This is a genomic window from Streptomyces chattanoogensis, assembly GCF_001294335.1.
Taxonomy (GTDB): Bacteria; Actinomycetota; Actinomycetes; order Streptomycetales; family Streptomycetaceae; genus Streptomyces; species Streptomyces chattanoogensis.
Genome location: NZ_LGKG01000001.1, coordinates 394864 through 510206, shown reverse-complemented (window position 1 = coordinate 510206; position 115343 = coordinate 394864). Strand labels below are relative to the sequence as shown.

Sequence of the window (115343 nt, the reverse complement as noted above, 5' to 3'; positions counted from 1 at the left end):
GAGGGTGTGGTCCTCCAGTTCGGGGCGCTGCTCGCCCGGCCCGAGACCAAGACGGCGCTGATGGCCGTGGTCGCCGAGTCCACCACCGACAACGCGCTGCGCGAACGGATCCGCTCGGCGATCGTCGACCGCCAGAAGCGACTGGTCGTACTCGGCCGGGAACGCGCCCAGCAGCGCGGCGAACTGCCGCCCGACAGCCCCGGCGCCGAGGGTGCGCTGGCCGCCACGCAGGCCGTCGGCCTGATCTTCGACGTCATCGCCGGCGCGATCGTCCACCGCACCCTCGTCAGCTCCGAGCCGGTGGACCCGGCCTGGGCGCACTCCTTCTCGACGCTGCTGCTGACCGGACTGGTCGGGCTGGGCTGACGGGGCCCCAGGCCCCGGCCCGGTCGTGATCCCCGGCTCAGACCTGATAGCGGTCGGCCGAAAACAGCCGCAGATTCTCGGCCACCCACGCCGACGTCCGCTTCAGCCCCTCCTCCAGCGACACCTGCGGCTCCCACGAGGCCCACTCCCGCGCCCGGGAGTTGTCCGACAGCAGCCGCTCGACCTCGCTGCCCGAGGGCCGCAGCCGCGCCGGGTCCACCACGACCTCCGCGTCCCGTCCCGAGGCGGCTATCAGTGCCTCGGCCAGCGCGCCGATGGCGATCTCCCGGCCGGTGCCGAGATTGACCACCTGGCCCAGCGCCCGGTCGCAGTCCGCCATCGCCAGGAACCCGGCCGCGGTGTCGGTCACATAGGTGAAGTCCCGGGTGGGGGTGAGCGAGCCCAGTTTGATCTGACGGGCGCCGGAGTGCAGTTGGGCCAGGATCGTCGGGATCACGGCGCGCGCGGACTGCCGGGGACCGTAGGTGTTGAAGGGCCGTACCACCGTCACGGGCAGCTCGAAGGCGTGCCAGTGGGACAGCGCCATCATGTCGGCACCGATCTTCGAGGCGGAGTACGGCGACTGGGGCTGGAGCGGGTGATCCTCGCTGATCGGGGCGGTCAGCGCGGTCCCGTAGACCTCACTGGTCGAGGTGTGCACGAGCCGGCGGACAGCGTGCCGGCGGCAGGCCTCCGCGATGTTCTCGGTACCGACGACATTCGTCTGGACGTAGGCGCCGGGCGAGTCGTAGCTGTACGGAATGCCGATCAGGGCGGCGAGGTGGAAGACGGTGTCGCAGCCGGCGACCGCGTCGCTGACCCGCCCGGCATCCCGGACATCGCCCGCGATCATCTCGACGTCGCCCATCCGGTGGGCGAGGTGGCCCTTCTCCGCGTACGGCTTGTAGTGGACCAGGGCGCGCACCCGCGCTCCGCGCTCGACGAGGAGGTCGACGAGCGTGGAGCCGATGAAGCCTTCGGCCCCGGTGACGAGGACGGTGCGGTTCTGCCAGTTCATGCTGCGTACTCCTTGGTGTACGGGGTGTGGGACGAGGTGGGGTGCGAGGCGAGCCGGAGCGCCCGTTCGGCGAGCAGGTCGGCGGCGTGGGCGTGCGGCCCGGGATCGGCGGCGCCGCTCATGGCCGCCAGGCGGGCCGGGTCGGCGAGCAGCGGCTCCACGAGCGCGGCGAGCCGGTCGGCGGTGGTCTCGCCGTCGGGCAGGAGGAGGCCCGCGCCCGCGTCCGTGAGGACCCGGGCGTTGTGGGTCTGGTGGTCGCCGGGGGCGTGCGGGTACGGGACGAGGACGGCGGGCACGCCGACGCTGGCCAGCTCCGCGACGGTCGCCGAACCGGCCCGGCAGACGACCAGGTCGGCGGCGGCGTACGCCAGGTCCATCCGGTCGAGATAGCGGACGGCGCGGGCGTTCGGCGCGAGCCGGCGCTCGGTGTCCGCCAGCGCGGCCGGGCCCGTCTTGACCAGCAGATGGACGTCGTCGCGGCCGGCCCAGCGGTGCGAGAGCCCGATCGCGGCCTCGGTGAGCCGGGCCGCGCCCAGGCTGCCGCCGTTGAACAGGACGAGCCGGGCGCCGTCGGGGACGCGCAGGGCACGGCGGGCCTCGGCGCGCAGCGACGGGCGGTCGAGCCCGGCGAGGGCCGCGGCGATCGGCATCCCGGTGGTGACGGCGCCGGGCAGATGGCCGGTGTCGAAGGCGACCGCGATGTTCGGGGTGAGCCGGGCCGCGAACCGATTGGCCCGGCCGGGCACCGCGTTGGACTCGTGGATCAGGCTCGGCAGCCCGGCCATCCGCGCCCCGACGATCACCGGCGCGCTCGGATAGCCGCCCATGCCGACAGCTACCTGGGCGCGCTGCTTCTTGAGCAGGGCCCGGCACTGGGCGCCCGAGCGCAGCAGTGCGGCGGGCAGCAGATAGCGTCGGGCACCGAGCGACGGGTCGAAGGGGATCATGTCGACGGTGTGCAGCCGGTAGCCCGCGGCCGGTATCAGCTCGGTCTCCAGGCCCCTGGTCGTACCGACGAAGGAGATGACCGCATCGGGCACCGCCCGGCGGAGCGCGTCGGCAAGGGCGAGGCCCGGATAGATATGGCCGCCGGTGCCGCCCGCACCGATCACGACGGAGAGTGGTGTGCGCATGGCCGCCACGCTCCCGAAGCGCCCTAAGAGGCTTCTAAGAGAGGCGTTTGGCAGCCTATGTACATGCCGCCCCAGTCCATGCCGCCCGAGTCCGCACCGTCAGCGCCCGGAAAGGGCCCGGCCCCCAGGATCCTCGTCGTCGACGACGAACCGGAGGTACGCGCCGCCGTCGAGGACGGGCTCACCGTCGAGGGCTATACGGTGCGCGGCGCCGCCGACGGTCTGGCGGCGCTCTCCGAGGTCGCCGCCTGGCAGCCGGACGCCCTCGTGCTGGATGTGATGATGCCGGTCCTGGACGGGCTGGCGGTCTGCCGCCGCCTGCGCGCCCTGGACGACCGGACCCCCATCCTCGTCCTGACCGCGCTGGACTCGGTCAGCGAACGGGTCGACGGCCTGGACGCCGGGGCCGACGACTACCTGGTCAAGCCCTTCGCGCTGGACGAACTCCTGGCCCGGCTGCGGGCCCTGCTCCGCCGGGCCGCCGCCCCCGCCGCCGACGACGGCACCCTGGCCTTCGGCGACCTGGTGGTCGACCCGCGCACCCGCAGCGGCCACCGGGGCGGCCGCCCGCTCGAATTCAGCCGTACGGAGTGGGCGCTGCTGGAACTGCTCCTGCTGCACCCGGGACAGGTCATGCCGCGCGAGGTGATCCTGGAGCGGGTCTGGGGCCGCGACTTCGGGCCGGACTCCAACTCCCTCGCCGTATACGTCGGTTACCTCCGCCGCAAGCTGGAGGCGGGCGGCGAGCCCCGTATCGTCCAGACCGTGCACGGGGTCGGCTACCGGCTCGGCCGCCCGGAGGAGGCATGACCGGCCGGCGCGGGCTCGGCGGGCACTGGGTGCGCCACCGCCCGCTGCGCACCCGGCTGGCGCTGGCCGCCTCCGCGGCGGTGGCGCTGGTGGCGCTCGGTGTCTGCGCGGCGGCCTTCGTCATCACCCGCGACCAGATGTCCCGCCAGCTGAACCTGAATCTGGCCCAGTCGGCGACCCAGTTCTCCCAGCAGACCCGTGGCTGGGGGCCGACGGCGGGCGAAACGACCTGCCGCTACCCGGCCTCGCCGTGCATCCAGATCGTCCCCGCCAGCCCGGCTGAGGATCCGCGCCGCCCCTACGCCCTCCCCGTCACCGACGCCACCCGCGCGGTCGCGTCCGGCCGCCATGCGGCGTACTACAGCACCTTCACGGTCGCCGGCCACCCGGTCCGCGTCTACACCACCCATCACCCCGGCAAGGGCCTGGCGCTCCAGGTCGCGCTGCGCTCCGACACCGTGGACCGCGGCGTACAGCAGGCCGCCGGGGCACTGCTGACGGTCGGCGCCGGCGGTGTCCTGCTGGCCGCCGCGCTCGGCTACTGGGTCTCGCGCACCGGCCTGGCGCCGGTCGCCCGGCTCACCGCCACCGCCGAACGCATCGCCGCCACCCGCGACGCCCGGCACCGCATCGAGCTGCCCGCCGGACCGCCGGCCCGCGAGGACGAGGTCACCCGCCTCGCCGCCAGCTTCAACATCATGCTCGGCGAACTGGAGCAGTCCGTCACCGCCCAGCGCCGCCTCGTCGCCGACGCCTCCCACGAACTGCGCACACCGCTCACCGCACTCCGCACCAACGCCGAACTCCTCGCCCGCGCCGACCGCCTGACCGACGCCCAGCGCGACCGCGCCACCGCCGCCCTCGGCCGCCAGCTGCGCGAGGTCACCACCCTCGTCAACGACCTGATCGAGCTGGCCCGCGACGAGGAACCGCAGCCCCTGGTGGAACAGGTCCGTCCGGCCGCCCTCCTGGACCACGCGGTCGGCGCGGCCCGCGAGCACTGGCCGGAGATCACCTTCACCCTCGGCATCGACCCGGCCGCGACCGACGTCACCCTGCCCGGCGTACCGGCCCGACTGGCCCGGCTGCTGTCCAACCTCCTCGACAACGCCGCCAAGTTCTCACCGCCGGGCGGCCCGGTGGACGCCGAACTCACCGTCAAATCAGGGGAGTTGCACCTCACCGTGCGCGACCACGGCCCCGGCATCGCCCCCGCCGACCTGCCCCATGTCTTCGACCGCTTCTACCGCGCCGAAGCAGCCCGCGCGCTGCCCGGCTCCGGCCTCGGCCTGGCCATGGCCCGCCAGATCGCCCGCGCCCACGGAGCCGAACTCACCGCGGAACGGGCGGCGGGGGGCGGCGCCCTCTTCCGGCTGCGGATGCCGGCCGGGGCGCCGTAACGCTCAGAAACCGGCCGGCTCGGTGTACACACCCCACTCGTCGCGCAGCACCCCGCAGATCTCGCCGAGCGTCGCCTCCGCGCGGACCGCGTCCAGCATCGGCCCGATCATGTTGCCGCCGTTGCGGGCGGCGGCCAGCATGCCGTCCAGTGCCACCCGCACCCGCGCGTCGTCCCGCGCCGCCTTGCGGTCCGCCAGGACCCGCACCTGCTCGCGCTCGACCTCATGGCTGACCCGCAGGATCTCCAGGTCCCCGGTGACCGAGCCCTCGTGGCAGTTGACGCCGACGACCCGCTTGTCGCCCTTCTCCAGGGACTGCTGGTACCGGAAGGCGGATTCGGCGATCTCGCCGGTGAACCAGCCGTCCTCGATGCCCCGCAGAATGCCGGAGGTGAGGGGGCCGATGGAGTGCTGACCGTTCGGCACCGCGCGCGCCCCGCGCTCCCTGATCTGGTCGAAGATCTTCTCCGCGTCCGCCTCGATCCGGTCCGTCAGCTGCTCGACGTACCACGAACCGCCCAGCGGATCCGCGACATTGCCGACCCCGGTCTCCTCCATCAGCACCTGCTGGGTGCGCAGCGCGATCTCCGCGGCCTGCTCGCTGGGCAGCGCCAGGGTCTCGTCCAGGGCATTGGTGTGCAGCGAGTTCGTCCCGCCCAGCACCGCCGCCAGCGCCTCCACCGCCGTCCGCACCACGTTGTTGTACGGCTGCTGAGCGGTCAGCGAGACGCCGGCGGTCTGTGTGTGGAACCGCAGCCACTGGGCCTTCTCGCTGGTCGCGCCGTAGACATCGCGCATCCAGCGGGCCCAGATGCGGCGTGCCGCCCGGAACTTGGCGATCTCCTCGAAGAAGTCGACATGGGCGTCGAAGAAGAAGGAGAGACCGGGGGCGAAGGTGTTGACGTCCAGCCCACGGCTCAGGCCCAGTTCCACGTAGCCGAAGCCGTCGGCGAGGGTGTACGCCAGCTCCTGCGCGGCCGTCGCGCCCGCCTCACGGATGTGGTAGCCGGAGACCGAGAGCGGTTTGTACGCCGGGATGCCGTGGGCGCAGTGCTCCATCAGGTCGCCGATGAGGCGCAGATGCGGCTCGGGCTGGAAGAGCCACTCCTTCTGCGCGATGTACTCCTTGAAGATGTCCGTCTGGAGCGTGCCGTTGAGGACCGACGGGTCCACGCCCTGCCGCTCCGCCGCCACCAGATACATGCAGAAGACGGGGACGGCCGGTCCGGAGATCGTCATGGACGTCGTGACCTCGCCCAGCGGGATGTCCTTGAACAGGACCTCCATGTCGGCGGCGGAGTCGATGGCGACGCCGCAGTGGCCGACCTCACCCAGCGAGCGCGGGTCGTCGGAGTCCCGCCCCATCAGCGTCGGCATGTCGAAGGCGACGGACAGGCCGCCCCCGCCCGCCTTGAGGATCATCTTGTAGCGCTCGTTGGTCTGCTCGGCGTTGCCGAAGCCGGCGAACTGGCGGATGGTCCACGTACGCCCTCGGTAACCGGTCGGATACAGACCGCGGGTGAAGGGGTACTCCCCCGGCCAGCCGATCCGCTCGAATCCCTCGACGCTGTCACCGGGCCGGGGGCCGTACACCGGCTCGACCGGATCACCGGAGAGCGTGCTGAAGTCCGCATCCCGCTTCCGGGCGGAGTCGTACCGGGCCTGCCAGCGGCGGCGGCCCTCTTCGATCGCGTCAGCGTCCATACCTTCGAATTTACTAGGACGTCCTAGTAATTGTCGATGGGAGACGGCGGACGATCCCCCGAAGGGCCGGTGACATCCACGCGCTGTACACGAAAGCGCCCGTCCGTAAGGGGGACGGGCGCGTGGCGGAGGGAGGCGGCTCAGACCTTGACCGGCTGCGGCGCACCCTCGGCGAGCAGCGGCTGGATCTCGCGGACGACCTTGCGCTCGACGAAGAACGCGGCCGTCGGGATCGTCCCGGCGACCAGCACCCACAGCAGCTTCTCGAACTTCCACTTGGCCTTGGAGCCCAGGTCGAAGGCGAAGACCAGGTAGATGATGTAGAGCACGCCGTGGACCTGGGAAACGACGAGGGTGAGGTCCTTGCCCACCCCGAAGCCGTACTTGGCCACCATGCACGCGCACAGGACGAGGAGCATGACGGCCGTGACATAGGCCATCACCCGGTAGCGGGTCAGCACGCTGGATTTCATGGATACGAGCGTAAGCGCCCGTTCCGGGGCGATCTTCGCCGCCCCCCGGCTCCGGGCGGGGCGGTCACTCCTCCTTGAAGTCCCCCGCCGCCACCCGCAGCGGCCGCAGCATCGCGAAGATCTCGCCGCATTCCTCGGCGTCGTACGCACCGAGCCCGAAGTCCATCGCCATCAGGTCATGGGTGGCGGCATCGCACACCTTGCGGCCCTTGTCGGTGATGGAGGCGAGGGTGCCACGGCCGTCGTTCGGGTTGGGGCGCTTGGCGACCAGACCCGACTTCACCAGCCGGTCGACGGTGTTCGTCACCGAGGTCGGGTGCACCATCAGCCGCTCGCCGATCTTGGACATCGGCAGCTCACCGGCCTTGGAGAAGGTCAGCAGCACCAGCGCCTCGTAGCGCGCGAAGGTCAGCCCGTACGGCTTGACCACGGCGTCCACCTCGGCCAGCAGGATCTGGTGGGCCCGCATGATCGAGGTGATCGCGGCCATCGGGGGCACGGCGCCCCATCTCTGCCGCCACAACTCGTCGGCACGCGCGATGGGGTCAAAAGCAAGGCTGAGCGGCTTCGACACGTCTTTGACCCTACCCGCCGGTCATATCCTGGGCGGCCTTGTCTCAGGTTTCGGTCCCCCGGGGCCGGTCGGGGTTTCTCCCCACGTTGTCGTCTGCGGCGCCGTTTCGCCTCCGGCGGGGGGTGGGGGTTGGCCGTTGCGGTCGGGCTTTGCGTAGCGGTGGGTGCGGGGGCTCCCCTCCGGTACTCCGTCCCTGCGGAGCGCCCCCTCCCGTCCGTGGTCGACCTCCGCCCGGTGAAACAACGGAACCATCTACGGCGCCGCACCCGACGACGTACGACGAACCTCCCAGACGGCGACGAGGACGCACACCGACCCCACCACCCCCGCCGCCGGCATCACGACCTCCAGCGGGGCGTACGAGGCGGCCACCCCGCCCAGACCCATCGCCAGGCCCATGACCGTCATGCGGCCTGCCTGCATCAGGGTCATCGCCTGCCCCAGCAGGCGGTCCGGCACGGCGGCCACGAACCAGCGGTCGACGCCGAAGTTGTACGAGATCCCGGTGCCGGTGAGGACGAGCAGAAGGACGGCCCAGCCGAAGGAGGGGCGGGCCGCGAAGCCGAGGGAGGGGAGGACGGCGAAGAGGCCCATGGGGAAGGTGAGGCGGGTGCGGACGTGCGGGGGGAGAAACGCGCCGACCAGGGCTTCGGCGGTGATCGCGCCGATGGGCATGGCGCACAGGAGGAGGCCGAGGCCGGCCGGGCCGGTGCCCAGGAGGTTGCCGTAGGGGACCAGCAGGGCCTCGGGGATGACCACGAAGGCGGGCGGCAGCCAGGAGAGCAGGAGGAGGGCGCGGATCCGGCGGTCGGCCAGGAGGCGGCGGGCGCCGCCCAGGGAGGCGCCCAGGAGCGCGCCGCGGGCGGTGTCGCGCGCGGGGCGGGCACGGGTGCCCAGCCGCAGCAGGAGCGCCGAGCCGGCGAAGGTGCAGGCGGTGACGGCGAGCACCGCCCGGGGGGACGCGACGGCGAGCAGCAGGCCCCCCGCGGCGAAGCCGGCCAGCTGGGCGCCCTGGTTGACGAGGCGGATGACGGACCGGCCCAGGGCGAACAGCTCGCCGTCGCCGAGGATCTCGCCGAGGGTGCCGGCCCGGGTCCCGGCGAAGACGGGGGCGATGGCGGCGGTCACACAGCGGAGGAAGAGGAGGAGGGCGACGGGGGCGCCGGGAGCGACCATGCCCGCCGCGGCGAGGGCGCACAGGACATCGCAGACGACCAGGACGGTGCGCGCCGGACAGCGGTCGGCAACGGCCGACAGGAGGGTGCCGCCCAGGGCGTACGGGAGCAGGCCGAGGGCGAAGGTCAGGGCGCTGAGCAGGGGCGATGCGGTGCGGTCGAAGACCAGGAGGGAGAGTGCGATCTCGCAGACGACCACGCCGAGGGAGGAGAGCAGATGGGCGGCGAAGACGAAGCGGAATTCGGGGACGGCGAAGACGGCGCGGTACCCGGCCGCGGCGGCTCGCCCGTCCGCGTCGGGGCGTGCGGGGGCGCGGCCCGGCTGTGCGGGCCCGGTGACGGAGGGCATGGCGGCAGCGTGCCGGGGGCGGCCGCCGGACCGTAGTGTTTCGGCTGCAGCCGAATCCCGGCACCGGGGTCCTGGGGAGGGAGGCGCGGCCATGCCGCTGGACCTGCATTTCGGGGCGGATGACTTCCTGCGCGTCCGGTTCGCCATTTCGCCGCTGTGCGAGACGCACGAGGCGGTACGGACCCTGCGCCGCGCGGACCGGCACGGCTATCACCGGCCGTGGCTGCGACGGCTGCGCGAGACGGTGGCGGGGCTGGATCTGTCGCCGCTGTGGCTGTTCATGCCGTCGCCCGGCTACACACCGGATTTCCTGGGCCGGCCGCCGGACGTACCGCTGGCCGGGTTCGGCGAGGAGCTGGTGCTGTTACGGGCCACCGATCCGGCGGTGGCGCGGGCCGAGATGGCCAAGTCGCTGGCGTGTGTGCCGGGGGCGGCCGAGTCGGCGCGCGGGCGGGCGGCGCTGGCGGACCCGGCGCGGGCGGTCCAGGAGCTGGCGGATGTCACCGAACGGGCCTGGCATGCGCTGCTGGCCCCGGACTGGCCGCGGCTGCGCACCCTGCTGGAGGCGGAAATCGCCTACCGGTCACGGCAGTTGGCCGACGGCGGGCTCAAGCTGCTGTTCGGGGATCTGCATCCGCGGCTGACCTGGTCCGGGGGCACGCTCACGGTCCGGACCCGCACCGACTTCGTCCAGATGCAGGATCTGGACGGGCGCGGGGTGCTGCTGCTGCCGAGCGTGTTCGTCTGGCCGGATGTGGTGAGCGGGTTCGATCCGCCGTGGCAGCCCACGGTGATCTATCCGGCGCGCGGCATCGGCGGGCTGTGGAGCGAGCCGGAGGCGGGCCCGGCGCTCGTACGGCTGCTGGGCGCGAACCGGGCGGCCGTCCTGGCCGCCCTGGACACCCCGACGACCACCACGGCCCTGGCCCACCGCCTGGGGCTGGCGCCCTCGTCCGTATCGGCGCATCTGTCCGTGCTGCGCGACGCCGGGCTGCTGGCCTCGCGCCGGCACGGACATCAGGTGCGGTACGAGCGGACTCCGCTGGGCATCGCCCTGGCGGCGGGCGGCCGGAGCAGCGGGTGACGCTGCTGCGGCCGGCGCTCAGTCCTGGGCGAGATGGCGCTCGACCGTCTCGACCTTCGAGGTCAGACCGTCCGTGACGCCCGGCCGGATATCCGCCTTCAGCACCAGCGAGACCCGCCCGGCGCGCGCCTCGACGGCGGCGACGGCGCGCTTGACGACGTCCATGACCTCGTCCCACTCGCCCTCGATGGAGGTGAACATCGCGTCCGTACGGTTGGGCAGCCCCGACTCGCGGACCACCCGGACCGCATCGGCGACGTATTCACCGACGTCCTCGCCGACGCCCAGCGGGCTGACGGAAAAGGCGACGATCATGCGTTGATGACCCCTTCCTTGCGCGCACGGGCGGCGATCACACCGGCCTCTTCCTCGCGCCGCAGGACCCGGTCCCCGTAGAGCCCGCCGAAGGGCACGATCGCCAGGAGGAAGAAGTAAGCGGCGCGCTTGAAGGGCCACTTGGTGCGGTTCCAGACATCGAGCAGCAGCACGACGTACGCGATGAACAGGATGCCGTGGATCAGGCCGAGCGGCATGACCAGGGCGTCGTAGTCGAAGGCCAGCCGGAAACCGGTGCCGAAGATCAGCAGCGCCGGGAAGGAGATCGCCTCGGGGATGGAGGCCAGGCGCAGTCGGTGCAGGGCGGCGGCGGTCTTGATGTCCACGGGAACCTCGTCAGTACGGCGGAGGGAGGCGGTGATGGCCTGCAAGGGCTCGGTATGGCTTGTGCAAGAGTTCACAAGCGTTGGTCCATTGTGACAGCCGCCCGGACGATCACCGCGGGCGGGGCCACCAAGGGCCGCTCCGGGGCAGACCGTGACCAATTGGGGTCCCGTCCGGTACGCGCGCCCGGCCCGCCGACTACCGTCTGGTCCGTGGCTCAGTTTCGGCTCCAGGGGAGCAAGGTGCTCGCCGTCGATATGACGGGCGATGCCGTCAAGGCGAAAAACGGTGCGATGGTCGCGTACGACGGCCAGATGTCGTTCAAGAAGATGACCGGGGGCGGCGAGGGTCTGCGCGGCATGGTGACCCGTCGGCTGACCGGCGAGCAGATGGCCGTGATGGAGGTGAAGGGCCACGGCACCTGCTACTTCGCGGACCGGGCGAGCGAGATCAACCTGGTGCGGCTGCAGGGCGAGAAGCTCTACGTCGAGGCCAGCAATCTGCTGTGCACGGACGCAGCGCTGCGCACCGGGACGACGTTCACCGGGATGCGGGGCGCCTCGCAGGGCAACGGCCTGTTCACCACCACCGTCGAGGGCACCGGCCAGGCCGCGATCACTTCCGACGGGCCGGCGGTGGTGCTGCGGGTCACCAAGCAGTACCCGCTCCAGGTGGACCCGGGGGCGTATATCGCGCACACCGGGGGCCTCAAGCAGCACTTCCAGTCGGGGGTGAACTTCCGGACCCTCATAGGGGAGGGCTCCGGCGAGGCGTTCCAGATCCGGTTCGAGGGCGAGGGCCTGGTGTACGTACAGCCCAGCGAGCGCAACACCGTGGGCGGTGAGGTCTGATGCCGTTCACGGCACTCAACTCCCGCATGGTGGAGGCCCGGATCGCGCCGGGGCAGCGGATGTTCAGCCAGCGCGGGGCGATGCTGGCCTATCGCGGCGAGGTGTCCTTCACCCCGAACATCCAGGGCGGGCAGGGCGGAATCGGCTCGATGATCGGGCGGCGGATCGCGGGCGAGGCGACCCCGTTGATGACGGTGGAGGGCAGCGGGACGGTGATGTTCGGCCACGGCGGCCATCACGTCCATGTCGTCGACCTGACGGGCGAGACGCTGTACGTCGAGGCCGACCGGCTGCTGGCCTTCGACGGTTCGCTGGACCAGGGCACGATGTTCATGGGCTCGCAGGGCGGGGTGATGGGCATGGTGCGCGGCCAGGTCACCGGGCAGGGCCTGTTCACGACGACCCTCAAGGGACATGGCTCGGCCGCGGTGATGGCGCACGGCGGCGTCATCGAGCTGCCGATCACGCCCCAGCGCCCGGTCCATGTCGACCCGCAGGCCTATGTCGCGCACCGCGGCGAGGTCCGCAACAAACTGTCCGCCGCACTCGGCTGGCGCGACATGGTCGGCCGCGGCTCGGGGGAGGCCTTCCAGCTGGAGCTGTCGGGCCAGGGCACCGTCTACGTCCAGGCGTCGGAGGAGAAGCTTTGACCGGTCCCGTCATCCACGACGTCGCCACGCTGCCGGCCGACGACAACGTCAATCCGTACGCCTTCAGCGTGGACCTCAACGGCCAGTGGTTTCTGCAGAAGGGGAAGATGATCGCCTATTACGGGTCGATCGACTTCCACGGCATCGGGCACGGCCGTCTCGACCGGCTGATCGCGGGCAGTTTCCACTCCCCGCTGCACGCCGCCGACTGGGTCGTCGCCGAGGGCCAGGGCAAGATGCTGCTCGCCGACCGCGCCTTCGACGTCAATTCCTATGACCTCGAGGACGGCAACCTCACCATCCGTTCCGGCAACCTGCTCGCCTTTCAGCCATCTCTGGCGCTGAAGCAGTCGATCATCCCGGGCTTTCTCACCCTGATCGGCACGGGCAAGTTCGTGGCGGCCTCCAACGGACCGGTGGTCTTTGTCGAGCCACCGATCCGGGTGGACCCGCAGGCGCTCGTCGGCTGGGCGGACTGCCCCTCCCCGTGCCACCACTACGACCACCAGTACCTGCGGGGATTCCTCGGCGGGCTGCGGGCGCACACCGGGATCGGCGGGGCCTCCGGCGAGGAGCACCAGTTCGAGTTCGTGGGCGCGGGGACGGTGCTGCTCCAGTCCACGGAGGTGCTGATGCCGGAGCTGGCGACGGGTGCGGTACCGGACGAGGCGGGCGTTCCGGGCGGGGGCGGGCACCCGGCGCAAAGTGGCTCACAACTGCCCCAGCTGCCCGGTGGCCTGGGGGACCTCCAGCGCCGCTTCGGGCTGTGAGCGGTAGTCTGCGGACGGTGACCTCGAACGTCTGACCAATCGCGCGGGGTCATCGTGACGTCCTGCCCGCCGGCACGGGGGCCGGCGGATGTCCGCCGCGGCACGGGTGCGCAGCCCGGCCACCGCAGGGCCTCACCCAGCCAATTTAATTAACTATTCAACTTTTACGGATAGAATTCCTCCATGACGCCCGAGACGACCGAGCCGAACGACAGCGACACCGCCTGGCTGACCGACCAGGAACAGCGTGCCTGGCGTACCCACCTGGACGTCAGCCGGCTGCTGATGCACCAGCTGGAGCGCGATCTGCAGCCGTTCGGCCTGACGAACAACGACTACGAGATCCTGGTCAACCTCTCCGAGGCCGAGGACCACCGGCTGCGGATGAGCGACCTGGCGGCCGGCACCCTGCAGTCCAAGAGCCGGCTGTCGCACCAGATCACCCGCATGGAGAACGCCGGCCTGGTGCGCCGCGAGAGCTGCGAGTCCGACCGCCGCGGCCTCTACGCGGTGCTCACCGACGAGGGCTGGGAGACCATGCGCCGGGTCGCCCCGCACCATGTCGCCTCGGTGCGCAGGCACTTCATCGACCTGTTCGCCGCCGAGGACCTCGAGGCGCTGCGCGTCTCGCTGGCCCCGGTGGCCGAGCACCTGCGCACCCAGCGCGGGGGCCTCTGATCCCTCGCCGCGGCCCGATGGCCGGGCCGCGGCGACGGGTCAGCTCTTCAACGGCAGCCGCAGCTCGAACACCGAGCCGTCGCGTACGGCCAGCGAGCCGCCGTGCCGCACCGCGACATCGCGCGCGATGGCCAGCCCCAGCCCGGCCCCGCCGTCGTCCCGGGCCCGCGCGTCGTCGAGCCGTACGAACCGCTCGAAGATCCGCTCCCGCTCCCCCTCCGGCACGCCGGGCCCGTCGTCGTCGACCCGGAGCACCGCCCACTCCCCCGCGCGCGCCACGGCCACCCGCACGGCGGAGACCGCATGCCGCTGCGCGTTGTCCAGCAGATTCCCCAGCACCCGCCCCAACTGCCCACGGGAACCGGCCACTTCGACGCCCGCCAGGTCCCCCACCCGTACCGGGATCCGGTCCCCGACCCGCTGCGAGCTCTCCTCCCGCACCAGCGCGGCCAGATCGACACGAGCCTCCCCGGGCCGCTCCCCCGCGTCCAGCCGGGCCAGCAGCAGCAGATCCGCGGCCAGCCGCTGCAGCCGTTCGGTGTCCGCCACCGCGCCCGGCACGTCCAGCAGCTCCGGGTGCGCCACCCCCACTTCCAGCTGCGTCCGCAGGCTCGCGATCGGGCTGCGCAGCTCGTGCGAGGCGTCCGCGACGAACCGCCGCTGGCGTTCGACGCTGGTCTCCAGGGCGGCGAGCGTCTCATTGGTCGTCCGGGCCAGCCGCCCGATCTCGTCCCGCGCCGCGGGCACCGGCACCCGGCGGCTCAGATCCGTACTCGCCGTGATCGCCGCCATCTCCGCCCGGATCCCCTCCACCGGCCGCAGCGCCCGCCGGGTCACCAGCCAGGTCACCCCGGCCACGACCAGGAGCAGCAGCGGCAGCCCGATCAGCATCGCGGTGCGCACCGTGCCGACAGCGTTCCGCTCGGGCGCCAGCGGCGAACCCGCCCGCACCGTGGCCTTGGCGCCGCCGGTGTCCTTGGCCTCGACCGACGCGAAACGGTAGTCGGCCACCGTGCCGTCGACGTCCGCGGTGCCGTCCCGGTAGTGCACGTCGTCGTCGACCTCGCCGGGCCGGGGCCCGCCGTCCTCGTCGTCGCCGTCGTCGTCGCCCTGTGGCGGGGTGCTCCCCCGCTGCACCGGTCCGACCGCCTTGCCGTCCACGGCCCGCACCTCGTCACCGGCCGCCAGCACCCGCCCGTCGTCGTCCAGCACCACCACCGGATGATCTTCACCGTCCGGCAGGTCCAGCTTTCCGTACGCCGTCCCCGTCGCGATCTGCGCGGCGACCTCCCGCGCCGCGACCTCGGCCTGCAGCCCCGCCTGGTCCCGCAGGGTGCCCTGCAGCACCAGCAGCACCGCCGTACCGGCCGCGAGCAGCGCCACCGCCACCACGGCGGTCGCACCGGCCGCCGCCCTGGCCCGGACCGGGCCCAGCGCCCTACGCACCGGGCACCAGCCGGTATCCCGCGCCCCGCACCGTCACGATGTACCCGGCGCCGAGCTTGCGGCGCAGCGCGCTCACATACACCTCGATGATGTTGACGTCGCCCTCGTACGCGAAGTCCCAGACATGCTCGAGGATCTCCGCCTTGGACACCACGTCGCCCGCCCGCAGCGCCAGTTGCTCCAGTACGGCGAATTCCTTGGCGGTCAGCGCGACCTCCGCCCCGTCGAGCGCCACCTTGCGCGCGCCCTGGCCGACGGCGAGCGCGCCCACCCGCAGCACCGGCTGCGCAGTCCGCCCGCGGCGCCGCAGCAGCGCCTTGATCCGCGCCACCAGGACCACGTACGAGAACGGCTTGGTCAGATAGTCGTCGGCGCCGGTGTCCAGCCCCTCGGCCTCGTCGTACTCACCGTCCTTGGCCGTCAGCATCAGGATCGGTACGTCATGGCCCGCGGCCCGCAGCGCTGAGCACACGCGGTAGCCGTTCATGCCGGGCAGCATGATGTCCAGCACGAGCAGGTCGTACGCGCCCTCACTCGCCTGGTGCAGCCCCTCGAGACCGTCGTGCACCACATCGACCGCGTACCCCTCGGCCCGCAGGCCCTTGGCCAGCGACAGGGCCAGCCGCTTTTCGTCCTCCACGATCAACAGGCGCATGCGGACACTGTGGCACCCCGTACCTGAAGACTCCTTCAGGTGGCTTCAGCTTCCCTTCAGGTGCGTTCGGCGACGGTGCTGTCACAGCCGATCAGCGGTCCGGTCATCCGCCGGACACCGGCCGAGCACAGGGGAGAACTCATGAAGCGTCATCTCGTCATCGCCACCGCCGCCGCGGCCGTCCTCATCGCGGGCGGCACCGCCACCGCGGTCGCCGTCAACAGCGGCGACCGGCCGGGCAGCAGCGGCTCCGGGTCCGGCGCCCGCACCACTGCCCAGCTCGCGGCGCACGACGGCCGCGGCCAGGAGGACGACCGCCAGGAGGACCTCCGCGAGGCGAACGCGGCCAGGGTGGACGCGCCGGCCGCCGCCGCGGCCGCACTGAAGGCCGTACCGGGCACCGTGGCCGGCCTCGACCTGGACCGGGACCGGCCCGGCCTGGTCTGGGACGCGGACGTGCTCGGCAAGGACGGCAAGTGGCACGAGATCACCCTGGACGCCAGGGACGGCCGCGTGCTGAACCAGCACATCGACCACGAGGACGACGCCGCCGACCCCAGGGGCGCGCGGACCGACGCCGCCGCGGCCGCGCGGACCGCCGCCGCGCACGGCACGGTGACCTCCGTGGACCTGGACGGCGACCACCGGGCCAAGCCCGTCTGGGAGGTCGAGACCGTCACCCGGGACGGCAAGGAGCACAAGGTGCTGGTCGACCCGCAGTCGGGGACGGCGAAGGCCGCCGCGGCGCGGGACGCGGATGACGACGACAACGACGGTGCGGACGACTGAGCCGCGGCAGGTACGGCCGCCCTCCCCCGGGGCGGCCGGCTCCGGTCCCCGGCGCCCTCAGCCCCCGTTCGTCAGCCCGTCCACCAGCTCATCGGCCGCCCGGTACGGGTCGGTCTCGCCGCCGACGATCCGCTCGGCCAGCGCATCCAGCCGGCGGTCCCCCCGCAGGTCGCCGATCCGCTCGCGCAGCGCCGTCACCGCGATCGTCTCGACCTCCCGCGCCGCCCGCGCCCGGCGCCGTTGCGCGAGCACCCCGTGCTCCTCCATCCAGGCCCGGTGCTTCTCCAGGGCCTCGACGACCTCGTCCACGCCCTCGCTGCGCGCGGCGACCGTCTTGACGATCGGCGGCCGCCAGTCGCCCGGCGCCCGCGCCTCGCCCAGCCCCAGCATGTGGTTGAGCTCGCGGGCGGTGGCATCGGCGCCGTCCCGGTCGGCCTTGTTGACGACGTAGACATCGCCGATCTCCAGGATTCCGGCCTTCGCCGCCTGGATGCCGTCGCCCATCCCGGGGGCCAGCAGCACCACGCTCGTATCGGCCTGGGAGGCGATCTCCACCTCGGACTGGCCGACGCCGACCGTCTCCACCAGGACGACGTCGCAGCCCGCCGCGTCCAGGACCCGGATCGCCTGGGGCGCGGCCCAGGCCAGGCCGCCCAGATGGCCGCGGGTGGCCATCGAGCGGATGTAGACGCCGGGGTCGGAGGCGTGCTCCGACATCCGGACGCGGTCGCCGAGCAGCGCCCCGCCGGAGAACGGCGAGGACGGGTCGACGGCGAGCACGCCGACCCGTTTGCCCGTCTTGCGGTATGCCGTCACCAGGGCGGAGGTGGTGGTGGACTTTCCGACGCCCGGTGAGCCGGTCAGCCCGACCACGTAGGCGTTGCCGGTGAGCGGCGCAAGTGTCGCCATCACCTCGCGCAGCTCCGGGGCCGCTCCCTCCACAAGGGAGATCAGCCGGGCCACCGCCCTCGGCCGGCCCTGCCGGGCCTGCTCCACCAGCTGCGGGACGTCCACCATCGCTGCCCGTCTCCTTCGGCTCGCTCGCGTACGCGTTTCGCGGTTACTTGCCCGAGTTGTTTCCCGGTACGCGGATGATCAGCGCATCGCCCTGCCCGCCGCCGCCGCACAGCGCGGCGGCACCCACGCCGCCGCCCCGGCGACGCAGCTCCAGCGCCAGGTGGAGCACGATGCGGGCGCCCGACATGCCGATCGGGTGCCCCAGGGCGATCGCACCGCCGTTGACATTCACCTTTTCCGGGGACACCCCGAGATCCTTCATTGACTGCACGGCGACCGCGGCGAAGGCCTCGTTGATCTCGATCAGGTCAAGATCCTCGACGGACAGGCCGTCCTTCTTCAGGGCGTGGCCGATGGCATTGGACGGCTGCGACTGGAGGGAGTTGTCCGGGCCGGCCACGTTGCCGTGCGCGCCGATCTCGGCGATCCACTCCAGGCCCAGCTCCTGGGCCTTGGCCTTGCTCATGACGACCACCGCGGCCGCACCGTCGGAGATCTGCGAGGAGGTGCCGGCGGTGATCGTGCCGTCCTTGGCGAAGGCCGGGCGCAGCTTGCCGAGTGACTCGGCGGTGGTGTCGCCGCGGATGCCCTCGTCCTGGCTGAAGAGGACCGGGTCACCCTTGCGCTGCGGGATCTCGACGGGGGTGATCTCGGCCGCGAACAGGCCGTTCTTCTGCGCGGCGGCGGCCCGCTGGTGGGAGCGGGCGGCGACCTCGTCCTGCTCGGGACGGGCGATGCCCAGGCGGGTGTTGTGCTTCTCGGTCGACTCGCCCATGGCGATGCCCTCGAAGGAGTCCGTGAGGCCGTCGTGGGCCATCGCGTCGAGCATCTCGACGGCGCCGTACTTGTAGCCCTCACGGGACTTCGGCAGCAGATGCGGCGCGTTGGTCATCGACTCCTGGCCGCCCGCGACGATGACGTCGAACTCGCCGGCGCGGATCAGCTGGTCGGCCAGGGCGATCGCATCGAGGCCGGAGAGGCAGACCTTGTTGACGGTGAGCGCGGGGACGTTCATCGGGATGCCGGCCTTGACGGCGGCCTGGCGGGCGGGGATCTGCCCGGCACCGGCCTGCAGCACCTGGCCCATGATCACGTACTGCACCTGGTCGCCGCCGATGCCGGCCCGGTCCAGGGCCGCCTTGATGGCGAAACCGCCCAGGTCGGCGCCGGAGAAGGTCCGGAGGGAGCCCAGGAGGCGGCCCATGGGGGTGCGCGCTCCCGCCACGATGACGGAGGTGGTGCCGTTGGTTGCAGACATGGGATCCGGCCTTCCTTTGCAGGGAAGTTAACGAGGGTTCCCGTCAATGTACTGAGCGGTACGCCCGGGGTCACCGGGAAGCAGGTGTGATCGCGCGCACGTTGCGTAACCAGCCGTGCGAGGGGTGCACTGGAGCCATGCTGACGCGAATCGACCACATCGGGATCGCCTGTTTCGACCTCGACAAGACTGTCGAGTTCTACCGTGCCACGTACGGCTTCGAGGTGTTCCACTCCGAGGTCAACGAGGAACAGGGTGTCCGGGAGGCGATGCTGAAAATCAACGAGACCTCCGACGGCGGCGCCTCGTATCTGCAGCTGCTGGAGCCGACCCGCGAGGACTCCGCGGTGGGCAAGTGGCTGAAGAAGAACGGTGAGGGGGTGCACCACATCGCCTTCGGCACGGCGGATGTCGACGGGGCCGCCGACGACATCCGGGACAAGGGCGTGCGGGTGCTCTACGAGGAGCCCAGGACCGGGTCGATGGGCTCCCGGATCACCTTCCTGCACCCCAAGGACTGCCACGGAGTGCTCACCGAACTCGTCACCGCGGCGCCCTCCTCTCCCACGGAGCACTGACCTTCCCCTTCCCCGGCCGGTAGAGTGCACCTTCGGCCGGGGTACGGGAGTGGGGCCCGGCCCGTACTCTGCCGATGATCTGACACCATTTCTTCGGAAGGGTCAGCTCCGATGGGCGCGAGTCCGGTACGACGTGACGTGTACGGGACGAGCATCCGCAGGACGGAGCCGGCCGCCACCATGACCAGGGGACGGATGGGACCGCGCAGTGCGGGGCAACGACCGCTACGAGGCTGACGACCACCTCTCGCAGTTCGAGGCCGAGATGGAGCGGCTGAAGACCGAGCGGGACAAGGCCGTCCAGCACGCCGACGACCTCGGCTACCAGGTCGAGGTGTTGCGCGCCAAGCTGCATGAGGCGCGCCGCAACCTCGCGGCCCGCCCTGCCTACGACAACGTCAGCCATCAGGCCGAGCAGCTGCTGCGCAATGCGCAGATCCAGGCGGACCAGCTGCGGTCGGACGCGGAGCGGGAGCTGCGCGAGGCGCGGGCGCAGACCCAGCGGCTGCTCCAGGAGCAGGCCGAGCGGCAGTCCCGGCTCGAGGCCGAGCTGCACGCCGAGGCGGTCACCCGCAGGCAGCGGCTCGACGAGGAGCTCAACGAGCGCCGCCAGACCGTCGAGTCGCATGTCAACGAGAACGTCGCCTGGGCCGAACAGCTGCGGGCCCGCACCGAGTCGCAGGCCCGCCGCCTCATGGAGGAGTCCCGGGCGGAGGCCGAGCAGGCGCTGGCCGCCGCACGGGCCGAGGCGCACCGGCTGGCCGAGCAGGCCCGCGAGCGGCTCGGCTCGGCGGCCGAAGAGGCCCGCACCGAAGCCGAATCCATCCTGCGCCGGGCGCGCACCGACGCCGAGCGGCTCCTGACCGCCGCCTCCAACCAGGCCCAGGAGGCCACCGATCAGGCCGAGCAGCTGCGGACCTCGGCCGGCACGGAGTCGGAGGAGGCGCGCCGTCAGGCGGCCGAGCTGACACGCGCCGCCGAGGCGCGGGTCCAGGAAGCGGATACGGCGCTGCGCGAGGCGCGCGCCGAGGCCGAGAAGCTGGTCGAGGAGGCCCAGCAGACCGCGGGCAAGCGGCTGTCGGCCGCCGAGTCGGAGAACGAGCAGCGCACCCGTACGGCGAAGGCGGAGATCGCGCGGCTGGTCGGCGAGGCCACCAAGGAGGCCGAGGCGCTCAAGGCCGAGGCCGAGCAACTGCGCGCGGACGCCCGCACGGAGGCCGAGCGGCTGGTCGCCGAGGCACAGGAGAGCGCGCGGGCCAAGGTCGCGGAGGACTCCGCGGCGCAGCTGGCCAAGGCGGCGCGTACGGCCGAAGAGGTGCTGAACAAGGCGTCGGAGGACGCCAAGGCCACCACCAAGGCCGCCGCCGAGGAGGCCGAACGGCTGCGCAAGGACGCCGAGTCCGAGGCGGACCGGCTGCGTGAAGAGGCGCATGACACCGCGGCGCAGCTCAAGGGCGCGGCGAAGGACGACACCAAGGAGTACCGCGCCAAGACCGTCGAACTCCAGGAGGAGGCACGGCGGCTGCGCGGGGAGGCGGAGCAGCTGCGGGCGGACGCGGTCGCCGAGGGCGAGCGGATCCGCAGCGAGGCGCGCCGGGAGGCCGTACAGCAGATCGAGGAGGCGGCCGGGTCCGCCGAGGATCTGCTGGGCAAGGCCAAGGCCGATGCGGAGGAGACCCGTTCGGGTGCCGTCGCGGAGAGCGAGCGGGTACGGACCGAGGCCATCGAGCGGGCCTCGGCGCTGCGCCGACAGGCCGAGGAGGCACTGGAGCGCGCCCGTGCGGAGGCCGAGCAGCTGCTGCTGGAGGGCACCCAGGCCGCCGAGACGCTGACGACGACGGCCGAGGAGAGCGCCCAGGAGCTGCGCGCGGAGACCGAGCGGGCCGTCGAGGAGAAGCGGGCCGAGGCGCAGGCCGAGCTGGACCGGCTGCGCAGCGAGGCCGAGAGCAGGGTCACCGCCGCCGAGGAGGAGCTGCGCGAGGCGCGCGCGGAGGCCGAGCGGCTGCGCCGGGAGACCCAGGAGGAGGCGGCCCGGCTCAAGGCGGAGGCCGCCGAGCGCCGGCGGACGCTGCAGCAGGAGGCCGAGGAGGAGGCCGAGCGGCTGCGCACCGAGGCCGCCACGGACGCGTCGTCGGCGCGCGCCGAGAGCGAGACGGTGGCCGCACGGCTGCGCAGCGAGGCGGCGGCCGAGGCGGAGCGGCTGCGGGCCGAGGCGCAGGAGACCGCGGACCGCGTACGTGCGGAGGCGGCGGCCGCCGCGGAGCGCACGGGTACGGAGGCGGCGCAGGCGCTGGCCGAGGCCCAGGAGGAGGCCGCGCGGCGGCGCCGGGAGGCCGAGCAGCTGCTGGGCGAGGCCCGCGAGGAGGCCCACCAGGAGCGCACCGCGGCGCGGGAACAGTCCGAGGAGCTGCTGGCGTCGGCCCGTACGCGGGTGAGCGAGGCGCAGGAGGAGGCCGAGCGGCTGGTCGAGGAGGCCGACCGGCGCGCGGGCGAGCTGGTCGCGGCGGCCGAGCAGACCGCACAGCAGGTACGGGACTCGGTCGCGGATCTGCACGAGCAGGCCGAGCAGGAGATCGCCGGGCTGCGGTCGGCCGCCGAGCATGCCGCGGAGCGCACCAAGAGCGAGGCGCAGGAGGAGGCGGACCGGGTCCGCACGGACGCCTACGACGAGCGCGAGCGTGCCTCGGAGGACGCGACGCGGTTGCGGCGGGACGCGCAAGAGGCGTCGGAGGCCGCGAAGTCGCTGGCCGAGCGGACGGTGGCGGAGGCCTTCGAGGAGGCCGAGCGGCTGCGTGCGGAAGCGGCCGGCGTCGTGGACGAGGCGCGGCGGGACGCCAATGCGGCGCGGTCGGAGGCCGCGGAGCAGGCGGACCGGCTGCTGTCGGAGGCGACCGCACAGGCCGAGAAGCTGGTCGGGGACGCCACGGCGAAGGCGCAGCAGCTGCGTACCGAGGCGTCCGACGCGCTGGCGTCGGGCGAGCAGGACGCGGCGCGGGCCCGCGCGGAGGCCCGGGACGACGCGAACCGTATGCGGTCGGACGCCGCCGGGCAGGCCGATGCGCTGATCACGGAGGCCCGTACCGAGGCCGAACGGATCGTCACCGAGGCCACCGAGCTCACCTCTTCGGCGCAGGACGACGCGAACCGCATGGTCCAGGAGGCCCGGCAGGCCGCCGACCGGCTGCGCTCGGAGGGCGAGCAGCAGGCTCAGGCCCTGGTCGCCGAGGCGTCCCGGACCGCGGAGCGGCTGCGGGCCGAGGCGGCCGAGGCGCTCGAGACGGCGCGGGCGGACGCCGAGAAGACCGGCGACGAGGCGCGCAAGGCGGCCAACAAGACGCGGTCGGACGCCGCGCAGCAGGCCGACGAGCTGATCGCGGAGGCCGGTACGGAGGCCGAGCGGCTGCGCACGGAGGCGGCGAAGACCACCGCCACCGCCGAGCAGGACGCGGACCGTACCCGGGCCGAGGCCCGCCGGCAGGCGGACGAGATGCTGGCCGCGGCCACCGCGGAGGCGGACCGGATGCGGACGGACGCGGCCGAAACGGTCACCGCCGCGCAGGAGCACGCCAATCGCACCCGTAACGAGTCCGCGAAGGTCAAGGAGGACGCCGAGGCCGAGGCGGAGCGGCTGCGCACGGAGGCCCAGCAGGAGTCGGACCGGCTGCTGGACGAGGCCCGCAAGGACGCCGCCAAGCGCCGCGGGGACGCCGCCGAGCAGGCCGACCAGCTCATCGCCAAGGCCCAGGAGGAGGCGCTCAAGACGGCCACGGCCGCCGAGGAGCAGGCCGACACGATGGTCGGGGCGGCCCGCAAGGAGGCCGACCGGATCGTCACCGAGGCGACGGCGGAGGGCAACGCGCGGGTGGAGAAGGCCCGCACGGACGCCAACACCCTGCTGGAGGAGGCCCGCGGGGACTCCACCGCCATCCGGGACCGTGCCGAGGAGCTGCGGGTCCGGGTCGAGGGCGAGGTCGAGGAGCTGCACGACCGGGCCCGCCGGGAGTCGGCGGAGGCGATGAAGAACGCCGGCGAGCGGGTCGACAAGCTCATCGCGCAGGCCACCGCGCAGCAGGTGGAGGCCAAGGAGAAGGCCGACCGGCTGCTGTCGGAGGCGAACAGCGAGGCGAGCAAGGTCCGGATCTCGGCGGTCAAGAAGGCCGAGGGTCTGATCAAGGAAGCTCAGAACAAGCGGGCCGAGGCGGAGCGCAACGCGGAGCGGTTGCGTGCCGAGGCGGAGGCCGAGGCCGCCCGGATCGTGGAGGAGGGGAAGCGCGAGCTGGAGGTCCTGGTGCGCCGGCGGGAGGACATCAACGCCGAAATCTCCCGCGTTCAGGACGTATTGGTGGCATTGGAGTCCTTCGAGGCGCCCGCGGGCGGCGCGGAGGGCAAGGGGGGCGTCAAGGCGTCCGCGGGAGCGGGCGCAACTCGTTCGAGTGGCAAGCCGCCTGAAGGGTAGCCACTCGAATGAGGGGTCATTCTCCATTCCAAACGTGCAACGACTCGATGACACGCCGTTAAGACCCCTAGGATTCCCCTTATCACCTCACCGGTCTCTTTCGACAGGAACCCCATGAGCGACACTTCCTCCCCCTTCGGCTTCGAGCTCGTGCGGCGTGGTTACGACCGCGGTCAGGTGGACGACCGCATTACCAAGCTCGTCGCTGACCGCGACAGTGCGCTGGCCCGCATCACGTCGCTGGAAAAGCGGATCGAGGAGCTGCACCTCGAGACGCAGAACGCCCAGGCTCAGGTCAACGACGCCGAACCGTCCTACGCAGGCCTCGGTGCGCGCGTCGAGAAGATCCTCCGTCTCGCTGAGGAGGAGGCCAAGGACCTGCGCGAGGAGGCCCGCCGGGCCGCCGAGCAGCACCGCGAGCTGGCCGAGTCGGCTGCCCAGCAGGTCCGTAACGACGCCGAGTCGTTCGCCGCCGAGCGCAAGGCGAAGGCGGAGGACGAGGGCGCCCGGATCGTCGACAAGGCCAAGGGCGAGGCTGCCTCGCTGCGGGCCGAGGCGCAGAAGGACGCGCAGTCCAAGCGCGAGGAGGCGGACTCCCTCTTCGAGGAGACCCGGGCCAAGGCCGCGCAGGCGGCGGCGGACTTCGAGACCAACCTCGCCAAGCGCCGCGAGCAGTCCGAGCGCGACCTGGCCTCGCGTCAGGCCAAGGCGGAGAAGCGTCTGGCCGAGATCGAGCACCGCGCCGAGCAGCTGCGCCTGGAGGCCGAGAAGCTGCGGACGGACGCCGAGCGCCGGGCCCGCCAGACGGTGGAGACCGCCCAGCGCCAGGCCGAGGACATCGTCGCCGACGCCAACGCGAAGGCCGACCGTATCCGCAGCGAATCCGAGCGCGAGCTCGCGGCCCTCACCAACCGCCGCGACTCCATCAACGCGCAGCTGACCAACGTCCGCGAGATGCTGGCGACGCTGACCGGTGCGGCGGTGGCCGCGGCCGGCGCCCCCGGCGAGGAGGAGCCCATCTCCCGCGGCGTCCCCGCCCAGCAGAGCCGCTGACCGGCCCCGCTGCCGGCTTTCCGCGCCCCCGTTCCGCCACTGGCGGCGGAACGGGGGCGCGGTCGTGTGACGGGGGCGCGTGCCCCGGTGGCGGGGGTCCTGGGGCGCCCTTAGCGTGCTGTACATGATCGAGCTCCAGGGTCTGACCAAGCACTACGGCGACAAGGTGGCGGTGGACCACCTCACCTGCACGGTGCGGCCCGGCATCGTCACCGGCTTCCTCGGCCCCAACGGCGCGGGCAAGTCGACGACCATGCGGATGATGCTCGATCTGGACAACCCGACCGAGGGCACGGTCCGTATCGACGGCCGGCACTACCGCCGCCTGCGGAATCCGCTGACGTCCATCGGCGCGCTGCTGGACGCGAAGGCGATACACGGCGGCCGGAGCGCCTACCACCATCTCCTGTGCCTGGCACAGAGCAACGGCATCCCGCGCGCCCGGGTCGACGAGGTGCTGGACACCGTGGGCCTGACCTCGGTCGCCAAGAAGCGCACCAAGGGCTTCTCGCTCGGCATGGGCCAGCGGCTGGGCATCGCCGCGGCGCTCCTCGGCGACCCGCAGGTGCTGCTCTTCGACGAGCCGGTCAACGGCCTCGACCCCGAGGGCATCCACTGGATCCGCCATCTGATGAAGGACCTCGCGGCGCAGGGCCGCACCGTTTTCGTCTCCTCGCACCTTATGAGCGAAATGGCGCTCACGGCCGACCATTTGATCGTGATCGGCCAGGGCCGTCTGATGGCGGACACCTCGATGGCCGCGTTCATCCGGGAGAACTCCCGCTCGTACGTCCGGATGCGCTCCCCGGAGCAGGAGCAGCTGCGGGACCTGCTGCATGCCGAGGGCATCACTGCGGTGGCCGTCGGCGACGGCTCGCTGGAGGTCGACGGCGTACCGGCCGCCCGGCTGGGCGAGATGGCCGCCCGCGGCCGGGTCGTCCTGCATGAGCTGAGCCCCCGGCAGGCCTCACTGGAAGAGGCGTTCATGCAGCTCACCGCCGCGTCCGTGGAGTACCACGCACACGAGGACCGGCGGGTGGCGGTGCGGCCCCCGGGGCCGCCGCCGGCCGGCCCGCCGGTGCAGCCCGAAGGCTGGGGCGCCGACTGGGACGCGCACCGGCGGCAGAGGAAAGGAAGCTGACCCGATGGCGGTGGTCCCGCAGGTCCTGCGCTCGGAATGGACCAAGATCAGATCGGTACGGTCGACGGTGTGGACCCTGGGCACGGCCGTGGTGGTCACCATCGCCCTGGGCGTCCTGATCTGCACCCTGGCCAGAACCGACTTCGCCTCGATGTCGGCCCACGCCCGGTTCGCCTTCGACCCCACCAACATCAGCTTCGCCGGAATGGGGCTGGGCCAGCTCGCCATGATCGTCTTCGGTGTCCTGGTGGTCTCCAACGAGTACAGCACCGGCATGATCCGGGCCTCGCTCGCCGCCGTACCGCAGCGCGCCACCTTCCTGTTCTGCAAGCTGCTGGTGGCCACCGCACTGGTCCTCGTCGTGGGCCTGGCGACGAGTTTCGCGACGTTCTTCGCGGGCCAGGCGGCCCTGGGCGACCACCGCGCGGACATCGGGGATCCCGGAGTCCTGCGCGCCGTGATCGGCGGCGGCCTCTATATGACCCTGATCGCGCTGTTCTCCATGGGCGTCGCCGCGATGCTGCGCAGCCCCATGCTCTCGCTGGGCATCCTCATGCCCTTCTTCTTCCTCATCTCCAACATCCTCGGCAATGTCTCGGCCACCCGGAAAATCGGCCGCTACCTTCCCGACCAGGCCGGCCAGAAGATCATGCAGGTGGTGCCGAGAGCCGTCGACGATGTGCCGTACGGCCCCTGGGGCGGCCTGGGCATCATGATCGCCTGGACGCTGGCGGCACTGGCGGGCGGGTTCGTGGTGCTCGAGAAACGCGATGCGTGATGCGTGGCGCTGCGCTGGGCTTTGGCCGTACGTTTTCGGCTTTGCCGCCGTGAGGGTTGCTCCGGGTTCGCCTGCGGCCGGTCCGCTGCGCTTTGCCTGGGCCGTACGTTGTCGACTCTCCCGCCGCGGAGCCCTCTCGGCGCTGCGCCCCTCCGCTGCGCTTGACCGCGCCCCACGTTTCCGGCTTTCCCGCCGTGGTGTCTTCTCGACGTTGCGCCTGCGGCGGGCGGTGCCGCTGCGCGGGGCTGTTCGGCAGCGGCGCCGGGCCTCCACGGCTCCGCCACTACAGCCCGTCGCCTCCCCGTCGGGGGGTGGGGAAGAACTGTGGGGGCCCGCGTCTCTCTCCGCTCTCCCGATTAACGGGAACCGTCAACGCACCGATAGCCTCATAACTCTCACGGGGGTACGAGGGCGCCTCTGCCCCGACCACCACGCGAGGGGCGGAGAATGATCGAGGCAGTCGGCCTGACGAAGCGCTACGGCGCCAAGACGGCCGTACACAACCTGTCGTTCCAGGTCAGGCCGGGCACCGTTACCGGCTTCCTGGGACCCAACGGCTCCGGCAAATCGACCACGATGCGGATGATCCTGGGGCTGGACACACCCACCTCAGGACACGCCACCATCGCCGGCCGTCCCTTCCGCAGGCTGTCCAACGCGCCCCGCCAGGTGGGCGCCCTGATCGACGCCAAGGCCGTGCACGGCGGCCGCAGCGCGCGCAACCACCTGCTGAGCCTCGCCCAGCTCTCCGGCATCCCGGCCGGCCGGGTCGACGAGGTGCTCGGCGTGGTGGGCCTCCAGGGCGTCGCCAACCGGCGTTCCAAGGGCTTCTCGCTCGGTATGGGCCAGCGGCTGGGCATCGCCGCGGCGCTCCTCGGCGATCCGCAGGTGCTGCTCTTCGACGAGCCGGTCAACGGCCTCGACCCCGAGGGCATCCTCTGGGTCCGCAATCTGATGAAGCAGCTGGCGGCCGAGGGCCGTACGGTCTTCGTCTCCTCGCACCTGATGAGCGAAATGGCGCTCACCGCCGAGCACTTGATCGTGATCGGCCGCGGGCAGCTGCTGTCGGACATGCCGGTCAAGGATTTCATCTCGGCCAACTCCGCCGACTTCGCCCGGGTCCGTACCCCCGACACCGAGCCCGAGCAGCGCGAGAAGCTGACCGCGGCGATCGGCGAGGCGGGCGGACAGGTCACGCCGGAGGCGGACGGCGCGCTGAAGGTGACCGGGCTGCCGCTCCCCCGGATCAGCGATCTCGCGCATGACGCCGACGTCCGGCTGTGGGAGCTGTCGCCGCACCAGGCATCCCTGGAAGAGGCGTACATGCGGCTCACCCAGGGCGCCGTGGACTACCGCTCGACGGCCGACCAGCGGGCGGGCCTCCAGCAGCAGATGCCGGCCGGATATGCGCCCGGCCAGGGCCAGCCGCACCAGCCGTACGCGTACGCCCCGCAGGCGCCCGCCGCTCCGGGACCCGGTTACCCGCCGCCGGCCCAGGCGCCGGGTCACCCGTACGGGGCACCCGAGCATTACGGCGCACCCCACCCGTACGGGCAGCCGCCGCAGCCCGCCGCGCCCATGCCGCCGGGTGCCCAGCCCGCCGCCCCCGCCGCCATGCCCATGCCGCAGAACGAGGAAGCCCGATGACCAGCCCTCAGCAGCCGCAGCCTGAGCGCGGACCGCACGAGACCGGCGCGCAGCAGCCGATGCCGGCCGCACCGCCGATGCCGCCTACCGCGCCCCAGCCGGAGCAGCCCGCCGCCGCGCCCGCCCAGGAAGCCGGCACGATGATGCTCCAGGCGCAGCAGCCCCCGGCACCGGCCGCCCCCGGCCCCACGCTCGCCAAAGAGGCGGGCACGATGATGCTTCAGGCCCAGCCGCTCCCCCAGCAGCAGCCGCAGCAGCCCCAGCCGCAGCCGCTGGCCGCGCACGGCCCCGGCGGGGACGCGGGCACGATGATGCTCCAGGCCCAGGCCGCCCCGGCCCAGGCCCCCCAGCCGCAGCAGCAGCCGCAGGGCCGGCCCCCGGTCCCCCCGCAGGCCCAGCCGCAGCAGCAGCCCCACCAGCCGGCCGCCAACTGGCAAGGCGGACAACCCGGTTATGTCTCCCCGATCCCGGTGAACAACACCCACTTCGGCCACGCCCTGGCCTCCGAGTGGACGAAGATCCGCTCGGTGCGCTCGACGATCTGGACGCTGGGCGTGATGGTCCTGCTGATCGTGGGCGTCGGCCTGCTCACCGCCACCGCCATGTCGGGCCACGCGGTCAACCCGAAGCCCGCCTTCGGGTACTTCAGCGTCATGCTGGGCACCCTGTGCATCATCCCGCTCGGCGTCCTGGTGATCTCCTCCGAGTACGGAACGGGCATGATCCGTACGACCATGACCGCCTGCCCCAGCCGGGCCCGGGTGCTCGGCGCCAAGGTGATCGTGTTCTTCCTGCTCGCCTTTGTGATCACGACCCTGGCCACGACACTCGTCACGCTCGCCATGTCGGGCATGGTGGACGGCCGGGAGCCGACGACCGACGAATTCCTCCGGGCGACGGTGGGCGCCGGTCTCTACGTGTCGACGCTCGGCCTCCTGGCCCTGGCGGTCGGCTCGCTGCTGCGGCACTCCGCCGGCGCCATCAGCGCGTTGTTCGGTGTGGTCCTGCTGCCGATGCTGCTCGCGGTCTTCATGCTCGGCTCGGAGAGCCTCAGGTCGCTCTCCCAGGCGCTGATCAACTACTCCGTCCCCAACTCCCTGGCGACGCTGTACGGCATTCCGTTCCTCCCGGACGGCCCGCAGGGCTGGACACCGCTGGTGATCCTCGCCGGCGTCACCGCCGCCGCCCTCGCCGCCGCCTTCGTCGTCCAGGAGCAGCGGGACGTGTAGCACTCCCCGCCAGGCTCAGTACCTGGGCGCATTTCGGGACCGCTGGAGCCGCGCGCTCCGGCGGTCCCGTGCGTTCCAGCAGGCCTTGTGCCAGTGCCGCCGGTCGTCGACATCGCCGTACCGCGGCCAGGCGACGACATGCGGCACCCCAGGCGGGATCTCCTGGTCGCAGCCGGGGCAGCGGTAGTGCTTGGCCGCACCGGAACCGCCCACCAGCCGTACGATCCAGTCCTCGCCGCGCCATTCCTCGGTGGTTTCCAGGCCGTAACGGTCGCCGCCCGTGCGGTCGACGGGATTCGCACCGCCGCGCTGGCGGTTTCGACGCGGGGACACTGAGCACCTCGGGCTCTCTGCGGGGTCACGGGTTGTCACCAGCGTACGCGGCACGGTCAGGGCCGGACTCCCCCCGGCAGGTTTCTGCGATCATCGGGAAATTTCGCGTCAGGCCGTGCCCTTGGCACGTGTCGGACGTTGTTGCCTGTAAGGGGGAAGTCGCGTCGGCTGCGAGGAGGCAGAGAGCGATGCGCGTTGGGGCTTTCATCCTGGCCGCTCAATTTCCCGGTCAGGGACAGGGGGAAGCACTGCACCGCGCGGTGCGCTCCGCACAGGTGGCGGAGGAGGCCGGGCTCAGCGATGTCTGGCTGGCGGAACACCACTTCGTGCCGTACGGCGTCTGTCCGAATGCGGTGACGCTGGCCGCACTGCTGCTGGGCCGCACCCGCCGGATCGGCGTCGGCACGGCGGTCAGCGTGCTGCCGACCCAGCATCCGGTGGCGCTCGGTGAGCAGGCGGCGCTGCTGCATCTCACGTCCGAGGGCCGGTTCACGCTCGGTGTCGGCCGGGGCGGTCCCTGGGTGGATCTGGAGGTCTTCGGCGCCGGGCTCGACGCGTACGACCACGGCTTCCCGGAGTCCCTCGATCTGCTGCTGCGCTGGCTGCGCGAACCGCGGGTCGGCGCCGCGGGTGAGCGCTATGCGTTCCGGGAGGTGGCCGTCGTCCCGCGTCCCGACGAGGCGCTGACCGATCCGGACGACACCCCGTCCGGGCCGCCCGTGGTGGTCGCCTGCACCTCGCCCGCGTCCGTGCGCCTCGCCGCCGAGCGTGGGCTGCCGATGCTGCTCGGGATGCACTGCGGCGACGAGGAGAAGGCCGAGATGATCGCGCTGTGGCGGTCGGCGGCGCTGGCGGCCGGCCGGGATGCCGAGGAAGTGGCCGCGGCCGGGCATGTGTCGGCGGGCGTGGTGCAGATCGCCGACGCCCGCCGGGATGCCGTGGAGACCCTGACGAAGGCGATGCCCGGCTGGCTGCGGCAGGGGCTGGGCGCGCATGTCACGGTCGACGGCCGCTACCGCGCCATGCGGGATCCGCTGGCGTATACGGAGCTGCTGTGCTCGCTGCATCCGGTCGGCCCGCCGCGGCTGTGTGCGGACCGGCTGGCGGCCTCTGCGGAGCGCACGGGCATCCGGCGGTTCGCGCTGCTCGTCGAGGGCTCCGGCGATCTCGCGGCCACCGAGGAAAACGTCCGGCGGCTCGGCGCGGAGGTCCTGCCGCAGCTGGGGTGACTCCGCCGGACGGGGCGGAGCGGTGTGCGGTGTTTCCCCGGGTTCAGGCCGTCGTTCGGTGATGCTGCCGCCGACGCATGGACACGGCACGCGCCCCCCGCGTGGTGCGCAGCGGCAGCAACTCCGATCAGCAGTCGCGCAGTTCCGGCGACTGGTTCAGCAGCTGGCCCCGGATCGAGGTGAACTTGGCCAGGCGGTCGTCCACGGCCGGGTCGAGCGGGAAGACCGCCACCCGGTGGCAGTTCTGAAAAGCGAGGCGCACACCGAAGTGGCGCTCCAGCGAACCGCGGATGGCGTCACTCGCCAGCGCGCGCAGCAGCTGGCCGCGCGCCTGCTCGTCCGGCGGCGGCGTCTGGTTGTCGGCGAACTGACCGCCGTCGACCTTCAGCTGGGCCACCAGAGAGCTGATCATCCCCCATGCATAGGGCAGGGAGTTCCGGACGCAGTCGACAAATGCGGCTTCGTCGACCTCGCCTCGCTCGGCCTGTTCGAGGAGGGCCGGTGAGACGTCGAGCGACATGAGGTTCTCCTCTCGCGGCCCCGCCGGGACGGACGGGGCCTAGGGACGGGACAAGGGGTTCCGCGACGCAGCGTGTTCGCCTCACAACCCCCCGCTTCAACGGTATGCCGCGCAAGAGGCCCGCACCAGGAGATTGCACATACAACCGGCCAAAGGCGAGCGCCGGGGGTGCGGGGATTTCCCCCGTAAAGAGACCGTGGCGCAAGGGCGAATCGCGCGGGCGGGCCCCCGTCGAGTAGCGTTTCGCCCCATGCGTCTCGTCATCGCCCGCTGCTCCGTGGACTACGCGGGCCGGCTCACTGCCCACCTCCCCTCAGCCCCCCGCCTCATCCTGGTGAAGGCCGACGGCTCCGTCTCCGTTCACGCGGACGACCGGGCCTACAAACCCCTCAACTGGATGTCCCCGCCCTGCTCCCTCAAGGAGGGCGACGGCGATGTCTGGACGGTGGAGAACAAGGGTGGCGAGAAGCTCATCATCACCCTGGAGGAGGTCCTGCACGACTCCTCGCACGAACTCGGCGTCGACCCCGGCCTGATCAAGGACGGTGTGGAGGCCCATCTCCAGGAGCTGCTCGCCGACCGGATCGAGACCCTCGGCGAGGGCTACTCCCTTATTCGGCGTGAATACCCCACTGCCATTGGCCCCGTGGATATCTTGTGCCGCGACGCGGACGGCCAGACCGTGGCCGTCGAGATCAAGCGGCGCGGCGAGATCGACGGTGTCGAGCAGCTCACCCGCTATCTCGAACTCCTCAACCGCGACCCGCACTTGGCGCCCGTCAAGGGCATCTTCGCAGCTCAGGAGATCAAGCCACAGGCACGGGTACTGGCCACGGACCGCGGTATCGGCTGTGTCGTCCTGGACTACGACGGCCTGCGCGGCATCGAGGACGACAAGTTGCGGCTGTTCTGACGCTGCAGGGCCGCCCCTGGTTGACGGGGCGGCCCTGCAGCGCAGGCCGTGCGGGCCTCAGGCGGTGGTTTCGGCGGCCGACGGGCTGTCGGTGCCGGAGGGGGTCTGGCCGGAGCCGGACGGGGTGCCCGAGGCGGATGCCGAGGTCGAGCCTTCGGGGCTGGACGACGAGGAAGCGCTGTCCGTACCGGCGGCCTGCGACGGGCTCTGGGTCGTCGGCTTGTCGGTCGGGTCCTGGGTCGGCGTCGGGTCCGTCGGCTCGTCGGTCGGGTCCTGCGTCGGCGTGGGCCGGGTCGGCCGGCTCGTGGGGGTGTGGCTCGGCCCGGTCGGCCCGGACGTCGGCTTGGTGGGACTTCCGGTCGGCTCCGTCGGGCCGGGCGTCGGCCCCGTCGGCCGCGCACTGGGGTCGGACGGCGCCTCGCCGGTGGCCGATTCGCTCGGCGACGGGGACCCGCCGTCCTTGTTGCGGGAGTCGGCGGGGGTGGACCGCCCGGGACCGGAGGACGGCAGGCGGGAGCCCGTGTCGGGCCGCTTGATCGGCAGATCCGGGTTCTCGCCGTCCGGAGTGGTCTGCTCCGAGGTGACGTGGCCGCCGTCCTTGGTGTCGTCACCGGAGGTCATCCCGAGGGTGATGGCGGTGCCGAGCACGGCCACCAGGAGCGCACCGGCACCCGCGGCGACGAGGTTGCGCCGGGCCGTCCGCCTGGTTCCCGTACCGGTGGCCGCAAGGACGGTGGTGGCCTCGGTGCCCGCCGTGTCCAGGGCGGCGGCCGTCGCGGCCTTCCCTCCGGGCCGCGGCACCCGCAGCTTGGCCGTGGAGACGGCGTCGGGCGACGCGGCCGCCGGAACCTTCGGCGCGCCCTCGGCCGGTGTGCCCGCGTCGGGGGCCGCGTCGGAGCCCGTGTGGGTGCCGGCCCTGGGTCCGACGGGCTTGATGACGGTGGTGTCGGCGGCCGCCGATTCGGCCCGCGTACGGTCGCTGACCAGCGCCAGCGCCCGCCGCCCCGCGACCGCGCCCCGGCGGTCGGAAAGCACCCCGCGCAGCCCGATGGACGCCTCCAGCTCGGCCCGCGCCCGGTCGACGTTGCCGGTGCACAGCGCCAGCACTCCCAGCTCGTGGTGGAAGTAGGCCTCCTCCGCGACCTCACCGGCCAGCCGCGCGGCCTCCTGGCCGTGCCGCAGGCTGCGCTCCCAGGCGCTCCAGTGCAGCGCCGCGGCGAACGCGGGCGCGGCCGTACGGGCGAGCAGCACCGCCGCGCTGGCGTGGCCGCTCTCCCGGCTGCCGGTCAGTACGGCCATCGCGGACAGCACCGCATCCGCCTCGGCGGCGGCCCGCTCGGGGGTGACCGAGGGGTGACCGGCCCACCAGGCGTAGTGCTGGGCGGCGGTGTGCGCCCGGGCGGCGGCGCCCTCGGCGTAGCCGGCGGCCGTGAGCTGTTCCCGGACGGTCGCGGCGAGCCGGTAGTGGGACCCGGCCGGGCTGATCAGGCCCGCGCCCAGCAGTTCGCCGAGGACGGAGTCCGCCTGGGTGTCCGTGGTGAGCGCCGGCAGATGCGACTGGTGCGGCAGTTCGCCGCCGAGCGCGACCGCGAAGCGCAGGGTCTCCTGGGCGGCGGCGCCGAGCCGGCCGGCGAGCAGCGGTACGGGGGAGGCGGCCTCGCCGAGGGTGGGCAGCGGGCCGTCGGGGTGTGCGTCGGCGGCGGCCGTCTCGTCCTGGGGCTCGTCGGCGCCCGGTTCGGCGGGTGCCGCCTCGGACAAGGCCCGGTCGCGCCGGCGCAGCAGCGCCGCGGCCTGCACGAACCGCAGCGGCAGGCCCTCGGACTCGAACCACAGGTCCGCGGCCCAGGCCTCCTCGTCGGCGGTGAGCGTGCGGTCCACGGCACGCTCCAGCATCCGTACGCAGGCGCCGCGCCCGATACCGCCGAGAAAGACCTCCTCGAGGGGGGAACCCGCGCTGGGGGCCGGGACGTCGGGGGTGGCGGCGAGGAGGAAGGCGCACTCGGGGGTGGCGTCGAGCAGCTCGTCGAGCCCGGCGCCGCCGAATTCCAGGTCGTCCAGGACGACGATCGCGCCGATGTCGGCGAGCCTGCGCAGCAGCTCCGGCCGGTCGGGGCGGTGCTGCGGGGCGCGGTAGACGGCGCCGAACAGCGCGTACATCACATCGGTGGGGGTGCGGTGGTAGCCGGACAGCCGGATGACGCCGTCGGGGGCGAGATCGGCGCAGGCGGTGGCGACGGCGTCCAGCAGTCGGGTGCGGCCCGATCCCGAGGGGCCGGTCACCCGGACGGACCGGCCGCGGGAGAGCAGCCGTACCAGGCGTTCGGTGTCCTCGGAGCGCTCCTCGAGGACGGTCTCGTGCCCGGCGGATCCGGGCGGGCCCGACGGCACCGGGGGCGCGGCGGCGCGGGCGGCCTCGGCGCGCATCGCCGGGCCGAGCTTGCCGGGGACGGCCGGGCGCTCACCGGGCGGGCAGGGCTCTATCTCGCTGCCGTCGATGGGGTTGACGGTGACGAGGTAGCCGCCCGAGACCAGACGTACGACGCGGGCCTGGCCGCCGGAACCCTCCTGCGGGGTGCCGGACGGGGGTGTCGGCGTCTCGGCAGGCTGATCCTGCGCACCGTACTCCTCAGGTCCCCGGTTCGTGTTCGGGTCCATGCTGCAAGCTCCCAGATCTGGCGTTCCCGACTGCTCTTCCGGCCGTTCGCACCCCCGGCTGCGGCCGGGATTTCCTGGCCGTGGCGTCTGGTCTGGTCCGGTGCCCCTCGTGTGGATGGCATACGGCGGGCAACCGAACCTTAGACCGGGGACGCGGCGGAGCACATCGCCGGGGCCCGGCAGCGCCCCGAACACACCGAAGGCACCGATCGCGCCGTTCGCCCCGAGTCACCCGGAAAGTCGTGTCGGGGGCAGATTCTCCACTTTCCCGCGGGCGCTGCGCCACCGGTGCCTCATGCACGGCTCATCCGCGCCTTATACGCGAGGAAGCGATTCCGCTTCGATGCCGCCCTCGATGGCGAGGATGCGGTGCAGCCGGGTGGCGACCAGGAGGCGCTGCATCTGGGGCGGCACACCGCGCAGCACCAGCCGGCGGTTGACCCGGCCCGCGCGGCGGTGCGCTCCCATGATCACGCCGAGGCCGGTGGCGTCCCAGGAGTCCAGCTCGGTCAGGTCCAGTACGAGATCACCGTGGCCGGAGTCGACGGCGGTGTGCAGTGCCGTTCGGGCGTCCGCCGCGCTGCGGACGTCGAGGCGGCCCCCGACGACCAGCTCGACGTGGTCGCCCCTGATGTGCATATGCGCTCCCCGGTTGATGGACCCGTTCGACATGGGCCTGCCGCCCTTGGCGTCCACAGACCCCCTTGACGTCTACAGAACTGACTGCCTTTCATGCGGCGAAGTTGCCGCCTGTAAGCGAACCGATACCGAATTCACCCCACAGGGTGATCGCGTCGGGCCGGTTCCACGGTTCACCGGCCCTGACGCGGTATCAGCACCGTCAGTGCTCGTAGAACCCCTGCCCACTCTTGCGGCCGATATCGCCCGCATCCACCATGCGCCGCATGAGCTCCGGCGGCGCGAACTTCTCGTCCTGGGACTCGGTGTAGATGTTCTCGGTCGCGTGCATCAGGATGTCGATGCCCGTCAGATCGGCGGTGGCCAGCGGTCCCATGGCGTGCCCGAAGCCCAGCTTGCAGGCGATGTCGATGTCCTCGGCGGTGGCCACACCGGACTCGTAGAGCTTGGTCGCCTCGACGACCAGCGCCGAGATCAGCCGGGTGGTGACGAAACCGGCGACATCGCGGTTGACGACGATGCAGGTCTTGCCGACCGACTCGGCGAATTCCCGTGCGGTGGCGAGCGTTTCGTCGCTGGTCTTGTAGCCGCGTACCAGCTCGCACAGCTGCATCAACGGCACCGGCGAGAAGAAATGGGTGCCCACGACCCGCTCGGGGCGGGTGGTGGCCGCAGCGATCTTGGTGATCGGGATGGCGGAGGTGTTGGAGGCCAGCACCGCCTCGTCCTTGGCGAGCTTGTCCAGCGACTGGAAGATCTCCCGCTTGACCTCGATCTTCTCGAAAGCCGCCTCGACAACGATATCGGCGTCGGCGACGGCTTCCAGGTCGGTCGTGGTGGTGATCCTGGCCAGCGCCTGTTCGGCGGCGGCCGCCTCCAGCTTCCCCTTGCTGACGAACTTCTCGTACGAGGCCTCGATGCCGCCCTTGCCGCGGGCCAGCGCCTCGTCCGTCACATCGCGGAGGACGACGTCCCACCCCGCCTGGGCGGAGACCTGCGCGATACCGGACCCCATGAGTCCGGCCCCGATGACGGCGAGCTTCTTTGCCACTGCTGTCCCCTCACACCCTGTGCACTTGAGAGCCTGTCGGTCCTGGGTGACGTTAGCGGTCGTTGGCGATCCTTTGGCAGGTAAGAGATGCGCGTCACGTCTCAAATGACGGACCTCACACCGAAGGGCCCCGGAAGCAGCACGGAAGGCCGTCAGTCGTCCGCCCGTACGGCGTAGTTGAGCACCTTTTCGCTCAGTAGGTCCTCCATCTCGTCCAGGAGGACGAGGGCCTCGCGCGACACGACGTCGGGCTTGCGGCCGGCCATCATCTCCTGGCCGATGGCCATCATCAGGGACTGGTGGACCCAGTTGATCTGGCCGGCGATCAGACCGGGCAGCGGATCGTCGTCCGCGGCGCCGGTCTCCTGCCGGAGGGTGCTTTCCAGGTTCTCGTACTGCTCCCGCTGGATGTGCCACATACGGGCCTGCAGGGTCGCCGATTCCTGAACGACCTTCATGAAGCGGGCGTAGCCCTCGATGAGCCCGACCTTGGGCGAAACGGACTCGACCTCGCTGCGCAGCTCCCGCAGAACCGCGGCGGCGGCCGACTCCCCCGCGTCCCGGGCCCGTACGAACCGCGACAGCCGGTCGATGAGGCCCTTGCTCCGGTCGAGGAAGAGGTCCTCCTTCGCCGGGAAGTAGTTGTAGACGGTGTTGACGGAGACGTTCGCCGCCTCGGCGATCTCCGCCATGGGCACCGCGTCGAAGCCGCGCTCCAGGAAGAGACCGGTCGCCATGTCCGAGATGTACTGGCGGGTCTGCCGCTTCTTCCGCTCCCTGAGTCCCTCTGCCATGCCTTTACCCTACCCGCTCATTGGGCTCCATGAAATTTTGGGGGCGTTGCAATTTTGGTGTCTGTCTGTTTATCTGTGCGGCATGCCAGCCATCAGCGTGTCCGGACTCTCCCGGACCTTCACCACCAAGCGCGGCCCCGTAGAGGCCGTACGCGGAATCGACCTCACCGCCGAGCGCGGCGAGATCCTCGGCTTCCTCGGCCCCAACGGCGCGGGCAAGACCACCACCCTGCGGATGCTGACGACCCTGCTGGCGCCCACCGGCGGCAGCGCGACCATCGCCGGGTGCGACCTGGTCCGCGATCCGGCGGGGGTGCGCCGCGCCTCCGGTTACGTCGCCCAGTCCGGCGGCGTCGACCCCCACGTCTCGGTCCGCGAGGAGCTGGTCACCCAGGCCCGCCTCTACCGTCTGACCAAGGCCCAGGCCGTTGCCCGTACCGAGGAGTTGGCCGCCGACCTCGGCCTGACCGGAGTGCTGGACCGCAGGACGGCCGCGCTCTCCGGCGGCCAGCGGCGGCGGCTGGACATCGCGATGGGCCTCACCCACCGCCCTCACGTGCTCTTCCTCGACGAGCCGACCACCGGGCTCGACCCCGGCAGCCGCGCCGACCTGTGGGACCTGGTCCGCCGGATCCGCGCCGAGCACGGCACCACGGTCTTTCTGACCACCCACTACCTCGACGAGGCGGACGCGCTCGCCGACCGGCTGGTGATCGTCGACAAGGGCGTGGTGGTCGCCGACGGCACCCCGGACGCCCTCAAGCGCACCCACGCCGGCTCCCCCGACGCGTCCCTCCAGGACACCTTCCTCGCCATCACCGGGCGCGACTCCGCTCCCAAGGACACCGCCCCGCTCGCCGTCTGACCCCGCTCGTCATCCAGGAGTACGTCTTGTCACCGTTCCTGTCCGACACCGCGCTGATCTTCGGGCGCTATGCCCGCCAGACCCTGCGCTCCAGACTCCAGATGCTCTTCGGTGTCCTGATGCCGCTGCTGTATCTCCTCTTCTTCGGGCCGCTGCTCACCGACCTCCCCCTCTCCTCCGCCGGCACCTCCTGGCAGCTGCTGGTGCCCGGCCTGCTGCTCCAACTCTCCCTGTTCGGGGCGGCGTTCTGCGGATTCGGCATCATCGTCGAGAAGCAGTACGGGGTCATCGAGCGGATGCGGGTCACCCCGGTGAGCCGGCTGGCCCTGCTGCTGGGCCGGGTGCTGCGGGACGCCGCGCTCTTCGTCCTCCAGGCCGTGCTCCTGGTCCTGGCCGCGCTGGTCATGGGCCTGCGGGCACCCCTGGCCGGCATCCTCATCGGCTTCGCCTTCGTCGCCGTACTGACCGCCGCGCTCGCTTCCCTCTCCTACGCGCTGGCGCTGAAGGTCACCTCCCCCCAGGAGTTCGGCCCGGTCGTCAACGCCGTCACCATGCCCTCGATGCTGCTGTCCGGGCTGATGCTGCCGATGACACTGGGTCCCCAGTGGCTCGATGTGCTCTCGCACTTCATGCCCTTCCGCTATCTCGTCGATGCGGTCCGGTCGGCGTTCGTCGGCTCGTACGCCTCCTCGGCCATGCTCTACGGCGTACTGGTCGCCCTCGGCCTGACAGCCGTGTCCATGGCGCTGTGCACCCGGGCGTTCCGCAGGGGCGCGGCGTAGGCTCGCCCGTATGGTGAATCTGACGCGCATCTACACCCGTACCGGCGACAAGGGCACCACCGCCCTCGGCGACATGAGCCGTACCGCCAAGACCGATGCACGGATCTCGGCCTACGCGGACGCCAACGAGGCCAATGCCGCCATCGGGGTGGCCCTCGCCCTCGGCTCGCTGCCGGACGAGGTGGCCACGGTGCTGCTGCGCGTACAGAACGACCTCTTCGATGTCGGCGCCGACCTGTCGACGCCGGTGGTGGAGAACCCCGAGTTCCCGCCGCTGCGCGTCGAACAGGCCTATATCGACAAGCTGGAGGCCGACTGCGACCGCTTCCTGGCCGACCTGGAGAAGCTCCGCAGCTTCATCCTCCCCGGCGGCACACCCGGCGCCGCCCTGCTCCACCAGGCCTGCACGGTCGTCCGCCGCGCGGAGCGCTCCACCTGGGCCGCCTTCGAGGAACACGGCGAGACCATGAATCCGCTGACCGCCACGTACCTCAACCGCCTCTCCGACCTGCTGTTCATCTTGGCGCGGACGGCTAACAAGGAGGTCGGGGACGTGCTGTGGGTGCCCGGCGGCGAGCGCTAGCGGCCCGGAGACTTCTCGTGGGGGCGGTCCGGGATCTCCTGGGCCGCCGTACGGCGTGGGTCCTTCTTCGGCCAGATCGCATATGTCGCCGCGATGATCCCGTGAAGGACCGCGGCCTTGAGCGCCAGCCCCTGGAAGCCGCGCAGGGATGCGATGTGACCGTCGCCCACGTACCAGATGGCGATCTGGAGCAGGGCCACGGCCACGGCCGCGCCCAGCACCGTACGCAGCCACACCTTCGCCTCGTACCTGGCGCGCGCCGTCCCGTACGCCGGGGGCTTGACCGGCGGCGGCCCACCCGCGAAGCGGTGGGCGAAGTGCCCGTCGACCCAGCTGATCGTGGCGTGACCGTGGGCCACCGTGTAGCCGATGTACACGGCGGCCAGGCCGTGTTTCCAGTCCGCCGCCGCGCCGTTCTTCAAGTCGACGGCGGTGGCGACGAGCAGAACGAGTTCCAGTACGGGCTCCGCAAGGAGCACCGCCGCCCCGGTGCGCGGCATCCGTGCGAGATAGCGCAGGGCCAGACCGACGGCCAGGAGGACCCAGAAACCGACCTCACAGGTGATGATCAGCGTGACGACCATGGCGGTTTCCTCTCCCCGTTCCCCTCTGTGCCGCGTCGTGCCCTTGTGCACGGGCCTTTCAAGGCTCGCAGCGGCCGGCGCCGGCCACGTCGTCACCCGCGACGATCCGGCAGCCCGGGCACTGCATCTTTCGATGTAGCCGGGCGGCCTGCAGGGATGAGGCCGACTCGGGGACGGCGCGGCCCGGTGGCGTGTTGGATGGAGGAGTGCCCGACCCCACAGCCCGCATCCTCGCCGCCCCCCTCCGGCCGCACCGTCTCGACGTACTCGTCGCGGGCGGCGGGCTGCTGTGCGGGCTGCTGCTGTGGACGCTGCGGCTGCACGGCGGCCCCCCGCAGTTCGGGCTGCCCGCCTGGCTCACCCTGGTCTCGCTCACCGCGATGTCCGGGGCCGAGCTGCTGCGCCGTACGGCACCGCTGGCCGCGCTGGCCGTCGCCCTGCCTGCGCTGGCGCTGGACATCTGCAGCGGCACCCTGATCGCCACGGTCCTGATGTTCACCGATGTGGTCTATGCGGCGGTGCTCTACGGCCCCCCGGTCGCGGCCCGCCGCATCCCGCTCTACTGCGTGCTGGCGACGTTCCTGGCGACCGTCGTGCTGGCCGCGCTCTGGCACGACCCCCAGGTCGTGATCTTCAGCATCGCCATCGCCCTGGGCACCATCGCCCCGGCCTGGACGGGCGCGATCATCCGCAATCACCGCGACGCCGCACAGGCCGCCCGGCTCCGCGCCGAGCAGACCGCGCTGCTGGCCGAGATGGACCGCACCCAGGCGGTCGCCGGCGAGCGGGCCCGGATGGCGCGCGAGCTGCACGACCTGGTCGCGGGCCATCTCTCCGCGATCGCGATCCACGCCACCGCCGCGCAGACCATCGACGATCCGGCGGCCACCCGTGAGGCCCTCGGGGTCATCCGCGAGAACAGCGTGCAGGGTCTGGCCGAAATGCGCAGGCTCATCGGCCTGTTGCGGAAGGCGAAGGCGGGCGGGGACGGCGATGAGCCGGCCGCCACGCCCACCCTCGACGGGCTGGAGGCGCTGCTCGACCGGGCCCGTGCGAACGGCGCCGCCAGCGGGCTGTCCTTCCTCCTGGAAGCCCCCCGGTCCCTGCCCAAGCCGGTGGCGCCGGTCGAGCTCGCCGCGTACCGCATCGTCCAGGAGTCGCTGACCAATGCGCTCAAGCACGCCGCACCCGGCGAGGTCCTGGTGCGCCTCGCCCAGGACGGCGGCGGAGCTCTCACCGTCACCGTCCGCAGCCCGTACGACGACCGGCCGGGCCCGCGCGCGCCCGGCTCGGGTGCCGGGCTGACCGGGATGCGCGAGCGGATCGCCCTGCTGGGCGGGGAGTTCGAGGCCGGGCCGGAGAGCGCGGACGGTACGGTCTGGCTGGTGCGGGCCGCCCTGCCCGCCCCCGAGGAGGAAGCCCACCGATGATGACAGCCGCCACCGGACCGATCCGGGTCCTTGTCGCCGAGGACCAGTCCGCCGTACGGGCCGGGCTGGTGCTCATCCTGCGCTCGGCGCCCGATATCGAGGTGGTCGGGGAGGCGGTGGACGGCGAGGAAGCGGTACGGCTCGCCCGCGAGCTGCGCCCCGCCCTCGTCCTCATGGACGTCCAGATGCCCCGGCTGGACGGGGTCACCGCCACCCGGCGGATCGTCGCCGAGCAGCTGGCGGACGTGCTGGTGCTGACCACCTTCGACCTGGACGAGTACGTCTTCGGGGCGCTGCGCGCGGGGGCCGCGGGCTTTCTGCTCAAGGACAGCGACGCGGCGGCGCTGCTGACGGCGGTGCGTACGGTGGCGGCCGGCGAGGGGCTGATCGCGCCCGCGGTGACACGGCGGCTGATCGCGGAGTTCGCCGGGACCCGCACGGCACCGGGCGGGGCCCGCGCCGGCGACGCTCCCGACCCGTCCGTCCTGGACGCGCTGACGCCGCGCGAGCGAGAGGTGCTGGGGTGTCTGGGGCGGGGGCTGTCGAACGCCGAGATCGCGCTGCGGCTGGCGATGGCGGAGGCCACCGTCAAAACGCATGTCAGCCGGCTGCTGGGCAAGCTGGAGCTGCGCAGCCGGGTCCAAGCGGCCGTCCTGGCACAGGAGTTGGGGGTGGAGGGAGCCTAGGCGGGCCCGCGGCGGGGCCGTCAGGCCACGTTAACGCGCTGGCCGGGCGGCGCCGCCTCCAGCCACGCCAGGAAGCCGGTGAGCGCGTCCTCGCTCATCGCCAGCTCCAGGCGGGTTCCGCGGTGGCTGCAGGCCAGGACGATGGAGTCGGAGAGCAGAGCGAGTTCCTCCTCGCCCTGAGGGGTGCGGCGCTGCAGCACCTCGATGGAGGCGCGCTCGAGGATCCGCCGCGGCCGGGGCGCGTACGAGAACACCCGGAACCACTCGATGCGGTCGCCGTTGTAGCGGGCGACGCCGTAGATCCAGCCCTTGCCGCTGGGGTCGGCGCCCTTCTCGGCGCTGTCCGGTACGTTCCAGCGCAGGCTGCAGTCGAAGGTGCCGCCGGAGCGCTGGATGAGCCGCCTTCGCAGTCCGAAGACGAACAGTCCCAGCAGCACCAGTACCACGACGATGCCGCTCACAAGCAGAGCGAGGACCATCTCGACCGACCTCCTCAGCTCGATGGGTGTTCCCCCGGGCCGTTCGGGCGTGGGGGACGGGAACGCACCTGCATTGCCTCAGCCGCGGGCCGCTCCGGAGGATTCCGGGCAGCCCGCGGCTGAGGATCGATCTCGTCGGCGACGGGGCTCAGTGAACGCCCGTCACCGCACGCAGCCGGACATCGGCGCGACGCTCGGCGGCCGCATCAGCGTCCGACTTCGCTCGCTCCAGGGCCCGCTCCGCGCGCTGGACATCGATCTCGTCCGACAGCTCGGCGATCTCTGCAAGCAGAGACAGCTTGTTGTCGGCGAACGAGATGAAGCCGCCGTGCACGGCGGCGACGACGGTGCCGTCCCCGCTCTCGCCGGTCGTACGAATCGTCACCGGGCCCGACTGCAGCACGCCGAGCAGCGGCTGGTGTCCGGGCATGACGCCGATGTCGCCCGACGAGGTGCGCGCGACGACCAGGCTGGCCTTGCCCGACCAGACCTGACGGTCCGCGGCGACCAACTCGACGTGCAGCTCAGCCACGATGGCTCCTCGGGTCTCCACCTGCCTGGCGTGGCAGATGTTGGGTCAAATACTAGTGGTCGTACGGGCCGGGGGCGGCCAGGGCCGCCCCCGGGACCGGTGCCGGGGTCAGGAGACGCCCAGCTCCTTGGCGTTCTTCTCCAGGTCCTCGATGCCACCGCACATGAAGAAGGCCTGCTCGGGGAAGTGGTCGTACTCGCCGTCCGCGATCGCGTTGAAGGCGTGGATCGACTCGTCTAGCGAGACGTCCGAGCCGTCGACACCGGTGAACTGCTTCGCCACGTGGGTGTTCTGCGACAGGAAGCGCTCGATACGACGGGCGCGGTAGACGGTGAGCTTGTCCTCCTCACCGAGCTCGTCGATACCCAGGATGGAGATGATGTCCTGGAGGTCCTTGTACTTCTGCAGGATCGTCTTGACGCGCGAGGCGCAGTCGTAGTGCTCCTGCGTGATGTAACGCGGGTCCAGGATCCGGGACGTCGAGTCCAGCGGGTCGACCGCCGGGTAGATGCCCTTCTCCGAGATCGGACGCGAGAGAACGGTGGTCGCGTCCAGGTGGGCGAAGGTGGTGGCCGGCGCCGGGTCGGTCAGGTCGTCCGCGGGGACGTAGATCGCCTGCATCGAGGTGATGGAGTGACCACGGGTCGAGGTGATGCGCTCCTGGAGGAGACCCATCTCGTCGGCCAGGTTCGGCTGGTAACCCACCGCGGAGGGCATCCGGCCGAGCAGGGTCGAGACCTCGGAACCGGCCTGGGTGAAGCGGAAGATGTTGTCGATGAAGAACAGCACGTCCTGCTTCTGGACGTCACGGAAGTACTCGGCCATGGTGAGGCCGGCCAGCGCGACGCGCAGACGGGTGCCCGGGGGCTCGTCCATCTGACCGAAGACCAGCGCGGTCTTGTCGATGACGCCGGAGTCCGTCATCTCCTCGATGAGGTCGTTGCCCTCACGGGTGCGCTCACCGACACCGGCGAACACCGACACACCGTCGTGGTTGTTGGCCACGCGGTAGATCATTTCCTGGATCAGAACGGTCTTGCCGACACCGGCACCACCGAACAGACCGATCTTGCCGCCCTTGACGTACGGGGTCAGCAGGTCGATGACCTTGACGCCGGTCTCGAACATCTCGGTCTTGGACTCGAGCTGGTCGAAGGACGGCGCCTTGCGGTGGATGGGCCACCGCTCGGTGACCTCGGCCTCGGCCTCCGGCTTGTTAAGGATCTTGCCAAGGGTGTTGAACACCTTGCCCTTGGTGATGTCACCGACCGGGACGGTGATCCCGGCGCCGGTGTTGGTCACCGTGGCCTGGCGGACCAGACCGTCGGTGGGCTCCATGGAGATCGCCCGGACCAGGCCCTCGCCCAGGTGCTGGGCAACCTCGAGGGTCAGGATCTTCTTGGCCCCGGCCTCGGCCGGGTCGGCGATCTCGACGGTCAGTGCGTTGTAGATGTCCGGCATCGCGTCGACGGGGAACTCCACGTCGACGACCGGGCCGATGACCCGCGCGACGCGGCCCGTCGCCGTGGCCGTCTCAACAGTGGTGGTCATAGTTGTCAGTCACTCCCCGCGGTCGCGTCGGCCAGTGCGGCACTGCCACCGACGATCTCGCTGATTTCCTGGGTGATGTCGGCCTGGCGGGCCGCGTTGGCAAGCCGCGAGAGCGACTTGATGAGCTCTTCTGCATTGTCGGTCGCCGACTTCATCGCGCGCCGGGTGGCGGCGTGCTTGGAGGCGGCGGCCTGCAGGAGTGCGTTGTAGATCCGCGACTCGACGTACCGCGGCAGCAGGGCGTCCAGGACGTCCTCGGCCGACGGCTCGAAGTCGAACAGCGGAAGGATCTCGCCCTTGGACTCGCCCTCCGCCTTCGCCTCGTCGAGGCTGAGCGGCAGCAGACGGTTGTCGAGCGCGGTCTGCGTCATCATCGAGAGGAACTCGGTGTAGACGATGTGGAGTTCGTCCACGCCGCCCTCGGCGGTGTCCTTCTGGACGGCCTCGATCAGCGGCGCGGCAACCGTCTTCGCGTCGGCGTACGTCGGGCTGTCGGTGAAACCGGTCCACGACTCCACGAACGTGCGCTCGCGGAAGCTGTAGTACGACACACCCTTGCGCCCGACGATGTAGGCGTCGACCTCCTTGCCCTCGGCCCGGAGCCGCTCGGTGAGCTGCTCCGCGGCCTTGATGACGTTGGAGGAGTAGCCGCCGGCCAGACCGCGGTCGCTCGTGATGAGCAGCAGCGCGGCCCGGGTCGGCTTCTCGGCCTCGGTCGTCAGCGGGTGCTGGGTGTTCGAACCGGTCGCCACCGCCGTCACCGCGCGGGTCAGTTCACTCGCGTACGGCGTCGATGCCGCCACCTGGCGCTGCGCCTTGACGACGCGCGAGGCGGCGATCATCTCCATCGCCTTGGTGATCTTCTTGGTCGCGGTGACGGAGCGGATGCGACGCTTGTAGACCCGGAGCTGGGCTCCCATGGATCAGGTCCCTTCCGTCGTCGTCACTTGCTGGTGCCGGCCTGGGCGTCCTCGCCGAGCAGCTTGCCGTCCGAGGTCTCGAACTGCTGCTTGAAGCCGTCGACGGCCTCGGAGATCGCACCGATGGTGTCGTCGGACATCTTGCCGCCCTCGCGGATGCTGGTCAGCAGGTCCTTCTTCTCCCGGCGGAGGTAGTCCAGGAGCTCGCGCTCGAAGCGGCGGATGTCCTCGACCGGGACGTTGTCCATCTTGCCGTTGGTGCCGGCCCAGATGGAGATGACCTGGTCCTCGGTGGAGTACGGGGCGTACTGACCCTGCTTGAGCAGCTCGGTCATGCGCTTACCGCGCTCCAGCTGCGCCTTGGAGGCCGCGTCCAGGTCGGAACCGAAGGCGGCGAACGCCTCCAGCTCGCGGTACTGGGCGAGGTCCACGCGAAGCCGGCCGGAGACCTGCTTCATGGCCTTGTGCTGGGCGGAACCACCGACACGGGAGACGGAGATACCGACGTTCAGCGCCGGACGCTGGTTGGCGTTGAACAGGTCCGACTCCAGGAAGCACTGGCCGTCGGTGATGGAGATGACGTTGGTCGGAATGAACGCCGACACGTCGTTCGCCTTGGTCTCGACGATCGGGAGACCGGTCATCGAACCGGCGCCCATGTCGTCGGAGAGCTTGGCGCAGCGCTCCAGCAGACGCGAGTGCAGGTAGAAGACGTCGCCCGGGTAGGCCTCACGGCCCGGCGGACGGCGCAGCAGCAGGGACACGGCGCGGTAGGCGTCGGCCTGCTTCGAAAGGTCGTCGAAGATGATCAGGACGTGCTTGCCCTGGTACATCCAGTGCTGGCCGATGGCCGAGCCGGTGTAGGGCGCCAGGTACTTGAAGCCCGCCGGGTCGGACGCCGGGGCGGCGACGATGGTGGTGTACTCCAGGGCGCCGGCCTCCTCCAGCGCGCCGCGCACGGACGCGATGGTGGAGCCCTTCTGGCCGATGGCGACGTAGATGCAGCGGACCTGCTTCTTCGGGTCGCCCGAGCGCCAGTTGTCGCGCTGGTTGATGATCGTGTCGACGGCCAGGGCGGTCTTGCCGGTCTGGCGGTCACCAATGATCAGCTGACGCTGGCCGCGGCCGATCGGCACCATCGAGTCGACGGCCTTGTAGCCGGTCTCCATCGGCTCGTGCACCGACTTACGGACCATGACGCCCGGGGCCTGCAGCTCCAGGGCGCGGCGGCCCTCGGTCTCGATCTCGCCGAGGCCGTCGATCGGGTTGCCCAGCGGGTCGACGACGCGGCCGAGGTAGCCCTCGCCCACGGCGACCGAGAGCACCTCGCCGGTGCGCTGCACCGACTGGCCCTGCTCGATACCGCTGAACTCACCGAGGATGACCGCACCGATCTCGCGCTCTTCCAGGTTCAGCGCAAGACCGAGCGTGCCGTCCTCGAACTTCAGCAGTTCGTTCGCCATCGCCGAGGGAAGGCCCTCGACGTGCGCGATGCCGTCACCGGCATCGCTGACCGTGCCGACCTCTTCGCGCGAGGCCGCGTCCGGCTTGTACGCCTGGACGAAGTTCTCCAGCGCGTCCCGGATCTCCTCCGGCCGGATCGTGAGCTCCGCCATCTGGGTTCCCTGCTCTCCTTGTTGGGCCCGAAGTTACTTGCGGGTGTCCGAGGGGCTTGTTCCCCCCGGGGGGTTTCCGCTTACGGCCCAACTCGGGCCGCCGTGGTGCTTGTGCTGCGTCGCAGCTGTTGAGTTGGTGGCCGGGTCAGCCGGCCATCCGCCGGTTCGCCTCGTCGAGGCGCTCCGCGATGGTCCCGTTGATGACCTCGTCGCCGATCCGGACCTGGACACCGCCGAGGACCTCGGGGTCCACGTCGAGGTTCAGGTGGATCTGCCGTCCGTACACCCTGGCCAGCGCGGCGCCGAGGCGCTGCCGCTGCCCTTCGCTGAGGGGTGCCGCGGAGGTGACCACCGCGACCATGCGGTCCCGGCGGTGCGCGGCCAGCTTGGAGAGGGCGTCGATCCCTGCTTCCAGGCTACGGCCTCGCGGCGCTCCCACGAGACGGACCACCAGCCGCTCGGTGACCGGGTTGGCCCGGTTCCCCAGCAGCGAGTGCAGCAGCTCCGTCTTGGCCGCGGTCGTCGCGGTGCTGCTCGTCAGCGCGCTGCGCAGCTCGGGGGCCGAGGCGAGGATCCGGCCGAACCGGAACAGCTCGTCCTCGACGTCGTCGAGCGCGCCGGAGCGCTGCGCCGCAGCCAGGTCCGCGCTGTAGCCCAGCTCCTCGATCGCGTCCGTCAGGTCACGCGAGCGCGACCAGCGGGAGCGGACCATGCCGCAGACCAGATCCACGGTCGGGCCGCCGACCTGGCCGCCGAGCAGCCGCCTGGCCAGCTCGGCGCGGGCCTCGCCGCCCTGCGCCGGGTCGGTCAGGACCCGACGCAGCGACACCTCGCGGTCGAGCAGAGCGGTGACGGCAGCCAGCTCCTCGGCGAGCTTCGCCGCGTCGACGGAGGCGTCGTCCGTCAGCGCATCGAGCTGCTCGCGTGCGGAGGCGAGTGCCTCGCGGCTCGCTCCGTTCATCGGCCGGCCTCAGCCTTCGTCGCACCGGCCTCGAGCTCGTCGAGGAAGCGGTCGATGGTCCGGCTCTGCCGGGCGTGGTCCTCGAGGGACTCGCCGACGAGCTTGCCGGCCAGGTCGGTGGCGAGCTTGCCCACGTCCTGGCGCAGCGACTGCGCGGCCGCCTTGCGGTCCGCCGCGATCTGGGCGTGACCGGCGGCGATGATCTCCTCACGCTGCCGCTGGCCCTCGGCGCGCATCTCGGCGATGAGCGTCGCGCCCTGCTCCTGCGCCTCCTGGCGCAGTCGCGCGGCCTCGTGGCGGGCGTCGGCCAGCTGTGCCCGGTAGTCCGCGAGCACCTGCTGCGCCTCGGCCTGGAGTGCCTCGGCCTCCTCCATACGGCCTTCGATCTGGCGCCGGCGCTCGTCCAGAACATTGTTGATGTTCGGGAGGAGCTTCTTGGCCAGGATGCCGAAGACGATGAAGAAGGCGACCAGGCCGATGACCAGCTCTGGAATCGGCGGGAACAGGGGGTTCTCAGGAACCTCCGCCGCCATGTTGACCAGGGTCACAACAATGCCTTCCGTCTAATTGGGCGTCGTCGGGCGTTCCGCTTACGCGTACGCGTAACCCATGACGATGCCGATGAGGGCGAGCGCCTCACAGAAGGCGAAACCCATGATCTGGTTGGTACGGATCAGGCCGGCCGCCTCGGGCTGACGGGCGAGGGCCTGGGTGCCGTTACCGAAGATGATGCCGACGCCGACGCCGGGGCCGATGGCCGCGAGGCCGTAACCAACGGAGGCGATGTTGCCGTGGAGGCCTTCGGCGGCGAGGGTCTGGAGAGCGGACATGCCGGTTCTTCCTTCTCTTTCAAGGACCGGTGGGGGTTGGCCACCGGACGACTGGTGGTTTGCGGGAGCCGGGGTGCTCAGTGGTTCTCGGCGAGCGCGCCCTGGACGTAGTTGCAGGCCAGGAGCACGAAGACGTACGCCTGGACGGCCTGGATGAAGAGCTCGAAGGCGGTCATCACGATGGTCATCACGAACGACGCGCTCGCGTAGACGATGCCGATGCCGTTCAGCAGGTACCAGCTGGCGATGGTGAACATCAGGATCAGCATGTGGCCCGCGAACATGTTCGCGAAGAGCCGGACCGCGTGGGTGAAGGGGCGGATCAGCAGGTGCTGGAGCAGCTCGAGCACCATGATCAGCGGGAGGACCCAGCCGAGCGACTTGTCGTAGCCGGAGAGGTTCTTCAGAGCGCCGACGAATCCGTGCTTCTTGAAGGTCAGCGACATCCAGAGGATGTAGACGATCAGCGCGAGCCCGAGCGGGAAGGCGATGATCGAGGTGACCGGGAACGCGGCGACCGGAACGATCGACCAGATGTTCATGATCCACACGAAGAAGAACAGCGACACCATGAAGGGGACGTACTTGTCGCCCTCCTTCTTGCCGAGCGCGTCATAGACGAGCCCGCGGCGCACGAAGTCGTATCCCGCTTCGCCGATCATCTGCAGCTTGCCGGGGACCACCTTGGCCCTGCCGAATGCGGCCCAGAAGAACCACACGACCACGACCGTGCTCAGCAGGGCGAGCAGCATCGGCTTGTTGAACTCGAAGCCACCGACGGTGAAGAGCGGCTCGAAGACGAACGAATGAAGGCCCGGGGACTCGAAGCCACACCCCGGAATAAAGAGGTGGCAATTCGCGTCGAAGGCGAGCATCGTTTCAGCACTCACCGCGGGCTCCTTCAGCGTGGCGCATGGGTACGGCAACCTCGTTGTGTCGGCGCGGCGTTGAGCCACGGAGCGGCACTGGACTGGTCTTACGGATAAGGGGGCGGCTGGCCGGCGCTGGGCCGGGCCGGATCACAGGCATCGGCCGCGAGAACTGCCCGTCGCCTCGTATGGAGTCTGGGAGCTCAGCCGCCTGCGCCCTCTGTGCCGCAGTTGGCACCGGACGATAGCAGGCCCGCATGAGGGCATTTATCCCGGCCCTACGTCTCACGTCGGCGACCCCGCCGTCTCCGCGTTCTTCGATTCCGCGGAGTCGGGATTCACGTACAGAATCTTCTCCTTCATATGACCGCGGGTCTGGGCCGCGATCCATACGAGGGTGGCGCCGAGCAGGGTGAGCGCAAACGCCTTGGTGTCGAAGAGCGTTGTGCCCTTGAACGCGATCACGAAGACCGCGACGAGCAGGATCTGCACGGTGTACAGCAGCAGGCCCATCATCTGGAACAGCTGCGGAAGCTTCTTGGCGGTCTGCTGCAGGACGGCGAGCCCCACGCCCATCACGAGCACCGTCAGCACGGTGCCGACGACGGCGCCGATCACTGCCTTCCCGCCCGCGGCCACCGCGCTCACGGCAACGGCGACAGCACCGAGGGCGAGCGTGGGCACAACGGCGGAAAGGAGTAGTCGGGCGTCATTCGACTGCATGGCGGCGCTCCGGCAAGGGGTGGGGGTGATGTCGTCAAGGACGAGCGTAGACCCGGCCTGAGGCAGAACCTGATGCCAAAGGGCCGTCGCACTACGGTCCTTCGGCTGTGTCGCCGGGTTTCGTGAACGGTATCACAAACTATTTGATGAGGTCTTTACCTGGTTCGTGTGGACCCTGTCACACCTGAGCGTGAACGTGCGCGTTGGTGCACTGACAGCCCGGTAAATGTCTGGTATGGGGTCAACCATGGCGATTTTTGACCCCCATCAGGGCGACACGGTCACCGTTTCAGCGGTTACTTCCCGCCTTACGGCGATCCACGAAGCGTGACCGGTCGCCGATCGCGGTGGCCCCGTGGATGCCGGCCGGGACGGGCTCGGGCTGCTCCTCGGCGTCGGCGGAGGGCTCGCCGGCCGCCGCGACCGACTCGCGCCGACTGCGGCGGTAACGCGGCGGAACCGCCCACTCCGCCCAGCGCGGCGCCCGCGGTGTGAAGCGCGGCAGCAGAAGCAGCACCAGACCCACCGCGCTCAGCAGCACGATGCCCAGCACGATCCACATGCTCGCGTTGTTCACCGAGTACGCCACCGCGCCGAAGGCGATCAGCGCCGACCAGAAGTACATGATCAGCACCGCGCGGCTGTGCGAATGGCCGATTTCCAGCAGCCGGTGGTGCAGATGACCGCGGTCGGCGGCGAACGGCGACTGGCCCTTCCAGGTACGTCGCACGATGGCCAGGATCAGGTCGGCGACCGGCACCGCGATGACCGTCAGCGGCAGCAGGAGCGGGATGTAGACCGGCACCATCGCGTGGGTGGCCTCCCGCACACCGCCGGTCTTCTCGCCCAGCAGGTCCGGGTCGACCTGACCGGTCACCGAGACCGCCCCGGCGGCCATCACCAGGCCGATCAGCATCGAGCCCGAGTCGCCCATGAAGATCCGCGCCGGGTGCATGTTGTGCGGCAGGAAGCCCAGGCACATCCCCATCAGCACGACCGAGAACAGCGTGGCCGGCGCGGCCGCCTCGATGCCGTAGCCGAACCACATCCGGTACGCGTACATGAAGAACGCCGCGGCGGCGATGCACACCATGCCGGAGGCCAGGCCGTCCAGGCCGTCGACGAAATTGACGGCGTTGATGGTGACGACGACCAGCGCGACGGTCAGCAGTGTGCCCTGCATCGGCGTCAGCGAGACCGTGCCCACACCGGGGACCGGAATCCACAGGATGGTCAGGCCCTGGAGGACCATCACCCCCGCGGCGATCATCTGGCCGCCGAGCTTGACCAGGGCGTCCACGCCCCATTTGTCGTCCAGCACCCCGAGCACCCAGATCAGCGCGGCACCCGACAGCAGGGCCTGCGGCTCGTTGGAGCTGGCGAAGAGGGACTTGAGGTTCGTCAGATGCGAGGCGACCAGGAGACCCGCGCACAGCCCGCCGAACATCGCGATACCGCCGAGCCGCGGTGTCGGCTCGCGGTGTACGTCACGCGCGCGGATCTCCGGCATCGCACCGGCCGCGATCGCGAATTTCCGCACCGGCCCGGTCAGCAGGTAGGTCACCGCGGCCGTGACGCACAGCGTCAGCAGGTATTCACGCACGGGCTGCCCCAGAGGTATAGCTGGCCATCACAGCCCCACACCCTATGCGTGTCCGCCCCCTGGCCGTGAATACAGGTAAAGACGCACCCGCCCGCCGGACGGTTCCCGCCGCGTCCCCGGCGGCCCCGGACGGCGCCGTCCGCCCGTGATCAGCCGCGATCGGGGTACGGCGGGAAGCGGTGGACCAGTGCCCGCGTCTCCGCGCGCGCCGTACCGTCCTCCCGCAGCGCCGCGGCGATCAGCTCGGCGATCCGGTGCATCTCCGGCTCGCCCATCCCCTGCGTCGTCACCGCGGCGGTGCCCAGCCGCAGGCCGTTCCGCAGGGCCGTGCGCGTGTCCGGCACCGCGGCGCACGGCAGCGCGCAGGTGTCCAGCACGATCCCGGCGGCCGCCAGCCGCCCCCGGGCGGTACGCGCATCCACCGCGAGCGGTGTGGTGTCGGCGGTGATCAGATGCGTGTCGGTCCCGCCGGTGGAGACCGTCAGCCCCTGCTCCGCCAGCGCCCGCGCGAGCCGCCGGGCGTTGGCGACGACCTGATGGGCGTACGCGCCGAAGGCGGGCGCGGCGGCCTCCGCGAAGGCGACGGCCTTGGCGGCGACCGCGTTCATCTGGGCGCCCCCCTGGGTGAAGGGGAACACCGCCCGGTCGATCCGCTCGGCCAGCTCCGCACCGCACAGCACCATCCCGCCGCGCGGCCCGCGCAGCACCTTGTGGGTGGTGCCGCACACCACATGCGCGTACGGGACCGGGCTGGGCGCCGCGCCCCCGGCGATCAGCCCCATGGGGTGGGCCACATCCGCGATCACATAGGCGCCGACCTCGTCCGCGATCTCCCGGAACGCCGCATAGTCGATGTGCCGGGGATACGAGATCGAGCCGCACACGATCGCCCTGGGGCGGTGGGTGCGGGCCAGCGCCAGGATCGCGTCGTAGTCGAGCCGCCCGGTCTCCTCGTCGACGCCGTAGCCGACGAAGTCGAACCAGCGGCCGGAGAAGTTGGCGGGCGATCCGTGGGTGAGATGGCCGCCGTGCGGGAGGGACATGGCCAGGACGGTGTCTCCCGGGCGCAGCAGGGCGGCGTAGGCGGCCAGCACGGCCGAAGACCCGCTGTGGGGCTGGACGTTGGCGTGTTCGGCGCCGAACAGGGCCGTGGCGCGCTCCACGGCGATCCGCTCGGCGAGGTCGACGATTTCGCAACCGCCGTGGTGCCGGGCGCCGGGATATCCCTCGGCGTATTTGTTGCCGAGCGGGGAGCCGAGGACGGCGAGCACCGCGGGCGAGGTGAAGTTCTCCGCGGCGATCAGCTGGAGGCCGTCGGCCTGTCGGGCGCTCTCCCCCAGCAGCACCCCGGCGATCTCCGGGTCCTGGCGCAGCAGCGCGTCGAAGTCCGGGGCACCGGCCGGGCGGGCGGCGCCGTCGCGGGCGGCGGCCCGTGCCCGCTCCTCGGCGGCCTTGTGCTGGCTGCGGGCTGACGCGGTGGTGGACATCGCTGGCTCCGGGCCTCGTACGGGGACGTAAGTCCAATGTAGGCGCGGAGGGGCGATCGGGCGCGGCGTGCGGGCAACGGGGCACCCCGCGGCGGGGCCGGCCGGGGCAGGAGCCGTTGGTGGTTGCGGCCGGAGGCCGGGGAGTGCTGGTGCGCCCCCGGTGCCGCTAGGCGCGCGCCGGGACCCCCGTGAGCGCCGTGACGACCGGGTCCAGCGCCTGGTTGATCTCGTCCCCGATGGAGCGGAAGAAGGTGATGGGCGCGCCGTAGGGGTCGTAGACCTCGTCGGACTCCGGGTTGGGCGCCAGCAGCCAGCCGCGCAGCGCGGCGGCCGCGCCCACCAGTGCACGGGCCCGCTCGACCAGCCCGCCGTCCGGCAGGTCCGGGTCCGGGTCCGGCAGCGTGGCCGGGTCTATGGCCCGCACCAGGCGGTTGAACTCCTTGAGCGTGAAGGTCCGCAGTCCCGCCGAATGGCCCATGGAGATGACCTGGGCGCGGTGGTCACGGGTCGCGGTGAGCACCAGGTCGGCGCGGATGACGTGCTCGTCGAGCAGCTCACGGCCGATGAAGCCGGCCGGGTCCGCGCCGTAGTCGCTGCACACGGTGGCGGCGTGCGCCTCCATGGGAGCGCCTTCGTGCCCCCAGGTGCCCGCGCTCTCCACCAGCAGCCCGCCGCTGCGCTGCGCGCCGAGCCGCAGCTCCAGCGCACGCCGGTGGAGCCGCTCGGTGATCGGCGAGCGGCAGACGTTGCCGGTGCTGACGTGCAGGATCCGGAAAGGGCGCTGCGGGGGGAGAAGGAGGTCGTCGCCGGGTCCCGCTATGCCACGCCCCAGGGGCGCCATCAATTGGCCACCTCGAGCTCGGGTACCACCTTGCGCAGCTCGTCCGCGCTGATCGCGCCCTCGCGCAGCAGCACCGGGATCTTGCCGGTGACATCGACGATGGAGGACGGTACGGCGGCGGGGGTGGGGCCGCCGTCGAGGTAGACGGAGACCGAGTCCCCCAGCATCTCCTGGGCGGCGTCGCAGTCCTGCGGCGACGGGTGACCGGTGAGATTGGCGCTGGAGACGGCCATCGGGCCGAATTCGGTGAGCAGCTCGATCGCGACGGGGTGCAGCGGCATCCGCACCGCGACCGTGCCGCGGGTCTCGCCCAGGTCCCAGGTCAGCGACGGCTGGTGCTTGGCGACGAGGGTGAGCGCGCCGGGCCAGAAGGCGTCGACCAGCTCCCAGGCCTGCTCGGAGAAGTCGGTGACCAGGCCGTGCAGGGTGTTGGGCGAGCCGACCAGGACCGGCGAGGGCATCCCGCGGCCGCGGCCCTTGGCCTCCAGCAGATCCCCGACGGCCTCGGCACTGAAGGCGTCCGCACCGACCCCGTAGACGGTGTCGGTCGGCAGCACGACCAGCTCGCCGCGGCGGACGGCCGAGGCGGCCTCCCGCAGACCGGTCGCGCGGTCGGTCGCGTCGTTGCAGTCGTAGCGCCGTGCCATTTACGAGACCTCCTCGTGCGGAACGAATACTTCACATGCGGCGGATACGGCGGATGCGTCGGGTACACCGGCCGCATCGGGCGCCTGGGCGGTACGCGTCATGGCGTCGCCCGGCGCGCGGTGGCGAAACGGGGCCGGTTGTTGAGATCGGGATGGTCGGCCGCATCCGCCCACCCCTTCTCCTCGGTGAAGATCCACGGCACCTGACCGCCCTGGGTGTCGGCGTGCTCGACGACGACCACGCCGCCGGGCCGCAGCAGACGGTGTGCGGTCCGCTCGATGCCGCGGATGGTGTCGAGCCCGTCCTCGCCGGAGAACAGCGCGAGCTCGGGGTCGTGGTCGCGGGCCTCGGGCGCGACGTACTCCCACTCGGTCAGCGGGATGTACGGCGGGTTGGAGACCACCAGGTCGACCTGTCCGTCCAGCTCGGGCAGCGCGGTGAGCGCATCGCCCTGGTGGAGCTGGACCCGGGACCCCTCGACGTTCTTCCGGGCGTAGCGCAGGGCCTCCTCGGACAGCTCCACGGCGTGCACCCGCGAACGCGGCACCTCCTGGGCGAGGGCCAGGGCGATGGCCCCGGAGCCCGTGCACAGGTCGACGATCAGCGGCTCGACGACGTCCATGGCCCGTACGGCGTCTATCGCCCAGCCGACCACCGACTCGGTCTCCGGACGGGGTACGAACACCCCTGGCCCGACGGTGAGTTCGAGGTAGCGGAAGAAGGCGCGGCCGGTGATGTGCTGCAGCGGCTCGCGGGCCTCGCGGCGGGCGACGGCCTCCCAGTAGCGGGCGTCGAAGTCCGCGTCGGGGACCGTGTGCAGCTGGCTCCGCTTGACGCCGTGCACATGTGCGGCGAGCTCCTCGGCGTCGAACCGCGGTGAGGGCACGCCGGCGTCGGCCAGCCGCTGGGTGGCCTGGGCCACCTCTGCGAGCAGCAGGTTCACGGGGAGTCCTCCAGCCGGTACGTACAGGTCTTGCGGGTTTGCTCGGTGCTGCTTTACTGCGCGGCGGCGAGCTTGGCCGCCGAGTCGGCGTCGACGCACGCCTGGATGACCGCATCCAGCTCACCGTCGAGCACCTGGTCCAAGTTGTACGCCTTGAAGCCGACGCGGTGGTCCGAAATGCGGTTTTCCGGGAAGTTGTAGGTGCGGATCTTCTCGGAGCGGTCGACGGTGCGCACCTGGCTGCGGCGGGCGTCGGCGGCCTCCTGCTCGGCGGCCTCCTGGGCCGCGGCCAGCAGCCTCGAGCGCAGGATGCGCAGCGCCTGCTCCTTGTTCTGGAGCTGGCTCTTCTCGTTCTGGCAGGAGGCGACGACCCCGGTGGGCAGGTGGGTGATGCGCACCGCGGAGTCGGTGGTGTTGACGGACTGGCCGCCGGGGCCCGAGGAGCGGTAGACGTCGATCCGCAGCTCGTTCATGTTGATCTCGACGTCGACCTCTTCGGCCTCGGGGGTCACCAGGACGCCGGCCGCGGAGGTGTGGATCCGGCCCTGCGACTCGGTGGCGGGCACCCGCTGCACGCGGTGCACCCCGCCCTCGTACTTCAGCCGCGCCCAGACGCCCTGGCCGGGCTCGGTCGCGCCGTTGCCGCCCTTGGTCTTCACGGCGACCTGGACGTCCTTGTAGCCGCCGAGCTCGGACTCGGTGGAGTCGATGATCTCGGTCTTCCAGCCGATGCGCTCGGCGTAGCGCAGATACATCCGCAGCAGATCGCCGGCGAAGAGTGCGGACTCGTCGCCGCCCGCGCCCGCCTTGATCTCGAGGATGACGTCCTTGTCGTCGCTGGGGTCGCGCGGTACGAGCAGCAGCCGCAGCTTCTCGGTGAGCTCCTCGCGCCGTGCGTCGAGCTCCTTGACCTCGTCGGCGAAGTCCGGGTCGTCCGCGGCCAGTTCGCGCGCGGTTTCCATGTCCTCGCCGGCCTGCCGCCAGGAGCGGTAGGTCGCGATGATCGGGGTCAGCTCGGAGTAGCGCTTGTTGAGCCGCGTGGCCTCGCGCTGGTCGGCATGGACCGCGGGGTCGGCCAGCCGCTTCTCGAGGTCGGCGTGCTCGCCGACCAGTTCCTCGACCGCCTCGAACATCGTGGGGTTCCTCTACTGGCTGTGACTACCGGGGACGGGCCCCGGACCCCGGGCCGGACGGCGGGGGGCCGGACGACAAAGACGCCGGTCCGGTCACCCCCATCCAGGGGCGACCGCGAACCGGCGCCTTGCGGGTCGCTACTTCTTGGCGGCTGCGGCGGACTTGCCGAAGCGGGCCTCGAAGCGGGCCACGCGGCCGCCGGTGTCCATGATCTTCTGCTTGCCCGTGTAGAACGGGTGGCACTCGGAGCAGATGTCGGCGCGGATGCTGCCGCCGGCAACGGTGCTGCGGGTGGTGAACGACGCGCCACAGGTGCAGCTGACCTGGGTCTCGACGTACTCCGGGTGGATGTCGCGCTTCAAGGGATTCTCCTAGGTTCGGGAGTGCACCGGGTCGTGTCGCGGGTTGCGTCACGTGAACCGGGGCCGACGGTCCAGTCTGCCAGGACTAGCCGTATCTCCCAAAACCGGGGTACGTGCGCAACTATTCCCCGGGGTGTCCGCCGCCCGGAACCGGGGCCCGTACGGCCCCGACGCCGGGGCACCACGGCTACTTCACGTACCGGCCCGTGCCGCCCTGGTCACCGGCCGAGCCCTTGATCGCATCCTTCGGGATGGCGCGGTCCTGCCGCAGCGCGTCCCAGACCTGCTTGCCCTGCCTGGCCAGCGGCACCACCCGGTCCGGGTTGGCCGGGTCGTAGGTCACCGGCAGCGTCACCATGTCGATGTTCTCCGACCCGATGGCGCCCAGGCTCTTGGCCAGTCCGGTCAGCTCGCCCACCGAGTTGAGATCGGTGTCGGTGGTGATGGCCTTGGTGGCGGTGTCCGCGATGTCATAGAGCTTGGCGGGGTTGGTGAGCACCCCGACGTTCCTGACCTGGTTCATCAGCGCCTTGACGAAGGTCTGCTGGAGCTGGATGCGGCCCAGGTCGCTGCCGTCGCCGCCGGGCACGCCGTGCCGGGTCCGGACGAGACCGAGCGCGTTCTCGCCGTTGAGCGTGTGCTTGCCGGCCGGCAGATGCAGGTGGCTGTTGTTGTCGTCGATCGGCTTGGTGGTGGTGATGTCCACACCGCCCAGCGCGTCGATGAGCCGCTTGAAGCCGGTGAAGTCCACCTCGATGAAGTGGTCCATCCGGATGCCGCTGATCGACTCGACGGTCTTGACGGCGCAGGCCGGGCCGCCGACCTCGTAGGCGGTGTTGAACATCGCCCGCTGCGAGCCCGGGAGGGACCGGCCGTCCTTGGTGCAGTCGGGCCGCTTGACCATCGTGTCGCGCGGGATGCTCACCACACTGGCCTTCTTGTGGCCCTTGTAGACGTGCACGATCATCGCGGTGTCGGAGCGGGCGCCGCCCTCGTCCCGGCCGTACTCGCCGTTCTTCCCCGCCCGGGAGTCCGAGCCCATCACCAGGATGTCCATCGAGCCGTTGTCGACGTTCTGCGGGCGGTCGTGGCCGAGGGCGGCGTTGATGTCGACGCCCTTGAGGTTGCCGTTCAGCTTGAAATAGACGTACCCCAGCCCGGCCCCGCCGAGCAGTAGGACGCTGACCAGCGCGCACAACGTGATGGTCAGGGCCCTGCGGCGCCGGGTCGGGCCCTTGCGCCGGCGGCCCGTGGCACGTATGCCGCGGGCACGGCTTCCGGCCGTCATCGCGGTCCCGTTGCTGTCGGCCATCTGCTCCTCAGTCCTTGGTCGCTCGGCTGCCGCCTCGCCGGCCGTGTTCCGTACATGACGGCCCTGTGGTGTCTGGTCAGACGGGAGGCTGACGGGAAGGGTTGCACAGCGTGGTGTGAGGGCTTTCTTAGAAAACCGGCCGGCCGGTGCGCGGCGGTCCGGGACTTTGGTCCCTCTCACCAGCGCTTACGGCATGTTTTCGGACATTGCGTGAACAGTTGTGTGATCTTCGGGGCTGTGCGGAAGGTCTCAGCGGCGGGCGCCCCCGGGGCGGCGCGCATCACACAGGAGAGCGGACAGCACGGAGCCCTCCCCACCCACAGGGGTGAGGAGGGCTCCGTGTGCGGCGTCGCCGAGGGCGTCAGTCGTTGCCGTTGCCCGTGGTCGGCGTCGTCTTCTGGATCTGCAGCAGGAACTCCGCGTTGGACTTCGTCTGCTTCATCTTGTCCAGCAGCAGCTCGATGGCCTGCTGCTGGTCCAGGGCGTGCAGCACCCGGCGCAGCTTCCAGACGATGGCCAGCTCGTCGCTGCCCATGAGGATCTCTTCCTTACGGGTGCTGGACGCGTCCACGTCCACCGCCGGGAAGATGCGCTTGTCCGAGAGCTTGCGGTCGAGCTTGAGCTCGAGGTTGCCGGTGCCCTTGAACTCCTCGAAGATCACCTCGTCCATCCGCGAACCGGTCTCGACCAGCGCGGTGGCCAGGATGGTCAGCGAACCGCCGTCCTCGATGTTGCGCGCGGCACCGAAGAAGCGCTTCGGCGGGTAGAGCGCGGTCGAGTCGACACCACCGGACAGAATGCGGCCGGAGGCGGGCGCCGCGAGGTTGTACGCGCGGCCCAGACGGGTGATGGAGTCCAGCAGGACAACGACGTCGTGACCCAGCTCCACGAGCCGCTTGGCCCGCTCGATGGCCAGCTCGGCGACGGTGGTGTGGTCCTCGGCCGGACGGTCGAAGGTCGAGGAGATGACCTCGCCCTTGACCGACCGCTGCATGTCGGTGACCTCTTCGGGACGCTCGTCGACGAGGACGACCATCAGGTGGCACTCGGGGTTGTTGCGGGTGATCGAGTTGGCGATCGCCTGCATGATCATGGTCTTGCCGGTCTTCGGCGGGGCCACGATCAGACCGCGCTGGCCCTTGCCGATGGGCGTGACCAGATCGATGATCCGGGTCGTCAGACCGCCCGACTCGCCCTCCAGGCGCAGCCGCTCCTGCGGGTAGAGCGGCGTCAGCTTGCCGAACTCCGGCCGCTGGCGGCCCTGTTCGGGCGCCACGCTGTTGACGGTGTCCAGGCGGACCAGCGCGTTGAACTTCTCGCGCCGCTCGCCGTCCTTGGGCTGGCGGACCGCGCCGGTGACGTGGTCACCCTTGCGCAGGCCGTTCTTGCGGACCTGGGCGAGCGAGACGTACACGTCGTTCGGGCCGGGCAGGTAGCCCGAGGTCCGGATGAACGCGTAGTTGTCGAGGATGTCGAGGATGCCCGCGACCGGGATCAGGACGTCGTCCTCGGAGACCTGCGGCTCGCCGCCGAACTCCTCACGGCCGCCGCGACGGCCCCGGCGGTCGCGGTAGCGGCCGCGACGGCCCCGGCGGCCGCCCTCGAAGTCGTCCTCGTCCTCCACACGGCGGTCCCGCTGACGGCCGCCGCCCTGGCCGCCGTCGCCCGCGTCACCCTTGCGGCGGTCGCCGCGGTCACCGCGGTCGCCGCGGTCACGGTCGCGCTGGCCGCGCTGGCCGCGGCCCTCGCGGTCGCCCTTCTGCTGGCGGTCGCCGCGGTCCTGACGGTCCTTGGCCGGTCGGCCCTCGGCGGTCTCCACCGCGGCCTCGGCCTTGGCGTCGGCCTTCACCTCGGTCTTCGCCTCGACCTTGGTGTCGGTCTTGAGGTCGCCGGCGGCGGCCTCGGGGCTGCCCGCGGCGGCGGTGGCCCGGCGCCGGCGGCGCTCACCGGCCGGCTGCTCGTCGGTGGGCTGGCCGGGGATCTCGATCTGCTGCTGGGCGGCCGCGGGCTGCTCGGCGGCCTTGCCGCCCTTGGCGGCCTTCTCGGCGCTCTTGTCCGCGTCCTCACCCGTACGGGCCTTGGAGGTCGTACGGCGCTTCGGCTTGGTCTCGGCGGCGGGCGCGTCGGCCTTGGCCGGGGCGCCGGAGCCGCCGGCCTGCTTCTCCTTGATGACCTCGATCAGCTGGCTCTTGCGCATCCGCGCGGTGCCCTTGATGCCGAGGCCGGAGGCAACCTGCTGCAGCTCCGCCAGGACCATGCCCTCAAGGCCGGTGCCGGAACGGCGGCGACGCGTGGTTGCAGGCGCGGCGGGAGCGTCCGTGGCGGGCGCGGTGGCACTGCCATCGGTGCGCACGCCCATCAGATCGGTGGTGTCGCTCACGAAGGGTCCTTCCCTGGAGCGGGCGTCGGCCTGTCTGGCTCGGCGACCGGGTTGTGCTGTCCGGCTCGATGTCCTTGGTCTTGCGGACCGGGCCGGGGCGGTGGTCCCGCCGGATACGGCGGAAAGATCAATTCATGGTTCCGGCGTGAAGAGATGCAGAGTGACTCATGACGCCACGCCGATTCCGGAGCGTGCTCACTTCTGCTCAGGCCATTGCTCCAAGCAGTTTGGGAGGCTCCCGGAAGAAAGTGGTCCCAACTGGGGACACCAAGCACCGCACCGCATAGGTGTCGGGTACTGACTTGAGGTTAACACTACCGGATCCAACAAACATTCCCCCTCTCCAAGACCGGCAATCAGTCGATCACACGCGTGATCACCCGGCGAGCGGCAGCACACAGGTGCCCACCGCGTCGAGGGTCAGCCGGTTGGCCGCCCACCCCTCTCCCGCCAGCGCGGCGACCTTGTCGGCCGCCGCATCCTCGACCAGTGCGAGCACGGTGGGGCCCGCACCGGACACGACTGCGGGGACGCCGTCCGCGCGCAGTCGGTTCACCAGGGCCACGCTCTCCGGCATCGCGGGGGCGCGGTACTCCTGGTGAAGTCGGTCCTCGGTCGCAGCCAGCAGCAGCTCGGGGCGCCTGGTCAGGGCCTCGACGAGCAGCGCGGCACGGCCGGCGTTGGCCGCGGCGTCCCCGTGCGGGACGGTACGCGGCAGCAGTCCACGGGCGGTCTCGGTCAGCACCGGCTTTCCGGGCACAAAGACCACCGGAACGATGGAATCGGCGGGATCCATCCGGATCGCCCGCGCGGTTCCGGTGTCCATCCAGGCGAGCGTGAAACCGCCCAGCAGACATGCGGCGACATTGTCGGGATGGCCCTCGAGCTCGGTGGCCAGCTCCAGAAGCGCGGCGTCGTCGAGCTTCTGCTCGCCGCCTATCGTCACGGCGCGGGCCGCGACGATGCCGGCGCAGATGGCGGCCGACGAGGAGCCCAGGCCGCGGCCGTGCGGGATGCGGTTGGCGCAGACGATTTCCAGGCCGCGCGGCTGTCCGCCGAGCCGGTCGAAGGCGGCGCGCATCGACCGTACGAGCAGATGGCTCTCGTCGCGCGGAAGGGTCTCGGCGCCCTCACCTGCGATATCGACGTGCAATCCGGAATCGGCGACGCGCACCACGACATCGTCGTAGAGGCCCAGGGAAAGGCCGAGGGCGTCGAAGCCGGGACCGAGATTGGCGCTGGAAGCGGGGGTGCGCACCCGGACGGCGGCGGCGCGGAACGCGGGACCGGCCATCGCTCGATGACTCTCCTTGATTGATGCTGCGGTACTGCCCCAGAGCACCGGCACCGAGGCGCCCGGACGGCTCATTGGGGTCTGTTCTGACCTGCCCTGCACACCACTGCGTTATGCCGTGGGGAGGGGAGTTGGCTGCCAGCCTATCGAAGGAAGGTTCTGTCACGACATAGGGCGCACAGGAGGCGCACGATGCGTGTCGCGCGCCGCCGGTGCCCCGACGCCACCTTCCGGGGCTTTGCAGCCTTTGCACTCTTTGCTTTTCCTGGGTTACGGAGCGAGCGCGGGCCCCGCACCCCCGGGTCCTTGCGAGCAGGTCCTGCCCACAGGGACCGCGTTTCACACCAGCCGGCCGGACCGGGCGGCCCGGCCGGGCGGTGCGGTCAGGCCAGGCCCAGGCGCTCGGCGGCGGCGTCCGCGTCGATCGGGACCGTGACCGGCTGCGGCGCACCCGCCACCGCCCAGTCGGGGTCCTTGAGGCCGTTGCCGGTGACCGTGCAGACGATCCGCTGCCCCGGGTCGACCTTGCCCTCCTCGGCCGCCTTGAGCAGACCGGCCACCGACGCGGCCGAGGCGGGCTCGACGAAGACACCCTCCTGGGAGGCCAACAGGCGGTAGGCGGCCAGGATTTGACGGTCGGTCACGTCGTCGATGAAGCCGCCGGACTCGTCCCGGGCACGCTCGGCGTTCGCCCACGAGGCGGGGTTGCCGATGCGGATCGCGGTGGCGATGGTGTGCGGGTCCTTGACGACCTCACCGCGCACGATCGGCGCACTGCCGGAGGCCTGGAAGCCCCACATCCGCGGGGTGTGCGAGGCGATGCCGTCGGCCGCGTACTCCTGGTAGCCCTTCCAGTACGCGGTGATGTTGCCGGCGTTGCCGACGGGCAGCACATGGATGTCGGGCGCGTCGGCGAGCATGTCGACGATTTCGAAGGCGGCGGTCTTCTGCCCCTCGATGCGCACCGGGTTCACGGAGTTCACAAGTGCGACCGGGTAGTTCTCGGACAGGCCCCGGGCCAGCGTGAGGCAGTCGTCGAAATTCCCGTCGATCTGCAGGATCTTCGCGCCGTGCACCAGCGCCTGGCCCATCTTGCCGAGCGCGATCTTGCCCTGCGGGACGAGCACCGCGCAGACCATCCCGGCCCGGACCGCGTAGGCGGCGGCCGAGGCGGAGGTGTTGCCGGTGGAGGCGCAGATGACGGCCTTGGCGCCCTCCTCTTTCGCCCGCGTGATGGCCATCGTCATCCCGCGGTCCTTGAAGGAGCCGGTGGGGTTGGCACCCTCGACCTTGAGATGCACCTCACAGCCGGTGCGCTCGGAGAGCACCTGGGCCGGCACGAGGGGCGTGCCGCCCTCCCGCAGGGTGATGACCTCGGTCGTGTCGCTGACCGGCAGCCGGTCACGGTATTCCTCGATGATTCCGCGCCACTGACGGCTGGTGGTGGACGCGGTGGAATTGGCAGACATGGGTTCCTTTACTCCCCTTCGACCCGCATGATGCTGGCGACACCGCGGACGGTGTCCAGCTCGCGCAGTGCCCCGACGGTCGACGACAGGGCCGCGTCGGCCGCCCGGTGGGTGACGACGACGAGGGAGGCCTCGCCGTCCTTGCCCTGCTGACGGACCGTATCGATGGATACGCCGTGTTCGGCGAAAATGGTGGCGACCTGCGCCAGAACGCCGGGCTTGTCGGCCACGTCGAGACTGATGTGGTACCGCGTGACGACTTCACCCATGGGGCTGACCGGCAGCCGTGTGTAGGCGGACTCACCCGGCCCGGTGGCACCGGCGAGCTTGTTACGGCAGACCGCGACGAGGTCGCCGAGAACCGCGGAGGCGGTCGGCGCACCGCCCGCGCCGGGCCCGTAGAACATCAGCTGCCCGGCCGCGTCGGACTCCACGAACACCGCGTTGTAGGCCTCGCGGACGGAGGCGAGCGGATGCGTCAGCGGGATCATCGCGGGATGCACCCGGGCGGTGACCGACGCGCCGTCCGCGGCCCGCTCGCAGATCGCCAGGAGCTTGACCGTACAGCCCATCCGCTTGGCGGAGGCGATATCGGCCGCCGTGACCTCGGTCAGGCCCTCGCGGTGCACGTCGTCGATGGTGACGCGGGTGTGGAAGGCGATACCGGCCAGGATCGCGGCCTTGGCGGCGGCGTCGAAGCCCTCGACATCGGCGGTCGGATCGGCCTCCGCGTAGCCCAGCGCGGTCGCCTCGTCGAGCGCCTCGCTGTAGCCGGCGCCCGTCGAATCCATCTTGTCGAGAATGAAGTTGGTGGTGCCGTTGACGATGCCGAGCACGCGGTTGACCTTGTCCCCGGCCAGCGACTCGCGCAGCGGCCGGACGAGCGGGATCGCGCCCGCGACGGCCGCTTCGTAGTAGAGATCCGCGCCGTGGGCCTCGGCCGCCGCATGCAGCGCGGCACCGTCCGCCGCCACCAGCGCCTTGTTGGCCGACACCACGCTCGCGCCGTGCTCGAAGGCGGTGGTGATCAGGCCCCTGGCGGGCTCGATCCCGCCGATGACCTCGATCACGACGTCGATGTCCCCGCGTTTGACGAGGGCGGTCGCATCGGTGGTGACCAGCTCGGCCGGGACACCGGCGCGCACCCGGTCCGGGCGGCGCACGGCGATTCCGGCGAGCTCCACGGGCGCGCCGATGCGGTTGGCGAGGTCGTCGGCGTGCGTCGTCATGATGCGCGCCACCTCTGAGCCGACCACACCACAGCCCAGCAGCGCCACCTTCAGCGGACGCGTACGCATCATTCGACCCCTGCTTCTCATCGATCAGCCATTTTCAGCTTGCTCATGCTGCTTGCCCATTGCCGCACAAGTGCTATGGACAAGTCTCACGCACCGGACGGCGGATTCGATCCGTCGTCCGGATACCGAGACATTTATTTCATCCGGGGCCCGGCCCCGTGGATCAGGCCCTACCCGACATCCAGCCGCAGGAGATCTTCCTCCGTCTCCCGCCGGACGATCACCCTGGCCTCGCCGTTCGTGACCGCCACGACGGGGGGCCGCAGGGCGTGGTTGTAGTTGCTCGCCATGGACCGGCAGTACGCACCGGTGGCGGGCACCGCGAGCAGGTCCCCGGGCGCGACATCCGACGGCAGGAACGCGTCCCGCACCACGATGTCCCCGCTCTCGCAGTGCTTGCCGACCACCCGCGACAGCATCGGCTCGGCGTCGGACGTACGCGACACCAGGGCCACGCTGTACTCCGCGTCGTAGAGGGCGGTACGGATGTTGTCCGACATCCCGCCGTCCACGGACACATACGTCCGCAGGCCTTCCAGCTCCTTGACCGTGCCGACCTCGTACAGCGTGAACGCCGTGGGCCCGACGATCGCCCGCCCCGGCTCGACCGACAGCCGCGGCACCCCCAGCCCCGCGGCCCGGCACTCCTTCGTCACGATCTCGCTGAGCGCCTTCGCGATCTCGTGCGGCTCCCGCGGATCGTCCTCGGAGGTGTACGCGATCCCCAGCCCGCCGCCGAGGTCGATCTCCGGGAGCTCGATGCCGTGCTCGTCCCGCACCTCGGTCAGCAGCTGCACCACCCGGCGCGCGGAGACCTCGAATCCCGCCATGTCGAAGATCTGCGACCCGATGTGGCTGTGGATCCCGATGAGCTCCAGCCCGTCCAGCTTCAGCGCCCGCCGTACGGCCTCGGCGGCCTGCCCGCCGGCCAGCGCAATGCCGAACTTCTGGTCTTCGTGGGCCGTCGCGATGAATTCATGCGTATGCGCCTCGACACCGACGGTGACGCGGATCTGCACCCGCTGCCGCTTGCCGAGCTGCTCGGCGATGTGCGCGACCCGCACGATCTCCTGGAACGAATCCAGCACTATCCGCCCGACACCGGCTTCCACGGCCCGGGTGATTTCCTCCGTGCTCTTGTTGTTGCCGTGCAGCGCGATCCGGTCGGCGGGCATCCCGGCGGCGAGCGCCGTGGCCAGCTCGCCCCCCGAACACACATCGAGGTTGAGCCCCTCCTCGTTGAGCCACCGCACGATGGCCCGGGACAGGAACGCCTTGCCGGCGTAGAAGACGTCCGCCTCCGGTCCGAAGGCGTCCTTCCAGGCACGGCAGCGCGCCCGGAAGTCGTCCTCGTCCAGGAAGTACGCCGGCGTACCGAACTCCTCGGCCAGCGCACGGACGTCCAGCCCGCCGACGGTCACCACACCGTCGGCGTTGCGCCGGACGGTACGGGACCAGACACGCGGGTCCAGGGTGTTGAGATCGGCGGGCGGCCCGGCGTAGTGCCCCTCGGGCAGCACGTCGGCATGCCGGGGCCCGGCAGGATGCGCGGAACGACTCATAGCGGCGAGGATCCCCTCAGACTCAGTTCAGGTCACAGATATTCGGGCGCGGAGATGCCGAGCAGGCGCAGGCCGTTGGCGAGCACCGTCCCGGTGGCCTCGGCAAGAGCCAGCCGGGCGCGGTGCACGGCCAAGGGTTTCCGCTCCCCGACGGGCAGCGGCGGACACGCCTCGCACCACCGCAGAAACGCATCCGCCGTCGCCTCCAGATGCCGCACCATCCGGTCCGGCGCCCGGAGCCGGGCGGCGGCCTCGACGGTGGCGGGGTAGGTGGCCAGGAGGGCGGTGAGGTCCTGGGTCGGAGCGGCGGCCGTCCCCGGCCCCGTCTCCCCGGGCTCGCTCGTGAACCCCAGATCCCCCGCGTTACGCACCAGGGCCCGCGTCCTGGCGTGCGCGTACTGCACCCGGAACCGCGGATTGCCCTCCCGCTGCACCGGCCGCTCCGGCAGCCGCACCGCATCCCGCGCCGCGGGCCGCAGCAACGCCCAGCGCGCCTCGTCGTCGCCCAGCCGGGCGACGATCCCGGCAAGTTCCCGGGTGGCGGCAGGTGCCTGTTCCGGCTGCTTCAGCCGCCCCGCCCCGGCCGCCGCCACGATCCGCCCCAGCGCCTCGGCGACGACCACACCGCGCGCGCCATCGGGCACCGGCACCTCGACAGGGGCCTCCCCCGGCTCCCGCTCTCCGTACCGCGCCCCGCCCGCCAGCACGTCCCGCACCAGCGCGGCCTGCGCACCGTCCCCCAGCGTGAAGTTCAAGAACCCCGGACCGGCGACCTCCACCCGGGCGATCCCGGCACTGCCCACCAGCCGCCTGCACAAGAGCTCGGCAATCTCCCGGGCCGGCCGCCCCGCCTCCTTGGCGAGCTGCAGCGCCACATTCGAGGCGTAGTCACCGCACCCGGCCCGCCGCGGCGGGCGCACCACGATCCGCGCCGGCACCGGCACGCAGAGCTCCTTCTCGTCCACGGCACCGCGCACGGAGCGCAGGACGGTACGGGAGAGCTCAGCGGGGGTCACGGGACAAGCGTATGGGACCAGGGCCCCGGACACGCGACCGGTTTCGCCCTGTGGACACCTCCGGCGGTGCGGTCATCCCCCGGGCCGGGCCCCGGCCCCCGAGCCCCCGCTCGGCTCCGTCCCCGCCTCCACCCCCGGCTCCGCCCCGTCGTCCCCGGCCCTGCGCTCCCGCTGCCGCCGCTCCCGGACGAGCGTCCCCACGGTCCGTACCAGCTCCGTCGGCTCGAACGGCTTCGCCAGGAAGGCATCCACGCCCACCCACTCGCCGTTGTCCACCTCGCCCTGGGTGCACGCGCTGACGATGGCGATCGGGATGTCCCAGGTCCGCGGATCGGACCGCAGGCGCGCCGCGGTGCGCAGACCGTTGAGCCGCGGCATCACCACATCGAGGGTCACGACATCAGGTCTCACGTGGTGCACGACATCCAGGCATTCGGCACCATCAGCCGCGGTCACCACCTCGAAGCCCTCCAGCTCGAGATTGACCCTGATCAACTGCCGGATCACCTTGTTGTCATCGACCACAAGGATCCGACCGGACAAGCCAGGCACACCACGAGACTAGGTGCCGACCTGCGGCTGCGTCCCGGTTTTGCCCACTTCCGCCCCCATGCGAGGGACCTTTCCACGACCCCCGCCGCCGCACCCCCGGCATGCGCTAGACCCCCGACGCCTCCCCTCCGGCGCCTCTCCGTCCCTTCCTCCCCCGCCCCGCAAAACCCTGTTCCTGAACACCCCATCAGAGCTGGTAGTGTTCTACCCGTCGCCACGAGAACACAGGCGGCAACGCCCCCGTAGCTCAGGGGATAGAGCAACGGCCTCCGGAGCCGTGTGCGCAGGTTCGAATCCTGCCGGGGGCACAGAATGCCGGGACAGCGTGATCACACCGCTGACCAGCTAATGTGCCGTGAATGAAGGGCCGGACTCAGTATCACTGGGTCCGGCCCTTCATCGTTGTTTTCCGGACACTGCCCTCGAGCGCTTCGGCGGCCCGGTCCGTGGCACGCCGGATGGGCTCATACGGAAAAGGCGGCGAGTGCCGAGGCAGATCCCGAGGCTGCCGCTGCATTTCCGGAAAGCCGTCCCCTCACGGCTGCACTTCGTAGTCCACCGCCGCACCGGCGATCCGGCCACCTGTCGCCGCTGAATTTTCCGATCGGTTCCGACGCAGATACGAAGTCGAATTCCGTCGAGGCTCCGCACAGCAAGACGTCGTACTCACTCGAGAATGAGTGCATTACCGAGGCGATAACCCTCGCCGGTCATGGCGCGGTTGGCCGTCCGGGCAGATCCTCGCGGGGACAGCGGAACGCCGCGCCGGTCGGCGGGGAGGCGACATGCCCCGTCGGACCGGCCTTTCAGAAGCGGGCGATGTTGTTGCACCCGGCGGACGAGCCGATCCTGGTGGACTGCACGCCCGGCTTGCCCTTGTGCCCGTGCAGGTGACCCAGCAGGCCGTCGAGGATCCCGACCTCGCCGAGGACGTCGACGTTCTGCTCGGACGCCCGGCATGAGGTGCTCTGCCGGATGATGACCTTGTGGCCGTGCGACTTGCCGTGCTTGTGGCCGCCGCTCGACTGCGGCCGGTAGTCCTGCTGGACCGACTGGGTGCGGCTGTAGGTGCCGCCGTCCGCCCCGCCGCCGGCGTAGGCGGTGCCGGCGCCGAGGAGGCCGACGCTGCCGAGAACGGCTGTCACGACGGCAGCCCTGCGAAGCTTGCGCATGTCATCTCCTAAATCGAGCGAATGCGATCAGAAAAGATCGACTTCGTACAGTTAATGGAGGTTAATACGAAATGCCACGCACTCACTCGGTGACGCGCCGAACCCCGTGACCAGCGCGAACTGGGGCCGTCCCATTTCTCAGTTGAGCCGTATTTCAGATGAATGCCGGGCATCGCTCGAGGGGTCTGCGGCAGAGGTCACCCATCTGACGGAGAATGCCGCGCGCCTCGCCCGCGGGCGGCGCAGCCGGTCCGGTTTCCCCGGGGACGGAAATCGTCGGGTGCCCGTCGGGCGTGCGTGGTGGGGGCGAGCGCGCGGAGGGCGGCGGGCGGTCGCCCGAACTCGTTGTTGCGGAGGGCCGGTTCCGCCACCGCGGATGCCTCTGCCGGCCCGCAGGAGCCAGACGGGCGGAATACAGGGACCGGGCACGGTGACGTAAGGGTCAGGTGCCCGGTCCGGGGCCGGAGTCGGCGGGGAAATCGTCCGGCCGGTGCCGTCAGTTGTTGAGGTGCACCGGGAGGGACTCTATTCCGTACACGATGGACAGCTTTCGGAATTCGAGGTCCTCGGGGGCGGCGGCCAGGCGCATGCCGGGGAAGCGGCGAACCAGGGCGGGATAGGCGGCGCGGAGTTCCATGCGGGCGAGCTCGGCGCCGACGCAGCGGTGTATTCCGTAGCCGAAGGCGAGGTGGGAGGGGACGTTGCGGGAGGGGTCGAACTGTTCCATCTCCGGGCCGAGTTTGCCGTCGCGGTCGGCGCCGCTGAGGGAGCAGAGGACGACGTCTCCGGAAGAGATCTGCACGCCGCCGATTTCGAGATCCTCGCGGGCGAAGCGGGGGAAGGCGACCTGGACGACGGTGAGATAGCGGAGGAGTTCTTCGACATAGCGGTCGACGGTGTCGTCGTCGCTCTCGGCCTTGATTGCCGCGAAGTGTTCCGGGTCCTGGAGGAGGACCAGGGCGCCGAGGGCGAGCATGCTGGCGGTGGTTTCGAAGCCGCCGGTCAGAACGCCGTCGGCCAGGCCGGCCAGTTCTTCGTCGCTGACCGAGTCGCCGTGTTCCTTGACGATCATGCCGAGCAGGCCGTCGCCCGGATTCTCGCGCTGCTTCTTGACGATGTCCCGGAAGTAGGAGAGGGATTCGGATATGGCGCCGAAGGACGCATTCGCACCGCTGAAGAGGTCGAAGCGGGCGGCGCTGAGGCGTTCGAAGTCGGCGCGGTCCTCATAGGGGACGCCGAGGAGTTCGCAAATGACCAGCGAGGGGATGGGCAGGGCGAAATGGTGGACGATGTCGACCGGCTCGCCGTTTTTGCCCGCCGCCGCCATGGCGTCGAGGCGCTCCTCGACGATCTCGTGGATACGGGGGGTGAGCCGGCCGAGGCGGCGCATCGTGAATTCGGGCGTGAGCAGACGGCGGAGTCTGGTGTGGACGGGCGGGTCCGCGAAACCGAGGCCGCCGGGGTTCTGTTCGGCGCCGGCGCCGGCGCTGCCCACGAGATTGGTGAAGTCCGAGCTGAAGGAATTGGCCTTTCCGAGCACCTGCTTGACCTCGTCGTAACCGGTGACCAGCCAGACGTTCGCGGCTATCGGCACCGGAAGCTTGGTGATCGGCGCCTTCTCCCGGACGGCTCCCAATTCGCCTACGGGGTCGAGCCCCTCGCGCCGCAAGGGCATCAGAACGGACTCGGGCAAGAAAGACATTCGCGACAGGTCGAAGCCCTTCCTGCGCGTTCTCGCCAGATACATGCGGCCGGCCCAGGCGATGATCCGGGAACGGAGAGTCGTCATGACGCTAATACTGCCTTTCGTCGAGGGGGTCGGTCACCCGCACTCCGCGGCCCTTGCGGGGCCGGCCGGTGCGGGACCTCCACTCGGCGTGCACGGATGAGACGTACGCCATAGCCCCTCGCTTGCGGTGGTCATGGCGTAGGTCCATGCCCCGACCGGTGTCTCCGGTCGTTCGCGGCAGCGTGACGAGCTCGGCCTTCTGCTTTCGGTCTTTTCGGTCTTATCGGGTTGTTCGTCGGGGGTGTACGTTGCAGTTGTTCGCTGGGGTTGTCCGCTGCCGACGTCGAGTTCACTGAGTTCGCTGACGTCGTTGACGCGGTTCGGGTCGATGAGGTTGTCCGGGTCGGTCCGGACGAGTTTACAAAGTGCCATTGGGGGCGTTCGAGGAACGACCGGGGTAACGGGCGGGGAACGCACGGGGGCGGGTGGTTCGTGCGTGGCGAACCCCGGGACCGCCCTCGGCCCGGCGGTGAAATTGCCTGGCGGGCGGCTGCCACAGGCGGACAGACTGGTGCAATGGCTGCCATCGGTGTCGTCGGACTGGTCCGTGGGTTATATGTGGCGCGGTGGTGTGCACGGCTGGGGATCCGGGTCACCGCCCTGTGCGATACGGATCAGGGACGTCTCACGGCGGCCGTCCGGGAGTTCCCCGGGGCCCGTACGACCAGTCAGTGGCGGCATCTGCTCGCGCCCGGGGCCGGGATCGACGGCGTACTGCTGGCGCATGACTTCGACCGGCACGCGGAAGCGGCCATCGCCTTTCTCGACCGCGGGGTTCATGTGCTGAGCGAGACCGCGGCCTGCACGACGGAGCGGGAGGGGCGGGCGCTGGTCGCGGCGGCGGAGCGGAGCCGCGCCTCGTACTCCTTCGCGGAGAACTATGTGACGCATGCCCATGTGCGCGCCATCGGGAAGCTGGTGCGGGACGGCGTCATCGGGGCGCCGCAGCTGATCGAGTCCGATTACGTGCATGCCGCGTCCCCGGAGGACGTCGCGGCGCTCATCGGCGACCCGGCGCACTGGCGTGGCCGGATCTCGTCCACCGCCTACTGCACCCACGCCCTCTCCCCCGTGCTGGATGTCACCGGCGCCTGGCCGGTCGAGGTGAGCGCCTTTCCGGTGAACGCGCGGCAGGAGCGGCCGGAGGCCGTGGTGCTGATGGTGCGGCTCTCGGACGGCGGCCTGGCCCTCACCCGGCAGACGTTCCTGCAGGGCGAGCCGGACAGTCACTGGCACTGGTTCTCGGTGCGCGGCTCGCGCGGGCTGGCCGAGTCGGTACGGACGGCCGGCGAGCGGTCCTGGCACGTACGGGTGCGGCGGGACGCCTGGGCGGCACCGAGGACCGGTCCGGGGCAAGAGGGTGCGCACGAGGAGGAGTTGGTGCCGCCGGCGCTGCGGATCGAGACCGCGGCGGGGGCCGTGGAGGTGCCGCGCCACGACGAGGGGACGGCAAGGGTCGTGGACGCCTTCCGGGCCTGTATGGAGGAGGACGGGGCGGTGCCGCGGATCGGGGTGCGGCCGGCGGTCGCGGCGTCGCTGGTGGGGACGGCCGCGGCGGTTTCGCTGCGGGAGCGCGGGCGGGCGGTGGCGGTGCCGGACGTACAGTTCTGGAAGTGAGCCGCCGTGAGCGGCAGTGAGCCGGCGAGGACGCAGGCGCCGGGAGCCGGCCCGGGGCCCGCCCCCCGTTGCCCGTCCGCCTGTTCGGTCACTGACCCGGCCCCCGGACGCCGAGTGCGACATAACGGATATACAGCTCACCGCTTGCTACGTTGCCTGCCATGACGGCAACGGCACCGGCGGCCCCCGCGCGCCCCGCTGACACTCCCCCACCCGTGCCGCTGCCGCCCAGGCGGCGGGGCACCGAACTGGGCCTCCTGGTGGGCGCCGTGTTCATCAGCGTCTGCGGGTACCTGGCCGTGGGCGCCGCCACGGGGCACGCCCTCCCGGCCGGCGCGGCCAAATACGGCGCGGGGCTGGGCGCGCTCGCGCTGCTCGCCCATCTCGCCGTACGGCTCCGGGCCCCGTACGCCGATCCGTTGCTGCTTCCCATCGCCGTCCTGCTCAACGGACTCGGCCTGGTGCTGATCTTCCGGCTCGATCTGGAGACCCCCGGCAAACACGCCGCGCCCGCCCAGCTGGTGTGGTCCACGGTGGGCGTCGGGCTGTTCACCGGTGTGGTGGTGCTGCTGCGCGACCACCGCGCACTGCAGAAACGCGCCTCGCTCTGCGCGGCCCTCGCGCTGCTGCTGATGGTCGCGCCGATCCTGTTCCCGGCCGTCAACGGTGCCAAGATCTGGATCCGGGTCGCGGGGCTGTCGCTGCAGCCCGGCGAATTCGCCAAGGTGCTGATCACCGTCTTCTTCGCGGCGTATCTCGCGGCGAACCGCAGTGCGCTGGACGTCACCGGGCGCACGGTGTGGAGCCTGCGGGTGCCCACCGGCCGGGTGCTCGGGCCGGTCGTGGCGATCTGGCTGGTCAGTGTGGGCGTCCTGGTCCTGGAGCGGGATCTGGGGACCTCGCTGCTGTTCTTCGGGATTTTCGTGGTGCTGCTGTACGTGGCGACGGGGCGGGTCGGATGGCTGGCGGCCGGGCTGCTGCTGGCGGCGGCCGGGGCGGCGGCGGTCGCGACGCTGGAGCCGCATGTGCACGGGCGGGTGGCGGACTGGCTGCATCCGTTCGCGGGGACCGCGGCGGGCGAGGGGCCGGGGCAGCTCGCCCAGTCGCTGTTCGCCTTCGCGGCGGGCGGACTGCTGGGGACCGGGCTGGGGCAGGGCGATTCGCAGCTGATCGGGTTCGCCATGAAGTCCGACTTCGTGCTGGCGACCTTCGGCGAGGAGCTGGGGCTGGCCGGGCTCACCGCGCTGTTCGTGCTCTACGCGCTGCTCGTGGGGTGCGGCTTCCGGGCCGCCCTGGGCATCGGCGAACCGTTCGGCGGACTGCTGGCCGTGGGCCTCGCCGCGCTGCCCGCCGTCCAGGTCTTCGTCATCGCGGGCGGGGTGATGGGGCTGATCCCGCTGACGGGCATGGCGATGCCGTTTCTGGCGCAGGGCGGGTCGTCGGTGGTGACGAACTGGATCATTGTGGCGCTGCTGGCGCGGATCAGCGACCGGGCGCGGGCGCCCGAGGGGGACCCGGTGGCCTGCCAGAAGCCGGAGGCCTGTCGGAAGCCGGAGAACCACCGGGAGCCGGAGACCCGCCGGGAGCCGGAGACCCGCCGGTGACCCGCTGCATCCGGCAGACCGCCGTCATCTGCGCCCTCCTCCTCGTCGCACTGCTGGTCAACGCCGCCCGGGTGCAGCTGTGGGAGGCCGACGCCTACACCGCCAATCCCGCCAACCGCCGTGCCACACTGGCCCGTTACGCCCAGCCCCGGGGCGCCGTGCTGGTCGGGGGCCGGCCCGTCACCGGCTCCCGGGACAGCGGCGGCCGGCTGCGCTACGAGCGGACCTACACCGACGGCCCCCTGTACGCGCCGGTCACCGGCTACTCCTCGCAGCTCTACGGCACCTCCCTGCTGGAGCGCGCCGAGGACGGCATCCTGGCCGGCACCGACGACCGGCTGGCCACCTTCCCCTGGTGGGACCGGCTCACCCACGGCCACCGCCCGCCCGGGAGCGTCACCACCAGCATCGACCCCGCCGTGCAGCGCGCCGCGTTCGACGGGCTCGGCCGCAGGAAGGGCGCGGTGGCCGCGATCGAACCGCGTACCGGACGGATCCTGGCGCTGGTCAGCACACCGTCGTACGACCCCACCTCCCTTGCCGGGAACGGCACTTCGGTGAGCGACACCTGGCGGCGGCTGAGCCGCGCCGCCCGCCGCCCGCTGCTCAACCGGGCGATCCGGAAGACCTATCCGCCGGGCTCGGTCTTCAAGGTCGTCACCGCGGCGGCGGCGCTGGAGAGCCGCACGGTGACCGATATCGACGCCCCCACGGACACCCCCGACCCCTACACCCTGCCCGGCACCGCCACCCGCCTCGGCAACTCCGTGAAGGGCTGCCGCAACGCCAGCCTCAAGGACGCCTTCCGCCTCTCCTGTAACACCGTCTTCGCGCGGCTGGGAGCCCGGGTGGGGCTGCACGCGCTGGCGGAGACCGCCGAGCGGTTCGGTTTCAACGACCGCCGGCTGCGCGTGCCGTCCGCCGTGGCGACCAGCAATTTCGGTACGCAGATGGACGCGTCGCAGGTCGCGCTGTCGGCGATCGGCCAGTTCGACACCACCGCCACCCCGCTCCAGATGGCGATGGTCGCGGGCGCGGTCGCCAACGGGGGGATTCTGACGCCGCCGTATCTGGTGGACGGGGTGGCCAACGCCCGGGGAACCGTCCTGGACGCCGGGCCGCGGCGGCCCGCACGCCAGGCGATGGGGCCCGCCGTCGCCGAGCGGCTCCAGGAGATGATGACCGATGTCGTCGAGCACGGGAGCGGGCGGCAGGCCGCGGTCAAGGGCGCCACGGTGGGCGGCAAGACCGGTACGGCGCAGCACGGGCTGCGCAACGAAGGGGTGCCGTACGCCTGGTTCATCTCCTGGGCGCGGGCCGCGGACAGCACCGAACCGTCGGTGGCGGTGGCCGTGGTGGTGGAGGACGCCGCCACGGACCGGTCGGACATCAGCGGCGGCAGCGTCGCGGCGCCGGTCGCGCAGGCGGTGATGGCGGCGGCGCTGCGGCGCGACGGCCACCCCGCACCCGCGTCACAATGACCGTATGACGGAGATGGCCGTATGACGGATACGACGGCGGAGCCGACTCCGCCCCGGCTGCTGTCGCTCGCCGAGGTCGAGGCGCTGGCCCGGCGGGCGCACGAGGGGCAGACCGACAAGGCGGGCCGCCCGTACGCCGGCCATCTGGCGGCGGTCGCGGCGGGCGTACGGGAGCGGGGCGGCAGCGACGAGCAGATCGCTGCGGCCTGGCTGCACGATGCCGTCGAGGACGCCGCACTGAGCGAGGAGTGGCTGGCGGGGGCGGCGCTGAGCGAGGCGACCAAGGCGATGGTCCGGGCGGTCACCAAGCGGGCGGGCGAGCCGGTCGAGGAGTACACCGCCCGCATCCTGGCCACGCCCGGGGCGCTGCTCGTCAAGGAGTCGGACCTCGCCCACAACGCGGATCCGGCCCGGCTGGCCCTGCTGGACGGGCCGACGCGGGAGCGGCTGACGGCCAAGTACGCAAGGGTGCGGGCCCTGTTGGGGCTCCGATAGGACCGCCGACCGGTCCGGACACCGGACGCTTCGACGGAAAGATGCCGTGCGCAGCTACTGTGCGGCGATGACGCGATCGACCACGCCTGCGACGACTCATCCGACCACTCAAGCAACGTCCCCGCCCCGCGTGATCGCGGCGCTGGACGGCGTCGGCGTCCGGCGCCACACCACCGACCAGGTCATCCTCGACGGCATCGACTGGACCGTACGCTCCGGTGAGCACTGGGCGCTGCTCGGGGCGAACGGTGCGGGCAAGACGACGATCCTGCGGCTCGTCGGGGCGCTGATGTTCCCCACCACGGGGACCGTCGAGGTGCTGGGGCACCGGCTCGGCACGGTGGACGTACGCGAACTGCGTGCCGTCATCGGTCTGGTCTCCGGCGCACAGAAGGTTCCGCAGGGCGCGACGGCCCATACCGTCGTGCTGACCGGCGCCACCGGTACCGTGCAGCCGCTGTGGCGCAAGTACGACGCGGACACCCGCGAGCGCGCCCATGAGCTGCTCGCGGAGCTGGACTGCAAGGAGCTGGCGGACCGTCCGTACGGGGTGTGTTCGGGCGGCCAGCGGGCCCGGATCCTGATCGCCCGTGCCCTGATGGCCGACCCTTCCCTGCTCCTGCTCGACGAGCCGTTCAATGCGCTCGACCTGCCCTCCCGCGAGGACCTGATCGATGCGCTGCACCGACTCGCCCTGGAGCGGCCGGAGTTGGCGACCGTGACGGTCACCCACCACCTGGAGGAGCTGTCCCCGGCCATCGGCCATGCCCTGCTGCTGCGCGACGGGCGGGTGCAGGCGCGCGGGCCGGTGGCCGAGGTGCTGACCGGGGACGGGATGACGGCGTGCTTCGGCCGGCCGATCGAGGTGTCCCGGCACGAGGGGCGGTGGCTGGCGCGCTCGGGCAGGCGCTAGCGACTCAGGTCACTGGCACGGCAGCGGTTCCCGGCGTTCGGACCACTCCGCCGGCAGCCCGCCGGTTCCCGTCCGGGCCGCCACCACCCCGCCCGCGATGGCGCAGGTGGTGTCCACGTCGCCCAGGCCCGCGGCGGTCGCCCAGAGTGCGGCCAGGAGGTCGTCGGGATGCCGGGCGGCGCACCACAGGGCGTAGGGGACGGTGTCGTCGGCGCGGACCCGGCGGCCGCTGCCGAGGGCCGCCGCGGCGGCGACGGGGTCGGTGTCCGGCGGCAGTTCGGCGGCGGCCAGCAGGCCCTGCCGTACCGCGCCGTCGGGGGTGCGCCCGGCGACCGCGGCGGGTGCCGGCGCCTCGCCGCGGGCCGAGAGGGCGGCCGCCACGGCCACCGCCACCGCGCCCGCGACCCCTTCGGGGTGGGCATGGGTGACCCGGGCGGAGCGGGCGGCCTGTTCGGCGGTGCGGTCGAGGTCGTCGTGGAACCAGGCGCCCAGCGGGGCGACCCGCATCGCCGCGCCGTTGCCGAGGCTGCCCTCGCCGAAGAGGACGGTGGCCAGCGCCTCCCACTCGTCGGGGGCGGCAGCGACGCGGGGCAGCAGGGCGTGCATACCGGGGCCGTAACCGCGGCCGGGGTCGGCCTTGTAGCGTGCGGCGAACCGTTCGGCCAGCGCCTGCGACCGCACCTCGCCGTACGCCTCCAGGACGGCGAGCAGTTCCACCGCCATGGCGGTGTCGTCCGTCCAGTGCCAGAGCGGGTCGGGCGGTGCGATGCGCTCCGCGATCAGCCGGCGGGCCTCGGCCTCGGGGCGGAACATCCCGAAGAAGCGCTCCCCGAAGGCGTCGCCGAACGCCAGCCCCTCGATGCTCCTGCGCGCCGCGGTCCGTCGTCGGTCATCCATGCGGGGATCCTGCCATGCCATAACCTCGGTCGGCCGACGCACGGGAGGAATACCTTGACGCAGCCAGAGCTCCCCGACATGGGAGACCCGACTCCGAGGGACGGGTATCTGCCCTCGGAGTACCGCTTCCACCGGAATGCGATGGTGGCCATCGGTCTGCTGTCGCCGTGGGTCTTCCTCTACGCCGCGCGCACGCATCCGGGGCTGCTCTGGATCCCGGTGCTGAATCTGCTCGTCACGTATGCGGGGGTATATGTCCTCGTCCGGCGCTGGCGGGGCCGGACGCGTCGGCTGTATGTGCCGCTGGCGGGCGTCGTGGTGTGCTGGATCGTCTGTGTGGAGCTGTTCCGGGCGCTGAGGTGAGACAGCGGGTCAGTCCCCCGCCGCCCCCTGCGCGATCGCCTCGGCCACCTCGGCCGTACGGGCCGCCTCCTCGGCGGCGAAGCGTTCGGCGTCCAGTTTCTCGGCGAGCTCCTCGTCCTGGGCCATCAGCAGGTCGAGGTTGGAGTCGCCCATCTCGAAGACGCCCATGTCCAGGTAGGCGCGCTGGAGGCGCTCGCCCCACAGGCCGATGTCCTTCACGCACGGGACGATGCGGCTGAAGAGCAGCTTGCGGAAGAGGTGCAGGAATTCGGACTGCTCGGTGAACTCGGCGGCCTCGGCCTTGGGTATGCCGAAGTTCTCCAGGACCTCCAGGCCGCGCAGCCGGTCGCGCATGAGGTAGCAGCCCTCGATGACGAAGTCCTCGCGTTCGCGCAGTTCGGCGTCGGTGAGCTGCTTGTAGTAGTCGCGCAGCGCCATCCTGCCGAAGGCGACATGGCGGGCCTCGTCCTGCATGACGTACGCGAGGATCTGCTTCGGCAGCGGCTTGGTGGTGGTGTCGCGGATCATGCCGAAGGCGGCCAGCGCCAGGCCTTCGATCAGTACCTGCATGCCCAGGTACGGCATGTCCCAGCGGGAGTCCTTGAGGGTGTCGGCGAGGAGCGACTGGAGGTTGTCGTTGACCGGGTAGAGCATCCCGATCTTCTCCTTGAGGAAACGGCTGTAGATCTCCGCGTGCCGGGCCTCGTCCATGGTCTGGGTGGCGGAGTAGAACTTCGCGTCGAGGTCCGGGACGGACTCCACTATCCGCGCGGCGCACACCATCGCACCCTGCTCGCCGTGCAGGAACTGGCTGAACTGCCAGGAGGTGTAGTGCTGGCGGAGGTCGCCGCGGTCCTTTTCCGTCAGCTTGTCCCAGTACTTGGTGCCGTAGAGGGACATCGACTCATCGGGGGTGCCCAGCGGGTCCTTGGGATCGACCTCGAGATCCCAGTCGATCCGCAGGTTGGCGTCCCACTGCTTGTCCTTGCCCTTCTGGTAGAGGGCGAGCAACCGGTCGCGGCCGTCGTCGTACTCCCAGCTGAAGCGGGCCGCCCCGGTGGCGGGCACCGTCCACAGCCCGTCGCCCGGGTCCTGTACGTACAGATCGCGGCTCGACACCGTCGCCTCCTCAGCTCACCACACTCACCACAAGCACTCGCACAAGCACTCACCACACGCTTATCAAACGCCTCGCAAGGGGCGGTCGTTGGCAGGCTCACACGTTTCTTACCGGCGGGTCAATAAGTCGCGCACCAAGTCGTGCACAGGGGATTGACGGGCTTGCTGACACGCAGTCTCATAAGAGGCGATCCAACGCGACCGCCGGTAACCCCGTGAGTCCGGTAACCCCGTGAGTGAGGTAGCCACGCCATGACGAGCGCGCCAGCCCCAATGACCGTGACGGACACCGGCGTCCTGCGGGACGCCCTCGGTCTGCTCAAGGACCGGGAACAGGTCGCCGAGCGCCTGCTCGACTCGTCCGCCAGGCACTCCTTCGACCCCGACACCGAACTCGACTGGGACGCCCCCCTGGAAGAGGGGAAGTGGTTCTGGCCGCCGGAGCTGGTCTCGCTCTACGGCACCCCGCTGTGGAAGAAGATGCCGCTGGAGCAGCAGCAGGACCTCGCCCGGCACGAGGCCGCCTCCCTCGCGTCACTGGGCATCTGGTTCGAGATCATCCTGATGCAGCTGCTGGTGCGGCACATCTACGACAAGCCGGTGACCAGCGCGCATGTCCGCTATGCGCTCACCGAGATCGCCGATGAGTGCCGGCACTCCAAGATGTTCGCGCGGATGATCCAGCGGGGCGGCGCGCCCGCGTACCCGGTCTCCCGCCTGAACCACCAGCTCGCCCGGATCCTCAAGACGGTCTCCACCACCCCCGGCTCCTTCGCCTGCACCCTGCTGGGCGAGGAGATCCTCGACTGGATGCAGCGGCTGACGTTCCCGGACGAGCGGGTGCAGTCCCTCGTGCGCGGGGTGACCCGTATCCACGTCGTCGAAGAGGCCCGCCATGTCCGCTACGCCCGCGAGGAGCTGCGCCGCCAGATGGTCACCGCGCCGCGCTGGGAGCGGGAGTTGACCCGGGTCAGCTGCGGTGAGGCGGCCCGGGTCTTCTCCGTCGCCTTCGTCAATCCGCAGGTGTACAGCAACGTCGGGCTGGACCGCCGGGAGGCCGTCGCCCAGGTCAGGGCCAGCGGCCACCGCCGCGAGGTGATGCAGTCCGGCGCCCGGCGGCTGACCGACTTCCTTGACGAGATCGGCGTACTGCGGGGCTTGGGGCGCCGGTTGTGGCGGAGCTCGGGACTGCTGGCGTAAACCACCGGCACGGTGCGTCCACGGTACGAGCACCTGTACGAAACGGAATGCGGGGCGGTTACGCTGCTGCTCATGAACGGCAGCGGCACCGCCCCAGCAGTACCCCGACCCGCCTACCGCAGGCTGAGCGTCGAGCAGCGCCGCAGTCAACTGCTCGCCGCCGCACTGGGCCTGTTCGCGCAGCGCGCGCCCGAGGACGTCTCGCTGGACGATGTGGCGACCGCCGCCGAGGTCTCGCGCCCGCTCGTCTACCGCTACTTCCCGGGCGGCAAGCAGCAGTTGTACGAGGCCGCGCTGCGCAGCGCGGCCGATGAACTGGAGCGGTGCTTCGCCGAACCGGAGACCGGTCCGCTCACCCAGCGGCTGTCGCGCGCGCTGGACCGCTACCTGGCCTTCGTCGACGAGCACGACGCCGGGTTCAGCGCGCTGCTCCAGGGCGGCAGCGTCGTGGAGACCTCCCGTACGACCGCGATCGTGGACGAGGTGCGGCGCGCCGCCGCCGAGCAGATCCTGCGGCACATGGGCGAGCCGGAGCCGGGCCTGCGGCTGCGGATGACGGTCCGGATGTGGATCACCGCGGTGGAGGGCGCCTCGCTGATCTGGCTGGACGAGGACAAGAAGCCGGGTCTGGACGAGCTGCGCGACTGGCTCGTGGATCATTTCGTGGCGCTGCTGACGGCCACCGCGGCCCGGGACGAGCAGACCGCGCGGGTGACCCGGGCGGCGCTGGGCCTGGAGAGCGCCGAGGGGCCGGTCGGCGACCTGGCCCGCCGCATCCTGCCCGTCGTGAATGACGCTGCACACCTGCTGTGACCTACTGTGACCTGCCGCAACGGACCCGGAATGGGACACTGAGGGGGTGCGAAGCGAGAACACCCCCTTTGTCGGCGGGCCGCTGGACGGCCGGGTCCTGCCGGTGCTGGTCGGCGCGACCGGTCAGCCGCCGAAGAGCTATGAGATCCCGGTGCCGAACGACGACGGACGGCCGCCGACGGTCCATGTCTACCGGCGGGTCCCGGGGCGGGTGGGACGTCTGGGGCTGCCGAGCGGGTGGCGGTACGAGTACGACCCGGAGGGGCAGGCACCGGGCCCCCGTACGCTGCGCGGTCTCTTCCGGCGCCGCTCCGGCGGCTGATCGGGTGGACCGGACGACGACGCCGGTGATCTTCGTCCGAAATGTACGACTGTCGTGACAGCATCCGAATCGCCCGGATCTTGTGGGCGCTCGGAGCTTCCGGCGGAGGTGGATCGGTGTCGTCCCGACGTTTGCCACGGCGTTTTCTGCCCTGGGCCTGCACCGTGGCGGTCCTCGGAGCGGCGGCGCTGACCCTGCCCTCGTCGGTGCTGGCCGATCCGGGACCGGATCCGGCACCCGCGGAGTCGGCGCCCGGAAGGCCGGCGTCCGGGGGAGCACGGTCCGGCGGCTGGGAGGACACCAAGCCGTCGGACTCACGGCCGTGGGACTCACGGCCTCCGGGTGCCGGGTCTCCCGGCACCCGGCATCCGTACGGCGCCGGCGCCTCGCCGTCCGGCACACCGACCCCGGGGTCCAGGGACACGGGGACGCCGGACTCGGGGACGGCGGACACCTGGATCCCGGACACCGGTGAGGGGGGACTGGGGCGGATCACCGAGGGCGTCGACGGAGACGATCCCGACGGCCCGGACGGGATGCCCGACGGAACGGGCAGCGTGGGCGCTGCGGGCGGCACGGAAGGTACAGGTGGCACGGGAGGTACGAGAGGTACGGGAGGCGCGGACGAGCCGTCGGACACCGGCCCCGTCGGCTCCGCGGCCGGCCGCTCCCCCGGCGCGAGCCCCGTCGCCCTCCTGCGGAAGCTGAAGGGGCTCTACCGCCAGTCCGAGGAATCCGCGCGGGCCTACCGGGCCACGGAGGACGACCTCCGGGCGGCGCGGCGGCAGTCCGGTCTCCTCTCCGCGCAGCTGACCCGGGCCCGGGCGCAGCTGGAGGGCGGGCGGGCCGACGCGGGGCGGCTGGCGCGGCTGCAGTACCAGAGAGCGGCGTCACCGGTCTCGTCGTATCTGCGGGTGCTGCTGGCCAGGAATCCCCAACAGGCCATGGACACCCGGCACTTGATCCGGGAGGCGGCACGGGACCAGCGCGCCGCGGTCGCCCGGTTCACCAGCAGCGAGCGGAAGGCCGACAAACTGGCCACCGAGGCCCGGGTGGCGCTGGACCGGCAGCAGGCGCTCGCCGACCGGGCGCGCTATCAGCGGGAGACGGCGGCGGGGAAGCTCAAGGAGGTGGAGGCGCTGCTGGCCTCGCTCTCCCCGGAGCAGCTCGCGGAACTGGGGCGGATGGAGGCTCAGGCCACCGACGGTATGCGCGTGCGGCGTGATCTGCCGGCGGAGGCCTGAACGCAAAGAACCCGGCCGGCGGACCGTCTGGAGGAGTCCGCCGGCCGGGAGGGCCGGTTCAGCCGCTGAACGAGGCGAGGTAGGCGTTCGCCTTGTCCGGGTCGTAGAAGAAGTTCTCGAAGTCGGACGGGTCGTCGAAGCCGTTGGCGAAGCGGTCGGCGATCGTCTGGATCTGGCCGGCCGCGCCGATGATGTTCAGGACGTGCTCCGGCGGCGGCGCCAGCATCGCGTTGGTGAACTTGGTGACGTGCTGGGCGGTGTTCCAGTAGCGGTCGAAGGCGGCCTGCATCCACTCCTCGTCGAAGGGCTTGTCGCCGTGGTCGACGATGGAGGCCAGGTAGGACGCGGCGCATTTGGAGGCCGAGTTGGAGCCCTGGCCGGTGATCGGGTCGTTGGCGACGACCACGTCCGCGACGCCGAGGACCCGGCCGCCGGAAGGCAGTTGGCCGATCGGGTTGCGGACGGTCGGGGCGTAGCGGCCGGCCAGCGTGCCGTTGGCGTCGGTCAGCTCCACCTTGGTGCAGCGTGCGTACTCCCAGGGCAGGAACGTCTTCATCAGGTCCAGCGTGGTGGCCAGGTGCTCCTCGGGGTCCTTGACGGACTGGAAGACGTCCAGCGGGCCGCCGGGTATGCCCTCCCAGAAGAGGATGTCGGCGCGGCCTGAGGTGGTGAGAGTCGGCATGACGAAGAGCTCGCCGACGCCGGGCACAAGGTTGCAGCGGACCGCCTCGAGCCCGGGGTGCTCGGGGCGCGGGCCCATCCCGTGGACGTAGGCGACGGCCAGCGCGCGCTGCGGGGTGTCGTACGGCGAACGGGACGCGTCCCGGCCGAACATGGACACCAGCTCGCCCTTGCCGGCCGAGACCAGCGTCAGGTCGTAGCGGCTCGCGAAGAAGTCCAGGTCGGAGACGGCGGCGCCGTGGATGACGAGCTGGCCGCCGCGCTGCGCGAAGGTCTCCATCCAGCCGGCCATCTTCACCCGCTGGTCGACGGACTGGGCGTAGCCGTCGAGCGTGCCCACCCAGTCGATGGCGCGCTGGGTGCCGTCGGGCCCCTCGTGGCTGCCGGGTGCGGCGACGGAGACGCCGAGGCCCTCGATGCGCGGGGCCTGGTTCTCCCAGAAGTTGATCTGGAGGTCGCGCTCGTGCCGGAGGGCGGTGTCGAACATGCACTGCGTCGACATGACCCGGCCGGAGCGGATCTCGTCGGCGGTGCGGTTGGACATGAGGGTGACGTCGTAGCCCTTGGACTGGAGGCCGAGGGCGAGCTGAAGGCCGGACTGGCCGGCTCCGACGACAAGGATCTTCCGCATGGCGGTGCTCTTCTCTGTTACTGCTGTGGAGGGGAGGTGAGGGGGGCGGCGGCCTATGCGGGCGCGGTCTCCAGGGCGTGGCCGACCAGCGCGAGAAGCGACTGGACCACGGTGGTCCGCTCCCGTGCGTCCATGATCACGACGGGTACGTGTTCGGGTACGGTCAGCGCCTCGCGGACGTCCGCCACGGCGTACGACCGGGTGCCCTCGAAGTGATTGACAGCGACGACGTACGGCAGACCGCAGCTCTCGAAGTAGTCCAGCGCCGGGAAGCAGTCCTCCAGCCGCCGGGTGTCGGCCATCACGATCGCGCCGATCGCGCCGCGCACCAGGTCGTCCCACATGAACCAGAAGCGCTGCTGGCCGGGCGTGCCGAACAGATAGAGCACCAGGTCCTGGTCGAGGGTGATCCGCCCGAAGTCCATCGCGACCGTGGTCGTGGTCTTCTCCGGGGTGGCGGTCAGATCGTCGGTGTCCTCGCTGGCCTGCGTCATCATGGCCTCGGTCTGCAGCGGGGTGATCTCCGAGACCGAGCCGACGAAGGTGGTCTTGCCGACGCCGAAGCCGCCCGCCACCACGATCTTGGTGGCGATGGGCGCCCGGCTGCGGTCGGTCTGCCAGCTGTGCAGCCCGGCGCCGGTGGCCTCGTCCGCGGCGTGGGCGGGCGTCTCGGGCCCGGCCGCAATCGTGTCAGAGCCTGTGAAGTCCACCGAGCACCCTTTCGAGCACCGCGCGGTTCGGCCGGCCGGTGCCGTGCCCGGTGCCGTAGACGCGGATCCTTCCCTGGTCTGCGAGGTCGCTGAGCAGTACGCGGACCACGCCCAGTGGCATCTTGAGCAGCGCGGCGATCTCGGCGACGGAGCGCATCCGTCGGCACAGCTCGACGATCGCCCGCATCTCGGGCATCACCCGCTCGGTCCAGTTGCCGGAGGCCAGCTCGCGGCGCTCCTCGGGGGCTTCCAGCGCGGCCACGAACGTCTCGACGAGGAGGACATGGCCGAAGCGCGTCCGGCCGCCGGTGAGCGAGTAGGGCCGCACCCTCGCGGGTTTGCGGTCCCCGCCGCGTATCGGGAGTTGGGGAGAGGTCACTGGGCGTTCTCCATCGACTGGCGCAGTTCGGTGCGGAGTTCGGGGGTCAGAACATGGCCGGCCCGGCCGACGAAGAGCGCCATGTGGTAGGCGATCACGCTCATGTCGCAGTCCGGGGTGGCATGGACGCCGAGCAGCGAACCGTCGCTGATCGACATGACGAACAGGCTGCCTTCGTCCATCGCGACCATCGTCTGCTTGACGACGCCGCCGTCCATCAGCTTCGCCGCGCCGTTGGTGAGACTGGCGAGCCCGGACACGACGGTGGCCAGGTCGGCGCTGGATCCCTTGGGGCCGCTCTCGTCCGGCCGGTCCGTACCCTCCGCCGGACCGGGGTCGGCGGCCAGGCCGGGGTCGGAGGCGAGCAGCAGCAGCCCGTCGGAGGAGACCACGGCGACCGAGCGGATGCCCGGCACCTCGTCGACCAGGTTGGTCAGCAGCCAGTGGAGATTTCTGGCCTGGCTGCTCAGTCCGCGTCCGAAACCGGTGGGCGCTGGGGTACCGGTGGGTGCTTGCGTACCGGTGGGTGCTTGCGCGTTCACTCGCGTGCCTCCTCGACAATACGGCTCTGTCCCGGGGCCCCCGCTCCGTCGGTGTCGGTCTGTGGGATGTGCTGCTCCGCTGTACGTTCCGCGATCTCGGCCTCGACCTCGCGCCGGCCGTTCTGCGCCCCCTGCTGGAAGCCGCCGAGGCGGCTCCGCAGCGCATCGGCCGTGGCCGCGCTGCTCTTGCGCCGGGCGGCGGGCGCCTGCTGCTGCGCCACCACCTTGGGGGTGCGCTTGGGCAGGCCCAAGGCGGTGCGCTGCTTCTCTTCTTCTCCGGCGGCCGGCTTGTCGTCCTCGGCAGTCGGCTTGTCGTCCCCGGCGGGCGGCTCGTCGTCCTCCTCGGCGGCCGGGGCACCGGCGTCGGCCCCGGCCGGACCGGTGTGCTCGTCCGGGCCGATGGCGTACGGGTCCTCCGGGGCGGACGGGTCTTCGGCGACGGCCGCCGCCTCCTCCTCCGGACCGTCCGTCGGCTCCTCCGCCGGGCGGGTGTGTTCGGCGTCGGGTTCGGCGTCGGGTTCGGGATCGCCGTCCCGGCCCGCGGCTGCCTCGACGGCCCGTTCGGCGGCGGCCACCAGCGGATCGGGCGCCGCCTCGGCGCTCTCCGTGGCCTCCGTGTCCCCGGCGCTGCCCTTGTCCGCCGTCCTGGCCACCGCCCCGGTCCGCGCCGCCCGTACCGGCAGCGCGTTGGAGTTCGCCTCGGCGACCGAGCCGGGCAGGCTCGGGGTGTGCGTCAGGTCCTGCGGCACCGTCGACGGCGCGGCACCGGCCGGCGCCGGGCGGGTCGGCAGGATCGACTTGGGCAGGATGACGACGGCGGTGACGCCGCCCTGCTTGTGGTCGCGCAGCTGGACCCGTACGCCGTGCCGGGCGGCCAGCCGCACCACGACATACAGTCCCAGGCCCAGAGCTTCGTCGACGGTCTCGGAGGAGGAGGCCGCCTCGGCGTCGGAGAGCCGCTCGTTGAGCTCCGCCAGTCGTTCGGCGGTCATGCCGATGCCCACGTCCTGGACGGAGAGCATCAGCTCGCCGCTCTCCAGCAGCCAGCCCGACAGCTCGACATGGGCGTCCGGCGGCGAGAACGCGGTGGCGTTCTCCAGGAGTTCGGCGACCAGGTGGCTGATGTCGTCCGCGGCGAAGCCGGCGAGCTGGGAGTGCGGCGGCAGCGACTCGATGCGCACCCGGTCGTAGCGCTCGATCTCGCTGATGGCGGCGCGCAGCACGTCCAGCAGCGGTACGGGGCCGGGGTGGCTGTTGCCGTGCTGTTCGGCGCCCGCCAGGACGAGGAGGTTCTCGCTGTTGCGGCGCATCCGCGCGGCGAAGTGGTCCAGCTTGAAGAGGGTCTCCAGCCGGTCCGGGTCCTGCTCGCTCTCCTCCAGCGACTCGATGACGCCGAGCTGGCGTTCCACCAGGCCGAGGGTGCGCAGCGACAGGCTGACGAACCGCCCGTGCACACCGGAGCGGAGCGCGGCCAGCCGCTCGTTGAGGTCGGCGATCTCCGCCTTGAGCTCCTTGGCCTGGTCCTGGAAAACCTCGCGCTCGGCGACCAGCCGCTGCCGGCCGCCGACCAGCCGCTTGCGTTCGGCGGCCAGTTCCTCGTTCTTCCTCGCCAACTCGCCGACCTGGGAGTGCAGCGCGTTGACGGACCGTACGGCGGCGGCGAATTCGTCCTCGCGGCCCTTGTAGGCGATGGGCTCCTCGTTGCCGGGGTCGGCGGCGATCCGCTTGGCGCCGAGCCGCAGCGCGGCCAGCGGCTGGGTCAGGGTGCGGGCGGCCCAGATGCCTGCGCCGACGGCCAGCAGCAGGCAGAGCCCCTCGAGCCCGATACGGATCTCCAGCGCCGTCACATCGTCGTCGCGCAGCGTGCCGAGCCGTTCGATGTCGGCGGTGGCCATACCGGACTCCACGCCGCGCATCAGCCCGATCCGGGTGGTGAGCGTGGACTGCACCCGCTGCCGGCTGAGCCGCAGATCGGCGGCGTCCAGGCGGGGCTGGTCGGTGAGCCGGGTCAGATAGCGCTCGGCGGTGGTGACCTCGCCGCCGGTCACGGTGCGGTCGTAGTGCTCCCGGGCGCCGTCACCGGCCACCTGTGCGAAGTCGCCCAGCGCGGCCTCTTCGCGCAGGTGCGCCACCTGGGCGGCAGAGGTCAGCCGGGGCTGCGGGCCGCCGGCGCCGAGGGCGGCGAGCAGCAGGCCGCGGGTGCCGGCGGCCTGGTCGGTGGCGCGGCCGAGGGCGGGCAGGGCGCGGGTACCTGCGTCCCCGGCGTCCGCGCGGGCGGGCAGGCCGCGGGCGATGTCGTCGCTGACGGCGCCGAGCGCCTGGATGACCTCGGTGTAGGCGGCGTAGGTCTCCTCGGGCGTGCCGGGGCCGGTCAGCGCCTGGTGGCGGGTCTGCTGGAGGCCGCCCAGCAGCTTGTCGGCCGCGGCGAACACCTTGGTGTCCCCGGAGGCGTCGTTGGCCTCCTGGCGCAGCTCCTTGATCTGCCGGTCCACGCGGCTGCGCTGGGACTCGGCGTCCGGGCCCGCGGCGGCGAGGGGGGTACCCCCCTGCTCCTCGAGAGCTTGGGGGAGGACGGTGGTGTTCGCGGCACTGGCGGCGTCGGCGGCGTTCGTGGCGGGTTTGCCGGTGGCGCCGGGTTTGCCGGTGGTGCCGGGAGTGCCCTTGGGGGCGTTGTTGAGGGCTCCGTTGCCGGGCCCGCGCGCGGTGGCCTGCGCCACATGCGCCGTCATCGTGTCCCGCTCATCGGCGAGGGAGTGCGCGAGCGCGATGGCGCGCGCGTTCAACTCGGCCAGGTCGACCAGCTGCTGGGAGGTTTGGGCGTTGTCGGCCGCGGTGGCGACGGCGGGGGCACCGGCCCCCAGGACGGCCGCGGCCACCACCGCCACGGCTCCGACAAGCCGGTTGCGTACCCGCGCGGGACGCCGTCCCGTAGGGCCGTCGCCGCCCGTCGTGCCCGAACCCGAACCTGTGCCCGGTCCCGAGACCGAACCGGCCGGTGATCCCGGCTTCCCTGCGCCGCCCCGAAGCCGCTTCATCCGCACCGCTGCTCGCATTCCTGTCTCGCCTGCGCACGCCGTGTGGCGGCGCCGACCGGCTCGCCCTCCGCCCGCGGAACGGAACCTGCGCGAAAACCGCAGCAGCGCACACTTCCGCGAAGGGAAAACAGCCCGGCTCTGCGCGTCGCGACGAACGTCCTGGCCCTGCCCGCGATCCGGGCAACGACCATTCCACCGGCGCCACGCAGTGGCTCGGCAACACCTGCCCGGCCACCCGAAGGAGTGAACATCAAGCGACTTTGCCCATCAACTTCCGCGCGCGGACGGTTGCGGCCGCAATCGAGGGCAATCCTGAGACGGGTTTGGAGTTGGGCGCCGGTTTTGGCAGGATGCCCGCCCGCACACGCCCGGCCCCGCGGATCCGTACCGCCGGTACGGCGCCGGCCCGCCCGTACGCGATCGCACCCGCGACCGTCCGGCGACCCTGCCGGATCCGCCGCCTCCGGCAGACTTTCCCGTATGCGCATCGAACTCGCCACCGGGCCCGGCGACCCTCAACGCCCAAACGAGGACTACGCATCGGTCGCCCTGCCTGCCGCTGGTCAGGGCGGAGTGCTGGTCCTCCTGGACGGCGTCACGCCACCGGACGGCGACTACGGCTGCGTCCACTCCGTCCCGTGGTTCACCGCGCGGCTCGGGGGCGCAATGCTCGAACTGTCGGGTTCACACCGGGACATGACGCTCACTGAGGCGCTCGCCGCGGCCATCTCCCGGACGGCCGGCGCCCACCGAGCCTCGTGTGACCTTTCTCACAGACGCACTCCGCAGGCAACGGTGGTCGCCGCGCGGTGGTCCGAACACACCGTCGAACACCTGGTCCTGTCCGATTCCGTCCTCCTTCTGGAGCACCCGGACGGATCGGTACATCCGGTGCTGGACTCCCGCCTCGACACACTTCCCCCGGCCGTCCGGGACCGGCGCGACGCCGTACGCGCACTCCCCCGCGGCTCGGCCGAACGCGCCGCCGCGGGCCGGGAGTACGCCCGGGCCGTCGAGTCGCTGCGCAATGCGGAGGGCGGATTCTTCACCGCAGCCGCCGACCCCGCGGTGGCCGCCCGCGCGGTGACCGGCAGCACCCCGCGCTCCGAGGTCCGCTCCCTGACCGCACTGACCGACGGCGCGGGCCGCTGGGTCGAGGTCTTCCACGAGGGGTCCTGGACCGAGTGCCTGGCGCTGGTCGCCGGCCAGGGGCCACAGGCACTGATCGACCGGGTCCGCACCGCAGAGGCGGCGGACCCGGAGGGCCTGGCACATCCACGGGGGAAGGCACAGGACGACGCTTCGGTGATTTTTGTGATGCCGTGACAAAAACCCGGCACTCAGGGCGGGGTGGCCGGGCGGCGCTTCCTCGGTCCCGAAGTGCACCACGATCCCGATGCGCTCCAGGTCCCGATGCGCTCCAGGTCCCGATGCGCGCCACGGGAATACCGCCCCGGCCCCGCCGCGTCGTGGACCCGCAGGGGGCCTCGCATCCCCTGGGGGATCTGTTCGAACAACCCCTAGGGGGCGTCCTCCCCCTCCTGCTCGGCGTTCAGCCGGTGCAGCAGGCGGGCCAGTTCGGCGACCTCGGCGCGGTCCCAGGAGGCGAGGCGGCGGGCGTAGCGGGCGCGGCGGGCGGTGCGGACGCGGGTGAAGCGGGCGAGGCCCTCGTCGGTGAGGTGGACGAGCGTGGCGCGGCCGTCTGCGGGGTCCGGTTCGCGGAGCACGAGTCCGAGCTTTTCCAGGGTGTGCAGCTGGCGGCTCATGGTCGCCTTGCCGACGCCGAAGAACGCGGCGAGTTCCGTGGCGCGCTGCGCGCCGGCGTCGGCCAGGCGGACGAGGAGTCCGTAGGCCGACGACTCCAGGTCGGGGTGGACCTCGCGCGCCAGTTCTCCGGACGAGGCGCGGGCGCGGCGGAGGAATACCGCCAATTCGCGCTCCAGGGACAGGAATACGTGGTCCACACCAGTTTGTTCGCCGTCCGCCGTCATACCGTCGGCTCCGGTGTTGTGCACGTCAGCGCCCTTTCCCGCTTTCCCTGCCCTGAAAGTTTCCGTCATCCGCGGCCGAAGCCGCAGCTGGGCCAGTATTTCGCAGGATTAGACCAACGGCAGCCCCGTCTCTTCTTTCGTCCCGGGGATCTACGCGCGTATCGTCATGTGTGACATGGGCACACCAACGGGCACATCACTGATACAGCCCGTGTCATGACGACCCGGAACCCCTCAGGTCCCCGGACCTTCCCCCCTCAGGTCACTCACCGAGATCCTCGAGATCTACGGAGGCACGTATGCCCGTGCTCAGAGCCGGTTCCCCGCACCGCTCCTACTCCCCCCACCACCGGTCCCGTTCCCTGGCGACCGTGGCCGGAATCCTCGTCGCGATCGTCTCCCTCCTCCTCGGTCTGCCCGGCACCGCCGGTGCCGCGGCCCCGCAGCGCGCGCCGGAACCCTCGCACCCCGGCCAGGACTGGGCCGGCTCCGAGATCGCCAAGCACGAGGGGACGGCGGCGGTCCTCGCACCGCGGCAGTCCTCGGCGGCGTCCGTCGAGGGTGTGGACGTCAGCAGCCACAACGGCAATGTCGCCTGGTCGACGCTCTGGAACAGCGGCGTCCGCTTCGCCTATGCCAAGGCGACCGAGTCCGCCAGCTACACCAATCCGTACTTCGCGCAGCAGTACAACGGCTCGTACCAGGCGGGCATGATCCGTGGCGCGTACCACTTCGCCACGCCCAACACCTCCAGCGGCGCCACCCAGGCCAACTACTTCGTCAACCACGGCGGCGGCTGGTCCAAGGACGGCAAGACGCTGCCCGGGGCGCTGGACATGGAGTACAACCCCTACGGCTCGACCTGTTACGGCCTGAGCGCGGCCGGGCTGGTCAACTGGATGAAGGACTGGTTCGCGACCTACAAGGCGCGCACCGGCCGGGACGCCGTCCTCTACACCTCCACCGCGTGGTGGAAGCAGTGCACCGGCAATTCGTCCGCCTTCGGCAGCGTCAACCCCCTCTGGCTCCCCCGCTACGGCTCCTCCGTCGGCGAACTCCCGGCCGGCTGGGGCTTCCACACCATCTGGCAGTACACCTCCAGTGGTGCGACGGTCGGCGACCACAACCGCTTCAACGGATCGCTGGACCGGCTGAAGGCCCTCGCCAACGGCTGAAGCGGCGCAGCGCGCCCCTGACAGCCGGCCCGTCCCCGGTGGGAGGGACGGGCCGGCCACCGCCGTCTTCACGCCGCCAGCGGCACCTCCGGCGCCGCACCGCTGGACGCCGGTGTCAGCGCCAGCTCCAGCACCTGGCGGACGTCCGAGACCGGGTGCACCTCGAGGTCCTCGAGGATTCCGGCCGGTACGTCGTCCAGGTCGGGTTCGTTCCGCTTGGGGATGACGACCGTGGTGATGCCCGCCCGGTGCGCGGCGAGCAGCTTCTGCTTGACGCCGCCGATGGGCAGGACCCGGCCGGTCAGCGACACCTCGCCGGTCATCGCGACGTCCGGGCGGACCTGGCGGCCGGAGAGCAGGGAGGCCAGCGCCGTGGTCATCGTGATGCCCGCGCTGGGGCCGTCCTTGGGGACGGCGCCGGCCGGGACGTGGAGATGCACGCCGCGTTCCTTCAGGTCGCCGACCGGAAGCTCCAGTTCCGCGCCGTGTGAGCGGAGGAAGGAGAGCGCGATGTGCGCGGACTCCTTCATGACGTCGCCGAGCTGGCCGGTGAGCTGGAGGCCGGAGGCCCCCGTCTCGGGATCGGCCAGCGACGCCTCGACGTAGAGGACGTCGCCGCCCGCGCCGGTCACGGCCAGGCCGGTGACCACGCCGGGGACGGCCGTCCGCCGCTCGGCCGGGTCCTGGGCCGACTCCGGGGTGTGGTGCGGCCGCCCGATCAGCGGGCGCAGCTGGTCCGCCCCGACGGTGAACGGCAGCTCCCGCTCGCCCAGTTCGTGCTGGGCGGCGACCTTGCGCAGCAGCCGGGCAACGGCCCGCTCCAGGTTCCGTACGCCCGCCTCGCGGGTGTACTCGCCGGCCAGCCTGCGCAGCGCGTCCTCCTCCAGCACCACCTCGCCGGGCTCCAGGCCGGCCCGCTCCAGCTGACGCGGCAGCAGGTGGTCCCGGGCGATGGTGACCTTCTCGTCCTCGGTGTAGCCGTCCAGGCGGACCAGCTCCATCCGGTCGAGCAGCGGCTCGGGGATGGATTCCAGGACGTTGGCGGTGGCCAGGAAGACCACGTCGCTGAGGTCGAGTTCGACCTCCAGGTAGTGGTCGCGGAAGGTATGGTTCTGCGCCGGGTCCAGGACCTCCAGGAGGGCGGCGGCCGGGTCGCCCCGGAAGTCGGAGCCCACCTTGTCGATCTCGTCCAGGAGGACGACCGGGTTCATGGAACCGGCTTCCTTGACGGCGCGGACGATCCGGCCAGGCAGCGCGCCGACATAGGTGCGGCGGTGGCCGCGGATCTCCGCCTCGTCACGGACGCCGCCGAGCGCCACCCGGACGAACTTGCGGCCCATGGCGCGGGCGACGGACTCGCCGAGCGAGGTCTTGCCGACGCCGGGCGGCCCGACCAGCGCCAGCACGGCCCCGCCCCGGCGCCCGCCCACCAGACCCAGCCCGCGCTCCGAGCGCCGCTTGCGCACCGCCAGATACTCGGTGATCCGCTCCTTGACGTCCTCCAGACCGGCGTGGTCCGCGTCCAGGACCGCCTTCGCGCCGGCGATGTCGTACGCGTCCTCGGTCCGTTCGTTCCAGGGCAGTTCGAGGACGGTGTCCAGCCAGGTGCGGATCCACGACCCTTCGGGGCTCTGGTCGCTGGCCCGTTCGAGCTTGTCGACCTCCTTGAGGGCGGCCTTGCGGACGTCCTCGGGCAGATCGGCGGCCTCGACCCGGGCGCGGTAGTCGTCGCCCTCGTCCTCGGGGTCGCCGTTGAGCCCGGCGAGCTCCTTGCGCACCGCCTCCAGCTGGCGCCGCAGCAGGAACTCCCGCTGCTGCTTGTCGACGCCCTCCTGGACGTCCTTGGCGATGGACTCGGCGACGTCCTGCTCGGCGAGATGCTCGCGCAGGAGGTCGGTGGCGAGCTTCAGCCGGGCGACCGGGTCCACGGTCTCCAGGAGCCGGACCTTCTGTTCCGTCGTCAGGAACGGGGAGTATCCGGAGTTGTCGGCGAGCGTCGGCACGTCCTCGATCTGCTGGACGCGGTCGACGACCTGCCAGGCGCCGCGCTTGCGGAGCCAGCTGGTGGCCAGCGCCTTGTATTCGGTGACGAGTTCGGTGACGGCCCTGGGGAGCCCCGTCTTTCCATCAGGCGCGGTGGGCACCGTCTCCTCGACGGTGACTCCCTCCACCCAGAGCGCGGCACCGGGACCGGTCGTGCCGGAGCCGATCCGCACCCGGCCGAGCCCCCGGATCAGCGCGCCGGGGTCGCCGTCGGACAACCGCCCGACCTGCTCGATCCTGCCCAGCGTGCCGATCCCCGCGTAATTCCCGTCGACCCGGGGCACAAGCAGCACCTTGGGCTTGTTGCCCGAGGAGGCGGCGGCCTGTGCGGCCTCCACCGCGGCGCGCACCTCCGCGTCGGACAGGTCCAGAGGCACCACCATGCCGGGCAGTACGACCTCGTCATCGAGGGGCAGGACGGGCAGAGTGAGCGATGTGGGCGTCGATGCCATGATCTCCCCTTCGGCAAGCAAGTTGAGCTTTACTCACTCAATGCCGGGGGGCGGGGAGATGTTCCCCGCGTCTGTTCGCTGTGAGCGATCGGCGGCCGCCGTTCCGGTCACCAGTGCGCGGGCCGGCTCAGTCCGTCCGGCAGCCGGGTGGCCGCGTCCCCCTTGGCCGCGTTGAGCTGGGCCTGGGTCAGGAAGATGGTGCCGGTGAGGTCGGCGCCCCGGAGGTCGGCGTCGCGCAGGTCGGCGCCGATGAGGTCGGCCGACCGCAGATCGGCGCCTTGGAGGTCGGCGGCGATCAGACAGGCCCCGCGGAGGTTGGCACCCCGCAGCGCCGCCCCCTTCAGCCGGGCCCCCATCAGATCCGCTCCCCGCCGCTCCTTCTTCTTCCCCGGCACCTTGGCCCGTACGAGCTCGCTCGCCCGCAGCAGCAGGGCGTTGACCTCGCCCCGGTGCGCGGGCACGTCGAGCGCGGTCAGCTCCCCGGCGGTGCCGTGCGTGAGGCGTTCGGTCTTCTCCAGGGCGGCGCGCAGACCGGCGTGGACCGGGCGGGCGTCGGGCAGGGCCAGCGCCTCGGCCAGGTACCACAGGAGTTCGTGCAGCTGCCGCATGACGGGGAACACCTCGAACATCTCCCGCGCGGTGCCCGGCGCCTGCCGCCAGTCCCGGCCGTCGAAGGTGACCTGGGAGACCTTCTGGCCGGCCCCGAAGCAGTCGAAGACGGTGCAGCCGGAGTAGCCGCGCTGCCGCAGCTCGCCGTGGACGCCGCAGCGGAAGTCCGCCTGGAGGTTCCGGCAGGGCCGCCCGGCCTCCTTGTCGGCCGCGAAGTCCGCCGACTTCGCGAACGGCAGCGCGACACAGCACAGCCCGAAACAGCTGCCGCAGTCGGACAGCAGGGCGAGCGCGGCGCGGTCGGGGGCGGGGGGTTCGGGGGCGCGGGACAAAGCGGTCGGCTCCTGGTGCGGGGGACGGGGACGGCCATTGTCCCAGGCGAGGCGGGACCCACGGCCGGATTTACGTCCCGTCCGCGCAGCCCGCCCCGCCGCGCCCCGCCGTTGTCAGTGCCCGGCCCTACGCTCCGGATCATGAGCATGATCGGAGAGTACGCACGTGTCACGGCTGCCGAACTCGACCGGGCCCACAGCGACCCCGAGTGGGCGCTGAAGCTGGTCCAGGGGCGGATGGAGGAGGAGGCGGACACCCGGCCCGAGCCCGCCGCGGCACGGTGCCTGGACGTCGACAAGGCGTGGGACGCCCTGGGCTTCCTGCTGAGCCGTACGGACTTCCCGGTGGAGGTCGTCCACGGGGAGGAGGCCATAGCGGGCGCCGAGGACTGGGGGTACGGACCACCGCGCTGCCTCACACCCGAGCGGGTGCGGGCCGCCGCCGCGGCCATGGCGCAGACGTCCGGCGAGCGGCTGGTCTCCGGCGTGGGTCCGGCCGAGCTCGCCACGGCCGGCGTCTACCCGCTCATCGTCTGGGAGCGCGGCGAGTCCCTCGATTACGTGAGCGCCCACTACGAACGGCTGCGGCTCTTCTTCCGGACGGCGGCGGACCACGGGGACGGGATGCTGATCTGGCTCGGCTGAGGCGCCGGCCGGCCGCTGCCGTGCCGGTCCCGCCACCGGCGCAGCAGGGGCCAGCCGCCCACGCCCAGGACGAGCGAGAGCAGATGACCCCAGTCGCTCATCGGGTCGGCGTAGGCGAGCAGGCCGGTGACCGCCAGATGGCCGGCCCCGGCCAGCAGCGGCCAGCGGCACCACGCCGGGAGCAGTCCCGCGAGGGCGCCGATGCAGGTCATCACGCCGAAGCTGATGCCGTAGTCGAGGCGGATGAGGGAGCTGTCCGGCAGGCCGCCGGCGGCAACGGCGAGGCCGACGGGGAGTTCGGTGGCGAGGGTGGCCAGCGCATGGCCGCCGAAGAAGACCGCGGCCGTGCGCAGTCCGCCGATCCGCCGTTCCAGGGCGGTGAGGGTGAAGAGGAAGGCGATGGCGTAGGCGGAGGTCAGGCCGCCCGCGATCCAAAGGGCGGAGGCGATGAGCACCAGGAGCGGGGCCTGCACCAGGTGGACGATGTCGGTGCTGGAGCCGCGGAGCAGCTCGTCGACCAGGGCGGGGTCGGCGTGCGCGGCGAAGAGGGAGGTGGCGGTGAGCAGGGCGGCGTAGCAGAAGGTGAAGGGGGTGCCCATGGGGGTGGGCAGCAGCCGCCAGGGCCGTGGGCTCGGCTTCCGTACGGCCCGGAGCCACCGGCGCGCCATCGGCCCGCGGGCGGACGGCCCGGGGTCGTATCCGGCCGCCGCCGGCACCCCGCGCTGCCGCGGAATGCCCGCGAGGACACCCGGCCGCGCGGTACCGGCCCGCCTGCCGTCGGCACCGGCAGGGGCGGCACTTGCCGCGGCAGTGGCGGTGTCCGCCTGACTCATGGCCCCACCCTCCTTCCGTCCCGGTCTGCTCCGTTCCGGATTACGTTGGCGACCACCCTGCCTGCTCAACCCATGAGTGAGCTGTGGACGTGATATGCATCACGCCGCGCAACCCTCATGACGTGCGCTACGTCCGGATTGGGACGCCGGGGAGCCCTCCGTCCGCGGGCGGCCAATGCGTTGGACCGTCACCGCCGCCGTCGCCCAAGATGGCCGCATGGCTCCCGTTCCTCCCCCGCACCAGACGGCCGGCGCCCCGTTCGACCAGGAGGCGCCACGCACCCTCGACCGCCGCGAGGGCCCGTACGGCGAGGTGGTGCTGCGGCAACGGGGCGGGGGCGGGGGACCGTCCGGAACGGCCCCGGTCTACGAGATCATCGCCAACGGCTGCTTCCTGATGGACACCTCCGACGGCCGTTCCGAGCGGCTGCTGATCGACGCCGCGCTGGCCGAGCTGGCAGACCTGCCTGCGGACCGGCCGGGACCCGCCGTGCTGATCGGCGGCCTGGGCGTCGGCTTCTCGCTGGCCCGCGCGGCGGCCGAGCCGCGCTGGGGCCGCATTGCGGTCGCCGAGCGGGAACAAGCCGTCATCGACTGGCACCGCACCGGCCCCCTGTCGGCCGTCTCGGCGGACGCGCTGGCCGATCCCCGTACCGAGATCCTGCACACCGACCTCGTCGCCCACATCCGCGACGGCGGGAACGGCACGGCGTACGACGCCCTCTGCCTGGACATCGACAACGGCCCCGACTGGACCGTCACCGACGACAACACCGGCCTCTACTCCCCCACCGGACTCGCCGCCTGCCGCGACCTCCTGACACCCGGCGGAGTGCTCGCCGTTTGGTCCGCACAGCCGTCGTCCGCCTTCGAACAGGCGCTGCGAAATGCCGGTTTCCATGGGGTGCGTACGGAAGAAATCCCCGTTGTCCGGGGTGTCCCCGACGTGGTGCATCTGGCGCGCAAGGGCGCGTAGCCGACGGTCACGGCATGGCTTTACGCTGCTGCCCTAGCAAGACGCGACCACGCAGGGGCAATGCAGGGGCGGGCGATGGACCAGACTCAGACAAGCCAGGGCGGCACCGCCGCGGCCACGCCGGGCGCCCAGCGCCGGGTGCTGGTCGTGGAGGACGATCCGACGATCGTCGACGCCATCGCGGCCCGGCTCCGCGCCGAGGGCTTCCAGGTGCAGACGGCCACCGACGGCCCGGCCGCGGTGGAGACCGCCGAGGCCTGGCAGCCCGATCTGCTGGTCCTCGATGTGATGCTGCCGGGCTTCGACGGCCTGGAGGTGTGCCGCCGGGTCCAGGCCCAGCGCCCGGTACCGGTGATGATGCTCACCGCCCGGGACGACGAGACCGACATGCTGGTCGGCCTCGGCGTGGGCGCCGACGACTACATGACCAAGCCGTTCTCGATGCGGGAGCTGGCCGCCCGGGTGCACGTCCTGCTGCGCCGGGTCGAGCGCGCCGCGCTGGCCGCCCACACGCCCCGCAGCGGGATCCTGCGCCTCGGCGAGCTGGAGATCGACCACGCCCAGCGCCGGGTACGGGTGCGCGGCGCGGACGTCCATCTGACCCCCACCGAGTTCGACCTCCTGGTGTGCCTGGCGAACACCCCGCGTGCGGTGCTCTCCCGTGAGCAGCTGCTGGCCGAGGTGTGGGACTGGGCCGACGCCTCCGGCACCCGTACGGTCGACAGCCACATCAAGGCCCTGCGCCGCAAGATCGGCGCCGAGCGGATCCGTACGGTCCACGGCGTCGGCTACGCCCTGGAGACCCCGGCCGCATGATGCGGCACCGGCACCGGCCGATACCCACCCGGGGCCTGTGGGAGCGGGTCTGGGAGGGGCTGCGGCCGCTGGATCCCTACCGCTCCGTCAAGGCGGCGCTCGGTGCGCTGGTCATCGTCTCGGTGATCATCACCACGCTGCTGGTGTTCATGGCGATCGCCTCGGCGACCGAGCTGCGGGTGATCACGGTCTTCTCGATCATCGCCTCGCTGCTGATCACCCAGTTCGTGGCGAACAGCCTGACGGCGCCGCTCGGCGAGATGACGGATGTCACCCGGTCGATGGCGCACGGTGACTATTCGCGGCGAGTGCGCTCGGAGCGCCGGGACGAGTTCGGCGACCTGGCCGACGCCTTCAACCGCATGGCGGCCGATCTGGAGGCGGTGGACACCCACCGCAAGGAGCTGGTCGCCAATGTCTCGCACGAGCTGCGCACGCCCATCGCCGCGCTGCGGGCCGTCCTGGAGAACGTCGTCGACGGGGTCTGCGAGCCCGACCCGGAGACGATGCGCACCGCGCTGAAGCAGACCGAGCGGCTGGGGCGGCTGGTCGAGCACCTGCTGGACCTGTCCCGGCTCGACAATGGCGTGGTGCCGCTGCACGCCCGGCGCTTCGAGGTGTGGCCGTATCTGTCGGGGGTGCTCAAGGAGGCCAACATGAGCCGGGGCGCCTCGACCCTGTCCGGGCTGTCCGGGGCCACCGGATCCGGCACCCACACCCGTACGGACGTCCATCTGCACCTCGATGTCTCGCCGCCGGAGCTGACCGCGCACGCCGACGCCGAGCGGCTCCACCAGGTCGTGGCCAATCTCATCGACAACGCGATCAAGCACAGCCCCCGGCACGGCCGGGTCACCGTGCGCGCACGGCGCGGCGAGGGGCCCGAGAGCCTGGAGCTGGAGGTGCAGGACGAAGGGCCCGGGATTCCGGAGTCGGAGCGCTACCGGGTCTTCGAACGGTTCAACCGCGGCGGCCCGGGGCCGTCCGGCCCGGGGTGCGACGGCGGTACGGGACTGGGCCTGGCCATCGCACGCTGGGCGGTGGATCTGCACGGTGGACGGATCGGGGTGGCCGAATCCCCTCGCGGCTGCCGGATCAGGGTCACCCTTCCGGGGCTGGAGTCGGCACGGAGCTGACGCCCGGCACCCGCCGCTGGCGTAGGGTCGGTGGTCGGCGCACGTTGTCCGGGCCGGTTCCGGGCTCCCGCACGGGGTGCGACGGCGGTGAGCCCTACCCGCACGCGGGCAAACCACGTGTGTTTCCCGCCAAGTCATGCGCTGAAACCCGTCCGCGAATGTGACGTGCGCGACGAGTGGCCCTCCCGGACTGCACCAAAGGTCACAACAGGCGTAGCCTTTATTCCCGCTGTCCACCACCTTTAGGAAGCGGAAGAGGGCGGTTGCCGCCGTGTCGCTACAGTCCCCCAACAGTGCGAGCATCTCGAGTGACCAAGAGGGGCAGGGCAAGAACCCTGCTGCCGCATTCGGTCCGAACGAGTGGCTCGTCGACGAGATCTACCAGCAGTACCTCCAGGACCCGAACTCGGTAGACCGAGCCTGGTGGGACTTCTTCGCCGACTACAAGCCGGGCTCGGCCACGGCCGGCGAGGCGGAGGCGCCGCCTGCCGCCCCGGCTGCTCCGGCAGCGCCCGCGGCCCCGGCCGAGAAGCCGGTGATCCCGGCCGCTCCGGCCGTCGCCAAGGCCCCGGCGGCGCCCGCCGCCGCACCGGCCAAGCCCGCGGCGAAGCCGGCCGCGAAGCCGGCCGCCGAGAAGAAGGCCGAGGCCCCCGAGGGCGGCCCCGAGTTCGTCACCCTGCGTGGCCCGTCCGCCGCCGTTGCGAAGAACATGAACGCCTCCCTGGAGCTGCCGACGGCCACGTCCGTCCGCGCCGTCCCGGTGAAGCTGCTGTTCGACAACCGCATCGTCATCAACAACCACCTCAAGCGCGCCCGCGGCGGGAAGGTCTCCTTCACGCACCTCATCGGGTACGCGATGGTGCAGGCCCTCAAGGCCATGCCGGCGATGAACTACTCCTTCGCGGTGAAGGACGGCAAGCCGACGCTGGTCAAGCCCGAGCACGTCAACCTCGGTCTGGCCATCGACCTGGTGAAGCCGAACGGCGAGCGCCAGCTGGTCGTCGCCGCCATCAAGAAGGCCGAGACGCTCACCTTCTTCGAGTTCTGGCAGGCCTACGAGGACATCGTCCGCCGGGCCCGCGACAACAAGCTGACGATGGACGACTTCACCGGGGTCACCGCGTCGCTGACGAACCCGGGCGGCATCGGCACCGTCCACTCCGTGCCCCGTCTGATGCCCGGCCAGTCCATGATCATGGGCGTCGGCTCGATGGACTACCCCGCCGAGTTCCAGGGCACCTCGCAGGACGCCCTGAACAAGATGGGCGTCGCCAAGGTCATGACGCTGACCAGCACCTATGACCACCGCGTGATCCAGGGCGCCGCCTCCGGCGAGTTCCTGCGGGTCATGAGCCAGCTGCTGCTCGGCGAGAACGATTTCTTCGACGACATCTTCAAGTCGCTGCGGATCCCCTACGAGCCGGTCCGCTGGCTGCGCGACATCGACGCCTCGCACGATGACGACGTCACCAAGGCGGCGCGGGTCTTCGAGCTGATCCACTCCTACCGGGTCCGCGGCCACGTCATGGCCGACACCGACCCGCTGGAGTACCGCCAGCGCAAGCACCCCGACCTGGACATCACCGAGCACGGCCTCACCCTGTGGGACCTGGAGCGCGAGTTCGCGGTCGGCGGCTTCGCCGGCAAGTCGATGATGAAGCTGCGCGACATCCTGGGCGTGCTGCGCGACTCGTACTGCCGCACCACCGGCATCGAGTTCATGCACATCCAGGACCCCAAGCAGCGCAAGTGGATCCAGGACCGGGTCGAGCGCTCGCACAAGTCGCCCGAGCGCGACGAGCAGCTGCGCATCCTGCGCCGGCTGAACTCCGCCGAGGCGTTCGAGACCTTCCTGCAGACCAAGTACGTCGGTCAGAAGCGCTTCTCGCTGGAGGGCGGCGAGTCCGTCATCCCGCTGCTGGACGCGGTCATCGACTCCGCGGCCGAGTCGCGCCTGGACGAGGTCGTCATCGGCATGGCCCACCGCGGCCGGCTCAACGTCCTCGCCAACATCGTCGGCAAGTCGTACGCCCAGATCTTCCGCGAGTTCGAGGGCAACCTCGACCCGAAGTCGATGCACGGCTCCGGCGACGTGAAGTACCACCTGGGCGCCGAGGGCACCTTCACCGGCCTGGACGGCGAGCAGATCAAGGTCTCGCTGGTCGCCAACCCCTCCCACCTGGAGGCCGTGGACCCGATCGTCGAGGGTGTGTCCCGCGCCAAGCAGGACGTCATCGGCAAGGGCGGCACGGACTTCACTGTCCTGCCGATCCAGCTGCACGGGGATGCGGCGTTCGCCGGCCAGGGTGTGGTCGCCGAGACGCTGAACATGTCGCAGCTGCGCGGCTACCGCACCGGCGGCACGGTGCACGTCGTCATCAACAACCAGGTCGGCTTCACCGCCGCCCCGGAGTCGTCGCGTTCGTCCATGTACGCCACCGATGTGGCCCGCATGATCGAGGCGCCGATCTTCCACGTCAACGGTGACGACCCCGAGGCCGTCGTCCGCGTTGCCCGTCTGGCCTTCGAGTTCCGCCAGGCGTTCAACAAGGACGTCGTCATCGACCTGATCTGCTACCGGCGTCGCGGTCACAACGAGACCGACAACCCCGAGTTCACGCAGCCGCTGATGTACCACGTGATCGACAAGAAGCGCTCGGTGCGCAAGCTCTACACCGAGTCCCTGATCGGTCGCGGCGACATCACGCTGGAAGAGGCCGAGCAGGCGCTGCAGGACTTCCAGGGCCAGCTGGAGAAGGTCTTCACCGAGGTGCGGGACGCCACCGCCGCCCCGGCCCCGGCCGAGGTCCCGCGGCCGAAGGCGGAGTTCCCGGTCCACGTGGACACCGCGGTCTCCCAGGAGGTCGTCAAGCGGATCGCCGAGTCCCAGGTCAACATCCCCGACCGGGTCACCGTCCACCCGCGTCTGCTGCCGCAGCTGCAGCGCCGCGCGGCGATGATCGAGGACGGCACGATCGACTGGGGCATGGGCGAGACGCTGGCCATCGGCTCGCTGCTGATGGAGGGCACCCCCGTCCGGCTGGCGGGCCAGGACTCCCGCCGCGGCACCTTCGGCCAGCGCCACGCGGTGCTGGTGGACCGCAACACCGGCGAGGACTACACCCCGCTGCTCTACCTCTCCGAGGACCAGGCCCGCTACAACGTCTACGACTCGCTGCTCAGCGAGTACGCGGCGATGGGCTTCGAGTACGGCTACTCCCTGGAGCGGCCCGAGGCGCTGGTCATGTGGGAGGCGCAGTTCGGCGACTTCGCCAACGGTGCGCAGACGGTGCTGGACGAGTTCATCTCGTCGGCCGAGCAGAAGTGGAACCAGACCTCTGGTGTCACCCTGCTGCTGCCGCACGGCTACGAGGGCCAGGGCCCGGACCACTCCTCGGCCCGGATCGAGCGCTTCCTCCAGCTGTGCGCGCAGAACAACATGACGGTCGCCATGCCGACGCTCCCGTCGAACTACTTCCACCTGCTGCGCTGGCAGGTCCACAACCCGCACCACAAGCCGCTGGTCGTCTTCACCCCGAAGTCGATGCTGCGTCTGAAGGCCGCGGCGTCGAAGGCGGAAGAGTTCACCACGGGCGGCTTCCGTCCCGTGATCGGCGACTCGACGGTCAAGCCCGAGGACGTCCGCAAGGTCGTCTTCTGCTCCGGCAAGGTCTACTACGACCTGGCAGCGGAGCGGACGAAGCGCGAGGCGAACGACACCGCGATCGTGCGTCTCGAGCGGCTGTACCCGCTGCCCGGCAAGGAGCTGCAGGCGGAGATCGCCAAGTTCCCGAACGCCGGCAAGTACCTGTGGGTCCAGGAGGAGCCGGCGAACCAGGGTGCCTGGCCGTTCCTCGGTCTCAACCTGATCGACCACCTGGATCTGGCGGTCGGCGCCGATGTCCCGCACGGCGAGCGCCTGCGCCGCATCTCGCGGCCGCACAGCTCGTCCCCGGCCGTCGGTTCCGCCAAGCGGCACCAGGCCGAGCAGGCAGCGCTGGTGGCGGAGGTCTTCGACGCCTAGTCGAGCCCCGGCAACACACGAAGGGCCCGTTCCCACGGAGGTGGGGGCGGGCCCTTCGGGCTGCTACGGGCAGTCGGCGCGTAGCGCCGTTTTCTGGGGGTGGAGGTCGGGCGACGGGCGGGCCCGTCAGACGGGCTGCGGCTCGAAGTCCCAGTACGGGCGGCGCCGCCGCCGGGCGGAGAGGGTGTGCGGATGCTCGGCGCCCAGCGTCTCGCTGAGCTGCCCGATGGCCTCCTGCTCCAGCTTCACGGCCTCCTGGGCACGCCGCAGCGTCCGCAGGTCCTCGGCGAGCGCCGTCTTGGCGGAGAGCGTCAGCGGATGGGTGTCGCCCACCACGGTCTTGGCCCGTTCCAGGACGTCGCGGCCCAGCTCCACCGCGCCCTCCTCGTCGTCGACGCGGCTGCGGGCGGCGGCGGCGTTGAGCGCACAGCCCAGCGTCCAGGGATGGTCGGCGCCCATGGCCCCGGTCATCCCGGCGAGCGCCCGCTCCGCGATCACCAGCGCCTCGGCCAGCTCGCCGTACTCACTGCGCACCAGCCCGGTGTTGCCCAGGGTGCCGATGGTGTACGGGTGGCTCTCGCCGGCCAGCGCGCGGTACCGCTCGGCGACGTCCTCGGCCAGGTCGCGGGCCTGCCCGAGGTCGCCGTGCTCGCGCAGGAAGGTGGCGTAGTCGGCGCGCACCATCAGCGTCTCGGGGTGGCGGGGCCCGTGCACCCGGCGGGACCGCTCGACGAGGTCGGCCATCAGCTCACCGGCCCGTGCGACCTCGCCGGAGCGGCGCAGACACAGCGCGAGGTCGTGTTCGGAGCGCAGCGTCTGCGGGGTGTGCGGGCCCATCACCTGGAGGTGCAGCCGCGCGTTGAGCTCCTGGCTCGAGGTGGCGTCGCGGTAGCGGCCGAGCAGCCGCAGCATCCGGGCGTAGGCGTTGCCGGCGTTGAGGGTGAGGTGGTGCCGGGCACGCAGGGTGCGCTCCCGGAAGGCGAGCACCTCGCGGTGGGTGACCAGGGCCTCCTCGTAGCGGCCGAGCAGCGAGAAGACGACGCCGAGGTTGTGCCGGGAGGAGAGGGTGCGCGGGGAGTCCGGGCCGAGGAGGACGGCATAGGCCCGCCAGACGGCGTCGAAGAGCCGGTGGGCGTCCTCGTACGAGCCGAGCGCCATGAGGGTGCCGGCCAGGCCGTCCTGGGCGCGCAGCAGATCGGCGTCGGAGGGGTCGCGCTCGGCGGCGAGCTGGTCGACGACGGCGCTGCCGACCGCCTCGGCCTCGCGGTAGCGGCCCAGCCTGCGCAGCATGTTGGCGTGCTGGTGGGTGAGCACGAGCATGGTGCGGTGGGTGGGTTCGATCCGGGTGCGCCAGCGGGAGATGAACTGTTCGCACAGCCGCAGGCCCGTCCGGTACTCGCCGCGGACCTTCAGGTATGCGATGCAGTTGAGCAGCAGCCCCTGGACGGCCGGGTCGGGGCTGTCGAGGACGCCGGCGGACTCGAGATGGGGGATGAGTCCGGCGTAGAGCTCCCAGCAGCGGGTGTCGGTGGGGTTCTGGGGGTCGGCGGTGACCAGCACCCGGCAGGCCGTCGCGGACATCTGGTCCCGCTCGTCCTCGGTCATGTCGCCGCGCAGGAAGCGGTGGTAGAGCCGGTGCATCTGGGCGGTCTCGACGGCCGGGTCGGAGTCCTGGGAGACCTGGTAGTCCAGGCGTACGGCGGTGGACTCGGTCAGCCGGCGCAGCGCGGTGTTCCAGCTGATCGGCTCGGCGGCGAGGTCGGCGAGGTGTTCGGGCAGGTCGCCGCGGCGGGCCTTGGCAAGCATCGGGACGGGGATGGCGTCCGGGGCGAAGAACGCGAACAGCTTGAGGAGTTCCACGGCGGCGGGGCTGCGTTCGCGCAGGGTGTTGAGCGTTATGGCCCAGCTGGTCTGGAAGGCCATCGGGTAGTCGGAGGAGATCCGGATGCCGACGAGGCTGGGTTCGCCGCGCCGGATCAGCTCGATGTACTCCTTGGGCGGCATCGGGTTGGCGTCCAGCCAAGCCGCGGTCTGGGCGAGCAGCAGGGGCAGGTCCTGGACGGCGTCGGCGAGGAGGTTGGCCTCGACGGGGGTCAGCCGGGCGGCACGGCGCCGGGCGTAGGCGACGGACTCGACGCGGGTGAAGGGCAGGACCTCGATCTCCTGGGCGCTGCCGGAGCCGGACCAGTCGCGGGTGAGGGTGGTGATCAGGACATGGCCGCGGCCGTCGGGGACCAGGTCCTCGATCTGTTCCATGTCGTCGGCGCTGTCGAAGACCAGCAGCCAGCGGCGGTAGGGGCGGCCGATGCGCAGCGCTTCGTGGACGGCCCGGATACGGTCGCCGAGCTCCTGGCCGACCGGCAGCCCGAGCCGGCCCGCGAGCTCGGCGAGCTGTTCGCGGGCGGCGCCGCGGTGGGTGGCGCTGATCCACCACACCACGTCGTAGTCGTTGCCGAAGCGGTGGGCGTACTCCTGGGCGATCTGGCTCTTGCCGACGCCGGAGGTGCCGTAGAGCGCGATACGGGTCTCCAGCGGCGGGGCCGCGCCCGGTCCGGAGCCGGCCAGTTTGTCGTGCAGCTCCTCCAGGACGTCGTCGCGGCCGGTGAAGCGGTTGTTGCGGCGCGGGATGTTCCACACCTCGGGCGGGTCGTTGGGGAAGCGGGGCGCGCCGGGGGCGCTCTCGTCCACGCCGCGGCCGGTGCCCTGGATGCCGAGGCGGTGCAGCACCCGGCGCCGGGCCTCGCGGGCGTCCAGGTCGCGCAGGTCGGCGGGGCGCAGCAGGGCCGCGGTGGCGGGCAGGCTCTGGGTGGCCACGCTCACCGCGGCGAAGCGGTCGGCGTGCGGCGGCACCGCTTCCCGCAGTGCGGCGGTCCACTCCTCCTGGGTCTTGGGGCCCAGTCGGAAATACCAGTCGTCGAGCACGATCAGCAGCCGGCCCCGGGCCTCCAGCAGCCCCGACAGCTCCTCGGCCAGGGCGGTGTCCGCCTGCGGGTCCCAGCGCAGCAGGGTCGTGCCGTGCCCGAGCTGTTCCAGCTGGTGGGAGATCCAGGCGGCCCAGGGCCGGGCGAAGCCCGCATAGCTGATGGTGATGTGCTCGGTGGCGTCGGCAGAAGCGGACTGATCGACCATGCGACCGTCTCCCTGGGATGGGTGATGCGCGCGTGCAGAAGCTGGGCTGAGGCTGGCTGGGTTCTTACGGCACGTCCGGCTGTTTTGCACGATAGCCCAAGTGTCCCCCCATACCGCGACACTCCGTCAGGTCATGTCGGTGGACGGCGAGTTGAGGGAGACTGCAGCGTCCAGGCGGGCTGCGATGTGCCGGATGAGGCGTTCGAGGTCGGCACAGTAGACGGACGGATTGGTGAATCCGGTGGGGCCCGCGCGGTAGCGGTGCGCGTAGTTCCCGCCGCCGCAGACCGCCATCAGGGCGCAGCGGCGGCACCGGTCGCCGAGTCCGTCGCGGCCGCGCTGGCGGGCGGCGATGCCGGGGTGCGCCAGGGCGTCGTCGAACGAGTGGCGGAAGACGTCGAGGCCGGTGGCGGCGGCGCCCTCGTAGGTGGATTTGAGGGAGTCGACCTGCTCGATGGCGCCGTCGGTGTCGATCACCAGGGCGACGACCGGTGAGAGGCCGATCGCTTCGCTGGAGCTGGGGCGCCCCAGGAGCAGCCCGAGGATTTCGGTGAACAGCCGCACCCGGGGCTGCGATTCCCTTCGGGGGTCGCCGTCCCACCAGAGGTCGAAGACGGTGCACAGCCAGTCGCCGTAGGGGGTGCCGCCCGCGGGGTGCAGAGGGGCGGGCGGGGGGCTGGACCAGTTGGCGTGCGGGAGGAGGAAGTCGAGCATCGGGGGGTCCAGCGCGCACAGCGAACGGTAGACGCCGGCGGGGTCGGCGGTGATGTCGAGGGTGCACAGAATGCCGGCGTAGACGTCGGGACGGGCGCGGAGCAGGCCGGCGGCGCGGGCGGCCGCGGGCCAGGCGGGGCGGCCGGCGTGGTCGAGGCGGCGGCGGTTGAGGCCGGGGGTGCCGCCGTCCAGGCTGAGGCCGAGCCGGAATCCGGCGGCGCCCAGGGTGTCGATCGTCTGCGGGGTGAGCAGGGTGCCGTTGGTCTGGACGCCGAACGCGGCGGTGCAGTGGGCGGGGAGCGCGGCGCGGATGGCGGCGGCCTGGTCGAGGAGCGGACCGGGGCCGGTCAGCAGCGGTTCGCCGCCGTGCAGATCGATGCGGATCTCCCGCAGCCGGTGGGTGCGGACGTGTTCGGCGATGCGCTGTGCGGTGCGGCGGACGGTGGCGGCCGGGACGAGCGGCGGGCGGTCGCGCCAGCTGCGGTCGGGGCCGGTGTAGATGTAGCAGTAGGTGCAGGCGAGGTTGCAGCGGCTGTGGATCTTGATGACGAACTGCCGGAAGGGGACGCTCCCCGTCCGGCCACGCTGTCCGCCCACGGCGCCGCCCCCCGCCCTCGCCACCGCACATCACCGATGCGCGGACGCCCATCGAGCACATGTGCCCATGGACTACTTGGCTCCGCCATCGGTCCGGGAACCGGACTCCTGCGGCAACTGGCCGGTTTCCGAGCCCGATTGCCTGAAAAGGAGCTGCCCCGGAACACCAGGACACAGGCGTCCGGCCGCCGCCGGGCACCGTCAGCGATTGGGCGGCCCGGGGCTGTCCTCGTAGTAGGCGACCGCGTCCTCCTCGGCCGGCCAGTTGCGCAGCAGCAGTGCCGCGACCTCGCCCAGCACCGGATGGCCCGCCCGCGCCGCCAGCACGCTCACCTCCACCCCCGCGAAATCCGGCAGGGGCTCGGCCGACGGGGACCATGGGCCGGCCCCGGCCGGTTCGGTGCGGTCATTCGCGGAAAACGCTGCCACACTGTTCTCCTCTGGGCCGGCTGGACGGGTGTGTTCCCGTACTTCCGTCCACGGAAACACGTTCACCGGCCCGGGGCCAGGCACTCGGCCAGGCGCGCAGGAGCGGTCAACGGGGGGATTCGAGGGCGCGCATCCGCGCGCGGGTGCGCTGCGCCTCGGGCCCGGTGTGCTCGGCCGCGCGCTGCCACTGCGCCCAGCTCTCGCGGTAGGCGTGCAGCGCGGACTGGGGGCCCGCGGTGTCCTCCAGGACCTCGCCGCGCCGGTGGTGGGCGCGGGCCGCCAGCAGGGCGCTCCCGGCGTCGAGGGCGGCGGTGGCGGCGCGGCGGTAGCAGGCGGCGGCCCGGTCGTGGCGTTCACGGGAGCCGAAGCGCCGGTCCAGCAGCAGCTGGACATCGCCCACTTCGAGCCAGGCCTCGGCCGCCACGGAGGCCACGTCGGTGCCGCGGGCGGCCAGCTCCAGGATCCAGTCGGCCTCGTGCAGATCGGCGAGCGAAGGCTGGCGTTCGTGGCGCAGCCGCAGGGCCCGGCCGAACAGCAGGCGGTGGCTGCCGAGCGCGGGGTCCTGCGGCGCGACCCGGCCCAGCGCCTCGCGCAGGACGTGCACGGCCTCGTTGGCCAGGCGTCTGCCCGGTTCGGCGGCCGGCTCCAGCCGGGCGCGGGTGAGCAGCGCGGCACCGCGTTCGGCGAGCAGGGCGCTGTGTTCGGGCGAGTCCGGGACGGCGAGGCGGAGCGCGGCGGCCAGCGCGGCGATGGCCTCGTCGAGGGCGGCCAGGGAGCCCGTGCGGGTGTGGGCGGCGCTCCGGTCGGCAGCGATCCGGCGCAGGCTGTCGGCCTCCAGGGCCGGGTCGGCCAGCTCATGGGCGAGGGCGCGGGCGCGCTCCAGGATGGGCAGGACGGACGGCGGGCCCCCGGCGCCGGTCAGCGAGCGGGCCGCCGCCAGGTCCAGCAGCGTCTCGCACACCTGCCGGTCGGCGGCGCTGCCGCGGCGGCGCAGCAGGACGGTCGCGGTGTCGAGGTCGTCCGCGGCGCGCACCGCGAGCGCGGCGGCCGGTCCCGGTACGGCGGCCCGCGCGGCCTGGTCCAGGAGGACGCCGCCGCGGGCGGCGTAGACCTCGCCGGGGACCTGGCGGCCGCTGGGCCACTGGTCGAGGAGGGTGGTCAGGGAGCGTTCCGCCTCGCCGAGCGGATCGGGGTACGCGGGGGGCGGGGGGCCGGCGGGGCCGGTGTCCGCCGCGGGGTCCGTCCCCGGGAGGGCCGCCAGCCGGCGCAGCGCCCCGGTGCGCAGCACCATGCTCTCCAGGACGCGCGGGTCGAGCAGGCTCATCAGCCCGCATGCGGTGTGCAGATGGCGTGCGGTGTCCTCCAGGGCGGCGCGCTCCTCGGCCGGTCTGCCCGCGGCGCGGCGTTCGCGGGCGCGGGCGTGCCGCACCCGGCCGAGCACGATCAGCGCCCGGGTCCGCTCGGCCTCCGCGCCGTCGTCGGCCGCCGCGGCCAGCTCCGCCGCGCCCGCCGCCCGCTCGGCCTCTTCCAGGGCGTCGGGCTGCCGCCAGGTGCTCCAGGCGTGCAGCAGGGCGCGGGCGAGGTCGGTGCCCGCCACCGGCAGCTCTCCGGTCGCGGCCCGCAGCAGCCGCACGGAGGCGATCAGATCGCGGACGGTCCGGTTCCGCTCGTAGCGCTCCAGGAGGGCCGCGCCCTCGGCGGCCGGGCCGCCGGGCTCGTACGGCCGCCGGTCGGGCGTGCGCAGTGCGGGTTCGAAGCGCCGCAGGACCTTCTCGGAGACCCGGGCGAACGGCTCGGGGACGGCCCGCCGGCCGGTCTCCGGTTCGCGCCCGCTGCCGGAGAGCATGGCGACCGCGACGGCCGGGAAGTTGCGGGCGCTGCGGCCGAAGGTGCGCTCGACGTAGAGCGAGCAGTGCTTGAGGACCAGCGCCGCCTCGCCCGCGCTCAGCCGCCCCAGCAGCTCGTCCCGCACCCCGGGCACGAAGTCGTACCACGGGCCGCCCCCCGCCCCGCGCGGCCCCGACGGCAGCTCCTCCGGCGGGAGTTGGGTCACCAGGCCGCTGAGCAGCACCTCCGCCAGCTCCGCCGGTCCGGTGTGCGGCAGCATCGCGCGCTGTACGAGCTGGATCACCGGGAGGGCGAGCGGTACGGCGGACAGATGCACGGCGAGCAGCCGGGCGGCCGGGGACGCCTGCTGGTCGAACTCCTCGACCATACGGGACGGTTCGACGCGCGGCGGCGCCTCCGGGGGCGCGGGCTCGGCGCCGTGGTCGGCCCGTACGACGGTGGCGGCGCCGGGCAGCGAGAGACCGGCGTCGGCGGCGGCGAGGCGGGCCCAGGTGCCCAGGGCCGAGGGCGTCGGGGACAGCACCGGTACGGCGCGTGCGCGGGCCGCGGCAGGGGCGCCCGGTGGTGCCGAGCGGCGGCGGCGCCGGGCGGGCCGGAAGTCAAGGGCCTGGTAGGGGCCCTGGCGCCGGACGAGGGTGCCGGCGACGGCGGGCAGCAGCGTGCGCGCCCACATGCGCTGGGGCAGCGGCTGGACGACGGCGAGCGGGGCGTCGGCGGCCCAGCGGTAGAGCAGCCGCTGCATCCGGCCGTCCCGCCACAGGGGGCCCGCGCAGTCGCTGACGACGAGGGTGAGGTGGTGGCCGGTGGGGTCGTGCAGCTGGTCGGCGGGGCGCAGCGACTGCCCGGGGCCGGGAGCGGCGGCGGCGCCGACGTCCGGGCCGTGCGGGTGGAGGTAGTGCACGGTGACGTCCCGGAAGGCGCCCACCCGCTCACAGACCTGCCGCAGATCGTGCAGCATCTGCTCCCAGACGGCCATCGAGGACGAGCCGTCCATCAGGAGCCGCAGTGCGGCCGTGCGGCGGTGCACCCCGCGCAGCACGGGGATGACCATCTCGGCGTGGGCGGAGAGTTCGGCGGTGGCGTCGTCGTCCAGCTCCTGGCGGAGGGGGGCGACCGGCGGGTGGTAGCGCTGGACGGGCCGCAGGGCGCGCTGCAGCGGTAAGAGGCCCGGGAAGGCGGAGGCGATCGGGACGGCGATCTCGCCGAGGCGGTGGTGGTCGGGGTCGGTGAACCGGTCGTCATGGGCGGGCAGCAGCGCGGTGTCCCGGCGGCGGGTGCGCTCGGGGGGCGCGGCCGGCGGGTCCGGCGCCCCCTCGTCCGCCGCGTCCGCCCGGCGTGCGCCCTGTGCCGTCACGGCCGGCCCCGCGGAGAAGGTGGCCGGTTCCGTGTGTACCGGCCGGGCCGGTGCGGCCGCTTCGGTGCCCGGCCCGTCCGGCGTGATCCACTGGGCGAGCCAGAGGGCGTCGGCCATGCCCCGGGCGTCGGCCGGCACCCCGGCCGCGGTCAGCCGCCCGACGAGTTCGCCGAGCGGGTCGAGGGGGCCCGGACCGGGCTCCCCAGGGGGCACCGCGCTCACCTCGTCCGGTCGAGAGGCCGCAGCAGCTCGGCCGTCAGCCGCCGCCGGGTCTCCTCCTCGTCCTCGTTCGTCCATCCGGCCTTCTGGGTGAGGTGGATGGCGTTGAACAGCTGGTCGACGGCGCGCACATCGCCGGGTTCGCGGTCCAGGAAGCGGTCGATCACCGCTTCGTGGCGCTCGGCGGCGCCCTCGCCGAAGTGGGCCCGCACCATGGACGCGAGCCGCTCCTTGTCCGGGAGCGGGATGTGGAGGTGGATGCAGCGGCGCAGCAGGGGCGCCGGGAAGTCCCGTTCGCCGTTGCTGGTGAGCACGATGAACGGGAAGGCCCGGCAGCGCACCCGGCCGTCGCGCACCGTCACGCGGGTGCCGTCGTCGCTGAGGACCGGCACCTCGGAGGCGGACCCGGCCAGCCGCTCCAGCTCGGGGATCCTGAACTCCCCTTCCTCCAGGACGTTCAGGAGGTCGTTGGGCAGGTCGATATCGCTCTTGTCCAGCTCGTCGACGAGCAGCACCCGGGGGCGGGCGGCGGGCAGCAGGGCCGTACCGAGCGGGCCGAGGCGGATATAGCGGCCGATACCGCCGCCCGGTTCGTCTTCGGCGGCGACCGACGGCGCCTCCGGCCCGGCCACGGACTGCCGGGCTATCTGGAGGTCCTGCAGGCGGCCGATCGCGTCATAGGCGTACAGGCCGTCGCGGAGCGTGCTGCGGCTGACGACCGGCCAGCTGAGCACCCGGCCCAGGCCCAGTTCGTAGGCGACGGCATGCGCCAGGGTGCTCTTGCCGCTGCCCGGGGCGCCGGTCACCAGCAGCGGACGGCGCAGGTACAGGGCGGCGTTGACCAGCTCGCGCTCGGTCTCGCCGGGGCGGTGGTGACGGGCCTCGGCCTCGGCGGGCCGGACGCCGAGCCGGCGCTCGGAGGCAGGGTCGAGGGCGGCGGGCGGCGGCACCACCGGCCCGCCGTCGAAATCGCGCCAGGGCGGGGGTGGCGGAAGGTGTTCGATTCCGTCGTGCGGTGCCCCCGCGCCACGGTAGATGAGCCAGTCGCTCACGTCGGAACTCCTCGTCGCCGGCCTGGCATCACGGTCTCCCACTCATCCTCCACGACGCTATGACAGTACCCAGTCGTACGGAAGGTCGCGGGGTGGTTTCCGGTCTCCGATGTTTTCCCGGTGGGGAGCCAAGTGCCGCCTGTGGGGCGCGACTTGAGGCGCACGGGGCGCCCGTGCGGGATTCGGACGCCGGGCGCATGCGGGCCGACGCGGGCGCCTGCGGGGCGCACGGGCGGCGCACGGAACGGCATGCGGACCGGGTCGCCTGACGACCCATCAGCTGCTTCCCGCGGCTCATGACGGCGACACCTGCGGCCGGTCCCCGAAAAGCTGCGGCAGCGGATCGAGCGGGTCGTCGTACAGCAGCACCAGGTCGCGCGCCCAGTGGGTGCCGACCGCCGCGGGTCCGGCGGCCTCGGCGCGCAGCTCCCGGACCAGGTCGGGGAGGCGCGCCACCCCGCCCGGCCCCTGGAGGAGCTTGCGTATCCCGCGATGGAACTCCGCGCAGGCGGCGTCGCACGCCCGCTCGCCGTGTCCGGCCGCTGCCCACAGCCCGGCCGGGAAGCCGCTGTCCAGGGCGATGGCGACCGCCTCCCGCCCGATGCCGTCGGAGACGGAGTGGCAGAGCGTGGGCAGCGTGCCGTCGTCCGCGCCGTCCAGGAGCCGCAGCAGCGCCTCGGGGGAGGCCGCGTCCGGCGGGTCCGGCGGGAGGCGCAGCGCGTGCAGTTCGCGGGCCGCGGTGATGCCCTGCCAGCGGCGGAGCCAGGCCCGGTC

The 115343-nt window shown here is 71.7% G+C and carries 103 protein-coding genes and 1 tRNA gene (2 of these 104 only partly in view); 41 read left to right on the top strand and 63 right to left on the bottom strand.

Going from position 1 to position 115343, the window contains the following annotated elements:
* Positions 1-366, top strand: the 3' portion of a protein-coding gene (locus ADL29_RS02280) for a TetR/AcrR family transcriptional regulator (RefSeq protein WP_046925941.1). Its footprint begins 282 nt before the window's first position; the window shows 366 of its 648 coding nt (coding positions 283-648); its start codon lies off the left edge, out of view; it ends in the stop codon at positions 364-366.
* A 37-nt stretch (positions 367-403) separates the two neighbouring features.
* Here ADL29_RS02280 and ADL29_RS02275 read toward each other — a convergent pair whose 3' ends face one another.
* Together ADL29_RS02275 and ADL29_RS02270 are read right to left on the bottom strand one after the other, a co-directional pair.
* Positions 404-1384: a GDP-mannose 4,6-dehydratase gene (locus ADL29_RS02275; protein ID WP_046925942.1), complete on the bottom strand. Its 981-nt coding sequence runs from the start codon at positions 1382-1384 to the stop codon at positions 404-406.
* The gene (locus ADL29_RS02270; protein WP_053922066.1) at positions 1381-2517 is read right to left on the bottom strand and encodes a UDP-N-acetylglucosamine--N-acetylmuramyl-(pentapeptide) pyrophosphoryl-undecaprenol N-acetylglucosamine transferase; all 1137 of its coding nucleotides are present in this window, start codon (positions 2515-2517) and stop codon (positions 1381-1383) included. The genes ADL29_RS02275 and ADL29_RS02270 overlap by 4 nt, the downstream gene beginning before the upstream one ends.
* 78 nt (positions 2518-2595) lie before the next feature.
* Between ADL29_RS02270 and ADL29_RS02265 the strand changes: the two genes are divergently transcribed.
* Both ADL29_RS02265 and ADL29_RS02260 read left to right on the top strand, forming a co-directional pair.
* Positions 2596-3327 (top strand): response regulator transcription factor, encoded by a 732-nt coding sequence (locus ADL29_RS02265; RefSeq protein WP_053922235.1) that lies wholly within the window; start codon positions 2596-2598, stop codon positions 3325-3327.
* Positions 3324-4727: a sensor histidine kinase gene (locus ADL29_RS02260; protein ID WP_053922065.1), complete on the top strand. Its 1404-nt coding sequence runs from the start codon at positions 3324-3326 to the stop codon at positions 4725-4727. The genes ADL29_RS02265 and ADL29_RS02260 overlap by 4 nt, the downstream gene beginning before the upstream one ends.
* Positions 4728-4730: 3 nt before the next feature.
* On the opposite strand, the gene icmA is transcribed toward ADL29_RS02260, so the two are convergent.
* From icmA to ADL29_RS02240, 4 genes are all read right to left on the bottom strand, one after another.
* Entirely contained in the window at positions 4731-6431 is a 1701-nt protein-coding gene (icmA, locus tag ADL29_RS02255) for a coenzyme B12-dependent isobutyryl-CoA mutase large subunit (protein WP_053922064.1), read from the bottom strand.
* A 140-nt stretch (positions 6432-6571) separates the two neighbouring features.
* Entirely contained in the window at positions 6572-6904 is a 333-nt protein-coding gene (locus tag ADL29_RS02250) for a DUF3817 domain-containing protein (protein ID WP_053922063.1), read from the bottom strand.
* A gap of 64 nt (positions 6905-6968) precedes the next feature.
* Positions 6969-7478 carry a MarR family winged helix-turn-helix transcriptional regulator gene (locus tag ADL29_RS02245; protein ID WP_046925947.1) on the bottom strand — a complete coding sequence of 170 codons (510 nt, stop codon included), beginning with the start codon at positions 7476-7478 and terminating at the stop codon, positions 6969-6971.
* A 252-nt stretch (positions 7479-7730) separates the two neighbouring features.
* Positions 7731-9002 carry an MFS transporter gene (locus ADL29_RS02240; RefSeq protein WP_053922062.1) on the bottom strand — a complete coding sequence of 424 codons (1272 nt, stop codon included), beginning with the start codon at positions 9000-9002 and terminating at the stop codon, positions 7731-7733.
* A 91-nt stretch (positions 9003-9093) separates the two neighbouring features.
* Between ADL29_RS02240 and ADL29_RS02235 the strand changes: the two genes are divergently transcribed.
* Entirely contained in the window at positions 9094-10086 is a 993-nt protein-coding gene (locus ADL29_RS02235; RefSeq protein ID WP_053922061.1) for an ArsR/SmtB family transcription factor, read from the top strand.
* A gap of 18 nt (positions 10087-10104) precedes the next feature.
* Here the strand turns inward: ADL29_RS02235 and ADL29_RS02230 are convergent, their stop codons facing one another.
* Both ADL29_RS02230 and ADL29_RS02225 read right to left on the bottom strand, forming a co-directional pair.
* Positions 10105-10401, bottom strand: a complete 297-nt coding sequence (locus tag ADL29_RS02230; RefSeq protein WP_053922060.1) for an MTH1187 family thiamine-binding protein — start codon at positions 10399-10401, stop codon at positions 10105-10107.
* A complete protein-coding gene (locus tag ADL29_RS02225) occupies positions 10398-10748 on the bottom strand; it encodes a DUF3817 domain-containing protein (protein WP_053922234.1) in 351 nt (116 codons plus the stop codon). The genes ADL29_RS02230 and ADL29_RS02225 overlap by 4 nt, the downstream gene beginning before the upstream one ends.
* 210 nt (positions 10749-10958) lie before the next feature.
* On the opposite strand from ADL29_RS02225, the gene ADL29_RS02220 reads away from it, so the two are divergent.
* The 4 genes from ADL29_RS02220 (at position 10959) to ADL29_RS02205 (ending at position 13695) form a co-directional block, all read left to right on the top strand.
* Complete coding sequence (locus ADL29_RS02220) at positions 10959-11597, top strand: AIM24 family protein (RefSeq protein ID WP_078970660.1); 639 nt, start codon at positions 10959-10961, stop codon at positions 11595-11597.
* Complete coding sequence (locus tag ADL29_RS02215) at positions 11597-12247, top strand: AIM24 family protein (RefSeq protein WP_046925953.1); 651 nt, start codon at positions 11597-11599, stop codon at positions 12245-12247. Before ADL29_RS02220 ends, ADL29_RS02215 begins: the two co-directional genes overlap by 1 nt.
* Entirely contained in the window at positions 12244-13017 is a 774-nt protein-coding gene (locus tag ADL29_RS02210; protein ID WP_053922059.1) for an AIM24 family protein, read from the top strand. Before ADL29_RS02215 ends, ADL29_RS02210 begins: the two co-directional genes overlap by 4 nt.
* A gap of 183 nt (positions 13018-13200) precedes the next feature.
* Positions 13201-13695 carry a MarR family winged helix-turn-helix transcriptional regulator gene (locus ADL29_RS02205; RefSeq protein ID WP_046925955.1) on the top strand — a complete coding sequence of 165 codons (495 nt, stop codon included), beginning with the start codon at positions 13201-13203 and terminating at the stop codon, positions 13693-13695.
* Between the two features lie 39 nt (positions 13696-13734).
* Here ADL29_RS02205 and ADL29_RS02200 read toward each other — a convergent pair whose 3' ends face one another.
* Together ADL29_RS02200 and ADL29_RS02195 are read right to left on the bottom strand one after the other, a co-directional pair.
* On the bottom strand, positions 13735-15129 hold the full coding sequence (locus ADL29_RS02200) for a sensor histidine kinase (RefSeq protein ID WP_053922233.1): 1395 nt from the start codon (positions 15127-15129) through the stop codon (positions 13735-13737).
* Between the two features lie 4 nt (positions 15130-15133).
* Entirely contained in the window at positions 15134-15796 is a 663-nt protein-coding gene (locus ADL29_RS02195) for a response regulator transcription factor (RefSeq protein ID WP_053922058.1), read from the bottom strand.
* Between the two features lie 141 nt (positions 15797-15937).
* On the opposite strand from ADL29_RS02195, the gene ADL29_RS02190 reads away from it, so the two are divergent.
* The gene (locus ADL29_RS02190; RefSeq protein WP_053922057.1) at positions 15938-16585 is read left to right on the top strand and encodes a PepSY domain-containing protein; all 648 of its coding nucleotides are present in this window, start codon (positions 15938-15940) and stop codon (positions 16583-16585) included.
* 57 nt (positions 16586-16642) lie between these two features.
* Here the strand turns inward: ADL29_RS02190 and meaB are convergent, their stop codons facing one another.
* Together meaB and ADL29_RS02180 are read right to left on the bottom strand one after the other, a co-directional pair.
* Complete coding sequence (meaB, locus tag ADL29_RS02185; RefSeq protein WP_053922056.1) at positions 16643-17602, bottom strand: methylmalonyl Co-A mutase-associated GTPase MeaB; 960 nt, start codon at positions 17600-17602, stop codon at positions 16643-16645.
* A gap of 43 nt (positions 17603-17645) precedes the next feature.
* A complete protein-coding gene (locus ADL29_RS02180) occupies positions 17646-18860 on the bottom strand; it encodes an acetyl-CoA C-acetyltransferase (RefSeq protein ID WP_053922055.1) in 1215 nt (404 codons plus the stop codon).
* 137 nt (positions 18861-18997) lie between these two features.
* Here ADL29_RS02180 and mce point away from each other — a divergent pair, with 137 nt between their 5' ends.
* From mce to ADL29_RS40330, 7 genes are all read left to right on the top strand, one after another.
* Complete coding sequence (gene mce, locus ADL29_RS02175; protein ID WP_053922054.1) at positions 18998-19438, top strand: methylmalonyl-CoA epimerase; 441 nt, start codon at positions 18998-19000, stop codon at positions 19436-19438.
* Between the two features lie 208 nt (positions 19439-19646).
* On the top strand, positions 19647-23894 hold the full coding sequence (gene scy / locus ADL29_RS02170; protein WP_053922053.1) for a polarized growth protein Scy: 4248 nt from the start codon (positions 19647-19649) through the stop codon (positions 23892-23894).
* 114 nt (positions 23895-24008) lie between these two features.
* Complete coding sequence (locus ADL29_RS02165) at positions 24009-24947, top strand: coiled-coil domain-containing protein (RefSeq protein WP_053922052.1); 939 nt, start codon at positions 24009-24011, stop codon at positions 24945-24947.
* Between the two features lie 124 nt (positions 24948-25071).
* On the top strand, positions 25072-26088 hold the full coding sequence (locus ADL29_RS02160; RefSeq protein ID WP_053922232.1) for an ATP-binding cassette domain-containing protein: 1017 nt from the start codon (positions 25072-25074) through the stop codon (positions 26086-26088).
* Positions 26089-26092: 4 nt separating this feature from the next.
* Entirely contained in the window at positions 26093-26866 is a 774-nt protein-coding gene (locus tag ADL29_RS02155; RefSeq protein ID WP_053922051.1) for an ABC transporter permease, read from the top strand.
* 447 nt (positions 26867-27313) lie between these two features.
* A complete protein-coding gene (locus tag ADL29_RS02150; protein ID WP_053922050.1) occupies positions 27314-28513 on the top strand; it encodes an ABC transporter ATP-binding protein in 1200 nt (399 codons plus the stop codon).
* Entirely contained in the window at positions 28510-29742 is a 1233-nt protein-coding gene (locus ADL29_RS40330; protein WP_078970658.1) for an ABC transporter permease subunit, read from the top strand. The genes ADL29_RS02150 and ADL29_RS40330 overlap by 4 nt, the downstream gene beginning before the upstream one ends.
* A 15-nt stretch (positions 29743-29757) precedes the next feature.
* On the opposite strand, the gene ADL29_RS02140 is transcribed toward ADL29_RS40330, so the two are convergent.
* Positions 29758-30075 (bottom strand): hypothetical protein, encoded by a 318-nt coding sequence (locus ADL29_RS02140; protein WP_053922049.1) that lies wholly within the window; start codon positions 30073-30075, stop codon positions 29758-29760.
* A 188-nt stretch (positions 30076-30263) separates the two neighbouring features.
* Here ADL29_RS02140 and ADL29_RS02135 point away from each other — a divergent pair, with 188 nt between their 5' ends.
* Positions 30264-31304 carry an LLM class flavin-dependent oxidoreductase gene (locus ADL29_RS02135; protein ID WP_053922048.1) on the top strand — a complete coding sequence of 347 codons (1041 nt, stop codon included), beginning with the start codon at positions 30264-30266 and terminating at the stop codon, positions 31302-31304.
* Positions 31305-31431: 127 nt separating this feature from the next.
* Here the strand turns inward: ADL29_RS02135 and ADL29_RS02130 are convergent, their stop codons facing one another.
* Positions 31432-31824: an SCO5389 family protein gene (locus ADL29_RS02130; protein WP_046925967.1), complete on the bottom strand. Its 393-nt coding sequence runs from the start codon at positions 31822-31824 to the stop codon at positions 31432-31434.
* 250 nt (positions 31825-32074) lie between these two features.
* On the opposite strand from ADL29_RS02130, the gene nucS reads away from it, so the two are divergent.
* Positions 32075-32737: an endonuclease NucS gene (nucS, locus tag ADL29_RS02125; RefSeq protein ID WP_046925968.1), complete on the top strand. Its 663-nt coding sequence runs from the start codon at positions 32075-32077 to the stop codon at positions 32735-32737.
* Between the two features lie 57 nt (positions 32738-32794).
* On the opposite strand, the gene ADL29_RS02120 is transcribed toward nucS, so the two are convergent.
* The 4 genes from ADL29_RS02120 to ADL29_RS02105 all read right to left on the bottom strand — a co-directional run bounded on the left by ADL29_RS02120 (position 32795) and on the right by ADL29_RS02105 (position 37876).
* Complete coding sequence (locus tag ADL29_RS02120; protein ID WP_053922047.1) at positions 32795-35392, bottom strand: AAA family ATPase; 2598 nt, start codon at positions 35390-35392, stop codon at positions 32795-32797.
* A 315-nt stretch (positions 35393-35707) separates the two neighbouring features.
* Positions 35708-36031 (bottom strand): STAS domain-containing protein, encoded by a 324-nt coding sequence (locus ADL29_RS02115; protein ID WP_030065555.1) that lies wholly within the window; start codon positions 36029-36031, stop codon positions 35708-35710.
* Between the two features lie 202 nt (positions 36032-36233).
* Positions 36234-37082 (bottom strand): 3-hydroxyacyl-CoA dehydrogenase family protein, encoded by an 849-nt coding sequence (locus ADL29_RS02110; protein ID WP_053922046.1) that lies wholly within the window; start codon positions 37080-37082, stop codon positions 36234-36236.
* Between the two features lie 152 nt (positions 37083-37234).
* A complete protein-coding gene (locus ADL29_RS02105) occupies positions 37235-37876 on the bottom strand; it encodes a TetR/AcrR family transcriptional regulator (protein ID WP_053922045.1) in 642 nt (213 codons plus the stop codon).
* Positions 37877-37958: 82 nt separating this feature from the next.
* Here ADL29_RS02105 and ADL29_RS02100 point away from each other — a divergent pair, with 82 nt between their 5' ends.
* From ADL29_RS02100 to ADL29_RS02090, 3 genes are read left to right on the top strand one after another with little or no spacing between them, the layout of a single operon-like run.
* Positions 37959-38741 (top strand): ABC transporter ATP-binding protein, encoded by a 783-nt coding sequence (locus tag ADL29_RS02100; RefSeq protein WP_053922044.1) that lies wholly within the window; start codon positions 37959-37961, stop codon positions 38739-38741.
* Positions 38742-38767: 26 nt separating this feature from the next.
* Positions 38768-39523: an ABC transporter permease gene (locus tag ADL29_RS02095; protein WP_078970657.1), complete on the top strand. Its 756-nt coding sequence runs from the start codon at positions 38768-38770 to the stop codon at positions 39521-39523.
* A 10-nt stretch (positions 39524-39533) separates the two neighbouring features.
* On the top strand, positions 39534-40106 hold the full coding sequence (locus ADL29_RS02090) for a cob(I)yrinic acid a,c-diamide adenosyltransferase (protein WP_053922043.1): 573 nt from the start codon (positions 39534-39536) through the stop codon (positions 40104-40106).
* Here ADL29_RS02090 and ADL29_RS02085 read toward each other — a convergent pair.
* Positions 40103-40690 (bottom strand): hypothetical protein, encoded by a 588-nt coding sequence (locus tag ADL29_RS02085; RefSeq protein ID WP_053922042.1) that lies wholly within the window; start codon positions 40688-40690, stop codon positions 40103-40105. The genes ADL29_RS02090 and ADL29_RS02085 overlap by 4 nt on opposite strands.
* A gap of 206 nt (positions 40691-40896) precedes the next feature.
* Here ADL29_RS02085 and ADL29_RS02080 point away from each other — a divergent pair, with 206 nt between their 5' ends.
* Complete coding sequence (locus ADL29_RS02080) at positions 40897-42120, top strand: sensor histidine kinase (protein ID WP_078970656.1); 1224 nt, start codon at positions 40897-40899, stop codon at positions 42118-42120.
* Positions 42117-42806, top strand: a complete 690-nt coding sequence (locus ADL29_RS02075) for a response regulator (RefSeq protein ID WP_053922040.1) — start codon at positions 42117-42119, stop codon at positions 42804-42806. The genes ADL29_RS02080 and ADL29_RS02075 overlap by 4 nt, the downstream gene beginning before the upstream one ends.
* Positions 42807-42826: 20 nt before the next feature.
* On the opposite strand, the gene ADL29_RS02070 is transcribed toward ADL29_RS02075, so the two are convergent.
* From ADL29_RS02070 to ADL29_RS01950, 25 genes are all read right to left on the bottom strand, one after another.
* Positions 42827-43285 (bottom strand): DUF2550 domain-containing protein, encoded by a 459-nt coding sequence (locus ADL29_RS02070; protein ID WP_046925976.1) that lies wholly within the window; start codon positions 43283-43285, stop codon positions 42827-42829.
* Positions 43286-43433: 148 nt separating this feature from the next.
* Complete coding sequence (locus ADL29_RS02065) at positions 43434-43817, bottom strand: F0F1 ATP synthase subunit epsilon (RefSeq protein WP_030065547.1); 384 nt, start codon at positions 43815-43817, stop codon at positions 43434-43436.
* 108 nt (positions 43818-43925) lie between these two features.
* Positions 43926-45368, bottom strand: coding sequence for a F0F1 ATP synthase subunit beta (gene atpD, locus ADL29_RS02060; protein ID WP_053922039.1), 1443 nt, complete (start codon positions 45366-45368; stop codon positions 43926-43928).
* Positions 45369-45373: 5 nt separating this feature from the next.
* The gene (locus ADL29_RS02055) at positions 45374-46288 is read right to left on the bottom strand and encodes a F0F1 ATP synthase subunit gamma (protein ID WP_046925978.1); all 915 of its coding nucleotides are present in this window, start codon (positions 46286-46288) and stop codon (positions 45374-45376) included.
* A gap of 23 nt (positions 46289-46311) precedes the next feature.
* Positions 46312-47904 carry a F0F1 ATP synthase subunit alpha gene (atpA, locus tag ADL29_RS02050; RefSeq protein WP_053922038.1) on the bottom strand — a complete coding sequence of 531 codons (1593 nt, stop codon included), beginning with the start codon at positions 47902-47904 and terminating at the stop codon, positions 46312-46314.
* A gap of 145 nt (positions 47905-48049) precedes the next feature.
* Entirely contained in the window at positions 48050-48865 is an 816-nt protein-coding gene (locus tag ADL29_RS02045) for a F0F1 ATP synthase subunit delta (RefSeq protein ID WP_046925980.1), read from the bottom strand.
* Positions 48862-49398, bottom strand: coding sequence for a F0F1 ATP synthase subunit B (locus tag ADL29_RS02040; protein ID WP_053922229.1), 537 nt, complete (start codon positions 49396-49398; stop codon positions 48862-48864). The genes ADL29_RS02045 and ADL29_RS02040 overlap by 4 nt, the downstream gene beginning before the upstream one ends.
* A 57-nt stretch (positions 49399-49455) precedes the next feature.
* Positions 49456-49695, bottom strand: coding sequence for an ATP synthase F0 subunit C (atpE, locus tag ADL29_RS02035; protein ID WP_046925981.1), 240 nt, complete (start codon positions 49693-49695; stop codon positions 49456-49458).
* Positions 49696-49772: 77 nt separating this feature from the next.
* The gene (gene atpB / locus ADL29_RS02030) at positions 49773-50570 is read right to left on the bottom strand and encodes a F0F1 ATP synthase subunit A (RefSeq protein WP_053922037.1); all 798 of its coding nucleotides are present in this window, start codon (positions 50568-50570) and stop codon (positions 49773-49775) included.
* Between the two features lie 279 nt (positions 50571-50849).
* A complete protein-coding gene (locus tag ADL29_RS02025; RefSeq protein ID WP_046925983.1) occupies positions 50850-51287 on the bottom strand; it encodes a hypothetical protein in 438 nt (145 codons plus the stop codon).
* A gap of 289 nt (positions 51288-51576) precedes the next feature.
* Positions 51577-52902 carry an MraY family glycosyltransferase gene (locus tag ADL29_RS02020; protein WP_053922036.1) on the bottom strand — a complete coding sequence of 442 codons (1326 nt, stop codon included), beginning with the start codon at positions 52900-52902 and terminating at the stop codon, positions 51577-51579.
* Positions 52903-53039: 137 nt separating this feature from the next.
* The gene (locus ADL29_RS02015) at positions 53040-54377 is read right to left on the bottom strand and encodes a serine hydroxymethyltransferase (protein ID WP_053922035.1); all 1338 of its coding nucleotides are present in this window, start codon (positions 54375-54377) and stop codon (positions 53040-53042) included.
* Positions 54378-54543: 166 nt separating this feature from the next.
* Positions 54544-55221: an arsenate reductase/protein-tyrosine-phosphatase family protein gene (locus ADL29_RS02010; protein WP_388262550.1), complete on the bottom strand. Its 678-nt coding sequence runs from the start codon at positions 55219-55221 to the stop codon at positions 54544-54546.
* Positions 55218-55865: an L-threonylcarbamoyladenylate synthase gene (locus ADL29_RS02005; RefSeq protein WP_046925985.1), complete on the bottom strand. Its 648-nt coding sequence runs from the start codon at positions 55863-55865 to the stop codon at positions 55218-55220. The genes ADL29_RS02010 and ADL29_RS02005 overlap by 4 nt, the downstream gene beginning before the upstream one ends.
* 98 nt (positions 55866-55963) lie before the next feature.
* Positions 55964-56809: a peptide chain release factor N(5)-glutamine methyltransferase gene (prmC, locus tag ADL29_RS02000; RefSeq protein WP_053922034.1), complete on the bottom strand. Its 846-nt coding sequence runs from the start codon at positions 56807-56809 to the stop codon at positions 55964-55966.
* Positions 56810-56862: 53 nt separating this feature from the next.
* On the bottom strand, positions 56863-57942 hold the full coding sequence (gene prfA, locus ADL29_RS01995; protein WP_053922033.1) for a peptide chain release factor 1: 1080 nt from the start codon (positions 57940-57942) through the stop codon (positions 56863-56865).
* Between the two features lie 138 nt (positions 57943-58080).
* A complete protein-coding gene (gene rpmE, locus ADL29_RS01990) occupies positions 58081-58305 on the bottom strand; it encodes a 50S ribosomal protein L31 (protein WP_030065532.1) in 225 nt (74 codons plus the stop codon).
* A 187-nt stretch (positions 58306-58492) separates the two neighbouring features.
* On the bottom strand, positions 58493-59617 hold the full coding sequence (locus ADL29_RS01985) for an LCP family protein (RefSeq protein ID WP_053922032.1): 1125 nt from the start codon (positions 59615-59617) through the stop codon (positions 58493-58495).
* Between the two features lie 361 nt (positions 59618-59978).
* Positions 59979-61997 (bottom strand): transcription termination factor Rho, encoded by a 2019-nt coding sequence (gene rho, locus ADL29_RS01980; protein ID WP_053922031.1) that lies wholly within the window; start codon positions 61995-61997, stop codon positions 59979-59981.
* Between the two features lie 376 nt (positions 61998-62373).
* A complete protein-coding gene (gene thrB, locus ADL29_RS01975; protein ID WP_046925990.1) occupies positions 62374-63291 on the bottom strand; it encodes a homoserine kinase in 918 nt (305 codons plus the stop codon).
* Between the two features lie 383 nt (positions 63292-63674).
* Positions 63675-64760: a threonine synthase gene (gene thrC, locus ADL29_RS01970; RefSeq protein WP_053922030.1), complete on the bottom strand. Its 1086-nt coding sequence runs from the start codon at positions 64758-64760 to the stop codon at positions 63675-63677.
* Positions 64761-64768: 8 nt separating this feature from the next.
* The gene (locus tag ADL29_RS01965) at positions 64769-66061 is read right to left on the bottom strand and encodes a homoserine dehydrogenase (protein WP_046925992.1); all 1293 of its coding nucleotides are present in this window, start codon (positions 66059-66061) and stop codon (positions 64769-64771) included.
* Between the two features lie 167 nt (positions 66062-66228).
* Positions 66229-67620 (bottom strand): diaminopimelate decarboxylase, encoded by a 1392-nt coding sequence (lysA, locus tag ADL29_RS01960; protein WP_053922029.1) that lies wholly within the window; start codon positions 67618-67620, stop codon positions 66229-66231.
* A 32-nt stretch (positions 67621-67652) separates the two neighbouring features.
* A complete protein-coding gene (nrtL, locus tag ADL29_RS01955) occupies positions 67653-68636 on the bottom strand; it encodes an ArgS-related anticodon-binding protein NrtL (protein WP_053922028.1) in 984 nt (327 codons plus the stop codon).
* Between the two features lie 72 nt (positions 68637-68708).
* Positions 68709-69188, bottom strand: coding sequence for a response regulator (locus tag ADL29_RS01950; RefSeq protein ID WP_245689096.1), 480 nt, complete (start codon positions 69186-69188; stop codon positions 68709-68711).
* 236 nt (positions 69189-69424) lie between these two features.
* Between ADL29_RS01950 and ADL29_RS01945 the strand changes: the two genes are divergently transcribed.
* Positions 69425-69496 (top strand) — tRNA-Arg (locus ADL29_RS01945).
* A gap of 498 nt (positions 69497-69994) precedes the next feature.
* On the opposite strand, the gene ADL29_RS01940 is transcribed toward ADL29_RS01945, so the two are convergent.
* Both ADL29_RS01940 and ADL29_RS01935 read right to left on the bottom strand, forming a co-directional pair.
* Entirely contained in the window at positions 69995-70360 is a 366-nt protein-coding gene (locus ADL29_RS01940) for a hypothetical protein (protein ID WP_046925995.1), read from the bottom strand.
* A 496-nt stretch (positions 70361-70856) separates the two neighbouring features.
* A complete protein-coding gene (locus ADL29_RS01935; RefSeq protein ID WP_046925997.1) occupies positions 70857-72149 on the bottom strand; it encodes a cytochrome P450 in 1293 nt (430 codons plus the stop codon).
* A gap of 516 nt (positions 72150-72665) precedes the next feature.
* Here ADL29_RS01935 and ADL29_RS01930 point away from each other — a divergent pair.
* From ADL29_RS01930 to ADL29_RS01910, 5 genes are all read left to right on the top strand, one after another.
* Complete coding sequence (locus ADL29_RS01930; RefSeq protein WP_053922027.1) at positions 72666-73766, top strand: Gfo/Idh/MocA family protein; 1101 nt, start codon at positions 72666-72668, stop codon at positions 73764-73766.
* A 161-nt stretch (positions 73767-73927) separates the two neighbouring features.
* On the top strand, positions 73928-75370 hold the full coding sequence (locus ADL29_RS01925) for an FtsW/RodA/SpoVE family cell cycle protein (RefSeq protein ID WP_078970655.1): 1443 nt from the start codon (positions 73928-73930) through the stop codon (positions 75368-75370).
* A complete protein-coding gene (locus ADL29_RS01920) occupies positions 75367-76851 on the top strand; it encodes a penicillin-binding transpeptidase domain-containing protein (protein ID WP_053922026.1) in 1485 nt (494 codons plus the stop codon). Before ADL29_RS01925 ends, ADL29_RS01920 begins: the two co-directional genes overlap by 4 nt.
* 21 nt (positions 76852-76872) lie before the next feature.
* Positions 76873-77346: an HD domain-containing protein gene (locus ADL29_RS01915; RefSeq protein WP_046926000.1), complete on the top strand. Its 474-nt coding sequence runs from the start codon at positions 76873-76875 to the stop codon at positions 77344-77346.
* A 130-nt stretch (positions 77347-77476) separates the two neighbouring features.
* The gene (locus tag ADL29_RS01910; protein WP_053922025.1) at positions 77477-78259 is read left to right on the top strand and encodes an ABC transporter ATP-binding protein; all 783 of its coding nucleotides are present in this window, start codon (positions 77477-77479) and stop codon (positions 78257-78259) included.
* A 9-nt stretch (positions 78260-78268) separates the two neighbouring features.
* Here the strand turns inward: ADL29_RS01910 and ADL29_RS01905 are convergent, their stop codons facing one another.
* Entirely contained in the window at positions 78269-79156 is an 888-nt protein-coding gene (locus ADL29_RS01905; protein WP_053922024.1) for an ADP-ribosylglycohydrolase family protein, read from the bottom strand.
* Between the two features lie 54 nt (positions 79157-79210).
* On the opposite strand from ADL29_RS01905, the gene ADL29_RS44390 reads away from it, so the two are divergent.
* A complete protein-coding gene (locus ADL29_RS44390) occupies positions 79211-79519 on the top strand; it encodes a hypothetical protein (protein ID WP_211274227.1) in 309 nt (102 codons plus the stop codon).
* Between the two features lie 9 nt (positions 79520-79528).
* Here ADL29_RS44390 and ADL29_RS01895 read toward each other — a convergent pair whose 3' ends face one another.
* Positions 79529-80638, bottom strand: a complete 1110-nt coding sequence (locus tag ADL29_RS01895) for a ferritin-like domain-containing protein (RefSeq protein WP_053922022.1) — start codon at positions 80636-80638, stop codon at positions 79529-79531.
* Between the two features lie 252 nt (positions 80639-80890).
* On the opposite strand from ADL29_RS01895, the gene ADL29_RS01890 reads away from it, so the two are divergent.
* The 4 genes from ADL29_RS01890 to ADL29_RS01875 all read left to right on the top strand — a co-directional run bounded on the left by ADL29_RS01890 (position 80891) and on the right by ADL29_RS01875 (position 84217).
* Entirely contained in the window at positions 80891-81838 is a 948-nt protein-coding gene (locus ADL29_RS01890) for an AurF N-oxygenase family protein (RefSeq protein ID WP_053922021.1), read from the top strand.
* A 72-nt stretch (positions 81839-81910) separates the two neighbouring features.
* Complete coding sequence (locus ADL29_RS01885; protein ID WP_046926006.1) at positions 81911-82651, top strand: TetR/AcrR family transcriptional regulator; 741 nt, start codon at positions 81911-81913, stop codon at positions 82649-82651.
* 46 nt (positions 82652-82697) lie between these two features.
* Entirely contained in the window at positions 82698-82973 is a 276-nt protein-coding gene (locus ADL29_RS01880; RefSeq protein ID WP_053922020.1) for a hypothetical protein, read from the top strand.
* Between the two features lie 116 nt (positions 82974-83089).
* On the top strand, positions 83090-84217 hold the full coding sequence (locus ADL29_RS01875; protein WP_157878358.1) for a hypothetical protein: 1128 nt from the start codon (positions 83090-83092) through the stop codon (positions 84215-84217).
* 58 nt (positions 84218-84275) lie between these two features.
* Here ADL29_RS01875 and ADL29_RS01870 read toward each other — a convergent pair whose 3' ends face one another.
* The 5 genes from ADL29_RS01870 to ADL29_RS01850 are packed head-to-tail and all read right to left on the bottom strand — an operon-like array spanning position 84276 to position 90045.
* Positions 84276-85529, bottom strand: a complete 1254-nt coding sequence (locus ADL29_RS01870; RefSeq protein WP_053922018.1) for a styrene monooxygenase/indole monooxygenase family protein — start codon at positions 85527-85529, stop codon at positions 84276-84278.
* 53 nt (positions 85530-85582) lie between these two features.
* The gene (locus ADL29_RS01865) at positions 85583-86215 is read right to left on the bottom strand and encodes a GTP-binding protein (protein ID WP_425424192.1); all 633 of its coding nucleotides are present in this window, start codon (positions 86213-86215) and stop codon (positions 85583-85585) included.
* Positions 86216-86219: 4 nt separating this feature from the next.
* Entirely contained in the window at positions 86220-86618 is a 399-nt protein-coding gene (locus ADL29_RS01860; RefSeq protein ID WP_046926010.1) for a DUF742 domain-containing protein, read from the bottom strand.
* Positions 86615-87160 (bottom strand): roadblock/LC7 domain-containing protein, encoded by a 546-nt coding sequence (locus ADL29_RS01855; protein WP_053922016.1) that lies wholly within the window; start codon positions 87158-87160, stop codon positions 86615-86617. The genes ADL29_RS01860 and ADL29_RS01855 overlap by 4 nt, the downstream gene beginning before the upstream one ends.
* Positions 87157-90045 (bottom strand): nitrate- and nitrite sensing domain-containing protein, encoded by a 2889-nt coding sequence (locus ADL29_RS01850; RefSeq protein WP_053922015.1) that lies wholly within the window; start codon positions 90043-90045, stop codon positions 87157-87159. The genes ADL29_RS01855 and ADL29_RS01850 overlap by 4 nt, the downstream gene beginning before the upstream one ends.
* 630 nt (positions 90046-90675) lie before the next feature.
* Between ADL29_RS01850 and ADL29_RS01845 the strand changes: the two genes are divergently transcribed.
* On the top strand, positions 90676-91521 hold the full coding sequence (locus ADL29_RS01845) for a hypothetical protein (RefSeq protein WP_053922014.1): 846 nt from the start codon (positions 90676-90678) through the stop codon (positions 91519-91521).
* Positions 91522-91715: 194 nt separating this feature from the next.
* Here ADL29_RS01845 and ADL29_RS01840 read toward each other — a convergent pair whose 3' ends face one another.
* Positions 91716-92186, bottom strand: a complete 471-nt coding sequence (locus ADL29_RS01840; RefSeq protein WP_053922226.1) for a MarR family winged helix-turn-helix transcriptional regulator — start codon at positions 92184-92186, stop codon at positions 91716-91718.
* Positions 92187-92485: 299 nt separating this feature from the next.
* On the opposite strand from ADL29_RS01840, the gene ADL29_RS01835 reads away from it, so the two are divergent.
* Complete coding sequence (locus ADL29_RS01835; RefSeq protein ID WP_063788369.1) at positions 92486-93361, top strand: lysozyme; 876 nt, start codon at positions 92486-92488, stop codon at positions 93359-93361.
* Between the two features lie 68 nt (positions 93362-93429).
* Here ADL29_RS01835 and lon read toward each other — a convergent pair whose 3' ends face one another.
* Together lon and ADL29_RS01825 are read right to left on the bottom strand one after the other, a co-directional pair.
* Positions 93430-95856 (bottom strand): endopeptidase La, encoded by a 2427-nt coding sequence (gene lon, locus ADL29_RS01830; RefSeq protein ID WP_053922013.1) that lies wholly within the window; start codon positions 95854-95856, stop codon positions 93430-93432.
* 107 nt (positions 95857-95963) lie between these two features.
* Positions 95964-96797, bottom strand: a complete 834-nt coding sequence (locus ADL29_RS01825) for a pentapeptide repeat-containing protein (protein WP_053922012.1) — start codon at positions 96795-96797, stop codon at positions 95964-95966.
* Positions 96798-96938: 141 nt separating this feature from the next.
* Between ADL29_RS01825 and ADL29_RS01820 the strand changes: the two genes are divergently transcribed.
* Positions 96939-97442 carry a YfbM family protein gene (locus ADL29_RS01820; protein ID WP_053922011.1) on the top strand — a complete coding sequence of 168 codons (504 nt, stop codon included), beginning with the start codon at positions 96939-96941 and terminating at the stop codon, positions 97440-97442.
* Here ADL29_RS01820 and ADL29_RS01815 read toward each other — a convergent pair.
* Complete coding sequence (locus ADL29_RS01815; RefSeq protein WP_053922010.1) at positions 97370-98275, bottom strand: rhomboid-like protein; 906 nt, start codon at positions 98273-98275, stop codon at positions 97370-97372. The two genes, ADL29_RS01820 and ADL29_RS01815, sit on opposite strands and share 73 nt — an antisense overlap.
* A 217-nt stretch (positions 98276-98492) precedes the next feature.
* Between ADL29_RS01815 and ADL29_RS01810 the strand changes: the two genes are divergently transcribed.
* From ADL29_RS01810 to ADL29_RS01795, 4 genes are all read left to right on the top strand, one after another.
* Positions 98493-99251, top strand: coding sequence for a spermidine synthase family protein (locus ADL29_RS01810; RefSeq protein WP_053922224.1), 759 nt, complete (start codon positions 98493-98495; stop codon positions 99249-99251).
* Positions 99252-99326: 75 nt separating this feature from the next.
* The gene (locus ADL29_RS01805; RefSeq protein ID WP_046926018.1) at positions 99327-100067 is read left to right on the top strand and encodes a response regulator transcription factor; all 741 of its coding nucleotides are present in this window, start codon (positions 99327-99329) and stop codon (positions 100065-100067) included.
* On the top strand, positions 100067-101203 hold the full coding sequence (locus ADL29_RS01800) for a HAMP domain-containing sensor histidine kinase (RefSeq protein WP_053922223.1): 1137 nt from the start codon (positions 100067-100069) through the stop codon (positions 101201-101203). Before ADL29_RS01805 ends, ADL29_RS01800 begins: the two co-directional genes overlap by 1 nt.
* A gap of 271 nt (positions 101204-101474) precedes the next feature.
* The gene (locus ADL29_RS01795) at positions 101475-105227 is read left to right on the top strand and encodes a multifunctional oxoglutarate decarboxylase/oxoglutarate dehydrogenase thiamine pyrophosphate-binding subunit/dihydrolipoyllysine-residue succinyltransferase subunit (protein WP_053922009.1); all 3753 of its coding nucleotides are present in this window, start codon (positions 101475-101477) and stop codon (positions 105225-105227) included.
* A 126-nt stretch (positions 105228-105353) separates the two neighbouring features.
* On the opposite strand, the gene fxsT is transcribed toward ADL29_RS01795, so the two are convergent.
* The 6 genes from fxsT to ADL29_RS01765 all read right to left on the bottom strand — a co-directional run.
* Complete coding sequence (gene fxsT / locus ADL29_RS01790) at positions 105354-108356, bottom strand: FxSxx-COOH system tetratricopeptide repeat protein (RefSeq protein ID WP_053922008.1); 3003 nt, start codon at positions 108354-108356, stop codon at positions 105354-105356.
* A 126-nt stretch (positions 108357-108482) separates the two neighbouring features.
* Positions 108483-109667, bottom strand: coding sequence for an FxsB family cyclophane-forming radical SAM/SPASM peptide maturase (locus tag ADL29_RS01785; protein WP_053922007.1), 1185 nt, complete (start codon positions 109665-109667; stop codon positions 108483-108485).
* Positions 109668-109868: 201 nt separating this feature from the next.
* Entirely contained in the window at positions 109869-110096 is a 228-nt protein-coding gene (locus tag ADL29_RS01780) for a YxD-tail cyclophane-containing RiPP peptide (protein WP_053922006.1), read from the bottom strand.
* A 106-nt stretch (positions 110097-110202) separates the two neighbouring features.
* Positions 110203-113511, bottom strand: coding sequence for an SAV_2336 N-terminal domain-related protein (locus ADL29_RS01775; RefSeq protein WP_245689094.1), 3309 nt, complete (start codon positions 113509-113511; stop codon positions 110203-110205).
* Positions 113512-113516: 5 nt separating this feature from the next.
* The gene (locus ADL29_RS01770) at positions 113517-114569 is read right to left on the bottom strand and encodes an AAA family ATPase (protein WP_053922004.1); all 1053 of its coding nucleotides are present in this window, start codon (positions 114567-114569) and stop codon (positions 113517-113519) included.
* A 294-nt stretch (positions 114570-114863) separates the two neighbouring features.
* Positions 114864-115343 carry the 3' end of a VMAP-C domain-containing protein gene (locus ADL29_RS01765; protein ID WP_053922003.1) on the bottom strand. It continues 1671 nt past the right edge of the window, so the window shows 480 of its 2151 coding nt (coding positions 1672-2151); its start codon lies off the right edge, out of view — the gene reads right to left on this strand; it ends in the stop codon at positions 114864-114866.

Bases quoted from the DNA above. Each gene is read 5' to 3' on its own strand.
- ADL29_RS02275 (WP_046925942.1), bottom strand. From the start codon at position 1,384: ATGAACTGGCAGAACCGCACCGTCCTCGTCACCGGGGCCGAAGGCTTC.
- ADL29_RS02270 (WP_053922066.1), bottom strand. From the start codon at position 2,517: ATGCGCACACCACTCTCCGTCGTGATCGGTGCGGGCGGCACCGGCGGC.
- ADL29_RS02265 (WP_053922235.1), top strand. From the start codon at position 2,596: ATGCCGCCCGAGTCCGCACCGTCAGCGCCCGGAAAGGGCCCGGCCCCC.
- ADL29_RS02260 (WP_053922065.1), top strand. From the start codon at position 3,324: ATGACCGGCCGGCGCGGGCTCGGCGGGCACTGGGTGCGCCACCGCCCG.
- icmA (WP_053922064.1), bottom strand. From the start codon at position 6,431: ATGGACGCTGACGCGATCGAAGAGGGCCGCCGCCGCTGGCAGGCCCGG.
- ADL29_RS02250 (WP_053922063.1), bottom strand. From the start codon at position 6,904: ATGAAATCCAGCGTGCTGACCCGCTACCGGGTGATGGCCTATGTCACG.
- ADL29_RS02240 (WP_053922062.1), bottom strand. From the start codon at position 9,002: ATGCCCTCCGTCACCGGGCCCGCACAGCCGGGCCGCGCCCCCGCACGC.
- ADL29_RS02235 (WP_053922061.1), top strand. From the start codon at position 9,094: ATGCCGCTGGACCTGCATTTCGGGGCGGATGACTTCCTGCGCGTCCGG.
- ADL29_RS02230 (WP_053922060.1), bottom strand. From the start codon at position 10,401: ATGATCGTCGCCTTTTCCGTCAGCCCGCTGGGCGTCGGCGAGGACGTC.
- ADL29_RS02215 (WP_046925953.1), top strand. From the start codon at position 11,597: ATGCCGTTCACGGCACTCAACTCCCGCATGGTGGAGGCCCGGATCGCG.
- ADL29_RS02205 (WP_046925955.1), top strand. From the start codon at position 13,201: ATGACGCCCGAGACGACCGAGCCGAACGACAGCGACACCGCCTGGCTG.
- ADL29_RS02195 (WP_053922058.1), bottom strand. From the start codon at position 15,796: ATGCGCCTGTTGATCGTGGAGGACGAAAAGCGGCTGGCCCTGTCGCTG.
- ADL29_RS02190 (WP_053922057.1), top strand. From the start codon at position 15,938: ATGAAGCGTCATCTCGTCATCGCCACCGCCGCCGCGGCCGTCCTCATC.
- meaB (WP_053922056.1), bottom strand. From the start codon at position 17,602: ATGGTGGACGTCCCGCAGCTGGTGGAGCAGGCCCGGCAGGGCCGGCCG.
- ADL29_RS02180 (WP_053922055.1), bottom strand. From the start codon at position 18,860: ATGTCTGCAACCAACGGCACCACCTCCGTCATCGTGGCGGGAGCGCGC.
- mce (WP_053922054.1), top strand. From the start codon at position 18,998: ATGCTGACGCGAATCGACCACATCGGGATCGCCTGTTTCGACCTCGAC.
- ADL29_RS02165 (WP_053922052.1), top strand. From the start codon at position 24,009: ATGAGCGACACTTCCTCCCCCTTCGGCTTCGAGCTCGTGCGGCGTGGT.
- ADL29_RS02160 (WP_053922232.1), top strand. From the start codon at position 25,072: ATGATCGAGCTCCAGGGTCTGACCAAGCACTACGGCGACAAGGTGGCG.
- ADL29_RS02155 (WP_053922051.1), top strand. From the start codon at position 26,093: ATGGCGGTGGTCCCGCAGGTCCTGCGCTCGGAATGGACCAAGATCAGA.
- ADL29_RS02150 (WP_053922050.1), top strand. From the start codon at position 27,314: ATGATCGAGGCAGTCGGCCTGACGAAGCGCTACGGCGCCAAGACGGCC.
- ADL29_RS40330 (WP_078970658.1), top strand. From the start codon at position 28,510: ATGACCAGCCCTCAGCAGCCGCAGCCTGAGCGCGGACCGCACGAGACC.
- ADL29_RS02135 (WP_053922048.1), top strand. From the start codon at position 30,264: ATGCGCGTTGGGGCTTTCATCCTGGCCGCTCAATTTCCCGGTCAGGGA.
- ADL29_RS02130 (WP_046925967.1), bottom strand. From the start codon at position 31,824: ATGTCGCTCGACGTCTCACCGGCCCTCCTCGAACAGGCCGAGCGAGGC.
- nucS (WP_046925968.1), top strand. From the start codon at position 32,075: ATGCGTCTCGTCATCGCCCGCTGCTCCGTGGACTACGCGGGCCGGCTC.
- ADL29_RS02120 (WP_053922047.1), bottom strand. From the start codon at position 35,392: ATGGACCCGAACACGAACCGGGGACCTGAGGAGTACGGTGCGCAGGAT.
- ADL29_RS02115 (WP_030065555.1), bottom strand. From the start codon at position 36,031: ATGCACATCAGGGGCGACCACGTCGAGCTGGTCGTCGGGGGCCGCCTC.
- ADL29_RS02105 (WP_053922045.1), bottom strand. From the start codon at position 37,876: ATGGCAGAGGGACTCAGGGAGCGGAAGAAGCGGCAGACCCGCCAGTAC.
- ADL29_RS02100 (WP_053922044.1), top strand. From the start codon at position 37,959: ATGCCAGCCATCAGCGTGTCCGGACTCTCCCGGACCTTCACCACCAAG.
- ADL29_RS02090 (WP_053922043.1), top strand. From the start codon at position 39,534: ATGGTGAATCTGACGCGCATCTACACCCGTACCGGCGACAAGGGCACC.
- ADL29_RS02085 (WP_053922042.1), bottom strand. From the start codon at position 40,690: ATGGTCGTCACGCTGATCATCACCTGTGAGGTCGGTTTCTGGGTCCTC.
- ADL29_RS02075 (WP_053922040.1), top strand. From the start codon at position 42,117: ATGATGACAGCCGCCACCGGACCGATCCGGGTCCTTGTCGCCGAGGAC.
- ADL29_RS02070 (WP_046925976.1), bottom strand. From the start codon at position 43,285: ATGGTCCTCGCTCTGCTTGTGAGCGGCATCGTCGTGGTACTGGTGCTG.
- atpD (WP_053922039.1), bottom strand. From the start codon at position 45,368: ATGACCACCACTGTTGAGACGGCCACGGCGACGGGCCGCGTCGCGCGG.
- ADL29_RS02055 (WP_046925978.1), bottom strand. From the start codon at position 46,288: ATGGGAGCCCAGCTCCGGGTCTACAAGCGTCGCATCCGCTCCGTCACC.
- atpA (WP_053922038.1), bottom strand. From the start codon at position 47,904: ATGGCGGAGCTCACGATCCGGCCGGAGGAGATCCGGGACGCGCTGGAG.
- ADL29_RS02045 (WP_046925980.1), bottom strand. From the start codon at position 48,865: ATGAACGGAGCGAGCCGCGAGGCACTCGCCTCCGCACGCGAGCAGCTC.
- ADL29_RS02040 (WP_053922229.1), bottom strand. From the start codon at position 49,398: ATGGCGGCGGAGGTTCCTGAGAACCCCCTGTTCCCGCCGATTCCAGAG.
- atpE (WP_046925981.1), bottom strand. From the start codon at position 49,695: ATGTCCGCTCTCCAGACCCTCGCCGCCGAAGGCCTCCACGGCAACATC.
- atpB (WP_053922037.1), bottom strand. From the start codon at position 50,570: ATGCTCGCCTTCGACGCGAATTGCCACCTCTTTATTCCGGGGTGTGGC.
- ADL29_RS02025 (WP_046925983.1), bottom strand. From the start codon at position 51,287: ATGCAGTCGAATGACGCCCGACTACTCCTTTCCGCCGTTGTGCCCACG.
- ADL29_RS02015 (WP_053922035.1), bottom strand. From the start codon at position 54,377: ATGTCCACCACCGCGTCAGCCCGCAGCCAGCACAAGGCCGCCGAGGAG.
- ADL29_RS02005 (WP_046925985.1), bottom strand. From the start codon at position 55,865: ATGGCACGGCGCTACGACTGCAACGACGCGACCGACCGCGCGACCGGT.
- prfA (WP_053922033.1), bottom strand. From the start codon at position 57,942: ATGTTCGAGGCGGTCGAGGAACTGGTCGGCGAGCACGCCGACCTCGAG.
- ADL29_RS01985 (WP_053922032.1), bottom strand. From the start codon at position 59,617: ATGGCCGACAGCAACGGGACCGCGATGACGGCCGGAAGCCGTGCCCGC.
- thrB (WP_046925990.1), bottom strand. From the start codon at position 63,291: ATGGCCGGTCCCGCGTTCCGCGCCGCCGCCGTCCGGGTGCGCACCCCC.
- thrC (WP_053922030.1), bottom strand. From the start codon at position 64,760: ATGTCTGCCAATTCCACCGCGTCCACCACCAGCCGTCAGTGGCGCGGA.
- ADL29_RS01965 (WP_046925992.1), bottom strand. From the start codon at position 66,061: ATGATGCGTACGCGTCCGCTGAAGGTGGCGCTGCTGGGCTGTGGTGTG.
- lysA (WP_053922029.1), bottom strand. From the start codon at position 67,620: ATGAGTCGTTCCGCGCATCCTGCCGGGCCCCGGCATGCCGACGTGCTG.
- ADL29_RS01940 (WP_046925995.1), bottom strand. From the start codon at position 70,360: ATGCGCAAGCTTCGCAGGGCTGCCGTCGTGACAGCCGTTCTCGGCAGC.
- ADL29_RS01935 (WP_046925997.1), bottom strand. From the start codon at position 72,149: ATGACGACTCTCCGTTCCCGGATCATCGCCTGGGCCGGCCGCATGTAT.
- ADL29_RS01930 (WP_053922027.1), top strand. From the start codon at position 72,666: ATGGCTGCCATCGGTGTCGTCGGACTGGTCCGTGGGTTATATGTGGCG.
- ADL29_RS01925 (WP_078970655.1), top strand. From the start codon at position 73,928: ATGACGGCAACGGCACCGGCGGCCCCCGCGCGCCCCGCTGACACTCCC.
- ADL29_RS01915 (WP_046926000.1), top strand. From the start codon at position 76,873: ATGACGGATACGACGGCGGAGCCGACTCCGCCCCGGCTGCTGTCGCTC.
- ADL29_RS01905 (WP_053922024.1), bottom strand. From the start codon at position 79,156: ATGGATGACCGACGACGGACCGCGGCGCGCAGGAGCATCGAGGGGCTG.
- ADL29_RS01890 (WP_053922021.1), top strand. From the start codon at position 80,891: ATGACGAGCGCGCCAGCCCCAATGACCGTGACGGACACCGGCGTCCTG.
- ADL29_RS01885 (WP_046926006.1), top strand. From the start codon at position 81,911: ATGAACGGCAGCGGCACCGCCCCAGCAGTACCCCGACCCGCCTACCGC.
- ADL29_RS01870 (WP_053922018.1), bottom strand. From the start codon at position 85,529: ATGCGGAAGATCCTTGTCGTCGGAGCCGGCCAGTCCGGCCTTCAGCTC.
- ADL29_RS01845 (WP_053922014.1), top strand. From the start codon at position 90,676: ATGCGCATCGAACTCGCCACCGGGCCCGGCGACCCTCAACGCCCAAAC.
- ADL29_RS01840 (WP_053922226.1), bottom strand. From the start codon at position 92,186: ATGACGGCGGACGGCGAACAAACTGGTGTGGACCACGTATTCCTGTCC.
- ADL29_RS01835 (WP_063788369.1), top strand. From the start codon at position 92,486: ATGCCCGTGCTCAGAGCCGGTTCCCCGCACCGCTCCTACTCCCCCCAC.
- lon (WP_053922013.1), bottom strand. From the start codon at position 95,856: ATGGCATCGACGCCCACATCGCTCACTCTGCCCGTCCTGCCCCTCGAT.
- ADL29_RS01820 (WP_053922011.1), top strand. From the start codon at position 96,939: ATGAGCATGATCGGAGAGTACGCACGTGTCACGGCTGCCGAACTCGAC.
- ADL29_RS01815 (WP_053922010.1), bottom strand. From the start codon at position 98,275: ATGAGTCAGGCGGACACCGCCACTGCCGCGGCAAGTGCCGCCCCTGCC.
- ADL29_RS01810 (WP_053922224.1), top strand. From the start codon at position 98,493: ATGGCTCCCGTTCCTCCCCCGCACCAGACGGCCGGCGCCCCGTTCGAC.
- ADL29_RS01805 (WP_046926018.1), top strand. From the start codon at position 99,327: ATGGACCAGACTCAGACAAGCCAGGGCGGCACCGCCGCGGCCACGCCG.
- ADL29_RS01800 (WP_053922223.1), top strand. From the start codon at position 100,067: ATGCGGCACCGGCACCGGCCGATACCCACCCGGGGCCTGTGGGAGCGG.
- fxsT (WP_053922008.1), bottom strand. From the start codon at position 108,356: ATGGTCGATCAGTCCGCTTCTGCCGACGCCACCGAGCACATCACCATC.